This is a genomic window from Streptomyces sp. CB01635, from assembly GCF_002803065.1.
GTDB lineage: Bacteria > Actinomycetota > Actinomycetes > Streptomycetales > Streptomycetaceae > Streptomyces.
The window spans coordinates 841-116183 of record NZ_NNBL01000025.1 but is presented as its reverse complement, the minus strand read 5'-3'; the positions used below and the strand labels follow the sequence as shown (position 1 = coordinate 116183).

The 115343-nt window shown below is 71.2% G+C and carries 94 protein-coding genes, 1 tRNA gene, 1 pseudogene and 1 riboswitch (1 of these 97 running past the window's edge); of the genes and pseudogenes, 33 read left to right on the top strand and 63 right to left on the bottom strand.

The features are described from left to right. From CG723_RS37305 to CG723_RS37290, 4 genes are all read right to left on the bottom strand, one after another. Nucleotides 1-28, bottom strand: partial view of a Trm112 family protein gene (locus CG723_RS37305; RefSeq protein ID WP_100597970.1) — the beginning only. Its footprint begins 143 nt before the window's first position; only the first 28 of its 171 coding nucleotides appear in the window; it begins with the start codon at nucleotides 26-28; the stop codon falls past the left edge of the window. Between the two features lie 109 nt (nucleotides 29-137). Further along, nucleotides 138-1502, bottom strand: a complete 1365-nt coding sequence (locus tag CG723_RS37300) for a phosphomannomutase/phosphoglucomutase (protein WP_100597982.1) — start codon at nucleotides 1500-1502, stop codon at nucleotides 138-140. Nucleotides 1503-1570: 68 nt separating this feature from the next. Further along, nucleotides 1571-3187 carry an L-lactate permease gene (locus tag CG723_RS37295; RefSeq protein WP_100597969.1) on the bottom strand — a complete coding sequence of 539 codons (1617 nt, stop codon included), beginning with the start codon at nucleotides 3185-3187 and terminating at the stop codon, nucleotides 1571-1573. Nucleotides 3188-3315: 128 nt separating this feature from the next. Further along, a complete protein-coding gene (locus CG723_RS37290) occupies nucleotides 3316-3690 on the bottom strand; it encodes a DUF3499 domain-containing protein (RefSeq protein WP_199842048.1) in 375 nt (124 codons plus the stop codon). A gap of 323 nt (nucleotides 3691-4013) precedes the next feature. On the opposite strand from CG723_RS37290, the gene CG723_RS37285 reads away from it, so the two are divergent. Next, on the top strand, nucleotides 4014-4469 hold the full coding sequence (locus tag CG723_RS37285; RefSeq protein ID WP_100597967.1) for a metallopeptidase family protein: 456 nt from the start codon (nucleotides 4014-4016) through the stop codon (nucleotides 4467-4469). A gap of 25 nt (nucleotides 4470-4494) precedes the next feature. Here the strand turns inward: CG723_RS37285 and CG723_RS37280 are convergent, their stop codons facing one another. From CG723_RS37280 to CG723_RS37270, 3 genes are all read right to left on the bottom strand, one after another. Continuing rightward, on the bottom strand, nucleotides 4495-6000 hold the full coding sequence (locus CG723_RS37280) for a DUF5719 family protein (protein WP_100597966.1): 1506 nt from the start codon (nucleotides 5998-6000) through the stop codon (nucleotides 4495-4497). Continuing rightward, nucleotides 5997-9704, bottom strand: a complete 3708-nt coding sequence (locus CG723_RS37275) for a glycosyltransferase family 2 protein (protein ID WP_100597965.1) — start codon at nucleotides 9702-9704, stop codon at nucleotides 5997-5999. Before CG723_RS37275 ends, CG723_RS37280 begins: the two co-directional genes overlap by 4 nt. Before the next feature lie 274 nt (nucleotides 9705-9978). Beyond that, nucleotides 9979-10242, bottom strand: coding sequence for a WhiB family transcriptional regulator (locus CG723_RS37270; protein ID WP_093617031.1), 264 nt, complete (start codon nucleotides 10240-10242; stop codon nucleotides 9979-9981). Nucleotides 10243-10947: 705 nt separating this feature from the next. Between CG723_RS37270 and CG723_RS37265 the strand changes: the two genes are divergently transcribed. Genes CG723_RS37265 through CG723_RS37255 form a run of 3 tightly spaced genes read left to right on the top strand, consistent with a single transcriptional unit; the run spans nucleotide 10948 to nucleotide 13748 of the window. Then, nucleotides 10948-11451 carry a cysteine dioxygenase gene (locus CG723_RS37265; protein WP_100597964.1) on the top strand — a complete coding sequence of 168 codons (504 nt, stop codon included), beginning with the start codon at nucleotides 10948-10950 and terminating at the stop codon, nucleotides 11449-11451. A 33-nt stretch (nucleotides 11452-11484) separates the two neighbouring features. Further along, complete coding sequence (gene cofD, locus CG723_RS37260; protein ID WP_100597963.1) at nucleotides 11485-12444, top strand: 2-phospho-L-lactate transferase; 960 nt, start codon at nucleotides 11485-11487, stop codon at nucleotides 12442-12444. After that, nucleotides 12441-13748 (top strand): coenzyme F420-0:L-glutamate ligase, encoded by a 1308-nt coding sequence (locus CG723_RS37255; RefSeq protein ID WP_100597962.1) that lies wholly within the window; start codon nucleotides 12441-12443, stop codon nucleotides 13746-13748. Before cofD ends, CG723_RS37255 begins: the two co-directional genes overlap by 4 nt. A gap of 87 nt (nucleotides 13749-13835) precedes the next feature. Here the strand turns inward: CG723_RS37255 and CG723_RS37250 are convergent, their stop codons facing one another. From CG723_RS37250 to CG723_RS37240, 3 genes are all read right to left on the bottom strand, one after another. Further along, nucleotides 13836-14846 carry a DNA-3-methyladenine glycosylase family protein gene (locus tag CG723_RS37250; RefSeq protein ID WP_100597961.1) on the bottom strand — a complete coding sequence of 337 codons (1011 nt, stop codon included), beginning with the start codon at nucleotides 14844-14846 and terminating at the stop codon, nucleotides 13836-13838. An 83-nt stretch (nucleotides 14847-14929) separates the two neighbouring features. Further along, nucleotides 14930-16012, bottom strand: a complete 1083-nt coding sequence (locus tag CG723_RS37245) for a nucleotidyltransferase family protein (RefSeq protein WP_100597960.1) — start codon at nucleotides 16010-16012, stop codon at nucleotides 14930-14932. An 83-nt stretch (nucleotides 16013-16095) separates the two neighbouring features. Next, a complete protein-coding gene (locus CG723_RS37240; protein ID WP_199842047.1) occupies nucleotides 16096-17517 on the bottom strand; it encodes a peptidoglycan recognition protein family protein in 1422 nt (473 codons plus the stop codon). Nucleotides 17518-17666: 149 nt separating this feature from the next. Between CG723_RS37240 and CG723_RS37235 the strand changes: the two genes are divergently transcribed. The 4 genes from CG723_RS37235 to CG723_RS37220 all read left to right on the top strand — a co-directional run bounded on the left by CG723_RS37235 (nucleotide 17667) and on the right by CG723_RS37220 (nucleotide 23569). After that, entirely contained in the window at nucleotides 17667-18422 is a 756-nt protein-coding gene (locus CG723_RS37235; RefSeq protein ID WP_100597958.1) for a TIGR03089 family protein, read from the top strand. Between the two features lie 130 nt (nucleotides 18423-18552). Next, nucleotides 18553-19914, top strand: coding sequence for an LCP family protein (locus tag CG723_RS37230; RefSeq protein WP_100597957.1), 1362 nt, complete (start codon nucleotides 18553-18555; stop codon nucleotides 19912-19914). 226 nt (nucleotides 19915-20140) lie between these two features. Further along, nucleotides 20141-21874 (top strand): LCP family protein, encoded by a 1734-nt coding sequence (locus tag CG723_RS37225; protein WP_100597956.1) that lies wholly within the window; start codon nucleotides 20141-20143, stop codon nucleotides 21872-21874. Nucleotides 21875-21955: 81 nt separating this feature from the next. Next, nucleotides 21956-23569, top strand: a complete 1614-nt coding sequence (locus CG723_RS37220; protein WP_100597955.1) for an LCP family protein — start codon at nucleotides 21956-21958, stop codon at nucleotides 23567-23569. Between the two features lie 57 nt (nucleotides 23570-23626). Here the strand turns inward: CG723_RS37220 and CG723_RS37215 are convergent, their stop codons facing one another. Further along, complete coding sequence (locus CG723_RS37215) at nucleotides 23627-24655, bottom strand: glycosyltransferase family 2 protein (protein WP_100597954.1); 1029 nt, start codon at nucleotides 24653-24655, stop codon at nucleotides 23627-23629. Between the two features lie 126 nt (nucleotides 24656-24781). Here CG723_RS37215 and CG723_RS37210 point away from each other — a divergent pair, with 126 nt between their 5' ends. Beyond that, nucleotides 24782-26254, top strand: coding sequence for an LCP family protein (locus tag CG723_RS37210; protein WP_442802624.1), 1473 nt, complete (start codon nucleotides 24782-24784; stop codon nucleotides 26252-26254). A 23-nt stretch (nucleotides 26255-26277) separates the two neighbouring features. Here the strand turns inward: CG723_RS37210 and CG723_RS37205 are convergent, their stop codons facing one another. Further along, the gene (locus CG723_RS37205; protein ID WP_100597952.1) at nucleotides 26278-26826 is read right to left on the bottom strand and encodes an acyl-CoA thioesterase; all 549 of its coding nucleotides are present in this window, start codon (nucleotides 26824-26826) and stop codon (nucleotides 26278-26280) included. A gap of 118 nt (nucleotides 26827-26944) precedes the next feature. On the opposite strand from CG723_RS37205, the gene CG723_RS37200 reads away from it, so the two are divergent. Continuing rightward, entirely contained in the window at nucleotides 26945-28246 is a 1302-nt protein-coding gene (locus CG723_RS37200) for an LCP family protein (RefSeq protein WP_100597951.1), read from the top strand. Between the two features lie 384 nt (nucleotides 28247-28630). Continuing rightward, nucleotides 28631-31243: a rifamycin-inactivating phosphotransferase gene (rph, locus tag CG723_RS37195; protein WP_100597950.1), complete on the top strand. Its 2613-nt coding sequence runs from the start codon at nucleotides 28631-28633 to the stop codon at nucleotides 31241-31243. A 138-nt stretch (nucleotides 31244-31381) separates the two neighbouring features. On the opposite strand, the gene CG723_RS37190 is transcribed toward rph, so the two are convergent. Next, entirely contained in the window at nucleotides 31382-32539 is a 1158-nt protein-coding gene (locus CG723_RS37190) for an acyl-CoA dehydrogenase (protein ID WP_100597949.1), read from the bottom strand. Nucleotides 32540-32711: 172 nt separating this feature from the next. Between CG723_RS37190 and CG723_RS37185 the strand changes: the two genes are divergently transcribed. Next, entirely contained in the window at nucleotides 32712-34055 is a 1344-nt protein-coding gene (locus CG723_RS37185; protein ID WP_100597948.1) for a UDP-glucose dehydrogenase family protein, read from the top strand. Nucleotides 34056-34137: 82 nt separating this feature from the next. Continuing rightward, nucleotides 34138-34500, top strand: a complete 363-nt coding sequence (locus CG723_RS37180) for a VOC family protein (RefSeq protein ID WP_100597947.1) — start codon at nucleotides 34138-34140, stop codon at nucleotides 34498-34500. 21 nt (nucleotides 34501-34521) lie between these two features. Here CG723_RS37180 and CG723_RS37175 read toward each other — a convergent pair. From CG723_RS37175 to CG723_RS37160, 4 genes and pseudogenes are all read right to left on the bottom strand, one after another. After that, nucleotides 34522-35623: pseudogene (locus tag CG723_RS37175) on the bottom strand (dipeptidase). 182 nt (nucleotides 35624-35805) lie between these two features. Then, a complete protein-coding gene (locus CG723_RS37170; RefSeq protein ID WP_100597946.1) occupies nucleotides 35806-36993 on the bottom strand; it encodes a dipeptidase in 1188 nt (395 codons plus the stop codon). Nucleotides 36994-36998: 5 nt separating this feature from the next. After that, complete coding sequence (gene purE / locus CG723_RS37165; RefSeq protein ID WP_100597945.1) at nucleotides 36999-37526, bottom strand: 5-(carboxyamino)imidazole ribonucleotide mutase; 528 nt, start codon at nucleotides 37524-37526, stop codon at nucleotides 36999-37001. After that, nucleotides 37523-38686, bottom strand: a complete 1164-nt coding sequence (locus CG723_RS37160) for a 5-(carboxyamino)imidazole ribonucleotide synthase (protein WP_199842045.1) — start codon at nucleotides 38684-38686, stop codon at nucleotides 37523-37525. Before CG723_RS37160 ends, purE begins: the two co-directional genes overlap by 4 nt. Before the next feature lie 120 nt (nucleotides 38687-38806). Here CG723_RS37160 and CG723_RS37155 point away from each other — a divergent pair, with 120 nt between their 5' ends. After that, nucleotides 38807-39349, top strand: coding sequence for a GtrA family protein (locus CG723_RS37155; RefSeq protein ID WP_100597943.1), 543 nt, complete (start codon nucleotides 38807-38809; stop codon nucleotides 39347-39349). Between the two features lie 25 nt (nucleotides 39350-39374). Here CG723_RS37155 and CG723_RS37150 read toward each other — a convergent pair whose 3' ends face one another. After that, a complete protein-coding gene (locus tag CG723_RS37150) occupies nucleotides 39375-40649 on the bottom strand; it encodes an ATP-binding protein (protein ID WP_100597942.1) in 1275 nt (424 codons plus the stop codon). Nucleotides 40650-40664: 15 nt separating this feature from the next. Next, nucleotides 40665-41342, bottom strand: a complete 678-nt coding sequence (locus CG723_RS37145) for a response regulator transcription factor (protein ID WP_100597941.1) — start codon at nucleotides 41340-41342, stop codon at nucleotides 40665-40667. A 491-nt stretch (nucleotides 41343-41833) separates the two neighbouring features. Between CG723_RS37145 and CG723_RS37140 the strand changes: the two genes are divergently transcribed. Further along, the gene (locus CG723_RS37140; protein ID WP_100597940.1) at nucleotides 41834-43321 is read left to right on the top strand and encodes a peptide MFS transporter; all 1488 of its coding nucleotides are present in this window, start codon (nucleotides 41834-41836) and stop codon (nucleotides 43319-43321) included. 131 nt (nucleotides 43322-43452) lie between these two features. On the opposite strand, the gene CG723_RS37135 is transcribed toward CG723_RS37140, so the two are convergent. From CG723_RS37135 to CG723_RS37105, 7 genes are all read right to left on the bottom strand, one after another. Next, entirely contained in the window at nucleotides 43453-44274 is an 822-nt protein-coding gene (locus CG723_RS37135; protein ID WP_100597939.1) for a MerR family transcriptional regulator, read from the bottom strand. Between the two features lie 119 nt (nucleotides 44275-44393). Next, nucleotides 44394-45686 carry a hypothetical protein gene (locus tag CG723_RS37130; RefSeq protein ID WP_199842049.1) on the bottom strand — a complete coding sequence of 431 codons (1293 nt, stop codon included), beginning with the start codon at nucleotides 45684-45686 and terminating at the stop codon, nucleotides 44394-44396. A gap of 38 nt (nucleotides 45687-45724) precedes the next feature. Continuing rightward, nucleotides 45725-46858 (bottom strand): hypothetical protein, encoded by a 1134-nt coding sequence (locus tag CG723_RS37125; protein WP_100597937.1) that lies wholly within the window; start codon nucleotides 46856-46858, stop codon nucleotides 45725-45727. Next, nucleotides 46855-47838, bottom strand: coding sequence for a COG1470 family protein (locus CG723_RS37120; protein ID WP_199842044.1), 984 nt, complete (start codon nucleotides 47836-47838; stop codon nucleotides 46855-46857). Before CG723_RS37120 ends, CG723_RS37125 begins: the two co-directional genes overlap by 4 nt. Before the next feature lie 50 nt (nucleotides 47839-47888). Beyond that, the gene (locus CG723_RS37115) at nucleotides 47889-48587 is read right to left on the bottom strand and encodes an LPXTG cell wall anchor domain-containing protein (protein ID WP_100597936.1); all 699 of its coding nucleotides are present in this window, start codon (nucleotides 48585-48587) and stop codon (nucleotides 47889-47891) included. A 194-nt stretch (nucleotides 48588-48781) separates the two neighbouring features. After that, complete coding sequence (locus tag CG723_RS37110) at nucleotides 48782-49303, bottom strand: ATP-binding protein (RefSeq protein WP_100597981.1); 522 nt, start codon at nucleotides 49301-49303, stop codon at nucleotides 48782-48784. Nucleotides 49304-49517: 214 nt separating this feature from the next. Beyond that, complete coding sequence (locus tag CG723_RS37105) at nucleotides 49518-49886, bottom strand: STAS domain-containing protein (RefSeq protein WP_100597935.1); 369 nt, start codon at nucleotides 49884-49886, stop codon at nucleotides 49518-49520. Nucleotides 49887-50147: 261 nt separating this feature from the next. Between CG723_RS37105 and CG723_RS37100 the strand changes: the two genes are divergently transcribed. Continuing rightward, nucleotides 50148-51032 carry an RNA polymerase sigma factor SigF gene (locus CG723_RS37100; RefSeq protein WP_100597980.1) on the top strand — a complete coding sequence of 295 codons (885 nt, stop codon included), beginning with the start codon at nucleotides 50148-50150 and terminating at the stop codon, nucleotides 51030-51032. 87 nt (nucleotides 51033-51119) lie between these two features. Here the strand turns inward: CG723_RS37100 and hutI are convergent, their stop codons facing one another. From hutI to hutU, 4 genes are all read right to left on the bottom strand, one after another. Further along, nucleotides 51120-52289, bottom strand: a complete 1170-nt coding sequence (gene hutI, locus CG723_RS37095; RefSeq protein WP_100597934.1) for an imidazolonepropionase — start codon at nucleotides 52287-52289, stop codon at nucleotides 51120-51122. A gap of 102 nt (nucleotides 52290-52391) precedes the next feature. Beyond that, nucleotides 52392-53729 (bottom strand): formimidoylglutamate deiminase, encoded by a 1338-nt coding sequence (locus tag CG723_RS37090; protein ID WP_100597933.1) that lies wholly within the window; start codon nucleotides 53727-53729, stop codon nucleotides 52392-52394. After that, nucleotides 53720-54922: an allantoate amidohydrolase gene (locus CG723_RS37085; RefSeq protein ID WP_100597979.1), complete on the bottom strand. Its 1203-nt coding sequence runs from the start codon at nucleotides 54920-54922 to the stop codon at nucleotides 53720-53722. The genes CG723_RS37090 and CG723_RS37085 overlap by 10 nt, the downstream gene beginning before the upstream one ends. 20 nt (nucleotides 54923-54942) lie before the next feature. Continuing rightward, nucleotides 54943-56607 (bottom strand): urocanate hydratase, encoded by a 1665-nt coding sequence (gene hutU, locus CG723_RS37080; protein ID WP_100597932.1) that lies wholly within the window; start codon nucleotides 56605-56607, stop codon nucleotides 54943-54945. A gap of 388 nt (nucleotides 56608-56995) precedes the next feature. Between hutU and CG723_RS37075 the strand changes: the two genes are divergently transcribed. The 4 genes from CG723_RS37075 to CG723_RS37060 are packed head-to-tail and all read left to right on the top strand — an operon-like array spanning nucleotide 56996 to nucleotide 59125. Next, the gene (locus tag CG723_RS37075) at nucleotides 56996-57394 is read left to right on the top strand and encodes a hypothetical protein (protein ID WP_100597931.1); all 399 of its coding nucleotides are present in this window, start codon (nucleotides 56996-56998) and stop codon (nucleotides 57392-57394) included. Then, the gene (locus tag CG723_RS37070) at nucleotides 57391-58194 is read left to right on the top strand and encodes a transcriptional regulator (protein ID WP_199842042.1); all 804 of its coding nucleotides are present in this window, start codon (nucleotides 57391-57393) and stop codon (nucleotides 58192-58194) included. Before CG723_RS37075 ends, CG723_RS37070 begins: the two co-directional genes overlap by 4 nt. Nucleotides 58195-58232: 38 nt before the next feature. Further along, the gene (locus CG723_RS37065) at nucleotides 58233-58709 is read left to right on the top strand and encodes a roadblock/LC7 domain-containing protein (RefSeq protein ID WP_100597930.1); all 477 of its coding nucleotides are present in this window, start codon (nucleotides 58233-58235) and stop codon (nucleotides 58707-58709) included. 41 nt (nucleotides 58710-58750) lie between these two features. Next, nucleotides 58751-59125, top strand: a complete 375-nt coding sequence (locus CG723_RS37060) for a hypothetical protein (protein ID WP_100597929.1) — start codon at nucleotides 58751-58753, stop codon at nucleotides 59123-59125. Nucleotides 59126-59200: 75 nt separating this feature from the next. Here CG723_RS37060 and CG723_RS37055 read toward each other — a convergent pair whose 3' ends face one another. The 6 genes from CG723_RS37055 to CG723_RS37030 form a co-directional block, all read right to left on the bottom strand. Beyond that, nucleotides 59201-59623: a hypothetical protein gene (locus CG723_RS37055; RefSeq protein WP_100597928.1), complete on the bottom strand. Its 423-nt coding sequence runs from the start codon at nucleotides 59621-59623 to the stop codon at nucleotides 59201-59203. Between the two features lie 72 nt (nucleotides 59624-59695). Next, nucleotides 59696-61096 (bottom strand): purine-cytosine permease family protein, encoded by a 1401-nt coding sequence (locus CG723_RS37050; protein ID WP_100597927.1) that lies wholly within the window; start codon nucleotides 61094-61096, stop codon nucleotides 59696-59698. A 14-nt stretch (nucleotides 61097-61110) separates the two neighbouring features. Next, complete coding sequence (locus CG723_RS37045; protein WP_100597926.1) at nucleotides 61111-62046, bottom strand: ABC transporter substrate-binding protein; 936 nt, start codon at nucleotides 62044-62046, stop codon at nucleotides 61111-61113. A gap of 11 nt (nucleotides 62047-62057) precedes the next feature. Then, nucleotides 62058-62729, bottom strand: a complete 672-nt coding sequence (locus CG723_RS37040) for an ABC transporter permease (protein WP_100597925.1) — start codon at nucleotides 62727-62729, stop codon at nucleotides 62058-62060. A gap of 1 nt (nucleotide 62730) precedes the next feature. Next, nucleotides 62731-63378, bottom strand: a complete 648-nt coding sequence (locus CG723_RS37035; RefSeq protein ID WP_100597924.1) for an ABC transporter permease — start codon at nucleotides 63376-63378, stop codon at nucleotides 62731-62733. After that, nucleotides 63375-64493: an ABC transporter ATP-binding protein gene (locus CG723_RS37030; RefSeq protein ID WP_234374711.1), complete on the bottom strand. Its 1119-nt coding sequence runs from the start codon at nucleotides 64491-64493 to the stop codon at nucleotides 63375-63377. Before CG723_RS37030 ends, CG723_RS37035 begins: the two co-directional genes overlap by 4 nt. Nucleotides 64494-64647: 154 nt before the next feature. Here CG723_RS37030 and CG723_RS37025 point away from each other — a divergent pair, with 154 nt between their 5' ends. Next, nucleotides 64648-66231, top strand: coding sequence for an aromatic amino acid ammonia-lyase (locus CG723_RS37025; protein ID WP_100597923.1), 1584 nt, complete (start codon nucleotides 64648-64650; stop codon nucleotides 66229-66231). Further along, on the top strand, nucleotides 66228-67061 hold the full coding sequence (locus CG723_RS37020) for a MurR/RpiR family transcriptional regulator (protein ID WP_100597922.1): 834 nt from the start codon (nucleotides 66228-66230) through the stop codon (nucleotides 67059-67061). The genes CG723_RS37025 and CG723_RS37020 overlap by 4 nt, the downstream gene beginning before the upstream one ends. Before the next feature lie 310 nt (nucleotides 67062-67371). Here the strand turns inward: CG723_RS37020 and CG723_RS37015 are convergent, their stop codons facing one another. Then, nucleotides 67372-68769, bottom strand: a complete 1398-nt coding sequence (locus tag CG723_RS37015; protein ID WP_100597921.1) for a cystathionine beta-synthase — start codon at nucleotides 68767-68769, stop codon at nucleotides 67372-67374. Between the two features lie 171 nt (nucleotides 68770-68940). Between CG723_RS37015 and CG723_RS37010 the strand changes: the two genes are divergently transcribed. The 3 genes from CG723_RS37010 (at nucleotide 68941) to CG723_RS37000 (ending at nucleotide 72438) form a co-directional block, all read left to right on the top strand. Beyond that, on the top strand, nucleotides 68941-69972 hold the full coding sequence (locus tag CG723_RS37010; RefSeq protein WP_199842041.1) for an SGNH/GDSL hydrolase family protein: 1032 nt from the start codon (nucleotides 68941-68943) through the stop codon (nucleotides 69970-69972). Between the two features lie 173 nt (nucleotides 69973-70145). Continuing rightward, nucleotides 70146-71366: an acetyl-CoA C-acetyltransferase gene (locus tag CG723_RS37005; protein WP_100597919.1), complete on the top strand. Its 1221-nt coding sequence runs from the start codon at nucleotides 70146-70148 to the stop codon at nucleotides 71364-71366. Between the two features lie 253 nt (nucleotides 71367-71619). After that, nucleotides 71620-72438, top strand: coding sequence for a hypothetical protein (locus tag CG723_RS37000; RefSeq protein WP_100597977.1), 819 nt, complete (start codon nucleotides 71620-71622; stop codon nucleotides 72436-72438). 52 nt (nucleotides 72439-72490) lie between these two features. Here CG723_RS37000 and CG723_RS36995 read toward each other — a convergent pair whose 3' ends face one another. Continuing rightward, nucleotides 72491-72802: a hypothetical protein gene (locus tag CG723_RS36995; RefSeq protein ID WP_100597918.1), complete on the bottom strand. Its 312-nt coding sequence runs from the start codon at nucleotides 72800-72802 to the stop codon at nucleotides 72491-72493. Between the two features lie 102 nt (nucleotides 72803-72904). Here CG723_RS36995 and CG723_RS36990 point away from each other — a divergent pair, with 102 nt between their 5' ends. Continuing rightward, nucleotides 72905-73135, top strand: a complete 231-nt coding sequence (locus CG723_RS36990; RefSeq protein ID WP_199842040.1) for a DUF4287 domain-containing protein — start codon at nucleotides 72905-72907, stop codon at nucleotides 73133-73135. Between the two features lie 113 nt (nucleotides 73136-73248). On the opposite strand, the gene CG723_RS36985 is transcribed toward CG723_RS36990, so the two are convergent. The 4 genes from CG723_RS36985 to CG723_RS36970 all read right to left on the bottom strand — a co-directional run bounded on the left by CG723_RS36985 (nucleotide 73249) and on the right by CG723_RS36970 (nucleotide 77110). Then, nucleotides 73249-74136, bottom strand: coding sequence for a Bax inhibitor-1/YccA family protein (locus CG723_RS36985; protein ID WP_100597916.1), 888 nt, complete (start codon nucleotides 74134-74136; stop codon nucleotides 73249-73251). A gap of 67 nt (nucleotides 74137-74203) precedes the next feature. Further along, nucleotides 74204-75568: an MFS transporter gene (locus CG723_RS36980; protein WP_100597915.1), complete on the bottom strand. Its 1365-nt coding sequence runs from the start codon at nucleotides 75566-75568 to the stop codon at nucleotides 74204-74206. A 71-nt stretch (nucleotides 75569-75639) separates the two neighbouring features. Beyond that, nucleotides 75640-76815, bottom strand: coding sequence for a 4-hydroxybenzoate 3-monooxygenase (locus tag CG723_RS36975; RefSeq protein ID WP_100597914.1), 1176 nt, complete (start codon nucleotides 76813-76815; stop codon nucleotides 75640-75642). Between the two features lie 211 nt (nucleotides 76816-77026). Next, a tRNA-Leu gene (locus tag CG723_RS36970) sits at nucleotides 77027-77110 on the bottom strand. A gap of 391 nt (nucleotides 77111-77501) precedes the next feature. Between CG723_RS36970 and CG723_RS36965 the strand changes: the two genes are divergently transcribed. Both CG723_RS36965 and CG723_RS36960 read left to right on the top strand, forming a co-directional pair. Beyond that, a complete protein-coding gene (locus CG723_RS36965; RefSeq protein ID WP_100597913.1) occupies nucleotides 77502-78272 on the top strand; it encodes an ABC transporter ATP-binding protein in 771 nt (256 codons plus the stop codon). A gap of 72 nt (nucleotides 78273-78344) precedes the next feature. Next, nucleotides 78345-80876 (top strand): ABC transporter permease, encoded by a 2532-nt coding sequence (locus CG723_RS36960; protein ID WP_100597912.1) that lies wholly within the window; start codon nucleotides 78345-78347, stop codon nucleotides 80874-80876. Between the two features lie 62 nt (nucleotides 80877-80938). Here CG723_RS36960 and CG723_RS36955 read toward each other — a convergent pair whose 3' ends face one another. From CG723_RS36955 to CG723_RS36890, 14 genes are all read right to left on the bottom strand, one after another. Beyond that, nucleotides 80939-82237, bottom strand: a complete 1299-nt coding sequence (locus CG723_RS36955) for an SAM-dependent methyltransferase (protein WP_100597911.1) — start codon at nucleotides 82235-82237, stop codon at nucleotides 80939-80941. Between the two features lie 235 nt (nucleotides 82238-82472). Beyond that, nucleotides 82473-83870 (bottom strand): NAD(P)/FAD-dependent oxidoreductase, encoded by a 1398-nt coding sequence (locus tag CG723_RS36950; RefSeq protein WP_100597910.1) that lies wholly within the window; start codon nucleotides 83868-83870, stop codon nucleotides 82473-82475. A 422-nt stretch (nucleotides 83871-84292) separates the two neighbouring features. Beyond that, nucleotides 84293-85237, bottom strand: coding sequence for a Ppx/GppA phosphatase family protein (locus tag CG723_RS36945; RefSeq protein ID WP_100597909.1), 945 nt, complete (start codon nucleotides 85235-85237; stop codon nucleotides 84293-84295). Continuing rightward, the gene (locus tag CG723_RS36940) at nucleotides 85234-85764 is read right to left on the bottom strand and encodes a DUF501 domain-containing protein (RefSeq protein WP_100597908.1); all 531 of its coding nucleotides are present in this window, start codon (nucleotides 85762-85764) and stop codon (nucleotides 85234-85236) included. The genes CG723_RS36945 and CG723_RS36940 overlap by 4 nt, the downstream gene beginning before the upstream one ends. 118 nt (nucleotides 85765-85882) lie before the next feature. Then, on the bottom strand, nucleotides 85883-86371 hold the full coding sequence (locus tag CG723_RS36935; RefSeq protein WP_100597907.1) for an FtsB family cell division protein: 489 nt from the start codon (nucleotides 86369-86371) through the stop codon (nucleotides 85883-85885). A gap of 96 nt (nucleotides 86372-86467) precedes the next feature. Continuing rightward, nucleotides 86468-87754: a phosphopyruvate hydratase gene (eno, locus tag CG723_RS36930; protein WP_100597906.1), complete on the bottom strand. Its 1287-nt coding sequence runs from the start codon at nucleotides 87752-87754 to the stop codon at nucleotides 86468-86470. Between the two features lie 320 nt (nucleotides 87755-88074). Beyond that, on the bottom strand, nucleotides 88075-88752 hold the full coding sequence (locus tag CG723_RS36925) for a transglycosylase family protein (protein WP_100597905.1): 678 nt from the start codon (nucleotides 88750-88752) through the stop codon (nucleotides 88075-88077). 4 nt (nucleotides 88753-88756) lie between these two features. Beyond that, a riboswitch (cyclic di-AMP (ydaO/yuaA leader) is annotated at nucleotides 88757-88928 on the bottom strand. Nucleotides 88929-89097: 169 nt separating this feature from the next. Beyond that, nucleotides 89098-90075 (bottom strand): LysM peptidoglycan-binding domain-containing protein, encoded by a 978-nt coding sequence (locus CG723_RS36920; RefSeq protein ID WP_100597904.1) that lies wholly within the window; start codon nucleotides 90073-90075, stop codon nucleotides 89098-89100. Nucleotides 90076-90214: 139 nt separating this feature from the next. Beyond that, nucleotides 90215-91486, bottom strand: coding sequence for a cytochrome P450 family protein (locus CG723_RS36915; protein ID WP_100597903.1), 1272 nt, complete (start codon nucleotides 91484-91486; stop codon nucleotides 90215-90217). 228 nt (nucleotides 91487-91714) lie between these two features. After that, on the bottom strand, nucleotides 91715-92707 hold the full coding sequence (locus CG723_RS36910; RefSeq protein WP_100597902.1) for a nucleoside triphosphate pyrophosphohydrolase: 993 nt from the start codon (nucleotides 92705-92707) through the stop codon (nucleotides 91715-91717). Between the two features lie 47 nt (nucleotides 92708-92754). Beyond that, entirely contained in the window at nucleotides 92755-93441 is a 687-nt protein-coding gene (locus CG723_RS36905; protein ID WP_100597901.1) for a SurA N-terminal domain-containing protein, read from the bottom strand. A 146-nt stretch (nucleotides 93442-93587) separates the two neighbouring features. Further along, nucleotides 93588-95072, bottom strand: a complete 1485-nt coding sequence (locus CG723_RS36900) for a serine/threonine-protein kinase (RefSeq protein ID WP_267893757.1) — start codon at nucleotides 95070-95072, stop codon at nucleotides 93588-93590. Nucleotides 95073-95122: 50 nt separating this feature from the next. Continuing rightward, on the bottom strand, nucleotides 95123-95764 hold the full coding sequence (locus CG723_RS36895) for a hypothetical protein (protein ID WP_100597900.1): 642 nt from the start codon (nucleotides 95762-95764) through the stop codon (nucleotides 95123-95125). Between the two features lie 112 nt (nucleotides 95765-95876). Beyond that, entirely contained in the window at nucleotides 95877-97973 is a 2097-nt protein-coding gene (locus tag CG723_RS36890) for an N-6 DNA methylase (protein ID WP_100597899.1), read from the bottom strand. A 197-nt stretch (nucleotides 97974-98170) separates the two neighbouring features. On the opposite strand from CG723_RS36890, the gene CG723_RS36885 reads away from it, so the two are divergent. Continuing rightward, entirely contained in the window at nucleotides 98171-98659 is a 489-nt protein-coding gene (locus CG723_RS36885) for a hypothetical protein (protein ID WP_100597898.1), read from the top strand. Between the two features lie 56 nt (nucleotides 98660-98715). Continuing rightward, entirely contained in the window at nucleotides 98716-99480 is a 765-nt protein-coding gene (locus CG723_RS36880; protein WP_100597897.1) for a hypothetical protein, read from the top strand. A 14-nt stretch (nucleotides 99481-99494) separates the two neighbouring features. Here CG723_RS36880 and CG723_RS36875 read toward each other — a convergent pair whose 3' ends face one another. From CG723_RS36875 to CG723_RS36855, 5 genes are all read right to left on the bottom strand, one after another. Continuing rightward, complete coding sequence (locus CG723_RS36875) at nucleotides 99495-100208, bottom strand: HNH endonuclease family protein (RefSeq protein WP_100597896.1); 714 nt, start codon at nucleotides 100206-100208, stop codon at nucleotides 99495-99497. 126 nt (nucleotides 100209-100334) lie between these two features. Next, nucleotides 100335-101213 (bottom strand): SCO6745 family protein, encoded by an 879-nt coding sequence (locus CG723_RS36870; RefSeq protein ID WP_100597895.1) that lies wholly within the window; start codon nucleotides 101211-101213, stop codon nucleotides 100335-100337. Between the two features lie 65 nt (nucleotides 101214-101278). Continuing rightward, nucleotides 101279-104809 (bottom strand): transcription-repair coupling factor, encoded by a 3531-nt coding sequence (gene mfd / locus CG723_RS36865; protein WP_100597894.1) that lies wholly within the window; start codon nucleotides 104807-104809, stop codon nucleotides 101279-101281. 224 nt (nucleotides 104810-105033) lie between these two features. Next, a complete protein-coding gene (locus CG723_RS36860) occupies nucleotides 105034-107604 on the bottom strand; it encodes an ABC transporter permease (protein ID WP_100597893.1) in 2571 nt (856 codons plus the stop codon). After that, nucleotides 107601-108389: an ABC transporter ATP-binding protein gene (locus tag CG723_RS36855; RefSeq protein WP_100597892.1), complete on the bottom strand. Its 789-nt coding sequence runs from the start codon at nucleotides 108387-108389 to the stop codon at nucleotides 107601-107603. Before CG723_RS36855 ends, CG723_RS36860 begins: the two co-directional genes overlap by 4 nt. A 412-nt stretch (nucleotides 108390-108801) precedes the next feature. Between CG723_RS36855 and CG723_RS36850 the strand changes: the two genes are divergently transcribed. From CG723_RS36850 to CG723_RS36840, 3 genes are all read left to right on the top strand, one after another. Beyond that, entirely contained in the window at nucleotides 108802-110349 is a 1548-nt protein-coding gene (locus CG723_RS36850) for an MFS transporter (RefSeq protein WP_100597975.1), read from the top strand. Nucleotides 110350-110463: 114 nt separating this feature from the next. After that, entirely contained in the window at nucleotides 110464-111063 is a 600-nt protein-coding gene (locus CG723_RS36845) for a DUF485 domain-containing protein (RefSeq protein WP_100597891.1), read from the top strand. Then, nucleotides 111060-112685: a sodium/solute symporter gene (locus CG723_RS36840; RefSeq protein WP_100597890.1), complete on the top strand. Its 1626-nt coding sequence runs from the start codon at nucleotides 111060-111062 to the stop codon at nucleotides 112683-112685. Before CG723_RS36845 ends, CG723_RS36840 begins: the two co-directional genes overlap by 4 nt. Nucleotides 112686-112961: 276 nt before the next feature. Here the strand turns inward: CG723_RS36840 and CG723_RS36835 are convergent, their stop codons facing one another. Both CG723_RS36835 and CG723_RS36830 read right to left on the bottom strand, forming a co-directional pair. Beyond that, nucleotides 112962-113861, bottom strand: a complete 900-nt coding sequence (locus CG723_RS36835; RefSeq protein ID WP_100597889.1) for a cellulose-binding protein — start codon at nucleotides 113859-113861, stop codon at nucleotides 112962-112964. A gap of 269 nt (nucleotides 113862-114130) precedes the next feature. Beyond that, nucleotides 114131-115343: SUKH-4 family immunity protein (locus tag CG723_RS36830; protein WP_199842039.1), on the bottom strand; the 1213-nt coding region annotated here is incomplete at its 5' end.

The window sequence follows — 115343 nt, the reverse complement described above, 5'->3', positions numbered from 1 at the left end:
TCTCCAGGAGGCCGGCTTCGAGCGGCATGAGGTGTCCCTTCGGCGGTATGAATGTGTGTGCGTGCGGCCTGGTCAGCGTACCGCCGGGGACGGGGGCACGGCTGCTCGGACGGGAGTCCCGGCGGGTGTGGCCGTGGTCAGGCTCTGATGATCGCCAGGACCTCGTCGCGGATCTTGGTCATGGTGGCTTCGTCCCTGGCCTCCGCGTTCAGTCGCAGGAGGGGCTCCGTATTGGACGGGCGGACGTTGAACCACCAGTCCGCGGAGGTGATCGTCAGGCCGTCGAGCTCGTCGTGCGTGATGCCGTCCCGGCCGACGTACTCGGTCTTGATCGCGGCGAGGCGGGCACGCTGGTCGGCGACCGTGGAGTTGATCTCGCCGGAGCCGGTGTAGCGGTCGTACTCGGCGACCAGGGCGGACAGGGCGCCGCTCTGGCTGCCGAGGGCGGCGAGGACGTGGAGCGCGGCGAGCATGCCCGTGTCCGCGTTCCAGAAGTCGCGGAAGTAGTAGTGCGCCGAGTGCTCGCCGCCGAAGATCGCTCCGGAGGTGGCCATCTCCTGCTTGATGAACGAGTGGCCCACACGCGTGCGTACCGGTGTGCCGCCGTGCTCCTTCACGACCTCGGGGACGGACCAGGAGGTGATCAGGTTGTGGATGATCGTGCCCGTGCCGCCGTTTCTCGCCAGTTCGCGGGAGGCGACGAGGGCGGTGACGGCGGACGGGGAGACGGGGTCGCCGTGCTCGTCGACGACGAAGCAGCGGTCCGCGTCGCCGTCGAAGGCGAGGCCGAGGTCGGCGCGCTCCTCGCGGACGCGCCTTTGCAGGTCCACGAGGTTCGCCGGGTCGAGCGGGTTGGCCTCGTGGTTGGGGAACGTGCCGTCGAGCTCGAAGTACATCGGGACGAGGTCGAGCGGCAGGTCCGCGAAGACGGTCGGGACGGTGTGCCCGCCCATGCCGTTGCCCGCGTCGACGACGACCTTCAGGGGGCGGATCTCCGTGAGGTCGACGAGGGAGCGCAGATAGGCCGCGTAGTCGTCGAGGGTGTCGCGCCGGGTGAGTGTGCCCGCCTTCACGGCCGGTTCGGGGGCGCCCGTCTCCAGCCACTTCTCGGCCAGTTCGCGAATGTCGGCGAGGCCCGTGTCCTGTCCGACGGGGGCGGCGCCGGCGCGGCACATCTTGATGCCGTTGTACTGGGCCGGGTTGTGCGAGGCCGTGAACATCGCGCCGGGCAGGTCGAGCGCGCCCGACGCGTAGTACAGCTGGTCGGTGGAGCACAGGCCGATCTCTGTCACGTCGGCGCCGAGGGCGGCCGCGCCCCGCGCGAAGGCCCGGGAGAGGCCGGGTGACGAGGGCCGCATGTCGTGTCCGACGACGATCGCCGCCGCGTCCGTCACGCGCACGAAGGCGGCGCCGAACAGCTCGGCGAGGCGCTCGTCCCACTGGTCCGGGACCACTCCGCGTACGTCGTACGCCTTGACGATCTGCGACAGATCAGCAGCCACGGTCACCCAACTCTCCTGAAGTCCGCTTCGGACAGCACAAACTACCCGTACGGACTGACAGTCAGCTGTCAGGGCAGCATCCAGCCGAGGACCGCTGAGCTCTGCGCCATCACGATCAGGCACATCACCAGCAGGAGTCCCGCGCTCCACGGCAGCACCTTGCGCAGCAGATCCCCCTCCTTGCCCGCGAGCCCGACGGCGGCGCAGGCGATGGTGAGGTTCTGCGGGGAGATCATCTTGCCGAGGACACCGCCGGAGCTGTTCGCGGCGGCGAGCAGTTCGGGTGACAGGCCGGACTGCTGGGCGGCGGTGACCTGGAGTGCGCCGAAGAGGGCGTTGGCGGAGGTGTCGGAGCCGGAGACGGCGACGCCGAACCAGCCGAGTACGGGCGACAGGAACGCGAGGCCCGCGCCGGCCACGGCGACGAAGTGCCCGATGGTGGCGGCCTGCCCGGAGAGGTTCATGACGTAGGCGAGGGCCAGGACGCTGGTCACGGTGAGGATCGCGAAGCGCAGCTCGTACACGGTCGCCAGCCACTCGCGTACGGCCACGCGCGCGTGGACGCCGATGACGGCGGCCGTGATCGCGCCGGCGAGGAGGACCAGGGTGCCGCCGGTGGAGACGAGCGGCAGGGTGAAGAGGTTGCCGCCGACGGGCTTGCCCTCGGGGTTGGCGACGTTCAGGAAGGGCCAGTCGAAGACGCGCGTCGCCTTGGCGATCCAGTCCTTCACCGCGGGAATCTGCGCGATCGAGAAGATGACGACGATGAGCGCGTAGGGGGCGTAGGCGCGCAGGATTTCGGGCCGCGGGTCGTCCTGGTCGAGCTCTTCGCTGCGTACTCCGGTCAGGACGGCGGCGCGTACGGGTTCGGCGGCGGGCCTGCGCGCGTGCGGCACTGCGACCAGGGCGCCCGCGCCGACCAGCGCGGCCCCGATGTCGGCGAGCTGTGCGGAGACGTAGTTCGAGGCGGCGAACTGGGCGGCGGCGAAGGCGACTCCGCAGGCGAGGGCGGGTATCCAGGTCTCGCGCAGGCCGCGTCGCCCGTCCACGAGCCAGACGAGGACCAGCGGCACCACGAGGGCGAGCAGCGGGGTCTGACGGCCCACCACGGAGGCGACGGAGTCGAGCGGGAGCCCGGTGACCTGGGCGAGGGTGACGACGGGCGTGCCCATCGCGCCGAAGGCCACGGGCGCGGTGTTGGCGACGAGGGCGACGACGGCCGCCTTGACCGGGTCGAAGCCGAGCGCGACGAGCATCACGGAGCAGATGGCGACGGGTGCCCCGAACCCGGCGAGCGCCTCGAGGAGCGCGCCGAAGCAGAACGCGATGACGAGGGCCTGGATGCGCGGGTCGTCGGACAGCCGCCCGAAGGAGCGGCGCAGGATGTCGAAGTGCCGGGTGCCGACGGTCATCCGGTACACCCACAGGGCGTTCACGACGATCCACATGATGGGGAACAGCCCGAACAGCGCGCCCTGCGCGGCGCTCGACACGGTCTGGCCGACCGGCATCCCGTAGGCGAGGCAGGCGACGAGGGCGGCCACGGCGAGCCCGATGAGGCCCGCGAGGTGGGCCTTCATGCGGACGGCGCCGAGCAGGACGAGCACGGTGACTAGGGGCAGGGTCGCGACGAGTGCGGACAGACCGAGCGATCCGGCCACGGGCTCAAGCTGCTGGACGAACACGGGCGCCTCCCGGGCACTGGGTGGCGAAATTGTTGTGTCCGCAACAAACTCAGGTCAATGCGTGGGACGAAGGAGATTCCGTAAAGGGGAAACCTAAGTCCGAATCCAGCTGCCGGGCGGCGTCCGGCTCAGCTGTCCGGCGAGCGCAGCACCCGGAGATGGCCGCGGCGCGCGACCTCCATCGGGTCCGCCGTGCGGGGGCCGCCGCCCGCCTCGGCCGCGCGCTCCCGCGGGCGGGCCGCCTCACGCACCGCGTTGGCCAGGGCCTCCAGATCGTCGCCACTGGGGCGCGAGGGGCCGGAGCTGTCGGCGAGCCGGACGACCTCCCACCCGCGCGGGGCGGTGAGGCGCTCGGAGTGCTCGGCGCACAGGTCGTAGCAGTGGGGTTCGGCGTAGGTGGCGAGGGGGCCGAGGACCGCGGTCGAGTCGGCGTAGACGTACGTCAGCGTCGCGACGGCGGGACGGCCGCAAGCGGTGCGCGAACAGCGACGTACAGGGCTCACAGCGTTGGACGGTACCGCACTCTTGAGCGGGCCGCGACGACTCCCCGGGAGGTCACCCCACCGTGTCGTGGTGCGCAGCGGCGCACACGGGGCTCCGGGAGCGCGCCGCTGACCTGCGCGGACCGGGGGTGGTGCGCCCCGCGTCCGTGGTGAACGCGGTCACCACTCGGGGCAAATACCGACAGGAGCCGCGAGGCCACCGGTCCGGGAGGGACGCGGAATCGCGCCCAAGTTTGGCTTGATCGGTCAGGAAGCGACATGCCGGTTCCGTACGGCGCCGGCGCGGGCAGGGGCGTCGGCGGGAGGTCTACGCTGCGTCAGTGATGGAGAACCCCGTACCGCCCCCTGCCGCAGAGCCGAAGCCTCCCCGCCGCCGCGACCGGCACGGCAGGGGCATGCGCGGGCCCGTCGCCCCTCCTCAGGTGCCGCTCTCCGCGAGCCGGGCCGAGGGGTTCGCCGATCTGGTGCAGGACTCCGTGGAGCGGCTCGAGCGACGCTTCCCGCAGCTCGCCGACATCGATTTCCTGATCCTCGAAGTGCCCGCGGTCGGCCCGGCCGGCGAGGGCTGGAGCGACGAGGCGGTGCCCCTGGGCGGCACGATCGCGGCCCGCGAGGGGCGCCCCGCGCGCGTGGTCGTCTACCGCCGCCCGGTCGAGATCCGCACCAAGGGCCGCGACGAGCGCGCGGCGCTGGTGCACGAGGTCGTGGTCGAGCAGGTCGCCGAGCTCCTCGGCCTGTCCCCGGAGACGGTGGATCCGCGCTACGGCGACGAGGAGTGACCCGGCGGACCGGGCCACTCCTCGGTCACTTCTGCAGTACCGACAGGTCCTGGTCCGCGTGCGGCACCGAGACCATCCCCCGGTCGTCCGGGAGCGTCTGGACCGTGAACATCGGGACTCCCGGGACGTCCCGGTCGGGCACGTCCAGCATCCGCGAGCCGTAGACCTCCCCGCCCGACACCTGCTCCACCGTCAGCGCGTACGACCCCTTGAGCCCGGCCGGGACCGGCGGCTGCACGGACGTCGTCGTACCGCCCTTCACGGTGTACGTCTTCGAGACCGGGGTCCCGCCCTCGGTGCCCGCCGACGCCGTCACCTTGACCGTGCCCGCCGCGCCCGGGGCCGTCAGCGACAGCGTCGAGCCCTTCGCGCGGTTGTCGGCGACGGTCGCCCGGGCGCCGACGGGCCGGGTCGCCGGGATGAACGCCGACTCCTGATCCTCGCCCTTGCCGCGCACGACGCGCAGGGCGGCCACGACCGGGGCCGAGTCGCCCGTGGGGGTCAGGATCAGGGAGCCGGCCTCGCCGCGCGTGACGTCGCCGAGGTCGACGGCGGCCGTCATCCCCGACTTCACGTGCAGGCTCTCGTGCCCGGCCGGGCTGATGCGGCCGGTCGGGGAGGCCAGCTGGACCTTCAGGTCCGCGTCGTTGTCGCCGGGGGCGAAGGCGACCAGGCGCACGCTCGTGGCGTCCTTCGGGATGCCGGGCAGCACGACCGTGTCCGCGGGGTCCGCGGACGCCGGCAGCCAGTCGCCGCCGAGCTTGTCGTCCGCGGCGAGGACGGTGGCGGCGACCCGGCCGCTGCGGGCCGTCACATGGAGCGTGACGTTCGTCTGCGGCTTGTCGGTGAGGGTGGACAGCAGGACCGGCACGCTGGAGTGCGGCTGGACCTGGATGCCCTCGCCCACATCGGACTTGATGGCGCCGTTCGCGCCGTACAGCTGGACGTCGACGACGGCGGCCGAGTCGTCCGGGTTCGTGAGGTGGATGTAGTCGCTGCGCTCCTTGGCGGTGGAGGCGCCCGGGAACCAGAAGTCGGTGTCGGGCGCCGAGCAGTTCACCCCGAGGAGGCCGCGACCGGTGCCGGCGGCCACCTCCGTCGTCTGCTGCACGGTCCAGCCGGGCGCGAGATTCCCGTCGGCGCTGCCCACGAGCGCCGGCGACTCGGCGCCCGACGACTCACCCGCGACGGGCTTGCCCGGCTTCTGCGGGGACAGCACGGGCTTGTCGGCCTTGCCCTTGTCCTTGCCGCTCCCGGTGCTGTCCGTCAGCTCGCGCGTGGCGGGCGACAGGGCGGCCTTGCCGGAACTCCCGGACTCCTTCGAGGCGGGTGTGTACGACGTGTACGCCGTCTCGGCGAGGTCCGACGAACTCGGCGCGGGGCACAGCAGGCTGGAGCGCTCCACCGGCAACCGCGCGGCCGCCTTCGCGGAGTCGCCGTCGCCGCTGCCGGGCGCGGTGGCCGCCGCGAAGCCGGTGACGGCGGCGAGAGCCCCGGCCGCGGCGATCAGGGACAGGGTGGTGCGGTTCACTGCTGGCTCCCGTCGGGGCGCTCACTGTCGGTGCCGTGCGGCGGCTGCGCGGGGGGCTGCGGCTGCTCGTACGGGTCGTAGGCCTGCTGCCCGTACTGCTGCTGGGCGTCGTACGTGCCCCCGTAGGCGTACGGGTCGTACTGGCCGACCTGGTACGGGTCCGCCTGATAGGGATCCGCCTGCTGGGTCTGGTCGTACGCGCCCTGGTAGGGGCCGCCCTGGTACTGCTGCTGGTCGCCCTCGGCGTACTGGCCGTAGTCGGCGGGCGCGTACGCAGGGGAGTCCCACTCGCCGTACGACGGCTGCTGCGGCACACCGGCCGCGGCGAGCTCCTCTTCCGAAGGGGCCGGCGGTACCGCGCCGTCCGTGCCCTCGGCCGCGGCCTGTTCGGCCTCCGCCTGGGCGCGCAGACGGCGGGCCCTGCGGCCCTCGCCCTCGACGGCCTGCGCGGGCACGACGGGCTCCTCGGGAAGGTCGTCGTCCACGTCCCTGCGCCGGCCCGGCAGGGCCAGCACCACGAGGACGAGAGCGAGCGCGCCCTGCGCCCACAGCCAGGCCGCGTGCGAGATCGGCGCGTCGAACGTGACGTCCAGGCGGCCGCCCGTGGCGGGCAGTTCGAAGCCCTGCGCCCAGCCGTCGACGGTCATCTTCGTCAGGGGCGCGCCGTCCAGTGTCGCCGTCCAGCCCTCGTCGGCCGTGTCGGCGATGCGCAGGACGCGGCCTGCCTTGCCCTCGGGGATCTTCGTGTGCAGTTCGACGGGGCCCGCGGCGACGGGCTGCGGCTCGTCGGACCCGGACACGATCGCGGCGCGCGAGACCTGCCGGTCCACGCGCCACAGGGCGGTGCCGTCCTGCTGGCTGAGCCGGGACAGGCCGGGCGTGGAGTCGAGGACGCGGCTCATCTGCCGGGGCGCGCCCGCGCGTACGAGGACGTAGCGCACGGCGAAGCCGCCGAGCTGGTCGGCCTGGTCGGCGCCGGAGCCGGCGACGAGGTTGGCGACGACCTTGTCGAGCTTCTTGTTGCTGCCGCCCGCCTCGGTCAGTTCACCGTCACCGAGGCGCGCGCCGGCGCCGCGGACCAGCGTGTACGACACCCTGGCGGCCGAGTCGCTGTCCATGACGAGGGTGCGGGCCTGGTCCTGGGTGTCGCTCTCCTCGGCGACGAACGCGGGCACCTGGGTGGGGTCGCGCCGCTCCAGGGGGCCGTCGGCCCCGCGGATCATCCAGCCCGCCGCGGCGAGCAGCGGTCCGGCCACCGCGGCGAACGCGATGAGGGCCGCCACCGGCTGCCGCCAGCCGAAGCTCTGCTCGGCCACGCGCGAGCGTGCCCCCTCGGCGCCGAGCACGGCGGCGGCGAGGAGGGCGATGCCGTAGACGAGGGTCGCGGGCCCGGCCCAGGCCGAGCTGTTCGACAGGGCCGCGAAGACCAGGGCCACCAGGGCGATCGCCCAGGCGGTGAGGACGGCGGGGCGGCGCTCGGTGCGCAGGAGCGCGGCGAGCCCGGCGAGGACGATGCCGATGAGCAGCAGTCCACCGAGGGTGCCGGAGCCGCCGGGCGAGGCGCCGAGCAGTCCGAGCGCGGACGCCGACCCCTTGCCGTACGGGAGGCCGGCCTCCTTGAAGAAGCCGAACGGCAGCAGCGTCAGGGACCACGGCGCGAGCATCAGGAGCGGGGTGCCGAGCGCGGCCAGGAAGCGGAACCCGTACGCGGTGATGTCGCCGCGGCGGACCGCGAGGAGCGCGATGCCGAGGACGAGCGCGATCGGCCACACGATGGGCGTGAAGGCCGTCGTGACAGTCAGCAGGAGGGCGTACGCCCAGGTTGCGCGCCAGCTGCCGCGCGCCCCCGCGTGGTTCATCAAGCCGCTGGCGGACAACCCCGCGCGCGCGATGAGCGGCAGCAGGATCGCGAGGACCGCGGTGCCGATCCGGCCTCCGGCGAGCGCGCCGGTGGCGGCGGGCAGGACGGCGTACGCGACCGAGGCCCACGCCCGCAGCAGGCGCGAGGTGACCAGGGGGCGTGAGGCGAAGTAGGCGGTGAAGCCGGCGAGCGGCACCGAGCAGACGAGGAGCACGGTGACGGCGAGTCCGGTCGAGCCGAACAGGAGCGTGGAGAACGCGGCGACGACCGCCAGGTAAGGCGGCGCGGACTGCGTGCCGCCCGTGCCGGCCGGGTGCCAGCCGTCGAGATAGCGCGACCACAGGGCGGACGCGTCACCCGGGGCAGGCAGCAGCGCGCCGCCCGCGAGCGCCCCGCCGCCGAGCAGCGCGCGGCAGGCGATGAGCGAGACGAACAGCAGCACTACGAAGAGCACCGGTCCCGGCTTGCGGGCGATGCGCTTGAGGCGGGCGAACTGCTCGATCTCCAGGAAGTCCGCGTCGTCGCCGCCGGGGCCGGACTCGACGGCGCTGCCGTGCCGTCCCGCGGCGTTGATCTCGGGGTCGGACGCGCCGAAGACGCTGCCCGCGACCTGCTCGACGGTGAGCCGGACCGTGGCGCCCGGCGGCGGGAAGAGCGGCCGCAGCTCCTTGGCGTCGACCACTCCCCTGCCGCGCCTGCGGCGGGCCGCGAGGATCCGCTCGGGCCGCAGCAGGGTGCCGAGGAGTCCGGTGATCTCGTCGAGCGCCTGGCCGGGAACCTTGCCGACGAGGTACGCGAGCGTGCGCGCCAGCGTGCCGATGACGAGGCGCAGGAGCACCCAGGGCAGCACGGCCGTACTGGCGTTGACGAGCAGGGTGTAGACGGCGCCGGCCTTGTCGACCTTGTGCGGGGACGTCGCCGTGCGGCCCACGCAGTCGACGGTGCGGCGCTCGCGCGAGGAGGCCTCGGCGTGCCGGACGACGGCGTCGGGAGCGATGACGACGCGGTGGCCGGCGGCCTGCGCGCGCCAGCACAGGTCGACGTCGTCGCGCATCAGGGGCAGCCTGCGGTCGAACCCGCCGAGCTGTTCGAAGACATCGCGCCGGATCAGCATGCCCGCGGTGGACACGGACAGGACGGGCCGCACGTGGTCGTGCTGCCCCTGGTCCTGCTCGCGGCGGTCGAGGCCGGTCCAGCGGCGCCCCGAGTTGGCGATGGAGACGCCCACCTCGAGGAGCTGCCTGCGGTCGTACCAGCCGAGGAGCTTGGGTCCGACGACGGCGACCTCGTTGCCGATCTCGCGCTCGTTCTCGACGACGCGCAGGAGTTCGGCGAGCGCGTCGGGCTCGGGCGCGCAGTCGTCGTGCAGGAGCCACAGCCACTGCTCGGGCTCGCCGTGCGGGAGCTCCGGCATGTCGTAGGCGTCGTCGCGCCAGGTGCGGCTGACGGGGTCCCAGCCGCTGGGGCGCTTGAGGTACGGCAGCTCCTCGGGAGTCAGCACTCCCGCGGTACGCGCCGCTTCGTCGACGGCCTGGCCGAAGCCGGTGCGCCGGGCCAGGTGGAGAACGCGCTCGTCGCCGATCGCGTCGGCGATCAGCGTGGCGGAGGCGTCCGCGCTGCCGGTGTCGGCGGCTACGGCGTTCTGTACGGGGCGCTCCTGGCCGAGCAGCCCTGACAGGACGTCGGGCAGCCAGCGCGCTCCGTCGTGGGAGACGAGCACGGCGGTGACGACATGTCTGGGGAACTCGGGTGGCCGGGTCGGGTCGGGCCCTGCGGCGTGCCCCGGGTTGAACGCGGCTGCGGCAGTGTCGAATTGGCCTGCCGAATGGCTGTGCACGGACATCGAGGTACGGGCCCCGGTTCGTTGGACTGCGGTGGACGCCCGTGCCCTGCGGGGGCGCTGGGTCGTCTCGGACGGGGCCCCACACTAACGGCTGACAACAACGGCGGCCCGCCCCCTGTGGACAACCCAGGGCGACGGGCCGATCGCTACGCGGAAAAGAGTCTTCGGACGGCGTCCTTATTGCGGTCCTTGGGGCGGTGCTCGGTGGATCCTGCTGCGGTCCTTGCCGAGGCCTGTCGTTCTCGTCGTTTCAGGCAGCTGCTCTGACAGCGGCTCAGACGGCGGCCTTCTTCAGGCGGCGCCGTTCCCGCTCGGAGAGGCCGCCCCAGATGCCGAACCGCTCGTCGTTGGCCAGTGCGTACTCGAGGCACTCGGACCTGACCTCGCAGGCGAGGCAGACCTTCTTGGCCTCCCGGGTGGAGCCGCCCTTCTCCGGGAAGAACGACTCGGGGTCGGTCTGGGCGCACAGCGCGCGCTCCTGCCAGCCGAGTTCCTCTTCCGCGTCCTCGACCAGCAGTTGCTGAAACGACTCGGTCATAGTGCGCCCCTCGTCCGTCTGTGCGTCCCCGTGATGCTGCCGCCACCGTTTTCGGCTGAACGACACGAGTGAAATTACAAGTGTGCCGATCCGGGCCAGTCAAGCCGAGATCTGCTATTGGGTCCCTTATTCACTCTGCGGAACCAAGGGTATGCGGAAAGTGTTCAAATCGGCATAAACCTTGACACTTGCCAGAGGCCCATCCCGGTCGTCGCTCCCCCAAGAGCTCCGGCAGACCTCGCGCGGGCCTCTGCAAGGGAGGACGCCTGGGGCGTTGATCCCGTTCCGGGAGCGGCGCCGGAGCGTTCCGGATCACATTCGGATCACGGGAGCGCGACGGCGTTTGTGCGCCCGGTTGATGCGCCATGTGTCCCGGCCAGAAGCTGAACAAACCTTTCGCCTGGCACGACAACCGGATGAGGTGAAACATATCCCACAATCCGGACACCTAGTTGACAGAGGAGGAATGAACCGGTGTCCTGGTGGGCATGCTCGCGAACTTGGCGCTTTCCGTGACCCGACCCGGGTCCCTCGGTGCTGCCCGCGCGCGCTGTTGCTGTCCCAGCTGTTGAGCCCACCGCGCTCCGGCTGAATCTCCTCGCTCCACCGCGCTCCACTCCCCCGGCAGTTCATCCGTGCCGGGCGCCGTCCAGCGACACCCCCAGCACACCGCACTCCGCACTCCGCCGAGGAGCCCCCGCACCCATGAACAGTGACAGCGACCTGCAGATCGCCGGCGACATCCTCGAAGTACCCCACCTGCTCCAGCCCGCGCGCGAGCACCCGGCCACCGTCGCCGAGTTCGCCGGCCTGGCCCGCACCATCGCCGCCGACCCCGGCCGGTGGGAACACCTCGTCGAGTACGACGCCACCAGCCGCTGGTACCACCGGCTCCAGACCGGCCCCGGCTACGAGGTCTGGCTGCTGTCCTGGGTGCCCGGGCAGGGCAGCGGACTGCACGACCACGGCCGCTCCTCCGGCATACTGACCGTCCTCCAGGGTGAGCTGACGGAGCGTTCGGAGCGCGGCACCCGCACCCTCGCGCCCGGCGCACAGCGCGTCTTCGCCCCCGGATACGTCCACGAGGTCGTCAACGACGCTCTGGAGCCCGCAGTCAGCCTCCATGTGTACTACCCCGGGCTCACCGAGATGCCCATGCACGCCCCCCGCTGCGTCAGCGACGCCATGCAGGATGCCGTGACCGCCTGACGAAGTGTCGTACCCGCCTGCGATGCTGGGCACATGCGCATTGTGGTTCTGGCAGGCGGCATCGGTGGTGCCCGGTTCCTTCGCGGTCTCAAGCAGGCGGCGCCGGACGACGCGGTCATCACGGTCATCGGCAACACCGGGGACGACATCCATCTCTTCGGCCTGAAGGTCTGTCCGGACCTCGACACGGTGATGTACACGCTCGGCGGTGGCATCAACGAGGAGCAGGGCTGGGGACGTACGGACGAGACGTATCTGGTCAAGGAGGAGCTGGCCGCCTACGGGGTGGGGCCCGAGTGGTTCGGTCTCGGCGACCGGGACTTCGCGACCCACATCGTCCGTACGCAGATGCTGGGCGCCGGCTATCCGCTCAGCGCGGTCACCGAGGCGCTGTGCGAGCGCTGGAAGCCCGGCGTGCGGCTCATCCCGATGTCCGACGACCGCGTCGAGACGCATGTGGCGGTGACCCTCGACGGGGAGCGCAGGGCCGTGCACTTCCAGGAGTACTGGGTGAAGCTGCGGGCCTCTGTGGACGCGCACGCCGTGGTGCCCGTCGGCGCCGAGCAGGCCAAGCCCGCGCCGGGTGTCCTGGAGGCCATCGCCGAGGCGGACGTCATCCTCTTCCCGCCGTCCAACCCCGTCGTCAGCGTCGGGACCATCCTCGCCGTGCCGGGCATCCGCGAGGCCATCGCCGAAGCCGGTGTGCCCGTTGTCGGCCTGTCGCCCATCGTCGGGGACGCGCCCGTGCGCGGCATGGCCGACAAGGTCCTCGCCGCCGTGGGTGTCGACTCGACGGCCGCCGCGGTCGCCGAGCACTACGGGTCGGGGCTGCTCGACGGATGGCTCGTCGACACGGTGGACGCGGGCACGGTGGAGCGCGTCGAGTCGGCGGGCATCCGCTGCCGCGCGGTGCCGCTGATGATGTCCGACCTGGACGCGACGACGCAGATGGCGCGTGAGGCGCTCACGCTCGCGGAGGAGGTCCGCGCGTGAGTGACACTCCCTCCGCTCCCTCCTTCCGTGCCTGGGCGCTCCCCGGCATCCCCGAGGTCCGCGAGGGCGACGACCTCGCCAAGCTGATCGCCACCGCCGAGCCCGGCCTCGTCGACGGGGACGTGCTACTGGTCACCTCGAAGATCGTCAGCAAGGCCGAGGGCCGGATCGTCGAGGCCACCGACCGCGAGGCGGCCATAGACGCCGAGACCGTACGGGTCGTCGCGCGCCGCGGCCCCCTGCGCATCGTCGAGAACAAGCTGGGCCTGGTCATGGCCGCGGCCGGCGTCGACGCGTCGAACACGCCCGCGGGCACGGTGCTGCTGCTGCCCGAGGACCCCGACGCGTCGGCCGCGGCGATCCGGGACGGGCTGCGGGACACACTCGGCGTGGACGTCGGGGTCGTCGTGACGGACACCTTCGGCCGCCCCTGGCGCAACGGCCTGACCGATGTCGCCATCGGCGCCGCGGGCGTGCACGTCCTCGACGACCTGCGCGGCGGCACGGACGCGTACGGCAATCCCCTCAGCGCCACGGTCGTCGCCACGGCGGACGAGCTGGCCGCCGCCGGGGACCTGGTCAAGGGCAAGGCGGCCGGGCTGCCCGTCGCCGTCGTGCGCGGGCTCGCGCACGTGGTGGGCGAGGGCACCGGCGCGCGCGAGCTGGTGCGCGTAGCGCGGGACGACATGTTCCGGCTCGGCACGTCCGAGGCCGTACGGGAGGCCGTGACCCAGCGGCGTACGGTGCGGGCCTTCACGGACGAGCCGGTCGACCCGGGAGCCGTGCGGCGCGCGGTCGCCGCGGCCGTGACGGCGCCCGCCCCGCACCACACGACGCCGTGGCGGTTCGTGCTCCTGGAGTCCGAGGAGTCGCGCGTGCGGCTGCTCGACGCGATGCGGGACGCGTGGATCGAGGATCTGCGGCGCGACGGCAAGAGCGAGGAGTCCGTCGCCAAGCGCGTGCGCCGCGGTGACGTGCTGCGCCGGGCGCCGTATCTGGTCGTGCCGTGCATGGTGATGGACGGGTCGCACACGTACGGGCACGCGCGCCGGGACGCCGCCGAGCGGGAGATGTTCGTGGTCGCGGCCGGCGCGGGCGTGCAGAACTTCCTGGTCGCGCTCGCCGGTGAGCGGCTCGGCTCCGCGTGGGTGTCGTCGACGATGTTCTGCCGCGATGTCGTACGCGAGGTGCTCGGCCTTCCGCAGGAGTGGGACCCGATGGGCGCCGTGGCCGTGGGGCACGCGGCCGTCGCACCTGCGGAGCGCCCGGCGCGCGACGCCGGTGACTTCGTGGTCGTGCGCTAGGGCCTGTCTTCACATTCCCGTCGTCCGCCCGGAGGCCAGACGCCGCGGGGCAGGCGGGAATGTGAAGACCAGCCCCTGGAAGGCCTGCTACCAGTCGGCGATGTTCGTGCGGCGCATCTTCGGCTGTCTGCGCGGGGGTGTGCGGCCGCTGAGGAGGATGAGGCGGGCCGCGCGGTGGCGCTGGCCCTGCTCCTCGTACGGGGCGAGGAGCCGCAGCATCTCCGCGTCGTCCGCGTCGCGGTTGCCGGCGAGCGCGTAGCCGACGATGCCCGGCAGATGGACGTCGCCGGTCGTCACGGCGTCGGCGGCGCCGTTGCTGCGCTGGACCGTCTCGGCGGAGGTCCAGGGGCCGATGCCGGGGATCAGTTCGAGGCGGGCGCGGGCGTCGGCCGGGGTCATCGCCGCGGCCTCCTCCATGCGGCGGGCCACCTTCACGGCGCGCAGGATGGTCGAGGCCCGCTTGTTGTCCACGCCCGCGCGGTGCCACTCCCAGGACGGGATGAGCGACCAGGTACGGGGTTCCGGCATGACGTGGAGGCCGAGCCCGGCGGTGGGGCCGGGTGCCGGGGTGCCGTACGTGCGCAGCAGGATCCGCCAGGCGCGGTACGCCTCCTCCGTCGTGATCTTCTGTTCCAGGATCGACGGGATCAGCGATTCCATGACCAGACCCGTACGCAGCAGGCGCAGACCCGGCCGGTGGTGGTGGGCGTGGGCGACCAGCCGGTGGCGCGGCTCGAACACCTCGGGCTCGTCCAACTCACCGAGAAGTTGCGGGAGTTGGGCAAGCAGCCAGGTTGCACCCGGGCCCCATGCATCCGCTTCGGCGACGGTGCCGCGCAGAGCCACGCGCAGCGTGCCGGGGCCCTCGGGCGTGCGGGTGGCCCGCCAGACCGAGCCGTCCGGTGTGACGCGGAAGGCGGGGTCGGCGGGCCCCCGGCGCAGCGGTCCCAGGGTCAGGCCCAGGTCGAACGCGCCCTTGGGCGTCCAGCGGCGGGTCTGCGCCGCGGTCGCCGGGCGCGGCAGGACGGCCCTGGGCACGACGGTCTCGCCGCCGCGCACCGTGGTGCGCGTGGGGCGGGGGGCGTATCGGCCGGCCAAGGGAGCCTCGTCGGGTGGTGGGGTGCTCCTTGCAGCGTAGGGGGTCGGCCTCGCCGGCCCCCACTGGTCCGAGGAGACGGCCCCTACTGGTCCGAGGAGAAGCGCACCGCCGCCGCCGGGATCCGGGCGTCGCACCACACCCGTACGCCCGACTGGAGTTCGTTGTCCGGGCCGACCGTCGCGCCGTCGCCGATCACCGCGCCCGTCAGGACCGTGCGGGCGCCCACGTGGGCGCCGCGGCCGATCAGGGAGTCGGTGACGACCGCGCCCGCCTCGACCGTGGCGCCGGCGAGGACCGCGCTGCCCGAGATGCGGGCGCCCTCGCCGACCGTCGCGTTCTCGCAGACGACCGTGCCGTCCGTGAGCTTCGCGCCGGGGGCGACCGAGGCGGTGGGCAGCGTGAGGCTGTCGCCGCGCCGGCCGGGGACGGCCGGGGACGGCGCTCGGCCGAGGACGAGGTCGGCGGAGCCGCGCACGAAGGCCTGGGGGGTGCCCAGGTCCAGCCAGTACGTGGAGTCGACCATGCCCTGCAGGTGGGCGCCGGACGCCAGCAGGTCGGGGAACGTCTCGCGTTCCACCGAGACGGGGCGGCCCGTGGGGATCGTGTCGATGACCGAGCGGCGGAACACGTAGGCGCCCGCGTTGATCTGGTCGGTGACGATCTCCTCGGGCGTCTGGGGCTTCTCCAGGAACGCCTGGACCCGGCCCGTCGCGTCCGTGGGGACCAGGCCGAACGCCCGCGGGTCCTCGACCCGGGACAGATGCAGGGAGACGTCAGCGCCGGTGGTCTCGTGCTCGTCCACCAGGGCGCGGATGTCGAGGCCGGTGAGGATGTCCCCGTTGAAGATCAGGACCGGATCGGCGGGTCCCGAGTGGAGCCGCGACGCGACGTTGCGGATCGCGCCGCCGGTGCCGAGGGGCTCCTCCTCGGTGACGTACTCCAGATGCAGTCCGAGGCGTGAGCCGTCGCCGAAGTACGGCTCGAAGACTTCGGCGAGGTACGAGGTGGCGAGCACGATGTGCTCGACGCCCGCCGCTCTCGCCCGGGCCAGCTGGTGGGTGAGGAACGGGACGCCCGCCGCCGGGACCATCGGCTTGGGCGTGTTCACGGTGAGCGGTCGCAGTCGGGTGCCCTTGCCGCCGACCAGGAGGATCGCTTCTGTCACCTGTCGTCTCTGCTTCCTGCTGGGGCCGGTCGAACTGCCTTTCGGCCGGCCAGTGTATGCAGACTGTGCGGTGCGGCCGGGCGTCAGCGGCCCTGGAGACTGGCCGATGTGGACCGGGCGGTGCCGAGCTTGTCGTAGAGGCGGCGCCCCGGGCACTCGGTCGCGAAGCCGTCCCGGTGCCCCGAAATCGCGTTCAGTCGTACGCTCTTCCCCTTGGGGTACAGATTGCCACCGGCTGACGTGAGATATGTCTTACCGCTCGGATTCACCCCGTAGAGGCCAAGCTTCCAGGCCGTCAGGCGGGCGAGGGCGTCCACCGCGGCGGCCGGCGGCTTCGAGGAGCCGAAGGTGCCGAGGACCGCGACTCCCATGCTGTTCGTGTTGAACCCGAGGGTGTGGGCGCCCATGACCGGCTTCGCCACACCGCCGGCGCGGCCCTCGTAGATGTTGCCGCACTTGTCGACGAGGAAGTTGTAGCCGATGTCGCGCCAGCCCATGCTCTTCACGTGGTAGCGGTAGATACCGCGGATGACTGAAGGGGCTTGCGAGCACTTGTAGTTGTTGCCCGTGGCGCTGTGGTGCACGAAGGTCGCCTTGACCTTCGAGGTGTAGCCGAAGGCGCGCTCGCGCAGCTTCTCGTCGGCGCCCCAGCCCTTGCGCGTGACGATGCGCGGGCGCGGGCCGATGTAGGGGCGGACCTTCGCGTCGGCCTCACCACCGCCGGCCTCGATGAGCTCGTTCTCGGTCTCCTTCTTGGTGAGGGCGGGGATGGCGTCGGCGCCGAGGGGGGCCAGGTCGGCGTTGACGGCGGAGGCGGCGGACTCGACGGTCAGCACGCCGGAGCCGGCGGCTTCGGCGGGGGCGCCGCCGGGCACGGGCTCATCGCCGGACGCGGGCTCGCCGGCGGGCGGGGGCTCCTCTCCGGGGTCGACCAGTTCGAGGCGCAGGCCCTTGGGCAGAGGGGCCTGAGCGGCGGAGTTCGCAGAGTTCGCAGAGTTCGCGGAGGATCCGGCGGTCCGGTGCGCCGGGGCCGTCTGGGGGCGCACGCGCACCTCGACGCCGTCGGACGCGCCGACCCACAGCGGGGCGGTGGCTCCGCGCAGCCGGCCCGAGTCGTGCTCGGCCGTGCCGGGGTCGGGGGCATGGTCGCCGTTGTGGGTCTCGACGTCCTGCCAGCCGGACCAGCGGGCGGTGCCCTTGGCGCGCGTACGCACCTGGACGCTGCCCTCCAGCGCCAGGGCCGGGTCTTTCCAGACGACGCCGACGAGCGAGAAGGGGTGCACATCGCGCTGGGTCAGGCCCTGTTCACCCGGGGCGCGCAGGCCGCGGTCGCGGGGCAGGACGGTCAGGGGGAGCGACTGGGTGCTGCCGGATACGGCTTCGGCGGTCAGGGCTCTGACGGCCGAAGGGGTCGTGGCTGCCCCGGCTCCGGAGGACAGGGCGAGCGGAAGGGTGAGGGCTGCCGCGGACGCGACGCCGATCGATGAAGTGAGGAATCCACGCATGTCAACGATCGTGGACATAGGGGCACATATCTGTCCATCGGGAAGTGTCATTGGTGGGCAGGGGAATTGACGGCTCATCGGGCCGACACGGCGGCGTGGTTCCCCCGGTCGGCCCCACACCGTCGCGCGCCCCGCGTACCCTTGCGCCCGTGAACGCCACCGACCGCACCCCCGCCGACCTGCTGCGATCCGCGCTCGCCGCCGATCCAGGACGCCCACTGGTGACTTTCTACGACGACGCCACGGGCGAACGCGTCGAACTGTCCGTGGCCACCTTCGCCAACTGGGTGGCCAAGACCGCCAATCTCCTCCAGGGCGACCTCGCCGCGCAGCCCGGTGACCGGCTCGCTCTGCTGCTGCCCGCGCACTGGCAGAGCGCCGCCTGGCTGCTCGCGTGCGCGTCCGTCGGAGTCGTCGCCGATGTCGGCGGTGACCCGGCCGCCGCCGACATCGTCGTCAGCGGCCCCGACTCCCTGGACAAGGCGCGCGCCTGCTCCGGGGAACGGGTGGCGCTCGCGCTGCGTCCCCTGGGCGGCCGCTTCCCGCAGCCGCCGGAGGGCTTCGTCGACTACGCGGTCGAGGTACCGGGGCAGGGTGACCGCTTCGCCCCGTTCGCACCCGTGGACCCGGAGGAGCCCGCGCTCGTCGTCGCGGGGGCCGAGTTCACCGGCGCCGAGGTCGTCGAGAAGGCGCGGGCCGACGCCGCGGACCTCGGCCTGACGGGCCCCGGCTCGCGCCTGCTGTCCGGACTCCCGTACGACACCTGGCGCGGTCTGAGCGCGGGTCTTTACGCGCCGCTCGCCACCGGAGGTTCCGTCGTCCTGTGCCGCCACCTCGACGGCCTGGACGAGGATTCCCTGGCCAAGCGGGTCGAGAACGAGCGGGTCTCGGCGACCGCGCGCTGAGACACCCGGGCCGCCGGCGTCACCCGTTCGGCCCTGTCCACCCCTGGGCCGCCGGGCCCCGGGCGCCGCGCCGGGCCATGGTCGAAGGGGCGCACCTGCGCACCGTCGTCGCCATGAGGGGTGGACTCACGTGACCGATTCCGCAGGCACGCCCCCGGAACCGCAGCACCCCGGCGACGACGACGCGGCGGGGCCGGTCACGCACGGGCCGGGCGCGGGCTCGTCCCCCACGGGAGCGGGCACGGCCCGGCGGCACAAGCGCTGGCTGCGGTACACGGCGATCGGCGTCGGCGTGGCGGTGCTCGCCGCGGGCGGCGCCGGCTGGGCGGTCTACGAGAAGCTCCAGGGGAACATCACCGAGGACACCGACGCGGCCGCCGAGCTCGCCCGCTACGAGAAGGAGCGGCCCACCTCGCTCGTGGCCGGCGCGCAGAACATCCTGCTGATCGGTTCCGACTCACGGTCCGGCGCCGACAACCGCAAGTACGGCCGTGACTCGGGCACCCAGCGCTCGGACACGACGATCCTGCTGCACATATCCGCCGACCACAAAAGCGCCATCGCGGTCTCGCTGCCCCGCGACCTGATGGTCGACGTACCGAGCTGCCGCGCACACGGCGGCACCCGCACCGGCCCCATGTTCTCGATGTTCAACTACGCCTTCGAGCAAGGCGGTTCGGCCTGCACGATCCGTACGGTCGAGAAGCTCACCGGCATCCGCATCAACCACCACATGGTCGTCGACTTCAGCGGGTTCAAGGACATGGTCGACGCCGTCGACGGCGTCGAGGTGTGTCTCAAGGAGCCCATGAACGACCGCGCCGCGCGCCTCAAGCTGCCCGCGGGAAAACAGACCCTCGACGGCGAGCAGGCGCTCGGCTTCGTGCGGGCCCGCAAGAGCCTCGGCAACGGCAGCGACACCGACCGGATGGACCGCCAGCAGCAGTTCCTCGGCGCCCTGGTGAACAAAGTGCAGAGCAACCAGGTACTGCTCAACCCGACGAAGCTGTACCCCGTGCTCGACGCGGGCACCTCGTCCCTCACCACGGACCCCGGGCTCGCCAGTCTGCGCGGCCTCTACAACCTCGTACGCGGCATCCGGGACATTCCGACCGAACGCGTCCAATTCCTGACGGTGCCGCGGCGCAGCTACGTCTACAACGCCAACCGCGACCAGCTCGTCCAGCCCGCCGCCGAGCAGCTCTTCACGCGACTGCGCACCGACGCCCCCGTCGTGGTCGCCAAGAAGACACCGCGGGAGAGCACCACCCAGAGTTCCTCCGACGGCTCCGGCACGGACAGCTCGGGCACGGACAACAGGGCGTACGAGCACGACGGATTCGACGACGGCAAGGGCGGCGCCGACCGGAGCGCCCAGAAGCCCGGCGGCCCCTCCATGCCGCCCGGATCGTCCGGTTCGTCACCCGGCTCATCGCCCACCCCGGCCCCCACGTTCCGCGGCAACACAGCCGCTCAGGACGCCTGCGGGTAAAGCGATACCCAAGGGGTCCGCATCACGTCCAAAGAAATAGGACGGATTGCCCAGTTGTAGGGGAGTGCAATTTGTCACGGCCGTCGCTTGACGCTGAACTGGGCGGATAGTGTGAGCGATCCGGTGCACCCGGCCAACGACGGTCGCGCACTGCTTACCGACTGACCGAGCGCCTTCTTGAGGGGGACAAGGCGCCGCGTGGCCCCGACGGAGGATGCAGACAACCGTGGACGCGCAAGGCCGTGGGCGGGCGGACAACATCGACCCCGCAGACCAGTGGGTACTCAACCCGAACACCGGCGATTACGAACTGCGACTGAACCCTTCCTCTGGGCAGTCGGCCGTACCCGCACCTCGCAGGTCTTCCCAACGCCCCACCGGGCGACGGGGGCAGACCGGGCAGACCCGGCAGAACGGCAGGTCCCGAGAGGAACAGGACAGCCGCGAAGTGCCCGGCCAGCGCAGGCGGCGGGCCCCGCAGCCGGAGCCGGCCGGCAGGCGCCGGTCCAAGAACAAGAAGAAGTCCAAGGGCAAGAAGGCACTCCTGTGGACGGGCGGCGTCATGGCCTTCGTCCTGGTCGCCGGCGTGGGCGGGGCGTATCTCTATCTGCGCCACCTCGACGGCAACATCGACAAGCAGGACGTCGTCGGCGCGAAGAACGGCTTCAGCAAGGACGAGGCGTTCAACATCCTGCTGATCGGCACGGACAAGCGCACCGGCAAGGGCAACGCGGGCTACGGCGACAAGAACAGCGTCGGCCACGCGGACACCAACATCCTGCTGCACGTGGCCAAGGACCGTTCGAACGCGACGGCGTTGAGCATCCCGCGCGACCTCATCACCGACATCCCGGACTGCAAGGTGAGGGAGGACGGGGTGGAGAAGACGATCCCCGGAACGCCCGACATCCGCTTCAACACCAGTCTCGGCCAGAGCGGCCGGGACGCGGGCTGCACGATGGCAACGGTCAAGGCCATAACGGGAGTTCAGCCCGACCACTTCATGATGGCCGACTTCAACGCCGTCAAGACGCTGACGACGGCGGTCGGCGGTGTGGACATCTGTCTCGCCAAGGACGTCAACGACCCCGACTCGCATCTGAAGCTCTCCAAGGGCAAGCACACCGTGCAGGGCGAACAGGCCCTCGCGTTCGTGCGCACCCGGCACAGCTTCGGCAACCAGGGCGACCTGGACCGCATCCAGCAGCAGCAGCAGTTCCTCGGATCGCTGATGCGCAAGATGAGCTCCGGCGACACGCTCACCAGCCCGGGCAAGCTGACGAACCTGGCCGAGGCCGCGACCCAGGCGCTGACGGTGGACACCGGGATAGGAAGCCTCAGCGAGCTCAAGAACGTGGCCCTGGAGCTGAAGAAGGTGCCGCCGAAGAACATCACCTTCACCACGCTGCCCGTGATAGACAACCCCGCCGAGAAGGTCCACGCGACGGTCGTCGTCAACCCGGCCAAGGCGGACCCGCTGTTCGCGATGCTCCAGGACGACGTGTCCCTGACCGAGGTGGCGAAGGACAAGAAGGCCGCCAAGTCGAAGCAGGACGCGCTGCTCAAGGGCTCCCGCGCCGACGCCTCCGAGGTCCGGGTCGACATCTACAACGGCAGCGAGACCGTCGGCGCCGCGCAGGCGACGCTGACGTGGCTGCAGAACAACGAGGGCGTCCTCAAGTCGAGCCAGCTGGGCAACGCGCCGAAGAAGCTGCCGAAGACGACGCTCGAGTACGCGCCGGACCAGGCCGACCAGGCCCGCAAGCTCGCCGACATCATGGGGCTGCCCTCATCCGCCATGAAGCCCGGCAAGAGCGAGAAGAACGACCAGGGTCTGCCGGCGATGATCCTGACCCTCGGAGCCGACTTCAAGGAGGCCGGGACACCCATCGCCGCCCCGGCGAAGGCGCCGGCGGACATCCAGAAGGCGACAGCGGACAAGACTGTGTGCGCCAAGTGACCAACCTCGGCCGCCTCTTGACTGTCTAACAGACAGGATCGGGGCGGCCGAGGTGTAGGCCGGGGGCGGGAGGGGTGGGGCATGAGGCAGAGCAGTGTGCGTGACAGTCGGCACGCGGCCGGGGGGCCGGACGGCGGACAGGGGCGGGTACCGAAGCAGGCGCAGGGTGACGGCGGCAGGCCGCGCGGGCACCGGCGCGGCGGCGCGCGCCCGCGGCGCCGCAAACACCGGATACTGCGCTGGTTCTCGATCGCTCTCGCCGTACTGGTACTCGGTACCGCGGGAGCGGGCTATCTCTGGTACGAGCATCTCAACAGCAACATCAAGACGGACAAGCTCAACATCGGCGAGCACCAGGCGGCGAAGCCGACGCCGAACGCGGCGGGCCAGACCCCGCTGAACATCCTGCTGATCGGCTCGGACGCGCGGGACTCCAAGGCCAACCAGAAGCTCGGCGGCGCCAAGGAGACCTTCGGCGGCGTACCGCTCGCGGACGTGCAGATGCTGGTCCACCTCTCCGCGGACCGCACCAACATGTCGGTGGTGAGCATGCCGCGCGACACGCTGCTCCGGCTGCCGAAGTGCACCGACCCGAAGACGGGCACGGAGTACCCGGCCACGGTGGGGCGGCAGATGACGAACCAGTCGCTGGGCCGCGGCGGCCCCGGCTGCACGGTGGCCACCTGGGAGCTGCTGACCGGCATCCACATCGACCACTTCATGATGGTCGACTTCGCGGGCGTGGTCTCCATGGCGGACGCGATCGGCGGCGTACCGGTCTGCGTGGACGCCAACATCCTCTCCAAGGACAGTCAGGGCCACGGCTCGGGCCTGAAGCTGGCGAAGGGCACGCACCCGGTCAAGGGCAAGCAGGCCCTGCAGTGGCTGCGTACGCGCTACGGCTTCGAGGACGGCAGCGACATCGCCCGTACCAAGGCGCAGCACATGTACATGAACTCGATGGTGCGCCAGATGCGGGAGAACGCCACCATCACCAACCCCGGCAAGCTGCGCACCCTCGCCGAGGAGGCCACCAAGGCGCTCCGCGTCGACGAGGGCCTCGACACGGTCAAGAAGCTCTACGACCTCAGCAACGAGCTGAAGAAGCCCGCGCCGGATCGCATCACGATGACGACGATGCCGTTCGTGTACGTGGGCGCGCGCGTGGCCCCGAAGCCGGGCGACGCGGACAAGCTGTTCCGGCTTGTGCGCGAGGATGTGGCCCTGGACGGCAAGGACAAGAAGAAGGCGCCGCCCAAGGAGTCGGACGACCCGGCGGCGCCCGACGGCGAGATCGCGGTGCAGGTGCAGAACGGAACGCGGACGGCGCAGCTGCCCGCGGCGTCGGGCCGGGCGAGCACGGTGTCTCAGATCCTGGTCACGAAGGGCTTCACGAAGGCGTCCGCCGACCAGTCGGTGTCGCTGAGCGAGGAGAAGACGGTCATCCGCTTCCCGAGCGTCGACCTGGAGGGCGATGCCCAGCGGGTCGCCAAGTCCCTCGGTGTTCCGCTGAGTTCGGTGAAGAAGTCGACCGGCGTCTCAGGGGTGACGCTCATCGTGGGCGACGACTGGCGGGAGGGGAACACCTACCCGAAGTCCTCGAAGGACGACGACACCACCCCGGACACCGCGCTCGCGCTCAACGGGTCGGACACGAAGGCCTGCATGAAGGTGAACAAGAACTTCACCTGGTGACTCAGGTCAAAGCTCCGGGGCCGAGCGGCTCGGCCCCGGAGAAAGCAGACGTAAGGCTCACGCCTCGCTGAGTACCGCGGGGCGGCGCGACGCGATGACCTTCTTCGCGAGGGAGCGCGGGCTGGTCAGGAAGCCCCAGCCCCAGGACATGTGCATCGTGGCGAGCGCGACCGGGATCTGCAGGCGCGCCTTCAGTGACAGCCCCTTGCCGGCCGGCACCGAACCGGCCACGATGGCCGCCAGGTAGCCGCCCGGGATCACGAAGCCCCACGGCGTCACGAGCGCGCCCACGACGACACCCGCGGCGATCGCGCACACGGCGGCCGGCGGCGCGAGGTAGCGCAGGTTGATCGAGCCCTCGTGGTAGCGGGCGACGACATGGCGCCAGCGGCCGTAGTCCTTGTACTGCTTGGCGAGCGCCTTCACGCTGGGCCGCGGCCGGTACGAGACCTTCAGCTCGGGCGAGAACCAGATCAGGCCCCCGGCCTCGCGGATGCGGAAGTTCAGCTCCCAGTCCTGGGCGCGGATGAACTCCACGTTGTAGCCGCCCTGCTGCTCCAGCGCCTCGCGCCGGAAGACACCCAGGAACACGGTCTCGGCCTGCTGGGCCTCGCCGCCCGTGTGGAAGGCCGCGTTCCCGACGCCGATCTTCGAGGTCATGGCGGCGGCGACCGCGTTCTCCCAGTCGTTCTCGCCCTCGGCGTGCATGATGCCGCCGACGTTCTGCGCGCCGGTCTCCTCAAGGAGGCGGACGGCCGTCGCGATGTAGTTCGGCGAGAGCATGCCGTGCCCGTCGACGCGCACCACGATGGGGTGTCGGGACGCCTCGATCGCGGCGTTCAGCGCCGCGGGCGTACGGCCCGTGGGGTTCGCCACGGTGTGGACCCTGGGATCCTCGCGGACGAGTTCCGCGGCGATCTCGTCCGTGCGGTCCGAGGACGGGCCGAGCGCGACCACGACCTCCATCTCGCCGCCGTACTCCTGCGCCAGGATCGCCTCGACGGCTCCGCGCAGGTGCCGCTCCTCGTTGAGGACGGGCATGATCACCGATACGGGCGGAAGCTGCTTGTCGGAATTCGCGTTCATCAGGCGTCACGTTACCGCTAATGGGGGACACCGGCGCGCGCCGCCATGGTCACTGCCGCGGGCAGGAGATCGTGTGGGCCTACGGTGCTCGCGATCCCACGCCCACCTTCTCGGAGGTGTCCCCACGTGCCCACTCCGCCGACCCGCTCCCCCGCACGCCCGCCGCGTCCCCCACGGCAGGAGCGCCATCGTCCCCCCGTGCCCGCCCCCGTACGGAGGAAGAAGCCGCGGTGGGCCATGCGGGTGGCGACGACGGTCTCGGTCACGGTCCTCGCGGCCGCCGGGATCGGGCACGCGGTCGTCACCGGGCTCGACACGGACATCAACCGCATCGACCCCTTCAAGGACATGAAGAACCGTCCCTCCGGCGGTCATGGGATGAATGTGCTGCTCGTCGGCACCGACGGCCGCGACAAGATCACCCCGGCGGAGAGGAAGAAGTACCGGCTGGGCGGCGCGCCCTGTCACTGCACGGACACGATCATGATCGTGCACCTCTCCGCCGACAAGGACCGCGCGAGCATCGTCAGCCTGCCCCGGGACTCGTACGCCGAGATCCCCCCGCACACCGACCGGACGACGGGCGAGCAGCACCAACAGCACCCGGTGAAGATCAACGCGGCGTACGCGGAGGGCGGGCCCCATCTGACCGTGCGCACCGTCGAGCACATGACCGGCGTGAAGATCGACCACTATATGGAGGTCGACTTCACCAGCTTCATGAAGACGGTGGACGTGCTCGGCGGCGTCGAGATCTGCACGGCGCATCCGCTCAAGGACTCGTACACCGGGCTCGACATGGCTGTCGGCACGCACACGCTCGACGGCGGCCAGGCCCTCCAGTACGTGCGCGCCCGGCACACCGACGGGGCGGGCGACCTGGGCCGGATGCAGCGCCAGCAGCGCTTCCTCGCCGCGCTCATCGCGAAGGCCACGTCGTCCGGAGTGCTCCTGAACCCGGTGAAATTCCGCGATGTGATCCACACGCTGCTCAGTTCCGTGCGCGCGGACAAGGGGTTCGGCACGGACCAGATGGTCGGGCTCGGGCAGGCGATGCGGGGGTTCTCGCCGTCGTCGTCGGAGTTCACGACCGTGCCGATCAGTCAAGCCAGCTTCCCGGTCAAGGGCATCGGCTCGACGGTGAAGTGGGACCCGGCGAAGTCCACGAAGCTGTTCAAGGCGCTGCGCGAGGACAAGCCGCTCGCCGTGCACCACAGGAAGAAGAAGGAGACGGTCGTCGGCGTCGCCCCGCAGCAGATCCGCGTCCAGGTCGAGAACGGCACGATGACGCCGGGGCTCGGCAGGAAGGTGGACGCGGGGCTGCGGGGGACGGGGTTCCGCACGAGCGGTACGCCGATGAACGCGGCGCAGCGCACCGCCCAGCACACGGTCATCCTCTACGACCCGCGCTGGGACCAGTCGGCGAAGGCGCTGGCGACGGCGTTGCCGGGGGCGCAGTTGCAGGCAGTGAAGGGACAGGGTGCGCTACTGAAGGTGCTGGCCGGCCCGGACTTCAGGGCCGTGCGCGCGGTGCGGGCCGAGGACTCGCGACAGGGCGAGTTCGGGGCGGTCACCGGGGACCAGGTGGTGTGCGGCTGACGCCGGTCCGCCTCCGGAAGGGCTCAGTCCTCGATGCCGTCGGCCGCGCGCTGCTGCCGCAGTTCCATGATCGCCCGGCGGCGCGCGAGCCGGTGCTGGCGGCGGATCTGGGCCTCCTGGCAGCGCCGCTTGTCGCGCTCGCTCTCCGGCAGGACCGGCGGCACCGAGCGCGGCTTGCCGTCGCCGTCGACCGCGGCGAACACGAGGTAGGCGGAGCCGACCTGCTGCGCCGGCGTCGACTCGTTCCAGCGCTCGGCGAGGACCCGGACCCCGACCTCCATGGAGGTCCGGCCCGTCCAGTTGACCTGAGCCTTCACATGGACCAGGTCGCCCACGCGCACCGGCTCCAGGAAGGCCATCTCGTCCATGGAAGCGGTGACGGCGGGTCCACCGGAGTGCCGGCCTGCCACGGCGCCCGCCGCGTCGTCGACCAGTTTCATGATCACGCCACCATGTACCGTTCCGAGCAGGTTGGTGTCGTTATGGGTCATGATGTGCGACAACGTCGTACGGGAAGCTGAGGTCGGCTTACCCGGAATTTCGGATTCCGTGCCGCGGGCCTGGTCTGTCATGGCCTCCACCTTATGCCGGGCAGGACACGGGTTGCTTTGTGTCAGCTCTGCAACAGCCCGGGTCCGATTCCCCACCCACCCTTGTGGGGCACACAGCACCGGACGGCACACTGGGGCCATGAATGATTGGCCAGAGGGTTGGGGCGACAGTCAGGGCGGCGGCGACCGCGGTTACGGTCGCGGCAGTTCCAGCGCGCGCCCCGAGGGCGCCCGCGCGATGCCGCACGTGCAGCGCGGACAGGGCGGCGGCTCCCGCCGCTCCGCGCCGCCCCGGCCGACGGTGCCGGCGCAGCCCTCGTACGGCGAGGGCTACGGGGACCAGTACGACAGCGGCTACAACACCGGCCAGGTCTACGGCGGTGGCGGCGGGCGCCGCGGCGGCAGCGGCTACGTACCGAACGACAACGACCCGGCCGACGGTTACGCGCCCCCGCGGGCGCGGCCGGACTGGCGCCGGCGCATCAAGTGGGCCGTCCTCACCCTCGTCGTCGTGTTCCTCGGTGTGAGCATAGGCACGTACTTCTGGGCCGACTCCAAGCTCCACCGCGACGTCGACCTCTCCAAGGTCATAGAACGGCCCGAGACCGGCAAGGGCACCAACTACCTCATCGTCGGCACGGACAGCCGGGCCGGAATGTCCGACGAGGAGAAGAAGAAGCTGCACACCGGGTCCGCCGAGGGCAAGCGCACGGACACGATGATGATCCTGCACACCGGCGACAACGGCAGCACGATGATCTCCCTGCCGCGTGACTCGAACGTCACCGTCCCGTCCTACAAGGGCTCGGACTCCGGCAAGCTCTACCCGAACCAGGGCCGCCAGGTGAAGCTCAACGCCGCGTACGCGGAGGACGGCCCCGAACTGCTCGTGCGGACCGTCGAGTTCAACACCGGGCTGCACATCGACCACTACGCGGAGATCGGCTTCGGCGGCTTCGCGAAGATCGTGGACGCGGTCGGCGGCGTCGAGATGAACCTGAAGGAGGGCTTCAAGGACAAGTGGTCCGGAGCCGACTTCCAGAAGGGCAAGCAGACGCTGAACGGCCAGCAGGCCCTGGCCTTCGTCCGTACGCGCCACGCGTTCGCGGCGAGCGACCTCCAGCGCACCAAGAACCAGCAGGCGTTCCTGTCGGCACTGGCCCACCAGGTGGCCACCCCGTCGACGGTCCTGAACCCGTTCAAGCTCTACCCGACGATGGGGGCGGGCCTCGACTCGCTCGTCGTCGACAAGGACATGAGCCTGTGGGACCTCGGCTCGATGTTCTTCGCCATGAAGGGCGTCACCGGCGGCGACGGCAAGTCGATGAACATGCCGGTCTCCGGCTCCGTCAACGGCAACCTCGTCTGGGACAAGACCAAGGTCAAGCAGCTGGTGGGCGAGCTCAAGGACGACGCACCGGTGACGGTGTCGGGCAACTGACGTAAGAAACGGGGCAGTTGGCCCGGGTCGGATCTCCGACCCGCCAACTGCCCCGTTTCTGTGCGGCCGTTCGGCGCCGATCACGTTGCCGTGCTCGTCCACCCATCCGCGTTCGGTCTGCTCCTGGAGAGTCATCCCGCCTGCCGTCGGACGGCAAAAAAGCAAAGGCAAGGAGAGCCCTCTCCTTGCCACTCTCAACGTATAGCGCAGTGGGGGACTTGCCGCAAGGCCCAGGTCATGGCGCAGAATCGGCGGCCTGCAGTTGCGGGGCCCGGCGCGGAGGCGCGGGGTGCTCGGCAAGAGGTTCGACGGAGTGGGAGAGGCCCCGGTGACTCGATCGGCCACCGCAGTACAACGGAGCACGGCCGCCTCGGAGGTGACGCGATGAGTGAGCAGTACGTGTTGGATCTTCAAGAGGTCGGCGAGACGCAGGTCGCGGTCGTCGGTGGCAAGGGCGCGCACCTGGGCGGGCTGTCGCGGATCGAAGGCGTCCGCGTGCCGGCCGGCTTCTGCGTGACGACGGACGCCTTCCGGCGGATCATGGCGGAAGCGTCGATCGACGAGCGGCTCGACCAGTTGGCGCGCCTGAACCCGGACGACCGGGAGGCGATCCGTACGCTGAGCGCGGAGATCCGCCGGACCGTCGAGGGGATCGCCGTCCCGGACGATCTCGCGGCGGCGATCACCCGCGCGCTCGGCCGGCGAGGCGAGCCCGGCGAGCAGGCCGCCTACGCCGTCCGGTCCAGCGCGACGGCGGAGGACCTGCCCACGGCCTCCTTCGCCGGCCAGCAGGACACGTATTTGAACGTCATGGGGCCGACGGCGATCCTCCAGCACGTCAGCCGGTGCTGGGCCTCGCTGTTCACCGAGCGGGCCGTGACCTACCGCCAGCGCAACGGCATCGACCACCGTACGGTCCACATGGCCGTGGTCGTGCAGCAGATGGTCTTCCCGCATGCGGCCGGCATCCTGTTCACGGCCGACCCCGTCACGGGCAACCGGAAGGTCGCCACCGTGGACGCCGGCTTCGGTCTCGGCGAGGCCCTGGTCTCCGGCCTGGTGAACCCGGACGTCTTCAAGGTGCGAAACGGCGAGGTCGTCGCCAAGGCGATCGCCGCCAAACAGCGTGCGGTTCACGCCCTGCCGGCCGGCGGTACGCAGGAAGTGGCAATCGACTCGCAGCGGCAGGAGCAGCCGGCGCTGACGGACGCTCAGGCCGTGCGGCTCGTGCAGCTCGGGCGGCGGATCGAAGCGCACTTCGGCCGCCCGCAGGACATCGAATGGTGCCTGGTCGACGATGACTTCCAGATCGTTCAGAGCCGGCCGATCACGACGCTGTTCCCCGTCCCCGAGACCCTCGACCAGGAGAACCACGTCTACGTCTCCGTCGGTCACGGGCAGATGATGACCGACCCCATGAAGCCCCTGGGGTTCTCCATGTGGCAGCTGACGGCCATGGTGCCGATGCACGAGGCCGGCGGGAGGCTGTTCGTCGACGTCACCCGGCGCCTGGCCTCGCCCGCGAGCCGCGCCGGCCTGCTGGACGCCATGGGGAAGGGCGATCCGCTGATCAGGAACGCTCTGGAGACCGTCCTCGACCGCGACGATTTCGTCCCGTCGCTCCCGGACGCGGGCCCCGGGGGGCCGCCGGCCGGCGGTGCGCCCGCCCCGATCGAGACCGATCCGGCCGTCGTCACCAAGCTGATCGAGCGCAGCCAGGTGTCCATCGCCGCGCTGGAGCGCGACGTCCGGACGAAGACCGGACCGGCGCTGTTCGACTTCCTGCTGGAGGCCTTCGAGGAGCACAAGCGGGTCCTCAGTGATCCGCTGAGCATTCAGGCGATCATGGCGGGGATGGAGGCCACGTGGTGGCTCAACGACAAGCTGCAGGAGTGGCTGGGCGAGAAGAACGCGGCTGACACGCTCACCCTGTCCGCCCCCGACAACATCACGTCGGAGATGGGCCTCGAGCTGCTCGACGTCGCGGACGTGATCCGAACGCGGCCGGAGGTGGTGGCGTTCCTGCAGGGCGTCGAGAACGCCGGGGACACAGCCTTCCTGGACGAGCTGGCGAAAGTCGCGGGCGGGACCGAAGCACGCGACGCCGTCGAGGCCTACCTCGACCGGTACGGCATGCGCTGCGTCGGCGAGATCGACATCACGAGGCCCCGCTGGCGCGAGCGCCCCACCACGCTCGTGCCCGTGATCCTCGACAACGTCAGGAACTTCGGACCGGGCGCCGCGAAGCAGCGCTTCGAGCAGGGGCGGCAGAAGGCGCAGCAGAAGGAACAGGACGTGCTGTCCCGCTTGCGGGCCCTGCCGGACGGGGACCGGAAGGCCGACGAGACCAAGCGGATGATCGACCGGGTCAGAACCTTCATCGGGTACCGGGAGTACCCCAAGTACGGCATCATCAGCCGCTATTTCGTCTACAAGCAGGCCCTGCTGGAGGAGGCCGAGCGCCTCGTGCAGGCGGGCGTGCTTCCTGAGAAGGAGGACATCTTCTACCTCACGTTCCAGGAACTCCACGACGCCGTGCGCTCGAACCAGGTGGATGACCGGCTCATCAAGGAGCGCAAGGACGCGTTCCGGTCGTACCACGCGCTCACCCCGCCCCGGGTGCTCACATCGGACGGTGAGGCCGTCACCGGGGCGTACCGGCGCGACGACGTACCGGACGGCTCCCTGATCGGCGTGCCGGTGTCCGCCGGGACCATCGAGGGAAGGGCCCGCGTCATTCTCGACATGGCGAAAGCCGATCTCGAAGCGGGCGACATCCTGGTCACGGCCTTCACGGACCCCAGCTGGTCGCCGCTGTTCGTCGGAATCGCGGGCCTGGTGACGGAGGTGGGCGGCCTGATGACCCATGGCGCGGTGATCGCCCGGGAGTACGGCCTGCCGGCCGTCGTGGGCGTGGAGCAGGCCACCCGGCTGATCCGGGACGGGCAGCGGATCCGCGTGCACGGAACCGACGGGTACGTCGAGATCCTGCCCTGACCGGACACACCGGAATTCAGACCCGAACGGCCCCCGGCAGCACGCCGGGGGCCGTGGTGTCTGTGCAGGTCGGAAGCGGCCCGGAGGTCAGTGCCAGCCCAGTGCCGGCCCAGGATCTCCTGCGCAGCGAAACCCTTGTTACGGCAGGTTCCTGGCCATCACGATCCGCTGGACCTGGTTCGTGCCTTCATAGATCTGTGTGATCTTCGCGTCGCGCATCATGCGCTCGACCGGGTAGTCGCGGGTGTAGCCGTAGCCGCCGAGGAGCTGGACGGCGTCCGTGGTGACCTCCATGGCGACGTCCGAGGCGAAGCACTTGGCCGCGGCGCCCTGGAAGGTGAGGTCCGCGTCGCCGCGCTCCGACTTGGCCGCGGCCTGGTACGTCAGCGCGCGGGCCGCCTCGATCTTCATCGCCATGTCGGCGAGCATGAACTGGATGCCCTGGAAGTCGGCGATCGGCTTGCCGAACTGCTTGCGCTCCCTGACGTAGCCCTTGGCGTAGTCGAGGGCGCCCTGGGCGATGCCGAGGGCCTGGGCCGCGATGGTGACGCGGGTGTGGTCCAGGGTCTTCATCGCCGTGGCGAAGCCGGTGCCCTCCTCGCCGATCATGCGGTCGGCGGGGATGCGAACGTTGTCGAGGTAGACCTCGCGCGTCGGGGAGCCCTTGATGCCGAGCTTCTTCTCCGGGGCGCCGAAGGAGACGCCCTCGTCGGACTTCTCGACGACGAAGGCGGAGATGCCCTTCGAGCGCTTGGTCGGGTCGGTGACGGCCATCACCGTGTAGTACTCGGACTCGCCGGCGTTGGTGATCCAGCGCTTCACGCCGTTGAGCACCCAGGAGTCGCCGTCGCGGACCGCGCGCGTCTTCATGCCCGCGGCGTCCGAGCCCGCGTCCGGCTCGGAGAGGCAGTACGAGAACATGCCCGCGCCCTTGGCGAGCGGCGTCATGTACTTCTTCTTCAGCTCCTCGGAGCCGGAGAGGATGACGGGCAGCGAGCCCAGCTTGTTCACGGCCGGGATGAGGGAGGAGCTCGCGCAGACGCGGGCCACTTCCTCGATCACGATGACGGTCGCGAGGGCGTCGGCTCCGGCGCCGCCGTAAGCCTCCGGTACGTGCACCGCCTGGAGGTCGTTCGCGACGAGGGCGTCGAGGGCCTCCTGCGGGAAACGCGCCTCCTCGTCCACCGCCGCGGCGAACGGCGCGATCTTGGCCTCGCACAGGGCCCGCACGGACTCGCGGAGCATGTCGTGCTCTTCGGCCGGACGGTACAGGTCGAATTCGGGCGATCCTGCCAAGGTGTCTCACGCTCCAAGGACGCTAATTACCGTTAAGTAACCCAAATTTTATGCGTCTGCCCACCAGAGGGATACGTGAGCTACGCGACAGCGGAAACGTGCCCTGTGAGGGCCCGCGTCACGCCCGACTATGCTCGGGGCCGCACTGCAGCCGTACACCTCTGGAGCTCTCATGGCCTTGAAGATCACCGTGATCGGCACCGGCTACCTCGGCGCCACGCACGCCGCTGCCATGGCCGAACTCGGCTTCGAGGTGCTGGGGCTCGATGTCGTGCCCGAGAAGATCGAGATGCTCACGCGGGGCGAGGTCCCCATGTACGAGCCCGGTCTCGAGGAACTGCTGCGCAAGCACGTCGCCGGGATCGAGGGATCGACCGGGCGGCTGCGCTTCACCATGGACTGGGCCGAGGTCGCCGAGTTCGGTGACGTCCACTTCGTGTGCGTGAACACCCCGCAGAAGCACGGCGAGTACGCCTGCGACATGTCGTACGTCGACGCCGCGGTGGAGTCACTGGCCCGGCACCTGAGCAAGCCGGCACTCGTCGTCGGCAAGTCGACCGTGCCCGTCGGCAGCGCCGAGCGCCTCGCGGCCCGCATCCTGGAACTGGCGCCCGCGGGCGGCGACGTCGAGCTCGCCTGGAACCCGGAGTTCCTGCGCGAGGGCTTCGCCGTCCAGGACACGCTGCACCCGGACCGGATCGTGGTCGGTGTGCGCAGCGACCGGGCCGAGAAGACCCTGCGCGAGGTGTACGCGACGCCGGTCGGGCAGGGCTCGCCGTTCGTGGTGACGGACTTCCCGACGGCCGAGCTGGTCAAGACGGCCGCCAACTCGTTCCTGGCGACGAAGATCTCCTTCATCAACGCGATGGCCGAGGTCTGCGAGGCCGCGGGCGGTGACGTCGCGAAGCTCGCGGAGGCGATCGGCTACGACGAGCGGATCGGATCCAAGTTCCTGCGGGCCGGGATCGGCTTCGGCGGCGGCTGTCTGCCCAAGGACATCCGGGCGTTCATGGCGCGCGCCGGTGAGCTGGGCGCGGACCAGGCGCTGACGTTCCTGCGCGAGATCGACTCCATCAACATGCGGCGCCGGGGCCAGATGGTCGAGATGACCCGTGAGGCGCTCGGCGGGGGTTCGTTCCTGGGCAAGCGGGTCGCGGTGCTCGGCGCCACGTTCAAGCCGGACTCCGACGACGTACGCGACTCACCGGCGCTCAACGTCGCCGGGCAGATCCACCTCCAGGGCGGCCAGGTCACGGTCTACGACCCGAAGGGCATGGCCAACGCGCGGCGCCTGTTCCCCACGCTCGGCTACGCGGAGTCCGCGGAGGCGGCCGTGCGGGGCGCGGATGTGGTCCTGCACCTGACGGAGTGGCGCGAGTTCCGCGAGCTGGACCCGGCGGCGCTCGGTGAGCTGGCCGGCACACAGCTGATCCTCGACGGGCGCAACGCGCTGGACCCGGTGCTGTGGCGCAAGGCGGGCTGGACGTACCGGGCGATGGGCCGTCCCGCCGCCTAGGGTTGGTCGTTTGCGGGAGCATGCAGTAACGCGGTTACCTCATGCACGCCTCTACGGGTAACCCTCACACCGAGGAGATGTCATGGCTCTCGCCACGCTGGGTGTCGTCGTCCTGGACTGTCCCGACCCGCGCGCGCTCGCCGATTTCTACGCGGAGGTGCTCGGCGGCACCGTGACGAGCGACGACGGCACGTGGGTCGACCTGGAGGTGCCGGGCGGCCGGCCGCTCGCGTTCCAGGCGGCGCCCGACTTCGTGGCACCGTCCTGGCCCGCGCCCGACCGGCCGCAGCAGTTCCACCTGGACCTCACGGTCGAGGACCTCGACACGGCGGAGAAGGGCGTGCTGGCCCTGGGCGCCAAGGTCCTCGACGCGGAGGACCGCTCGCGCACCTGGAGGGTCTACGCGGACCCGGCAGGGCACCCGTTCTGCCTGTGCGCCTGCTGAGTCCGCTCCCCTGGCCGCCCGTCAGGTGTCGAGGAGTTCGATCCTCGCCGTCGACGGCGGGCGGCGCAGCGCGGCCGCTCGTGCCGCGAACTCCGTCTCGCGCAGCACGCGTTGGACGTTGCCCCACGTGAGGCGTGCCAGATCCGAGTCCGGCCAGCCCCGCTCGATCAGTTCCGCGATGAGGTGCGGATAGCGCGAGACGTCGGCGAGGCCGTCCGGGTGCACGGCTCCGGTGTCGTACGCGCCCGAGAGGCCGACGGACTCCGGGCCGGCCACCCGCCGCACATGGTCCAGATGGTCGGCGACGTCGCCGAGTCCGGATCCTGTGCGCTCCGCGGAGCACGGCACGAGGCACACGCCCTTGGCCGCGCCGAGGTCGGCGAGCAGATCGTCGGGGACGTTGTCGGGGTGGCTGTTGAGGGCGAGGGCCCCTGAGTGGGTGAGGATCACCGGGGCCTTGGTGAGGGCGAGGACCCGGCGGGCCGTGCGCACGGAGGCGCCGGTGAGGTCGGCGAGGACGCCGATCCGGTGCATCTCGCGCACCACCTCGTCGCCGAACCGGGTCAGCCCCGCGTCCGTGGCCCAGGAGGTGCCGGTGAGGGTGAGCACGCGCAGGCCGAGCGTGTGCAGGGCGCGCAGCGTGGCGAGGGAGGCCCCGATCGCGGCGGCCGGTGCGGGGCCCATGAGGACGGCGATGCGGCCGTAGTCGCGGGCGTCGCACGACTCGGAGGCGGGCCAGGCGCAGGCCCTCGGGGTGGTCGGCCACGACCTGCTTGGCGAAGTCGAGCTGTTCGAGGACCGCGGTGACCGGGTGTTCGGCGTGCGCCGTGCCGGGCAGCGGGCGCAGCGTCCACAGGAGGGCGCCGACACCTCCGTCACGCAGCCGGGGCAGGTCGGTGTCGACCGAGCTGTCGCCCAGTTCGAGGTCGTACCAGGGCAGGGTGCGCAGCGTTGCGGGCAGACCGCAGTAGCCGTCGGCGACGGGGTGGGTCGTGAGGAGGGCACGGGCGCGGGCGAGCGTGTCGTCCGCGGGGGGCTCGGGAGCCTCCTCGGTCGGTGAGGCGAGCTCGTCGAGCTCTCCTGTCTCGGCGGTGGCGGTCAGTTCGTCCTGCAGGTCTGCCATGGCAAAGCTCCGGGCGTCGACGGTGTCGGCAGTACGCTCACCGTCACACGCATGGCCCGCAGCCACCTGGCGGGCGGCGCGTTCGGGCGACACCGCGCCGCCCAAACCTCCGGAGCGGAAGAACTCCGGAGGTTTTGGACAGGTCGTTCAGCCGTCGGGCCAGGGCCCTCGAGCCAGGCCGTTCAGCCGTCGAGCTGCTCCAGCGTCGCGTTCGACGGACCGCGGCGGGACTGCTCGTCCCGAGCCACGTCCTCCGCCGCGCCGAGGACCCGTACCGCGTTCTGCCAGGTCAGCTTGGCGAGGTCGGGGTCCGACCAGCCGCGGTCGACGAGCTCCGCGATCAGGTTCGGGTAGCCCGAGACGTCGCCGAGGCCGTCCGGCAGGAACGCCGTGCCGTCGTAGTCGCCGCCGATGCCGATGTGGTCGACGCCGGCGACCTCGCGCATGTGGTCGAGGTGGTCGGCGACCGTGGAGACGGTGGCGACCGGACGCGGGCGCGCCTCCTCGAACGCGCGGTGGAGCTTCATGGCCTCCGGCGACGTGTCCAGGTGGTGGAAGCCGTGCGCACGCAGATTCTCGTCCGCGGCGGCCGTCCAGTCGACGGCGGCCTGGAGGACGAACTTCGGCACGAACGTGGCCATCGCGACGCCGCCGTTCGCGGGCAGCCGCTCCAGGACGTCGTCCGGGATGTTGCGCGGGTGGTCGCACACCGCGCGCGAGGACGAGTGGGAGAAGATCACCGGCGCGACCGAGGTGTCGAGCGCGGCCCGCATCGTGGTCGCCGCCACGTGCGAGAGGTCGACGAGCATGCCGGCCCGGTTCATCTCCCGCACGACCTCGTGGCCGAAGGGCGAGAGTCCGCCGACGCCCGGCTCGTCCGTCGCCGAGTCCGCCCACGCGATGTTGTCGTTGTGCGTGAGCGTCATGTAGCGCACGCCCAGAGTGTGCAGCGCGCGCAGCGTGGCCAGCGAGTTGTCGATGGAGTGGCCGCCCTCGGCGCCCATGAGGGACGCGATCCGGCCCTCGGTGCGGGCGGCCTCCATGTCGGCGGCCGTCAGCGCGCGGCGCAGGTCTGCCGGGTAGCGCTCGATCAGCTGCTGGACGCAGTCGATCTGCTCCAGGGTGGCGCTGACCGCCACGTCACCGGCCATGTCCGAGCGCACGTACACGGACCAGAACTGCGCGCCGACCCCGCCGGCCCGCAGCCGGGCCAGGTCGGTGTGCAGATGCGCGCTCTGGTCGACGGCGATGTCCCGCGCGTCGATGTCGTACGCGACCTGCTCACGCAGCGCCCACGGCAGGTCGTTGTGGCCGTCGACGACGGGGAAGTCGGCGAGTATCGCGCGGGCCCGCTCCAGCGAGGTGGTCATCGCCGTCACTTCCCGAAGCCGAAGCCGGACGCGCCCTCGACCTTGGCCCGCAGCCGCTTGCCCTTCTCCGTGGCCTGGTCGTTCAGCTCCTGCTGGAACTCCCGCATGCGGCCGAGGAGGTCCTCGTCGTGCGTGGCGAGGATGCGCGCCGCGAGGAGGCCCGCGTTGCGCGCGCCGCCGACGGAGACGGTGGCGACGGGGACGCCCGCGGGCATCTGCACGATGGACAGCAGGCTGTCCATGCCGTCGAGGTACTTCAGCGGGACCGGGACGCCGATGACGGGCAGCGGGGTCACGGAGGCGAGCATGCCCGGCAGATGGGCGGCCCCCCCGGCTCCCGCGATGATCGCCTTGAGACCGCGGCCGTCCGCCTGCTCGCCGTACGCGATCATTTCGCGCGGCATGCGGTGGGCGGAGACGACATCCACCTCGTAGGGGATCTCGAACTCGTCGAGAACCTGGGCGGCGGCCTCCATGACGGGCCAGTCGGAGTCGGAACCCATGACAATGCCAACGACAGGGGACGTGCTCATTCGGTGATCGTTCCTCTGAGGTAGCCGGCTGCGTGACGGGCGCGCTCCAGCACGTCGTCCAGGTCGTCGCCGTAGGTGTTGACGTGGCCGACCTTGCGTCCGGGCTTCACGTCCTTGCCGTACATGTGGATCTTGAGCTTCGGGTCGCGGGCCATGCAGTGCAGGTACGCGGAGTACATGTCCGGGTAGTCGCCGCCGAGGACGTTGCACATGACCGTCCAGGGGGCGCGCGGGCGCGGGTCGCCGAGGGGGAGGTCGAGGACGGCGCGGACGTGGTTCGCGAACTGCGAGGTCACGGCCCCGTCCTGGGTCCAGTGGCCGGAGTTGTGCGGGCGCATCGCCAGTTCGTTGACCAGGATGCGGCCGTCGCGGGTCTCGAAGAGCTCGACCGCGAGGTGCCCGACGACACCGAGCTCCTTCGCGATGCCGAGCGCCAGCTGCTCGGCGAGCAGGGCGAGGTTCTCGTCGAGGCCGGGGGCGGGCGCGATCACCGTGTCGCACACGCCGTCGACCTGCTGGGACTCGACGACGGGGTAGGCCACGGCCTGGCCGTGCGGGGAGCGGACGACATTGGCCGCGAGCTCCCGTACGAAGTCGACCTTCTCCTCCGCGAGGACGGGGACGCCGGCCTTGAAGGGCTCGGCCGCGTCGTCCAGGGACCGTACGAACCACACCCCCTTCCCGTCATAGCCGCCGCGCACCGTCTTGAGGATCACGGGGAACCCATCACTGGCGGGATCGCCGTCAGTGGCGCCCTCCGCCGCGAAGGCCGCCACATCGGCAGGGTCCTTCACGAGGCGGTGGCGCGGGCAGGGAGCGCCGATCTGAGTGAGCTTCGCGCGCATCACACCCTTGTCCTGGGCGTGCACCAGCGCCTCGGGTCCGGGGCGCACGGGGATACCGTCCACCTCCAGGGCCCGCAGGTGCTCCGTGGGCACGTGCTCGTGATCGAAGGTGATCACGTCACAGCCCCGCGCGAAGTCACGCAGCGTGTCCAGGTCGCGATAGTCGCCTATGACGACATCGCTGACCACCTGCGCCGCGGAATCCTGAGGAGTGTCACTGAGGAGCTTGAACTTGATGCCGAGCGGGATGCCCGCCTCGTGTGTCATACGAGCGAGCTGCCCCCCGCCGACCATGCCGACTACCGGGAACGTCACACCCCCAGGGTATCGGCCGCCCCGCGGTGCCAGGATCAGGCGTCCCCAGGCGCCCGACCTGCCGCCTGGTTAGCATGACTGAGTCGATATATCGGAACTACGGGGGCTGGGGCGAGCACGATGAACGGACCTGCCACTTGGCGTGCGCGGCTCGACCGGCTCGGTCGCGAGGTCGCCAAATTCGGTGCCGTGGGCGCGCTCGGAACCCTGGTGAACTTCGGTGTCTCCAACTTTCTGTGGCACACCACGAACCTTCAGGCGGTGCGGGCGAACGTCATCGCCACGATCATCGCCATCGCGTTCAACTACGTGGGGTTCCGCTACTTCACCTACCGTGACCGCGACAAGAGTGGCCGGACGCGGGAGCTCTCGCTGTTCCTGGCGTTCAGTGCGGTCGGCCTGGTGATCGAGAACGGCGTCCTGTACCTGGCGATCTACGGCTTCGGCTGGGACAGCTCGCTGCAGCGCAACGTCTTCAAGTTCGTCGGCATCGGCATCGCGACGCTGTTCCGGTTCTGGTCGTACCGCACGTGGGTCTTCAAGACCATGCCCGGCCGCGAGGCCGTCACCCGCGCCGAATCGTTCCTGGAGGCCGGGGACGGGCGTGACGGGCGGGACGGGCGCGAGGACCGCCGCTCCGACATCCAGCGCACCCACCGCTGACCGGGGCCGCTCACCGGCCGGCCGGCTAGCGAACCGTCTCCGTCCCCTCACCCGGCGCCGACTTCTTCAGCGGCGTACGCGACAGGAACAGGCCGAACACCGGCGGGTTCGTCTGGAGCATCTCCAGGCGGCCGCCGTCCGCCTCGGCCAGGTCGCGGGCGACCGCGAGACCGATGCCCGTCGAGTTGCGGCCGCTGATGGTCCGCTCGAAGATCCGCGCCCCCAGGTCCCCCGGCACCCCGGGACCCTCGTCCGTGACCTCGACGACGGCCTGGTTGCCGGTGACGCGGGTGCGCAGCGCGACCGTGCCGCCGCCGTGCATGAGCGAGTTCTCGATCAGCGCGGCGAGCACCTGGGCGACGGCGCCCGGCGTGCCCACGGCCTTCAGATGCCGCTTGCCCGAGGAGACGATGGCGCGGCCCGCGCTGCGGTAGGCGGGGCGCCACTCCTCCAGCTGCTGCTTGATGACCTCGTCCAGGTCGAAGGAGACCGCGGACCCCGTGCGCGGGTCGCGCGAGTTGGTCAGCAGCCGCTCCACGACGTCCGTGAGCCGCTCGACCTGCGCGAGGGCGATCGTCGCCTCCTCCTTCACCGTGTCCAGGTCATCGGTGACGGTGATCTCCTCCAGGCGCATGGAGAGCGCCGTGAGGGGCGTACGGAGCTGGTGCGAGGCGTCGGCCGCCAGGCGCCGCTCGGCGGTCAGCATGCGGGCGATCCGCTCGGCGCTGGAGTCGAGGACGTCGGCGACCCGGTCCAGCTCGGCCACCCCGTAGCGGCGGTGGCGCGGGCGGGGGTCGCCCGAGCCGAGGCGCTCCGCGGTGGACGCGAGGTCGGTGAGCGGGGACGTGAGCCGGTTGGCCTGGCGTACGGCGAGCAGGACCGCGGCGATGACGGCGAGCAGCGCCACCCCGGCGATGATCAGCAGGGTGCGGCCGACCTCGCGGGTGACGGAGGAGCGCGGCTCCTCGACGGTGACCGTCTCGCCCTTCTCGCCCTTGGCGGTGGCCTGGATGACGTCCCCTCGGGGGCGCTCACCGATCTCGATGGGGGCGCGCCCCGGCAGCTCGATCCTGGCGTACCGGTCGGGGCCGACCTGGTTCCTCAGGATCGCGCCGGTGACCTGTTCGTCACCGAGGAGCCGGCTGTCGACGATGCTGACGAGCCGGACCGCCTCGGAGTCCACCCGCTCCTGGGCGCTGTTGGTGATCGTGCGGGTCTCGACGATGACGAGCGAGACCCCGAAGACAGCGATCACGACGAGCACGACGGCGAGCGTGGAGTTGATCAGACGGCGGCGCATAGCTGTACCAGTACGTCAGCTCTTCTCGAAACGGAAGCCGACGCCGCGCACCGTGGCGATGTAGCGCGGGTTGGCGGCGTCGTCGCCGAGCTTCTTGCGCAGCCAGGAGATGTGCATGTCGAGGGTCTTCGTCGACGACCACCACGTGGTGTCCCAGACCTCGCGCATCAGCTGGTCGCGCGTGACGACCCGGCCGGCGTCGCGCACCAGGACCCGCAGCAGGTCGAACTCCTTGGCGGTGAGCTGGAGTTCCTCGTCGCCCATCCACGCGCGGTGCGACTCGACGTCGATGCGGACCCCGTGCGTGGCGGGCGGCTGCTGGGGCTCTGCGGCGCCGCGCCGCAGCAGGGCCCGTACGCGGGCGAGCAGTTCGGCGAGGCGGAACGGCTTGGTGACGTAGTCGTCGGCGCCGGCGTCCAGGCCGACGACGGTGTCCACCTCGTCGGCGCGGGCGGTCAGGATGAGGACGGGCACCGTGTGCCCCTCGGCGCGCATCCGCCGGGCGACCTCCAGGCCGTCCATGCCGGGCAGCCCCAGGTCGAGTACGACGAGGTCGATGCTGCCCTGAAGTCCCGCGTCGAGCGCGGTCGGGCCGTCCTCACGCACTTCGACCTCGTAACCCTCCCTGCGCAGGGCACGGGCCAGTGGCTCCGAGATGGACGCGTCGTCCTCGGCGAGCAGTACACGGGTCATGCAGTGATGGTAGTCCGCGCCGGACGGCGGCCGGGGGGTGATCCGCCAGGGCCGTGACCTGGCCGGGTGGACCTGCGGCTGTGGGATGAGATCCTGGAGGACGCCTTCGAATCCGCGCGAACGGTTCCGTCATGGCCTGTGATCCATCTCTCAAGTCCTTCCATATGCCGCACTGTCGTGTCGTATGGTGACTGAACGCCTGATGCACTAAAGAAGGCCTTTGAGCGTACGCGCTGCGAAGGTCTCTTTCATGTGTGAGCTGGTCACCGCCAGCGTTGAAGGAATGACCTGTGGGCCGGGCCCCGGACGCGAAGTCGCGCACGGGGCGTGGATCCCGGGACAGCCGTACCTGGTCTCCGTAAGCGTCTTCGCACGCGGAGGCGATCCCCTGTGGGCGTGGGGAGGAGGACGGCAGGTCCCGGTGCCGGCCACCCCCCTCACTGGCCGCGCGGTCACCCACGACCCGCGACCCGTACCAGCAAGGAACTTCCATGGCGACCAGCCTGACGAAGGAATCCACCGGGGCACCCTCCGGCGGTAAGACCTTCTTCGGCCACCCTCGCGGTCTGGCCACTCTGTTCATGACCGAGATGTGGGAGCGTTTCTCCTACTACGGCATGCGCGCCCTGCTTCCGCTGTACCTGGTGGCCCCCGAGGGGCTCGGCCTCGACGCGGGCACCGCGATCGCCATCTACTCCGTCTACGTCTCGACGGTGTACCTGCTCGCCATGCCCGGCGGCTGGTTCGGCGACCGTGTGTGGGGACCCCGCAAGACGACCGCGATCGCCGGTGCGGTGATCATGATCGGTCACCTGCTGCTGGCCATACCGTCGAACGGCATCTTCTACGTCGGTCTGCTCTTCGTGGCCGTCGGTTCGGGTCTGCTGAAGTCCAACATCTCGACGATGGTGGGCCACCTCTACAACGGCGCCGACGACCCGCGCCGTGACGGCGGCTTCACCGTCTTCTACATGGGCATCAACCTCGGCGCGTTCGCCGCGCCGCTGGTCATCGGCACCGTCGGCCAGAACGTGAACTGGCACCTCGGCTTCGCCCTCGCCGCGGTCGGCATGGCGATCGGCCTCGGCCAGTTCCTGCTGGGCACCCGCCACCTGTCGGAGAAGTCGTCGGTCGTCCCGAAGCCGCTGGACGCCGCCGAGCGTGCCGCCACGCTGAAGAAGTCGATGATCTGGCTGCTCGTCGCGGTCGTCTTCTACGGCATCGTCGTGGGCACCGGCACCTACACCCTGAACTGGGTGATGGTCCCGCTCATGCTGGTCGGCCTGATCGTCCCGATCATGGTCCTCGGCCGCATCAAGCGCGACAAGGAACTGACGAGCACCGAGCAGTCCAAGGTCTCCGGCTACATCTGGTTCTTCGTCGCCGCCGCGGTCTTCTGGATGATCTACGACCAGGGTGGCTCCACCCTGTCGATCTTCGCCGACAGCCACGCCAACACGAGCGTCTTCGGCTGGGACTTCCCGGTCTCCTGGTTCCAGTCCGTGAACCCGGTGATCATCATGGCGCTGGCCCCGGTCGCCGCCATGATCTGGCTGGCGCTGGCCCGCAAGGGCAAGGAGCCGAGCACGGTCACCAAGTTCTCGCTCGGCCTGGCCCTCGTCGGCATCTCCTTCTTCGTCTTCCTGCTGCCGCTGACGGCCGCGGGCGACGGCAAGGTCAGCCCCTGGTGGCTCGTCCTGATCTACTTCGTCCAGACGGTCGGCGAGCTGACGCTCTCCCCGGTCGGCCTCTCGGTGACCACCAAGATGGCCCCGGCGAAGTACGGCTCCCAGATGATGGGTGTCTGGTTCCTCGCGGTGACGGCGGGCGACGCGGTGACGGGTCTGCTCTCCACAGCCGGCGTCGACCTCAACGGCACGGGCGTCGTGGGCCTGGAGGCCGCGCTCGCGGTGATCGCGGGTGGCGCGGTCTTCATGTACCGCAAGAAGGTCAAGGAGCTCATGGGCGACGTGCACTGACGCACTCCGCTCGGCCTGTACACGTGTGAAGGGCCGCCGCACCGGATTCGGTGCGGCGGCCCTTCGGCGTTAGCGCTGTACGCCCCGTCGGGTCCAGCCGTGGGGGTCTTGCTGTCGCGGACGGCGATCGGTCAGGCCCGGGTCACCGGTGCCTGCAATTCCGTCACCCAGTCGTCAGCGTTCTCGGGACACTCCAGGTTGACCTCACGGGGGTAACCGTTCGACCGGTAGCCGTTGGCATCGGTCCAGCGGGCCAGGGTCTGCGCGGTGGGGAGCACGGTGTCCATCGAACCGCGGTGCACGATGGTCGCCGCCTGGTCGAGGGACGGCAGGTCGAGGACACGGAAGACGCCGTCCTGAAGAGGGGCAAAGACCTGGACGGCGGCGTGCACGCTGATCCTGCCGCCACCCTCCGGGGCGTCCTCGTAGTACGCGACTCCGGGGCCCGTGGGGGCAATACCCGCCGAGCCCAGGCACCGGAACAGCTCGTCGTAGAGCGGCCCGATCACCGGGCCGATGTCCTCGGGCCCGAAACTCGCGGCGGTCGCGGTCAGCTCCGCCACCCGGACAGCGGGGACGCTCTTGATGACAACGTCGTTCGTGGGCATGTGCCCCTCGCTCTCGATCGCTCGGAGCCTCGCCTCGACCTGGACCAGCCGGGCCCCTGCGGCAGCCACTGCGGACTCCAGTTCCGCCCGCCGCAGCCGCAGCATCCCGCGCAGTTCCTCGGCACCGACCCTCTCGTCCACGATGTCCCGCACCTGCTGAAGGACGAATCCGAGGTCCTTGAGCGCGATGATCCGGTTGAGGCGGGCGAGCTGAGCAGCGGTGTAGTAGCGATAGCCGCTCGCAGGGTCGACGTGGGCCGGGCGCAGCAGGCCGGTCGCGTCGTAGTGACGCAGCATCCGGACTGAGACGCGGCCGTGCCGGGCGAAGTCTCCGATGGTGAACATGATGTCTCCGAGCTGACCGCCTGACACGGTGTGAGGGTCAAGAAACTACTGGCCCGGGGACGCCGACATGGGCCCGGGGCGACCGTGCGCGCCCCGGGCCCATTGGCTCAGCTGTTCGTTCAGTTCGCCCGGCGCCGGCGCGGCAGGAACGTGAACACCGCTCCGCCCAGCAGGATCACCGTGCCCGCGACCAGGCCGAGGGCACGCAGGATGCCGTCGTTCGAGGAGCCTGTCTCCGCGAGGCCGCCGGAGGTGTCCGAGCCGCCCGCCGACCCGGAGCCCGAGCCGCCGGCCGCGCCGCCCGGCTGGGCCGCCGTGTCGATCTCCAGCGAGACCTCCGTCTTCGACGGGGTGCACGTGGTCGTCGTACCGAGGGCCTTCACCGTGAGCACTCCGGGCGACAGGGTCGACTTGCCGTCGGCGCCCGGCTTGTAGGTGCCGGTGAGGTCGGGGATGTTGATGGGTGCACCGGACTTGATGGGTTCCTTGTTCGTGGGGCCCTCCACATGGACCGTGCCCTTGTCGGCGCCGCCCAGCTTGACCTCCATCGACGGCTTGACCGAGTCGGCGGGGATGTCTGCCGGGCTGTCCATGACGGACTTCTTGAACTGGACCGTCAGGCCGTAGTTCCCGCCGTCCTTCTTGGCGTTGATCTGCACCGGCGAGGTGGCGCTCTTGTCGCCGATGGGCGTCTTGCACTTGTAGGGGATCTGGACTTCCTTGCCGGTGAAGTCACTCTTCCCGCCACCGCTGCCACCGGTGTCGCTGCCACCGGTGTCACTGCCGCCCGTACCGGAGGAGCCGCCGCTGGTGCCGCCCGTGGGGAGCCCGGTCGGCAGACCCGTCGGAAGCCCGGTGGGCAGGCCCGTCGGGAGGCCGGTGGGCAGCCCGCCCGTGGTCGCGCCGCCCGCGTCGGTGACCTTGATGGTCGCGCCGGGCTTGACGGTCTCCTTGGGCGAGCACTTGGTGTCCGTCGAGATCGGCTTGCTGACGTTGATGTTGTACTTGTCCGGGGTCAGCGTCACCTCGCCGGGCGCCGTCAGCTTGATCTTGCCCTTCATGTCGGAGAGCACCATGGGGCTGTTCTTCTTGATCGGCGGGTTGGTGCGGGTGCCCTCCACCGCCAGGTCCGCGGTCTGCGCGCCGCCCACCTTGACCGTGCCGGTCGGCTGGACGGTGTCCTTCTCCAGGTCGAGGACGTCGGGGTTGCTCGAGGCGGCCTGTGTCGTCTTCCAGACGACCTCCACCTCGTCCCCCACCTTCGCCTCGGCGGGCGCCGTGATCTCCACCTTCGTCGTGCCCTCCACGGGCGGCAGGCCGGAGATCGGGGGCGGGATGCACTCGGTCTTGTACGCGACCTCGGCGGCCTGTGCCGGTGCGGCGGCGAGCAGCAGGCCCGCACCGCCCAGCATCAGGGCGACGCCGGCCGCGCTCACTCTCCGTTGGGTGCTCACGTGTTTCCCTTCGTTGTCGGGCTGTTGTCTGACGGTGCGGAGAGCTGACCGGCCGGTGCGCCCGGATCGGTGTCCGGGGTGAACCAGGGCAGGGCCGTAGAAGTAGAAGCCGCGGTGGGGCCGGGACCCCTGTCCGTGGAGCGGCGGGACGATTCCGGGAGGGTCAACCTCGGCAGCCGCGCCGTCACTTCGGACAGGCGCAGGCCACCGCGGTGCCGGCCCGCGCCGCCGGACCGCCGGGGGCGTACGCGTTCGACGACGGCCATCCCGATACGGAACACGGCGGCCGGTACGACGACGCAGAGCAGGATCCAGAAGAGCGTCACGCCCCAGGGGCGGCCCACGCCCCACGGCTGCTCGGCGAGGACCTTGCCGCCGAACTTGAGGGAGACCAGGTAGTTGCCGTGCGCCCCCGAGGTGAGCTCGACGGGCAGCTTGATCTGCGCCTTCCTGCCGGGGGCGATCGTGCCGCGCCACTGCTGGTCCTCCCACTGCGGGGCGAACACGCCGTGGGAGGTGCCGACCTGGAAGACCGGGTCCTTGAGGGGGGCCGAGCCGACGTTGCCGACGGTGAAGACGAAGGTGCGCGACGCCGGGGCGCCGAACCAGGTCAGGACGCCGCTCGAACCGTCGAGCCGCGTATCGGTGAGGACGGACAGCTTCCCGCCGCCCGACTGCGTGGGGAGCGCCTTGACCGGATGGCCCGCGACCTTGAGCACCGCGTCCGCCTGCGCCTTGTCGCCGGTGACGGTCGCCACGTGGACGACGCACGGGCAGGGCACGGGCGGCTCGGCGACCGGGAGCTTCTTGCTGAAGGTGCCCTTGTCCCCGGTGGTGACGGCGCGGCCGTCGGCGTTGGCGCAGGAGTTCGTGCCGCCGATGACTCCCCTGCCGGGTTCGGACCGGCCGCAGATGAGCATCATGAGCAGCGTCTTGGAACGCCACCCGGAGCCGCTGACGGTGATCGAACCACCCGTCCCCGCCTGGGACTTGGACAGCGTGACGGCCGGCCCTTCCGCGGCGGAGGCGGCGGAGGCGGTCAGCTGCGGCAGGGCGACGAGGCCGAGCGCGGTGACCAGGACGAGCGCTGCCGCCCACAGCCGGGGCCCGCAGCGGTGGCGGCGGTTCATGACCAACTCCCTTGGATCTCTTGGCTCCCGTGGTTCCCGCTGTCCGCGCCGTTCTCGCTGCTTCCGCTGTCCGCGCCGTTCTCGCCGTTCGCATGCCGCCGTCGGCGTACGAGCCAGAAGGCCGCGCCTCCGGCGGCCAGGATCACGGCGCACGTTCCCGCGACCGCCGCCCACGGCACGAACCGCTTCGTCGCCGTCGCCTCGTCGTGGGCGCCGCCCCCGGCCGTGACCGTGAGCCGCACCCGGACCGAGTCGAGGACGGGGGCGTTCTTCCAGGGCTCGCTGAGGGTGACGCGGCGGCCGGGCAGCAGCTCGACCGGCAGCGTGCGCGGACGCCGGTCCAGCGCCCGGCCGAGTACGCCGTCGGCACGCACGGCCAGCCTCGGCGTCAGGACGGTGTTGCCGCGGTTGACGAGGTCGTACGAGATCCGGCCGCCGGTGACCCGCACCCGCTCGACGGTGAGCGCCGACAGGGTGGGGCCGCTGACCCGCAGATGGACGCTGACCCCGGTGTCGCGCCCGTTCGCGCTCGCCACGACGGCGCCGGGGTGGTCGCCGGGTGTGGCGTCGGCCGGGACGGTGACGGTGAAGGGCACCTCGGCGCGGGTGCGCGCCGGGATCTTCACCTCGCGCCTGGCGAAGGTGATCCACGCGCCCGTGTCGGTCGACTTCGTGCGCAGGGAGAGGGCGCCGGTGCCGGTGTTGTCGGCGTCGGCGCCCCGCAGCTTTACGGTCAGGGGGCGGCCGCCGGGGTTGGTGACGGCCACCTTGTCCTGGAGCACGGCGCCGGGCACCCCCTCCGCGTAGAAGTAGGGTCGCCCGTCCGTCGCGGGCCTGGTGCCGCCGCCCGCCGACGGGGCGACCGACCACGCGGGCGCCGTACCGGCCGCGGCCGCCGGGGCCCCCGCTCCCGCGGTCAGCAGGACGGCGGCCCCGCACAGCGCGCGCAGGCGGGCGCGGGCCCGGGGACTGGACGGCATCGGCGGCTCCAGGTTCGCGAACGGGTGTCGGACGGGCACGGCCGCCGAGGTCAGCGCGCCGCCTGGTTGCGCCGCGTCAGCCACAGCACGCCCGCCGCGCCCGCGAGCAGCACCGTGCCGCCGAGGGTGCCGAGCGCGATCGCGGAGTCCTCGGGGCCGGTCTGCGGCAGTTCGCCGCCGGACGGGGTGCTCTGCGAGCCGCCCGAAGTGCCGCCGCCCCCGGACGACTTGACGTCCAGGGTCAGTGACGGCTTCGGGCTGTTCGCGGGTGTGCACGTGGTCGTGGTGCCGAGCGCCTTGATGGTGAGGACGCCCGCCGTGAAGGTGACCTTGCCGCTCTTGGCCGGCGTGTAGGTGCCCGACAAGTCGCTGATCTTGATGGGGGTGTTGGCGGGGACCGCCTCCGCGTTCGGCGGCCCGGACACCGGCAGGGAACCGCTCTCCGCGCCGCCCAGCTTGATGACGGCGCTGGGCTTCATCGCGCCCTTGCCGAGCTCGACCGGGCTGGACGAGACGCCCTTCTGGAAGGACATGGTGATCTTGTAGCCGCTGCCGCTCTTCACGCCTTTGATGTCGATCGGGGAGACCGCTCCCTTGTTCCCGATCGGCGTCTTGCACTGGTAGTTGACGTCCTGCACATCGGCGTGGGCTGCGGGTGCGGCCAGCAGCACCGTGGAAGCCGCGCCACAGCCCAGGGCCGCGGCGAGCGCGAGCCCTGCCGTTCGCTTCTGGTACGTCCGGTACGACACCTCGAGTTCCCCTCATGCCGGGAGTTCCTGAGTTGCACGCGCCAAGTTACTGACGGCACATCAGATTGGGCGCTCAAGGTACGCCGGGGACCTTGTCGAGGGAAGACATAAGTGCGCGCCGGATCCGATGGGATCCGGCGCGCGCGAAGAGACGTACGAACCCGGGGTAACCCCAAGCCCCCCAAGGGCTCCGGTCAGGCGGGCGCCCCGACTTCGGCCCAGACGGTCTTACCGGGGACGCCTGCGGCCCTGACGACGCCCCAGTCCATGCACAGGCGCTGCACGATGAACATCCCGTGCCCACCGGGGCGTCCGGCGCGGTGCGGGGTCCGGGGCGCGGGCTGCCCGGCTCCCCGGTCGGAGACCTCGATGCGCAGCACCTTGCTGTCGCAGGAGATGCGCAGCTCGTCGGGGCCCTCGGCGTGCAGGCAGGCGTTGGTGACCAGCTCGGAGACGACGAGCAGGACGTCCTCGGCGGCGGCCCGCCGGTCGGCGGTGCCTGCCGGCATCCAGCCCCATGCGTGCAGCGCCTCACGGGTGAAGTCGCGGGCCAGGGGGACGATGCCGGCCGCCCCGACCAGGTTCAGCCTGCGGCTCTGGTGCCTGGCTGCCCGCCCGACGTCGGCGGGGGGCAGACCTGGCGTGCCACCGGTATCACCGGCGGCTTCCGGCTCCGGGCCGCGGTCGCCCGGCGAGTAAGGCCGGGTGGTGCCCATCAGCACTTCACCTCACCGAGACTCTTGACGTGTGATGTGTGGAAATGATCCGCCGTGGCGGCGCGGTCCGGCGTGGGACCCAGCATGTCTCCTGCCCGGCCGATCCGCGAGAACACCCACTTCTTCGGCATGGTCGGTGTGACGCTGGTAACGCCTCGATCACGTAGAGACAACTGACGCGTAACTTCCGTGCTTCACCTGCGTACGCGTCCCGTCATTCGCCGAGAGCCGCGTCCAGCGACTCATGGACGGTGAAGACGGCCTCCGCGCCGGTGATCTCGAAGACCCGGGCCACCACGGGCAGCATCCCGGCCAGATGGACTCCGCCGCCGGCGGCTTCCGCCTTGAGGCGGGCGCCGAGCAGCACATTGAGCCCGGTCGAATCACAGAACTCCAGCCGTGAGCAGTCGATCACCAGCCGTGAGAATCCGGCTGTGAGACAGCTCTCCAGGGGTTCTCGCAATAGATCTGCGGTGTGGTGATCCAGCTCACCCACCGGAGTCACGACGGCGCTGGCGCCCTCTTCCCGCACCTCGACCAGAAGCCGGCCCCGATGCGCGCTGCCGACTGTCCCGCGGTCCATGACGTCTCTCTCTTCCGAGTCTGCTCGACCGTCGTGGCTGTTCATTGACGCCCTCGAACACTACGCCTTTGCTACGCCCTCCGGTACCCGAACAACCCCTAGGAATCGGACATTTACTGACAGAACGCACTTGCGGGCGGAGCGTAAAAGCGGGTAGGCCTAGTAAGGACAGTTTCAACCACGGCCGGCTACGGAGGCGCCGCACACCGCAGTGCACGTATTGGCATCGGCAGCCATATGCCGAGAACGATGGAGGACATCATGTCACCCCGGCTCGACGAATCGCGTACTGACCAGGCGTCGACGTCGACACCCCCACCGGAACACGAGGCCTTCGACAACCTGGCCGGCTTGCCGGAGATCCCGCCTTTCGACGAGGTGGCTCCCCGGGACGCACGGGCCCTGTCAAAAACGCTCTTCGGGCGGCTGGAGTCCCTCGAAGAGGGCACCCACGAGTATTCGTATGTCCGTAACACGCTGGTTGAACTCAATCTCGCCCTGGTGAAGTTCGCGGCGTCCCGGTTTCGCTCCCGCAGCGAGCCGATGGAGGACATCATCCAGGTCGGCACGATCGGCCTGATCAAGGCGATCGACCGCTTCGAGCTGAGCCGTGGCGTCGAGTTCCCCACGTTCGCGATGCCGACCATCGTCGGCGAGATCAAGCGCTTCTTCCGCGACACGTCCTGGTCGGTCCGCGTTCCGCGGCGGCTCCAGGAGCTTCGTCTCGACCTTGCCAAGGCGGGCGACGAACTCGCCCAGCAGTTCGACCGCGCACCGACGGTGGGCGAGCTCGCCGAGCGCCTGGGCATCACGAACGACGAGGTCGTCGAGGGCATGGCCGCCTCCAACGCCTACACGGCCAGCTCCCTGGACGCACAGCCCGAGGAGGACGACTCCGAGGGCGCGCTCGCGGACCGCATCGGGTACGAGGACCATGAGCTCGAGGGCATCGAGTACGTCGAGTCCCTGAAGCCCCTGATCGCCGAACTCCCTTCCCGGGACCGGAAGATCCTCTCCCTGCGCTTCGTCGCCAACATGACGCAGTCGGAGATCGGTGACGAGCTGGGCATCTCCCAGATGCACGTGTCGCGGCTGCTCTCGCGCACGCTGGTACGCCTGCGCAAGGGCCTCACGCTGGAGGAATAGCCGTCACGCCGGCCGACTGACCTCCGCCGCCTCCGCGCACTCGGCGCGGAGGCGGCGTGTGCGTGCGGAGGCGGCGTGTGTGCCCGGTCAGGCGGCGCGCACCCCGCGCCGCCAGACGGCCGACACCAGCGGCACGCCCGGCCGGTACGCCAGGTGCACATGGCTCGGCGCGTCGAGCAGAGCCAGGTCCGCGTACGCGCCCGGCGCCACGCGGCCGATGTCGTCGCGGCGCAGCGCCCGCGCGCCGCCCGCCGTCGCGGCCCAGATCGCCTCGTCCGGCGTCATCCCCATGTCCCGTACGGCCAGGGCGATGCAGAACGGCACCGAGGACGTGAAGGACGAGCCCGGGTTGCAGTCCGTGGACAGCGCCACGGTCGCTCCCGCGTCCAGGAGACGACGGGCGTCGGGCCACTCGGCGCGCGTCGAGAACTCGGCGCCGGGCAGCAGCGTGGCGACCGTCCCGCCGTTCGCGAGGGCGTCGACGTCCGCGTCCGTGAGGTGCGTGCAGTGGTCGGCGCTCGCCGCGTCGAGCTCGACGGCGAGCTGGACCCCGGGCCCGTAGCTGAGCTGGTTCGCATGGACGCGCGGGTGCAGGCCGCGGGCCTGGCCGGCCTTGAGGATCGCGCGGGCCTGGTCGCCGTCGAAGGCGCCCTTCTCGCAGAAGACGTCGACCCAGCGGGCGTGCGGGGCGCAGGCGTCCAGCATCTCGCCGGTGACGAGCGCGACGTAGGCGGCCGGGTCGTCCGCGTAGTCCGGCGACACGATGTGCGCGCCGAGGTAGGTGACCTCGTCGGTGTGCCGCGCCGCGATGCGCAGCGCCCTCGCCTCGTCCTCGACGGTCAGGCCGTAGCCCGACTTCGTCTCGAACGTCGTCGTGCCCTGGCGCAGCGCCTCGGCGAGGTAGTGGGTGAGGTTCGCCTCCAGCTCCGCGTCCGTGGCGGCGCGGGTGGCCGCGACCGTCGTACGGATGCCTCCGGCGGAGTAACTGCGGCCCGACATGCGGGCGTTGAACTCCTGGGTGCGGTCGCCCGCGAACACCAGGTGGGAGTGCGAGTCGACGAAGCCGGGGATGACGGCGCGGCCTTCGGCGTCGTGGGTGGCGTCGGCCGCCGGCGCCTGCGCCTGCGGCCCCACCCAGGCGATCCGGTCGTCCTCGATGACGACGGCCGCGTGCTCGACGAGACCGAGAGGGCTGTCGCCCTGGGCCGGGTCGTTGGTGACCAGGGAGCCGATGTTGGTGATGACGGTGGTGGTCATGGTTCCTCTCCGCGGGTGGGGAATCCTCGAACGCCGGAAGGGCTGTGGTGTCAGCCCGTCCGGCGTTCGAGGACATTCGGGAAGGGGCGGGCTGGGGGAGCTCTACGCCCGCAGCGCCCCGATCGCCGCCGTCAGCGCCCCCGCGACATCCCCGACCAGCTCGTGCTGCCCGTCACGGACCACCTGGCGGCCGCCCACGACCGTGTGCCGGACATCCGCGGCCGACGCCGCGAACACCGCTGTCTCCGCCCCGAGGCGCGGCAGCGGGCCCGCTGTGCGTACGGAGTCCAGGGCCACCGTCGTGAAGTCGGCGAGGGCCCCGCGTTCGATCCGTCCGGCGTCGGTCCAGCCGAGCGCCGCGTGCCCGTCGGCCGTGGCGGCGCGCAGCAGGGCCGCCGCCGTCCAGTGGCCCCGGGTGCGCGTGCGCAGCCGCTCGTTCAGCTCCATCGCCCGCGCCTCTTCGAAGAGGTCGATGACGGCGTGGCTGTCCGAGCCCAGGGAGAGCGGTGAGCCCTCCTTCTGGAGGGCGACGGCGGGGCCGATGCCGTCGGCCAGGTCGCGTTCCGTGGTGGGGCACATGCACGTGCCCGTGCCGGAACCGCCGAGCAGGGCGATGTCCTCGTCGGTGAGGTGCGTGTTGTGGACACCCGTGGTGTCCGGGCCGAGCACGCCGTGGTCCGCGAGGAGCCGGGTCGGCGTGCAGTCGTGCGCGGCCAGGCACGCCTCGTTCTCCGCGGTCTGCTCGGAGAGGTGGACGTGCAGGGGCGCGCCGCGCGTCCTCGCCCACTCGGCGACCGTGCCGAGCTGGTCCGCGGGGACGGCCCGCACGGAGTGGATCGCCGCGCCGATGCGTGCGTGGTCGCGGTCCTTGAGGAGCGTGGCCCGCTCGGCCCACGCCTCGGTGGTGCCGTCGGAGAAGCGCCGCTGGTGCCGGTCGGGCTCCTTGCCGAAGCCCGACGAAACGTACGCCGTGTCGAGGAGCGTGATGCGGATGCCGGCGTCGACGGCGGCCGCGATCAGGGCCTCCCCCATCGCGTTGGGGTCGTCGTACGGGGTGCCGCCCGGCGCGTGGTGCAGATAGTGGAACTCGCCGACGGCGGTGATCCCGGCGAGCGCCATCTCCGCGTACACCGCCCTGGCGAGCGCGTGGTACGTGTCCGGGGTCAGCCGGTCGGCGACCGAGTACATGACCTCGCGCCACGTCCAGAACGTGCCCGAGCCCACCTGGACGGTGGAGCGCAGGGCGCGGTGGAAGGCGTGGCTGTGGGCGTTGGCCAGGCCGGGGACCGTCAGGCCGCGCAGCACGGTCGCGCCGGGGGGCGGGGTGTCGACGCCGGTGCGCACGTCCGCGATGCGGCCGTCCTGCGACACCTCGACGACCACGCCCGGCTCGACCTCCGGGTCGAGCCAGGCATGTTCCAGCCAGTACGTCACCTGCACGCCAAGCCCTCCAGTACGTCGGCGAGTGCGTTCACCCCGGCGAGGCAGTCGTCCTCCGCGGCGTGTTCGGCCGGGGAGTGCGAGACGCCCGTGGGGTTGCGCACGAACAGCATGGCGGTCGGCACGGAGTCCGCGAGGATTCCGGCGTCGTGTCCCGCGCCGGTGCCGAGGACCGGGACGGTGAGCTTGTCGTCGGTGCCGAGGATGCGGCCGAGTTCGTCGCGCAGCGCGTGGTCGAACTCGACGACCGGCGTGAACGACTCGCGCACGGTCTCCAGGTCGATGCCGTGCGCGTCGGCGTACTCGCGGGCCGCCTTCTCGACGGCCGTGACGACCGTGTCGAGGGTCTGCTGGTCGGCGGCGCGGGAGTCGAGCCAGCCGCGGACCAGGGACGGGATGGCGTTGACGCCGTTCGGCTCGACGGAGATCTTGCCGAACGTGGCGACGGCGCCCGCGAGTTCCGCCTCGCGGCGGGCCGCCAGGACGGTCTGCGCGTACGACAGCATCGGGTCGCGGCGGTCCACGAGACGGGTCGTGCCCGCGTGGTTGGCCTCGCCGCGGAAGTCGAAGCGCCAGCGGCCGTGCGGCCAGATCGCGCTCGCGACGCCCACGGCGTCGCCGGACAGGTCCAGGGCGCGGCCCTGCTCCACGTGCAGCTCGACGAAGGCGCCGATGCGCGCGAGCCGCTCGGGGTCGGGGCCGATCGCCTCCGGGTCGTAGCCCGCCCGCTCCATGGCCTGCGGGAGGCTGACGCCGTCGCCGTCCCGCAGCTGCGCCGCCTGCTCGGGGGTGAGCCGGCCCGCGGTGAGGCGGGAGCCGACGCAGGCCAGGCCGAACCGGGCCCCCTCCTCGTCACCGAAGTTGGTGAGGGCGAGGGGGCGGGTGAACTCCGCTCCCCTGCGGCGGAGTTCGTCGAGGGCGGCGAAGGACGACACGACCCCGAGGGGCCCGTCGAACGCGCCGCCGTCCGGTACGGAGTCCAGGTGGGAACCGGTGACGACGGCGTCCCCGGCGGCCGGGTCACCGAGCCAGGCCCACTGGTTTCCGTTGCGGTCGAGCTCGTAGGTCAGGCCCCGGGACTCGGCCTGCGCCTTGAACCAGGCCCGGCAGTCGGTGTCGGCGGCGGTCCAGGCGTAGCGGCGGTAGCCGCCGCTCTCGTTGTTGCGGCCGATGGGCGCGAGGTCGCGCCACATCTCGCCGAAGGAAGAGCTCGTCACGCGTCGTCACCCTCGCGCATCGGCACCCGCACCCCGCGCTCGGCCGCGACCTCGGCCGCGTGCTCGTAGCCCGCGTCGACGTGGCGGATGACGCCCATCGCCGGGTCGTTGGTGAGGACGCGCTCGATCTTCTGCGCGGCCAGCTCGGTGCCGTCGGCGACGCAGACCTGGCCGGCGTGGATGGAGCGGCCCATGCCGACGCCGCCGCCGTGGTGGATGGAGACCCAGGAGGCACCGGAGGCCGTGTTGACCAGGGCGTTGAGCAGCGGCCAGTCGGCGATGGCGTCGGAGCCGTCCTTCATGGCCTCGGTTTCGCGGTACGGGGAGGCGACCGAGCCGGAGTCGAGGTGGTCGCGGCCGATGGCGACCGGGGCGGAGAGCTCGCCGGAGGCGACCATCTCGTTGAACTTCAGACCGGCCAGGTGACGCTCGCCGTAGCCGAGCCAGCAGATGCGCGCGGGCAGGCCTTCGAAGGCGATCCGCTCGGCGGCCATGTCGATCCAGCGGTGCAGGTGCTTGTTCTCCGGGAACAGCTCCTTGATCGCCTTGTCGGTCTTGGCGATGTCCTCCGGGTCGCCGGACAGGGCGGCCCAGCGGAACGGGCCGAGGCCCTCCTCGAACAGCGGGCGGATGTGCGCCGGGACGAAGCCGGGGAAGTCGAAGGCGCGCTCGCAGCCCGCCTTGCGGGCCTCGTCGCGGATGGAGTTGCCGTAGTCGAAGACCTCGGCGCCGCGGTCGAGGAAGCCGATCATGGCCTCGACGTGGAGGCGCATCGAGTGGCGCGCCTTGTCGGTGAAGCCGGCCGGGTCGGCCTCGCGCTCCTTGTCCCAGTCCTCGACCGAGATGCCGACGGGCAGGTAGGCCAGCGGGTCGTGGGCGGAGGTCTGGTCGGTGACGATGTCGATCGGGGCCTCGCGGCGCAGCAGCTCCGGGAAGATCTCGGCGGCGTTGCCCACCACGCCGATGGACAGGCCGCGGCGCTCGTCACGGGCCTGGACCGCGAGCTCTAGGGCGTGGTCCAGGTTGTCGGCCTTCACGTCCAGGTAGCGGGTGCCGATGCGGCGGTCGATGCGGGTCTCGTCGACGTCGACGCAGATGGCGACACCCTCGTTCATGGTGACCGCGAGGGGCTGGGCGCCGCCCATGCCGCCGACGCCGGCGGTGAGGGTGATGGTCCCGGCGAGGGTGCCGTTGAACTTCTTGCGGGCGACGGCGCCGAAGGTCTCGTAGGTACCCTGGACGATGCCCTGCGAGCCGATGTAGATCCACGAACCGGCCGTCATCTGGCCGTACATGGTCAGGCCCTCGGCCTCCAGCTTGCGGAACTCCTCCCAGTTGGCCCAGTCGCCCACCAGGTTGGAGTTGGCGAGCAGCACGCGCGGCGCCCACTCGTGCGTGCGCATCACGCCGACCGGCTTGCCGGACTGCACGAGGAGGGTCTCGTCCGCCTTCAGCGTCTTGAGCGTGCGCACGATCGCGTCGAACGCCTCCCAGGACCGGGCCGCCTTGCCGGTGCCCCCGTAGACGACCAGCTTGTCGGGGTGCTCGGCAACCTCCGCGTCGAGGTTGTTCATGAGCATCCGCAGGGCGCCCTCCTGCTGCCATCCCAGGGTGTTCAGTTCCGTACCGCGCGGGGCTCGTACGGGGCGGGGTCCTGACATGGCTGCCTCCTAGAAACTGTTGCCGTGATTATTCACATCCTGGCGTTCTGAATAGAGCTAGTCAATACATCTCCGCGGCCGGTTGCCGCGCCGCCGCGCCGGACAGGGGTGATCGCCTGGTCACAGAGATCGTCAGGGAGTCGGGCGGCGATGCGCCGGAGGCACTGCCGGGGCCTTGAGGGGGCGCTACGGAGGCGCTGCGGGGGCCATGCGGAGGGGCTTCCTCCGGGCAGGGCGGCACCCCGACTCCCGCGGATATCAAGCCGGTTGGCGGATTTTAGTAGATCCACGCATGTTCCACTGGAAAATGCCAGAACCCTCACCTGGCCTCCGTACGTTGCGTAGCGTCGTGCACACGGCCGAACGTCACGTACGGGAGGAGTCCGGTGTGCCCGGAATCGACGAGTGCCTGCTGGAAGCCATGCGGCTGCCCGGTGCGCGGGGTGCCTCCGTGGTCGACTGGACCAGCGGGCTCGCCCTCGGCACCGTCGGGGACTCACCGAACGGGGACCACGAGGCGACCGCCGCGGAAGCCGCCGAGCTGGCCCGGATGACGGCCGAGCACCGCGCCTTCGCGCCCGCCGGCGGCGCCGACTGGTCCGCCGGCGAGCCGCCGGTCGAGGACGTCATCGTCACCAGCCGGGACGGCTATCACGTGCTGCGCTTCGTGCGGACCACGTTCGACAGCAGCGTCTTCCTCCATCTGTGGCTCGACCGGGAACAGGGCAACCTGGCGCTGTCCCGCATCCGGCTCGGCGAGATGGCGGACCGGCTGGTGCTCGGGTGACCGCGACGGCAGCGGCCAGGGCCGAGGGGCGCACCGCGGCACCGGCCGGGGTCTCCCCCATGCTGCGCCGCCTCGCCGAGGAGCGGGCCACCGGCGCCCTGCTGCGCGACCGCGGCACGCTCTACCTCGCCGACGGACAGGTCGTGCACGCCGAGAGCCCCGCGACGCCCGGCATCGACGTCCTGCTCACCACCGGCGGCACCCTGCACCCCGACGGCTGGTGGGAGGCCGTCGACGCGGCCGGGACACGGCAGCGGGTCGGCCGGTACCTCGTGGAGAGCGGCCGGCTCACCGACGGCGCGCTCGAACTGTGCCACCTGGGCGCCCTCTACGACGCCGCGTTCTTCGCCCTCGCGCCCAGCGGCGCCCCGGCCCGCTTCCGCTACGGCGCCGCCCACTGGTTCGGCACCGTCCACCCCGTCTCCGTCGCGTCGGTGGAGGCCGAGACGCTGCGCCGGCGCGAGCTGCTGCACGGCATCCGGCCCGACGCCGCGACCGACACGGCACCCCTCGAACGGGACGGCGGCGGCCACAGCCCCGCGGTGCCGCCGCGCCAGCGCGCGGTACTCGCCCTGGTGGACGGGGCGCGCACCGCGGCCGACATCTCCCACGTCCTCGGCAGGCCCGCCTTCCACACCCTGGTGGATCTGCGCAGGCTCGCCGCCGCCGGCCTCGTACGGGCTGCGGCGCCGCGTCCGCTGCCGCCCGCCCCGGCCGTGCCCGCCTGGGCGGGCGCGGCGTCGGCCGACGCCGATGTCGCCCTGTTACGCCGCCTCAGAGACGCGCTGGAGGCCCTGTGAGACGCGCGCTCCGCCAGCGTGCCGAGAGGAGACAGCTGATGACGGCCGAGGCCGAAGTCCTCGAAGAACTGCACCGGTTGAGGGCTCGCATGCCCCGCCTCACGGGTGCGCTCGCGGCGGGTGTCGACGGGCTCGTCCTCGCCCAGGACACCCCGGGCGTGGAGGCCGAGTCCCTCGCCGCGCTCACCGCCGCCTCACTCGGTGTGGCCCTGCGCATGGCCGACGCGACGGGGCGCGGCAACCTCCGCGAACTCCTCGTGCGCGGCACGCACGGCTATGTGGCCACCTACGCGGCCGGCCCGTCGGCGGTCCTGACGCTGCTCGCGGACGACCAGGTCAGCGTCGGCCGCCTGCATCTGGAGGGCCGCCGCTCCGGGGCGCGTATCGGCGAACTCGTGGCGGACGTCCTGACACCCGTCGAACCTCGGCCGGCGCCCGACCGGCGCCAGGCACGGCCGTCGCCCCGGCAACAGCGGCTGCCGACACGCCCCGTACCGCCCCCGTCCGCTTCCTGAACGACTCCACCGCACACGTGCATCCCTCGAAAGGACCGACCATGGCCAACACCGAAGCCGCCCTCAAGGACGCCGTCACCTCGATCGAAGGCGCCACCGCCGCCGCGCTCGTCGACTACACGAGCGGCATGGCGCTCGGCACCATCGGCGGCAGCAAGGACTTCGACCTCGAAGTGGCCGCCGCGGGCAACACCGACGTCGTACGGGCGAAGCTCCGCACCATGGAGCACCTCGGCCTCAAGGACGAGATCGAGGACATCCTGATCACGCTCGGCACCCAGTACCACCTGATCCGCCTCCTGTCGGGGCGATCCGGCAACGGCCTCTTCCTGTACCTGGTCCTCGACTCGAGCCGCGCGAACCTGGCGATGGCACGCCACCAGCTGAAGAAGATCGAGGCGGAGCTGGACGTCTGAGCCTCCAGGCCCTCCCGCCCGCTCAGGGACGGCGCCGCGCCCCGCCGGGTGCGGCGTCCCCCGCGCGTGCGGGGCTCAGTCCTCCCAGTCCGAGGAGTCGCGCTCCTTGCGCGACCCGAACCTCGGCATCCCCCGCACCGCGTGCAGCGCGTTCACGCCGACGATGCCCGTCCAGGCGATCAGCAGGCCGGGGAGATCGGCGTTGACGACGGCGATCGCGGACAGCGGGATGGCGAGGACCAGGGAGACGACGCCGAAGCCGAAGCGCTCGCCCCAGCTGTCGCTGTCGCCGCGCGGGGAGCGCGCGCCGCGGGCGACGACCATCTGCTGCTCCGCCAGCTGCCGCCGCACGCGGCGGTCCACGGCACCGTCGAGGCGCTGCTCGACCTTGTCCAGGAACGAGTCGACGAGCGCGGACTCGTACTCTTCGCCGAGTTCCCTGCGCGCATGCAGGGTGGCGTCGAGTTCCTTCTTGAGTTCGGCGTCACGGGCTTCCATACCGGCCTACGGTACGGAGTGAATCCCGCCGTGGCAGTGGGGCTAGCCCCCCTCTTGTCCCTGGGCCGGGCCCTACTCCGCCACCACCGGCTCACGCAGCGTCCGCTCGGGGATGTGCGCCGTGTTGCGCCGGGCCACGGCCCAGTACAGGACGGCCGGCACCACGAGGCCCACGATCCAGGAGACGTCGGCGCCGCCGAGCGGCTCGACGAGGGGGCCCGTGTAGAAGTGCGTGGCGAGGAACGGGAGCTGCGCGAGGAGCCCGACCGCGTACACGGTGAGCGCGTCCCAGCGCCAGGCCCCGTAGCGCCCGTGCGGGTCGGAGAGGGCCGGGATGTCGTACCGCTCCTTGGAGATCAGGTAGTAGTCGACCAGGTTGATCGCCGACCAGGGCGTGAAGAACGTCAGCAGGAACAGCAGGAAGTCCTTGAAGGACGACAGGAAGCTGTCCTTGCCGACCAGCGCGACCGCCGTGCCCGCGATCATGATCAGCGCGATGTACGCGGCCCTGGCGCCCTGCGAGAGGACCTTCTGGCCGCGGAAACCGCTGACGCTCGTCACCATCGACATGAAGCCGCCGTACGTGTTGAGCACGTTGATGGTGAGCTTGCCGAGCGCGATCACGAAGTACAGGAACGAGGCGATGACCCCGGCGCCGCCGAGGCCGACCACGTAGCTGACCTGGTTGTCGAGGAACTTCGCGCCCGCCGTCGCCGCGACGAGGACGCCGAACGTCATCGACCACTGCGAGCCGATCGCCGACCCCGACAGCGTCCACCAGAACGTGGACTTCGCCGACGTCGTGCGGGGCAGATAGCGCGAGTAGTCCGCGACGTACGGGCCGAAGGCGAGCTGCCAGGACGCGGAGAGCGAGATGGCGAGCAGGAACATCGGGGCGTCGAAGTGCGCGTCGTGCAGCAGCGCGGACAGGTCGACCCGGTCCAGGAGCCGGATGCCGAGGTAGACGAAGGCGACGGCGCACACGATGCTGGCGACCCGGCCGAGCGCGTGGATGACGCGGTAGCCGACGGTCGCCATGGCCCCGGTGACCAGGGCGAACACGACGATGCCCGTGGTGTCGCCGGTGTGCGTCAGCTCGCCGACGGCCTGTCCGGCGAGCACGCTGCCGCTCGCGAAGAACCCGACGTACATCAGGATCACCAGGAGCAGCGGGACGACCGCGCCGCGCACGCCGAACTGGGCGCGTGACTGGATCATCTGCGGCAGACCGAGCCTGGGGCCCTGCGCCGAGTGCAGCGCCATGACGGCGCCGCCCAGCAGGTTGCCGACGACGAGACCGACGAGCGACCAGACCACGTCCCCGCCGAAGACGACGGCGAGTGCGCCCGTCACGACGGCGGTGATCTGGAGGTTCGCGCCGAGCCAGAGCGTGAACTGCGAGAACGCCGTGCCGTGACGTTCCTCGTCGGGGACTACGTCGATGGAGCGCCGCTCCACGAGTGCTTCGGCCATGATCCGACTCTCCTTCAGCCCTTGCTGATCCCGTGCTGACGCGCGTACGCGTCGGCGACGTCCTCGGGATCCTTCTTGTCCTTGTCCACCTGCCGGTTGAGCTCGGTGAGCTGCTCCGTCGTCAGTACGTTGCCCAGGCGCGCGAGCGCCTTGCGGACCGTCGAGTCGGCCTTGCGGTCGGCGACGAGCGGGACGACGTGCTGGCCGGGGACGAGGTTCTTGGGGTCGGTGAGGACGACCCAGTGGTTGTCGACGATGTCCGTGTCGGTGGTGAAGAGGTTCGCCACGTCGACGTCGCCCTTCTTCAGGGCGCCCTTGACCAGCGGCCCCGACGAGTCGAGGGACTTGAACTCCTTGAACTCGACGCCGTACACGTCCTTCAGGCCGACCGCGCCCACCTGGCGCTTCTTCACCTCGGGGGCGGCGCCGATGACGAGCTTGCCGTTGTGCTCGGCCAGGTCGGCGAGCGAGGTCAGCTTGTACTTCTTCGCCGTCTCGGCGGTGACGACGAACGCGTCGGAGTCCTCCGCCAGGCCGTAGGGCAGGATCTGCAGGCCCTTGGGCAGGGCGACGGCGAGGGCGTTCTGCATCTCGCCCTCCTCGGTGGCCGTCGACTTCGGGTCGAGGTAGTGCAGGAGGGCGCCCTGGTACTCGGGGAGCAGGTCGATGTCGCCGCCCTCGAGGGCGGGGATGAGGATCTCGCGGGTGCCGAGGTTGGGGCGGACCTTCGTCTTCACACCGGCCGCTTCGAGCGCGGCCGCGTACAGGTAGCCGAGCACCTGGTTCTCGGTGAAGTTGGCGGTGCCGATGGTGACGCCGTTCTTGCTGGAGCCGCCGCCCCCGCCGCCCGAGCCCTGGCCGTCGAGAGAGGTGATGCCGCCGCTGCACGCGGCGAGCGCGGGGACGGAGGCTGCGGCGAACAGTCCGCCGATGACAGTCCTGCGGTTCATCTTGCGTGCTCCTAGGCCGACTTGGCGGGGCGGTGGCGGAAGAGGGCGCGCTGCAGTGCGGAGAGCGCGAGGTCGAGTACGACGGCGACGACCGCCACGAGGACGGCACCGCCGAGCACCTGCACGAGGTCGCGCTGGGCGAGCCCGTCGAAGACGTAGCGGCCGAGGCCGCCGAAGGAGACGTACGCGGCGATGGTCGCCGTCGCGACGACCTGGATCAGGGCGAGCCGCAGGCCGGTCATGATCAGCGGCATCGCGAGCGGCAGCTCCACCTGGAACAGGACCTGGTGGCCGCGCATGCCCTGGCCGCGCGCCGCGTCCCTGACCTCCGGGTCCACGGCGGACATGCCCGCGTACGTGTTGGTGACGATCGACGGGACCGCGAGGGCCACGAGCGCGATGTAGACCGGCCACATGGACAGGCCGCTCGCCAGGAAGACGAGGACGACCAGGCCGACGGTCGGCAGCGCGCGGCCGAAGCTGGACAGGTTGATCGCGAGGAACGCGCCGCGCCCGGTGTGGCCGATGAGCAGGCCGAGCGGCAGCGCGATGACGGCCGCGATGAGCGTGGCGAGCAGCGAGTACTGGAGGTGCTCGGCGAGGCGGTGCCCGATGCCGTCGGGGCCCGCCCACTGGTCGCCGTCGACCAGCCACGCGCCGAGGTTCTTGAAGAGCTCGTACATCTCAGGCACTCCTCCGGCGGCGGGTCCAGGGGGTCAGCACGTACTGCACGGCGACGAGGACCGCGTCCGCGGCGAGCGCCAGGAGCAGGGTCAGCACGACGCCGGCGATGACCGGGGTCGGGAAGTTGCGCTGGAACCCGTCGGTGAACAGCTGGCCGAGCCCGCCGTCGCCGATGTACGTCGCCACGGAGACCAGGGAGATCGCCATGACGGTCGCGATCCGCACCCCGGCCATGATCACCGGCAGGGCGAGGGGCAGTTCGACGGTGAGCAGGGTGCGCAGCGGGCGCGTCCCCATGGCCTTCGCGGCCTCCTTGGTCTTCGCCGGCACCGAGTCGAGGCCCTCGACGGTGTTCCGCAGGAGCACCACGAGCGTGTAGATCGTCAGGCCGATGACCGTGGTGGTGCGGGTGAGGCCGGAGACCGGGAGCAGCAGGACGAACACCGCGATCGACGGGATCGTGAACAGGACGTTCGAGAACCCGAGCAGGAAGCCGCGCAGCGGCTTGACGCGATGGGCGACGACGGCCAGCGGCAGCGAGATGACCAGGCCGAGCAGGACGGCGGAGAGCGCTGCCTGGAGGTGCGAGAGCGTGAGCGTGGCGAGGTCGGAGGTGTGCTCCGATACCCAGGACCAGTCGATGGTCATGAGGCCACGTCCGAGTCCTTCTGGACGTCCGTGTCGTCCTTGTGGACGCCGGTGTCGTCGGCGGCCTCGGGCGCGTCCACGCGGGTGCCGGCGGCTATGTGGGCGAGGCCCGCGCGGTCGTGGATCTCGTCGCGGGACGTTACGCCGGTCAGGACGCCGGCCGCGTCGACCCTGGCCACGAGGCCGCCGGGCGCCGCGAGCGACTCGTTCAGCGCCGACAGGAGCGAGTCCGTGTCCCGCAGCGGGCGCACCGGCACCTCGGCGGAGGTGCCCTCGTCGCGCCACAGCAGCGGCTTGCGGGCCGCGTCGAGGACCAGTTCCCAGCCGGTGCCCTCCGGGGCCGGCCCTTGGCCGACGTCCGCGAGCGTGGTCAGGGACAGCAGCTTCAGGCCGCGCTCGGCGCCCAGGAAGTCGGCGACGAAGTCGTCCGCGGGGCGGGCCAGCAGCTCGGCGGGCGGCGCGCACTGGACGAGGTGACCGCCCGTGCGGAAGACGGCTATCCGGTCGCCGAGCCGTACGGCCTCGTCGATGTCGTGCGTGACGAAGACGATGGTCTTGTTCAACTCCTGCTGGAGGCGCAGGAGTTCGTCCTGGAGCTGAGTACGTACGACGGGGTCGACCGCGCCGAACGGTTCGTCCATGAGCAGCACCGGCGGGTCGGCGGCGAGCGCGCGGGCCACGCCGACGCGCTGCTGCTGGCCGCCGGAGAGCTGGTGCGGGTAGCGCTTGCCGGCCTCGGCGGTGAGGCCGACGGTCTCCAGGAGCTCGGCCGCCCGCGCCCGCGCCTTGCGCCGGCCCCAGCCGAGCAGGAGCGGCACCGTCGCGATGTTGTCGAGGACGGTGCGGTGCGGGAAGAGGCCGGACTGCTGGATGACGTACCCGATGGAGCGGCGCAGCTCGGCCGCGTCCTGCTCAAGGACGTCACGGCCGCCGACGCGGATGGTGCCGGAGGTCGGGTCGACCATCCGGTTGATCATCCGCAGACTGGTCGTCTTGCCGCAACCGGAAGACCCGACGAAGACGGTCACGCCCCCTTCCGGCATGTCGAGCGTCAGGTCGTGCACTGCCGTCGTGCCGTTCGGGAAGCGTTTGTGGACCGTATCGAACTGGATCATGTGGAGTCCCCTTGCCCGGGCTGCATATCGTCATGCAGAGTTCTCTGTATCTGAATAAGTTGTCAATGCCTCGGCGCACATCACCAGGTAAATCGCTGGTTAACGCGGCCGAGGAACGAGACAAGACGTCCGTTTGAGGAGGGTTTGGCGCACCATGTCGTCTCACATCGCGGACACCGCGGGTAAGCCCCGAATGACGGCCACCCCGGGCCTCACGCCCGTCGTCGTGCTCGACGGACACGGTCTCCCCGTGCCCGACGTCGTACGCCTGGCCGACTCCGCCGCCCGGCCCGTGCCCGGCACCGATGCCATGAAGCGCGTCGAGGAGTCCTGGAACGCCGCCCGCGAGATCGCCGCCTGGGGCCGCGTCTACGGCCGCTCCACCGGCGTCGGCGCGAACCGGAACGAGGACGTGCCCACCGAGGCCGCCGCCGACCACGGCCTGCGCCTGCTCCGCAGCCACGCCGGCGCCATCGGCGACGAGCTGCCCGCACGGCAGGTCCGCGCCATGCTAGCCGTCCGCGCCAACCAGCTCCTCGCCGGCGGCGCGGGACTGCGCCCCACCGTCGTCACCGCGCTCTGCGAAGCCCTGGAGACCGGCGCCTACCCCGTCGTCAACGAGTTCGGCTCCGTCGGCACCGGCGACATCGCCGCCCTCGCCCAGATGGGCCTCGCCCTCGCCGGCGAACACCCCTGGCGCGGCGACGGCGCCCCCGACGCCCAGCCCCTCGACAACAACGACGCCCTCGCCCTCATCAGCAGCAACGCCCTCACCCTCGGCCAGTCGGCCCTCGCACTCCACGAACTGCGCGACCTGATCTCCGCCACCCAGCTCGTCGCCGCACTCTCCCTGCTGGCCGTCGACGGCTCCTACGAGGCGTACGCCCTACCCGTCCACGAGGCCCGCCACCACCGCGGCTCGTACGCCGTCGCCGCCCGCATGCGCGCGATCCTCGGGGCCCCCGAACGCCCGACCCCGCCGCTGGGCCGCATCCAGGACCCGTACGGCTTCCGCTGCGTCCCCCAGATCCACGGCCCCGCCCAGGACGCCGCCGACGCCCTCGAAGACGTACTCACCGTCGAGATCAACGCCGCCGCCGAGAACCCCCTCATCTCCCCCCAGGACATGGCCGCCTACCACCACGGCGGCTTCTACATGGCCCAACTCGCCCTGGCACTCGACCACTTCAGGCTCGCCATCGCCCAGGTCGCCCGGCTCTCCACCTCACGCCTGTCCACCCTCAACGAACCGGCCTACACCCGTCTGCGCCCCTTCCTCGCCGACGGCGAACCCGCCTCCTCGGGCGTGATGATCCTCGAATACGCGGCCGGAGCGGCCCTCGGCGACCTGCGCGCCTTCGCCGCCCCCGCGTCACTCGGCCACGCGGTCCTCTCCCGCGGCGTCGAGGAACAGGCCAGCTTCGCATCCCTCGCCGCCCGCCAGACCCTGCGCATCTGTGATGCCTACCGCCTCGTCGTCGGCTGCGAACTCGTCGCCGCCGTACGGGCGTTGCGCCAGCGCGACATGCACCCCGACCCCGAACTCCCGGTCGGCCGCGCCTTCGCCCTCGCGGATACGGTCCTCGACCAGGACGCAACCGACCGCCCCCTGACGGAAGATGTCACCCGGGCCGCGGCGGGACTCCTGGACAGCTTCACCCGCATCGCCGACGGAACAGACGGACCGGCCACAGCCACCGCAACAGCCGGATCAGACCGCCCTGGGGGGACGGAATGAACGACAGCCCTGCCGCACGACTCCAACAGCTCTTCGAGGTCCACCGCCTGACACCCACTCAGCGCCGCATCGCCCACTGCATGGTGCGCCGCGCCGCCGACGTCCCGTTCCTCTCCTCCGTGGAACTCGCCGAACTCGCGGGAGTCAGCCAGCCCTCCGTCACCCGCTTCGCCGTGGCACTCGGCTTCGACGGCTACCCCGCCCTGCGCAAACACCTGCGCGAGGTCGCCCCCGCCGAACCCGCCACCCCCGCCTCGGCCAACGAGTACCAGCAGGCCGTCGAGGCCGAGATCGAGAACCTGCGCCACCTCGCCCAGCTCCTCGCCGACCCCGCCCCGATCGAACGCGCGGGCCGCCTCCTCGCCGCCTCCCGCCCGCTCCTCGTCCTCGGCCTGCGCGCCGCGGCCTCCCAGGCCTACGGGTTCTCGTACTTCGCGGCGAAGGTCCACCCCGACGTACGGCTCCTCGACGAGGGCGGCACGATGCTCGCCGACCGCGTCGACGCCGCGGTCCGCGCCGGAGCCACCGCGCTCCTCTGCTTCGCGCTCCCCCGCCACCCCAAGGAAGTCGTCGACGCGCTCGCCTACGCCAAGTCGGCCGGCCTCACCGTGATCACCGTCGCCGACTCGGCCTTCGCCCCCGTCGCCAAGCACTCGGACCTGCTCCTGCCCGCCGCGGTCGGCGAGGGCCTCGCCTTCGACACGGCGTGCTCACCGATGCTGCTCGGCCGCGTACTCCTGGAAGCGATGTGCGACAACCTGCCCGAGGCGCAGGCCCGCCTGGAGGAATTCGACGTGCGCGCCGCGGAACGGAGCCTGTTCGTCGAATAGAAGAGCGCTCAGAAGGCTCAGAAGGCTCAGAAGAGTGTTGCGCGGGGACCGCCGCACCCCCGTGAACGGGGGGCGGGACGACGGCGGTCCCCGCGAAGGACACGGAACCGGGTCAGGACCGGGTCACCGCGTCCGCAGGCGTCCGTGGAGGTCCGGGAGCCGCTCCGGAGGTCCTTGACGCCGCTACGGTGCCGGCCTGGGCGGGGAGCCGCTCCCACCCCTGCCGACACCCACCAATGTGCCGGACCCGTGTTAAGCGGGTGCTGCGCGCACGTGTCGCGCTCGTACCGATTGCACGAACCCGCTCCCGTTACTTCCCGCCGCTCGCGCTCTTCGCGAGGAAGGACAACAGGTCCTGGCGGCTGACCACACCCTTGGGCTTGCCCTCCACCAGGACGATCGCGGCGTCCGCGGAGCCGAGCACCGACATCAGGTCCTCCACCGGCTCGCCCGAGCCGACCTGTGGCAGCGGGGCCGACATGTGCTTCTCCAGCGGGTCGCCGAGCGAGGCGCGCTGCGTGAACAGGGCGTCGAGCAGCTCCCGTTCGACGACGGACCCGATGACCTCGGCCGCCATCACGTCCGGGTGGCCGGCGCCCGGCTTCACGATGGGCATCTGCGAGACGCCGTACTCGCGCAGCACCTCGATCGCCTCGCCGACGGTCTCCTCCGGGTGCATGTGGACGAGTGACGGCAGCGCGCCGCCCTCCTTGTCCTGGAGCACGTCGCCCACGCGCGCGCTCGTGCCCGTGTCGGCGAGGAAGCCGTAGTCGGCCATCCACTCATCATTGAAGATCTTGCTGAGGTAGCCGCGGCCGCTGTCCGGGAGGAGGACCACCACCACGTCCTGGGGGCCGAGGCGCTCCGCCACGCGGAGCGCCGCTACGACTGCCATGCCGCAGGAGCCGCCCACGAGGAGGCCCTCCTCCTTGGCGAGCCGGCGGGTCATCTGGAAGGAGTCCTTGTCGGAGACCGCGACGATCTCGTCCGCGACCGTGCGGTCGTACGCCGTCGGCCAGAAGTCCTCGCCCACGCCCTCCACGAGGTACGGGCGGCCGGAGCCGCCGGAGTACACCGAGCCCTCCGGGTCGGCGCCGATGACCTGTACGCGGCCCTCGCTCGCGTCCTTCAGATAGCGGCCGGTGCCGGAGATCGTGCCGCCCGTGCCGACGCCCGCCACGAAGTGCGTGATCTCGCCCTCCGTCTGCTCCCACAGCTCGGGGCCGGTGGAGTGATAGTGCGAGAGGGGGTTGTTGGGGTTGCTGTACTGGTCCGGCTTCCAGGCCCCGGGCGTCTCACGCACGAGCCGGTCGGAGACGTTGTAGTACGAGTCCGGGTGTTCCGGGTCCACGGCCGTCGGGCAGACGACGACCTCCGCGCCGTACGCCCGCAGCACGTTGATCTTGTCCGTGGAGACCTTGTCGGGGCACACGAAGATGCACTTGTACCCCTTCTGCTGGGCCACGATGGCCAGGCCGACGCCCGTGTTGCCGCTGGTCGGCTCCACGATCGTGCCGCCGGGCTTGAGCGCGCCGCTCTCCTCCGCCGCCTCGATCATTCGCACGGCGATGCGGTCCTTCACCGAACCGCCGGGGTTGAAGTACTCGACCTTGGCCAGGACGGTTGCCTGAATGCCTTCGGTCACGCTGTTGAGCCTCACGAGCGGGGTGTTGCCGACGAGGCTGATCATCGAGTCGTGGAATTGCACCGTTGTCTCCGGGCTGCGATGGATCTGTGAGGGATCCGCGATGTGATGTGCGGTCAGCGTAAGCCGAGTGCCGCCCCTTCATCGCCTGTTGCGATTGGCCGACCGTACTTACGGGGCAATGACTGGATGTACGGCTGAAAAGGACTACGCAGAGGCAGGTGGCTGCGACGTATGTCGAGGGCGAGGGTGGCACGGCGGATCGCCGCGGGCGCGGCGTACGGCGGCGGTGGTATCGGTCTGGTCGGCGCGGCCGCGGTCGGTCTGGTGATCGCGGAGGTCCAACTGGCGAAGCGGCAGGTGGGCAACCACAACAGGGGAGGCGTGCAGGTCCCGTCCGCGAACGGTCTCTACGGGAGGGTGTTCGCCGAGCGTCCGGCCGCGGAGGTGGCGGAGACGGAGCCGCTGCGGTTCGCGATGCTGGGTGACTCGACGGCGGCGGGGCAGGGCGTGCACCGGGCCCGGCAGACCCCGGGCGCGCTGCTCGCCTCGGGGCTCGCGGCGGTGGCCGAGCGGCCGGTGGAGCTGCGCAACGTGGCGCTGCCGGGCGCCAGGTCCGACGATCTGGACCGTCAGGTCGCGGTGATCCTCTCGGATCCGGACTGGGTGCCCGACGTGTGCGTCGTGATGATCGGCGCGAACGACGTGACGCACCGGATGCCGGCGACCCGCTCGGTGCGCCATCTGTCGGCGGCGGTGCGCAGGCTGCGTACGGCGGGTGCGGAGGTGGTCGTGGGGACGTGCCCGGATCTGGGCACGATCGAGCCCGTGAACCAGCCGCTGCGGTATCTGGCCCGGCGGGCCTCGCGGCAGCTGGCGGCGGCGCAGACGATCGGCACGGTGGAGCAGGGCGGGCGCACGGTGTCGCTGGGCGACCTGCTCGGCCCGGAGTTCCTGGCGAACCCACGGGAGCTGTTCGGTCCCGACAACTTCCACCCGTCGGCGGAGGGGTATGCGACGGCGGCGATGGCGGTGCTGCCGACGCTGTGCGCGTCGCTGGGGCTGTGGCCGGAGGAGGAGCGTCCGGACGTGTCGCGGCGCGAGGGTTTCCTGCCGGTGGCCAGGGCGGCGGCCCAGGCGGCCGGAGAGGGCGGCACGGAGGTGACGCCGGCGATGCCGACGGGTCCGAGGGGGCCGTGGGCTTTGCTGAAGCGTCGTAGGCGCCGGCGTCTGACGACGCAGGACCCGACACCGCTGAACATCTAGGGCCCTGTGGCACCCCCGAGCCAGGCTCCCCCTACCCTGGCGGAGCCCTGAGCAAGCGCTTAGAAAAATGCGGTGGGAGTCACACGCGCACACCGGTGACCCGGACAGTACGTGAAGGTAACTTCCCAGCTGGTAGGCGAATAGCTCGTACGCGTAGACCTCTTGGAGCCGTGATGCCCGAAGCCGTGATCGTCTCGACCGCCCGCTCTCCCATCGGCCGCGCCTTCAAGGGGTCCCTCAAGGACCTGCGCCCGGACGATCTGACCGCCACGATCATCCAGGCCGCGCTGGCCAAGGTCCCCGAGCTCGACCCGCGGGACATCGACGACCTGATGCTCGGCTGCGGTCTGCCCGGCGGCGAGCAGGGCAACAACCTGGGCCGCATCGTGGCCGTGCAGATGGGCATGGACCACCTGCCCGGATGTACGGTCACCCGCTACTGCTCGTCGTCGCTGCAGACCAGCCGCATGGCGCTGCACGCGATCAAGGCCGGCGAGGGGGACGTCTTCATCTCGGCCGGTGTCGAGATGGTGTCGCGCTTCGTGAAGGGCAACTCGGACTCGCTGCCGGACACGCACAACCCCCTGTTCGCCGAGGCAGAGGCCCGTACGGCCGCCGTCGCGGAGTCCGAGGGCGCCTCGTGGCACGACCCGCGCGAGGACGGCCTCGTCCCGGACGCGTACATCGCGATGGGCCAGACCGCCGAGAACCTGGCGCGGACGAAGGGCGTCACGCGCGCGGACATGGACGCCTTCGGCGTGCGTTCGCAGAACCTGGCCGAGCAGGCCATCAAGAACGGCTTCTGGGAGCGGGAGATCACCCCGGTCACCACCCCCGACGGCACGGTCGTCTCGCAGGACGACGGTCCGCGCGCGGGTGTCACGCTGGAGGGCGTCTCGGGCCTGAAGCCGGTGTTCCGCCCCGACGGCATGGTCACGGCCGCGAACTGCTGCCCGCTCAACGACGGCGCCGCGGCCCTTGTGATCATGTCCGACACGAAGGCCCGCGAGCTCGGCCTGACGCCGCTCGCCCGCATCGTCTCCACCGGCGTCTCGGGCCTGTCCCCCGAGATCATGGGCCTCGGCCCGGTAGAGGCGTCGAAGCAGGCGCTGAAGCGCGCCGGGCTCGGCATCGGCGACATCGACCTGGTCGAGATCAACGAGGCGTTCGCCGCACAGGTCATCCCCTCCGCGCGCGACCTCGGCATCGACGAGGACAAGCTGAACATCAACGGTGGCGCGATCGCCGTGGGCCACCCCTTCGGCATGACGGGCGCCCGCATCACCGGCACCCTGATCAACAGCCTCCAGTTCCACGACAAGCAGTTCGGTCTGGAGACCATGTGCGTCGGCGGCGGCCAGGGCATGGCGATGGTCGTCGAGCGCCTCAGCTGAGTCTGGTGGCCCGAGGGGCGGGGTTGCGCCTCTGCTGAATCGTGATCCAATCTCCCCCAGGATGTGACGTATCTCCTGGGGGAGATGGTTTTTGCAGGTCAGCAGGGCTCTCAGGGCATAACACCCCTAAACACCCGACCAAAAGAGCTGTCCATTTCGTGACGTAATGCACTGACAGCGGGATGGTCCAGGCTTCAAGCTGATGTAGGAAGTCGGGGGTCGACTTGAAACCGGGAGTACGTCAGTGAGCGCCATGCCTTTTGCTTTGCTCATCACCACGGCCGCCGCCACGGCCGTGGGCGCCGCTGCCCTGCACACCGTCCACGGACTGCGCAGGCAGATCACCGAACTGCGGGACGAGCTCGCCCATGACCGCGCCATCGGCGCCGGTCGTGGCGTGCCCGCCGCGCGCACCACGCCCGACACCGAGGAGATACGCGCGGCTGTCGCCGACGCCCTCGCCGAGGAGCGGGAGCGTGAGCTCGCCGAGGCGCGTGCCTTCTGGGCCGCGCAGGAGGCGCGGGACGCCTCCGACGCACCGTCCATGCTCGGTGGCGCGCTGGGGCTCGGTGACGATCTGTTCATGCCGCGCCAGGCCGATTTCGCGGGCCTCGAGCCGGGTCTCGCGGCGGGCCTGGAGCCCGTGGTGGAGCCGGCCGACGCGGGCGCGGACGAGTTCGCGGGGGAATCCGCGGAGCTCGCGGCCGCCCGTCGCCGTCACCCCTCGCACCCCGACTTCGTGCCGGTGCAGTCGCCCGTCTCGGGCGGGAGCAGCGACCACGAGCGGACGGTGGCGTGTCTGGAGGAGCTGGCCGACGCCCGCACCGCGCTCGCCGATGTGCGCCCGGGCCCGCTCGGCACGCTCGACGTGTACGTCTTCGTGGACGGCACGACGCTCTGCATGACCCCCGGCCACCGCGAGACCGCGGAGCAGCTGGCCGCGGCGCTGCGCGAGGGCGAGTCCCCCGTGCTGCTCGGCGGCTCGGGTGTCTCGGGCGCGTACGCGCTCACGTTCGCCTGCGGCCACGAGAACGTCTACATCCTGGCCGACCGGGTCATAGCGTCCGTCTGAGCGCCCCCGCTCTGCTTCCAACTCCACACATCGAAGAACGCGCCGGGTCGGCTCACACCCCGGCGCGTTTTTGTGCCTCCTCGACAAGCGTGAGCGCCTGGGTCAGCTGGGCGGTGTCCTCCAGGACGACGGACAGGTCACGTGCGGCGACGGTGATCTGGTCGGACCCGGCGAACATCCCGGCGTCCGGCATCTCCCGTACGGGTCCCTCCGGGTCCTCCAGGCGCTGCGCCCAGGCGGACAGTTCCCTGGCGAGGGCGAGCGCCTCGGCGGCGGCCCCCCGCTGGAGCCGGCTCTGCGGCGCGGCGCGCAGCCGGTCGGCGAATCGGTCCACTGCATCCGTCAACGGCGTCGTATCGAGCATGCCGCGACCCTATGCGCCTTCCCTCGACTGTTGCCAACAACCGAACGCTCAGGCACGGTGGCCTGAAGGACCGGCTACATCGCAATGCGTCCGGAGGCGCCGATGTCCCAAGTGTTCTCGCAGGAGACCCACCAGAATCTGCTGGCTCGCATCCCCCACTGCACCGGTCGTGAGATCTCCGACTGGCTGCGCACCGTCGAGGAAGGCCCGTGCTTCCTCCGCTTCGAAGACAAGGTCAGCTGGCTGCGCGGGGAGCACGACCTCGCGTACGGCCATGCCAAGGCGATCATCCACGAGTACGACCTGCGGCGGGCCGCCCGCCGCCTGGGCTGAGCGTTCCACCCCCGACCCGACCGTCCCCACGACAACCGCACCCATGACCGCACCCATGAAAGGGCCCGCACACCGTAGGTGCGCGGGCCCTTTCAGGTACTGCTGCCGGCTGATCAGTCGTTGCCCTGCAGGATCGCGATGAGGCGCAGGAACTCGAGGTAGATCCAGACCAGCGTCATCGTGAGGCCGAAGGCCGCGAGCCAGGCCTCCTCGCGCGGGGCGCCGTACGCGATGCCGTCCTCGACCTGCTTGAAGTCGAGGGCGAGGAAGCACGCGCCGAGCAGCACGCCGATGATGCCGAAGACGATGCCGAGGCCGCCGCTGCGGAAGCCGAGGCCGTCACCGCCGCCGAAGACGGAGAACAGCAGGTTCACCGCCATGAGCAGGATGAAGCCCATGGCCGCGGCCATCACGAAGCCGTAGAACCGGCGGTTGACCCGGATCCAGCCCGCCTTGTACGCGACGAGGACGGCCACGAAGACCGCCATCGTGCCGATCACGGCCTGCATGGCCGCGCCGCTCGCGATGCGGTTGTCGACGATGCTCGACAGGACGCCGAGGAAGACACCCTCGAGGCCCGCGTACGTGAGGATCAGCGCCGGGGAAGCCTTGCGCTTGAACGCCTGGACGAAGCCGAGCACCATCGCGATGAGGCCTGCGCCGATCGCGATGCCGTACGACTTGTTGATGTGCGCGTCGTCGACCGGCAGCAGCGCCCAGGCGAGCGCGGCCGTCACGACGAGGACGCCGAGTGTGGTGGCGGTGCGCATGACGACGTCGTCCATCGTCATGCGGCCGGTGGTGGCCGGGGCCTGCGGCGGAGCGCCGTACTGCAGGTCCTGCTGTGCGTAGGGATTCTGCGCGTACGGGTTGTCGCCGGCGTAGGGGTTCCCCTGTGTGCCGACTGCGGGTCCCCCGGCCTGCGGCTGCGCGTTGAAGCCCGCGTAGCCGTTGTCGCGGCTGAACCCCCGTCGCGAGAAGACCGGGTTACTGCTCCTCATCTCACTCCTCCATGGCCACCCTGCGCGGCCTTGCGCTCAAGGGTAATAGGCAGGCAAAGATCCCAGCCTAGTGCTCAGGGAGGATCTTTCCCATCCTGTTACCCGCAACGTCCGGGACATGCCCGGTGTTCCGCCGAACGAGCGGCACCAGGGAGATGGCGACGGCGCCGAGGACCGCGGCCGCGGCGAAGGTGGTGAAGCCGAGGCCCGCGTTGCCTCCGGCGACGACCGCGCCGCCCAGCCAGGGTCCGACGACGGCTCCGGTGCGGCCCACGCCGGTGATCCAGCCGAGGCCGGTGGCGCGCTGGCCGGGCGTGTATACGGAAGGGGCGGCCGCATAGACCATGACCTGGGCGGAGAACAGCCAGACGCCGGTGACGAAGACCAGGGCGTACGCGACGCCGAGCGGCAGGTGGGCGCGGAGCAGGAAGGCGCCGCAGGCTGTCAGGACGAACCACAGCGCGGACACCCTGGCCGCGCCGAACCGGTCGGCCGCGCGGCCCGCGACGAGCATGCCGACGATGCCGCCCGCGTTGATCACCATGAGGAAGGTGACGGACGAGGAGAGCGAGTACCCGGAGGCTCGCATCAGCTCGGGGAGCCAGGTGGAGACGCCGTAGACGAGGAGCAGGCCGGCGAAGGAGGCGACCCACAGGAGCGGGGTCGCGGCACGGGTGCCGGGTGCGAAGAGCGAGGCGACGGCGGCGAAGCGGCCCTTGGCGCCGGCGGCGGGGGCCTCGGCGCGGGTCGGCTCGGGCAGCCCGTAGCGGGCGGCGACGGTGTTCGCGTCGGCGGTACGCCCCTTGGCGAACAGGACGGCCGGGGACTCGGGCAGCCACTTCAGGACGAGGGGGACGGCTATGACGGCCGGGATGACGCCGGCCCAGAAGACGACGCGCCAGCCGTGGTCGGGGCCGAGCGCGAGGCCGAGGCCCGTCGCGGCCATGCCGCCCGCGTGGTACGAGGTCATCATCAGACCGGTGGCGAGGGCGGCCCTGCGGGGCGGGGCGAACTCGGCGACGATCGCGAGCCCGATCGGCATCAGGCCGCCGAGGCCGAGCCCGGCGAGGAAGCGGCCCCCGCCGAACACGGCGGCGCTCGGGGCGAGCGCGCACACGGCGGAGCCTGCGGAGAAGAGGACGACGGAGCCGGTGACCATCGGCTTGCGGCCGAGCCAGTCGGTCAGCGTGCCGCAGCCGAGCGCGCCGATCAGCATGCCGAACGTGGTCCAGGAGCCGATCGTGCCGGCGGTGGAGGCGGTGAAGCCGAAGCCCTTGTCGTCGAGCAGGTGCGGCATGACGGCGCCGTAGATGTTGACGTCCATGCCGTCGAAGAAGACGACGAGCCAGCACAGGGCGATGACGGGGGCGACGGCCCTGAAGGTGCGGGGCGGGGAGGGTATGGCGGTGCCGTGGGAGGTGTCGGGGGACATGAGCACTCACTTCGTCGTGGGTACGCGGGGACGGGTGTGCGGCGGTTCGTGAACGGTGTGGTGGTGCGGGCTCAGTCGAGGGGGAAGCCCGTGTAGCCCTCGGCGAGGTCGGTCCCGGCGGCGGGCGAGGCCGTGATCCGGTCGAGGTGGGCGCGCTGGATGCGGTCGTCGAAGGGCGTCGCGTCGGGGGCGCGGTGCAGCATCGTCGTCATCGCGTACGAGAACCGCTCGGCCTGCCAGACGCGGCGCAGGCAGGTCGGTGAGTAGGCGTCGAGGCGCTCGGTGGAGCCGGTCTTCTGGCGGTGCGCCAGGGCGCGGGCGAAGGTGACGACGTCGCCGACGGCGAGGTTGAGGCCCTTGGCGCCGGTCGGCGGGACGATGTGGGCGGCGTCCCCGGCGAGGAAGAGCCGTCCGTGGCGCATCGGCTCGTGGACGTAACTCCTCATCGGTGTGACGGACTTGGAGGTGATGGTGCCGCGCTCCAGCTTCCAGCCGTCGGCGGTCTCCAGGCGGCGGTCGAGTTCGTCCCAGATCTCCTCGTCGCTCCAGTCGTGGGCGTTCGTCGCCTCGGGGACCTGGAGGTAGGCGCGGGTCACGGACGGGGAGCGCATGGACAGGAGGGCGAAGCCACGGTCGTGGCGGGCGTAGACCAACTCGTCGTGGGACGGGGCGACATCGGCGAGGATGCCGAGCCAGCCGAAGGGGTACGTGCGCTCGAAGACCTGAGAGACGTCGGCGGGTACGGCCTTGCGGCCCACGCCCCACGAGCCGTCGCAGGCGACGACGTAGTCGCAGTCGAGGACGTCCTCGCGGCCCTCGTGGCGGAAGCGGACGCTCGGGCGGTCGGTCTCGGCGCCCTCGACGGCCAGCGCCTCCGCCTCGAAGAGCAGCGGGCCTCCCTCGGCGAGCTGGAGGGCGATGAGGTCCTTGCACACCTCGGTCTGGGCGTAGACCAGCACGGACCTGCCGCCGGTCAGGGCGGGGAAGTCGACGCGGTGGCGGCGCCGGTCGAAGCGCAGCTCGATGCCGTCGTGCGGGAGGCCCTCGCGGTCCATGCGCTCCGCCGCACCCGCCGCGCGCAGTACGTCGACGGTGCCCTGCTCCAGGATCCCGGCGCGCTGACGCTGTTCGACGTACGCGCGGTCACGGCTCTCCAGGACGACGGAGTCGATTCCGGCGTTGTGCAGGAGCCGGGCGAGGAGCAGTCCGGCGGGGCCCGCTCCGATGATGCCGACGGTGGTGCGCATGAGTACCTTCTTTTTCGTTCAGCCTTGTTCGCGTGGTGAACTTTCGTTCATAAAGTGCTCAGCGGAGTCTCCGCCCGGCTCGATGTGCTGTCAACGGTTCCGGGCCGCAGAAAACAGCGCCGGGGCACAGAAAAAGGCCGCGGCGATCGGATTCGATCGGCACGCGGCGACAGGAAACGGCTCAGCCGGGAGCGGCAGGGGAAGTGGGAGGTGCCCGGAACCGGACTTGAACCGGTACGCCCGCGAAGGGGCAGCGAGGTTTAAGCTCGCCGTGTCTGCATTCCACCATCCGGGCAGACCGTGGGCTCCGCAACGAGGTTCCGAGCCTATCGGGACAGATCCCCCGAACAGCGGAACGCCCGCTCGATGTTGTCTTATTTTATTGACGCCTGAGGGTGCATCAGACCACGGTAGCCGCCATCAGCACATGCCGCAGGCCCTTCCACGGCCCTTGGCGCCCTCGCCCCCGTCACCGTGGATTGACGGGATTTCACCTCCCGCGGTGATCTTCGCTCTCAGGGTCGTGGGTCATCCCCAGGTATGACCCGACCGGCTCCGGTCCCTCCGAAGTCGCCCCCAGGAACCGGAACAGCGGCTGACGTCACGGCCCTCTACGGCCACGACGATGGAGAGGTCCCTCCAACGGGACCCCGTCCCCACCCGTCGTCCGACAGGAGCACCCTTCCGTGACCACCACCCCCATCGCCGGCAAGGCCACCGCAGTGGCCGCGCGCGCCACGGATCTGTCCAAGGTCTACGGACAGGGCGAGACCCAGGTGGTCGCCCTCGACCGGGTCTCCGTCGACTTCCGCCAGGCCGAGTTCACCGCGATCATGGGCCCCTCCGGGTCCGGCAAGTCGACCCTGATGCACTGCGTCGCCGGCCTCGACAACTTCTCGTCGGGCTCCGTGCGCATCGGCGACACCGAGCTGGGATCCCTCAAGGACAAGCAGCTCACCAAGCTCCGCCGGGACAAGATCGGCTTCATTTTCCAGGCGTTCAACCTGCTGCCCACCCTGACGGCCCTGGAGAACATCACGCTCCCCATGGACATCGCGGGCCGCAGGGCGGACAAGCAGTGGCTGGAGAACGTGATCGCGATGGTGGGCCTGTCCGACCGGCTCGGCCACCGGCCCTCGGAGCTCTCCGGCGGCCAGCAGCAGCGCGTGGCCGTGGCCCGCGCCCTCGCCTCCCGGCCCGAGATCATCTTCGGTGACGAGCCGACCGGGAACCTGGACTCGCGCTCCGGCGCCGAGGTCCTCGGCTTCCTGCGCAACTCCGTACGCGAGCTGGGCCAGACCGTCGTCATGGTCACCCACGACCCGGTCGCCGCCGCCTACGCGGACCGCGTGATCTTCCTCGCCGACGGCCGCGTCGTCGACGAGGTGTACGCCCCGACGGCCGACTCGGTCCTGGACCGCATGAAGCAGTTCGACGCCAAGGGCCGTACCAGCTGACGCCCGCCCGCACAGCCGCCGCCCCGCCGCCGCCTCGACGCCTCGTCGCCGTACCCCTGGACTGAGTAACCCATGTTCCGTACCGCCTTGCGCAATGTGTTCGCGCACAAGGCCAGGCTCCTGATGACCGTGCTCGCCGTCATGCTCGGCGTCGCCTTCGTCTCCGGCACCCTGGTCTTCACCAACACCATCTCCGACGCCTTCCAGAAGAGCTCCGCCAAGGGCTTCGACCAGGTCGACGTCGCCGTCACGCCCGAGATCGCCGAGTCGAAGGGCGACAAGGTCGCCGAGGACCCGAAGCTCACGCAGGCCACCCTCGACCGGGCCGCGAAGACGCCGGGCGCCGCGTCCGCCATCGGCGTCGTCAGCGGCTTCGCGGCCGTCGCCGACAAGGACGGCAAGCTCGTCGGCAACGGCTTCTCCACCCAGGGCGCCAACTACTGGGGGGACAACGACCCGCGCTACCCGCTCAAGAGCGGCAGGGCCCCCAGCGGCAAGGGCGAGGTCGCGCTCGACTCGCAGACCGCGAAGCGCGCGGGCTACAAGGTCGGCGACACCGTACGGATGTCCATCGACGGGCCCGTCCTGACGCCCACCGTCACCGGCATCTTCACCACCGAGGACGGCAACGTCGCGGCCGGCGGCAGCCTCGCCCTGTTCGACACGGCGACCGCGCAGCAGCTCCTGCACAAGCCGGGCTCGTACGACGAGATCGACGTCAAGGCCGCCGCCGGCACCAGCCAGGCCGCCCTGCGGAGCGCGCTCGACAAGGCTCTGCCGAAGGACCAGGCCAAGACCACGACCGGCAAGCAGCTCGCCGACGACCAGGCCGAGCAGATCTCCTCCAGCATGAGCTCCATGAAGTCGAGCCTGCTGGTCTTCGCCGGGATCGCGCTCTTCGTCGGCGTCTTCATCATCGCCAACACGTTCACGATGCTCGTCGCCCAGCGCACCAAGGAACTCGCGCTCATGCGGGCCGTCGGCGCCTCGCGCAAGCAGGTCACGCGCTCCGTCCTCGCGGAGGCGTTCATCGTCGGCGCGGTCGCGGCGGTCACCGGTCTGGCGGCGGGCATCGGCATCGGCGCCGGGATGCGCTCCCTGATGGGCGCGACCGACGCGCAGATCCCCGACGGACCGCTCGTGGTCTCGCCCGGCACGATCGCCACGTCCCTCGTCGTCGGCGTCGTCATCACGATGCTGGCCGCATGGCTGCCGGGCCGCCGCGCCGCGAAGATCCCGCCGGTCGCGGCGATGAGCAGCGTGCACGCCACGGCGACCACCCGCTCCCTCGTCGTACGGAACACGATCGGCGCGCTGTTCGCGGCGGCCGGCATCGCCGCCTCCCTCTACGCCACGACGATGAGCGACGGCACGTCGGCGCAGGCCCCCCTGGGCCTCGGCGCGGGCCTCCTCGTGATCGGTGTCTTCGTCCTCACCCCGCTGCTCTCGCGTCCGCTGATCGCGGCCGCGGGGCCGGTCCTGCGCGTCTTCGGGGTCTCCGGAAAGCTGGCCCGCCAGAACGCCGTCCGCAACCCGCGCCGCACCGCCGCGACCGCCTCCGCCCTGATGATCGGCCTCACGCTGATCACCGGCATGACGGTCATCGCGGGCAGCGCCCAGCAGGCCATCGACAAGATGGCGTCGTCCGCCCTCAAGGCCGACTACGTCGTCTCCATGGCGAACATGAACTCCCTGTCCCCCGAGGTCGCCGGCAAGCTCGCCGAGGTCGACGGAGTCACCGCCACCAGCGGCCTGAGCAACTCGCCCTCGCGCATCGACGGGCAGACCGAGTTCCTGACCGGCGTCAACGGCGCGACCATCGGCTCGCTGACCGACCTCAAGGTCGACAGCGGCACCTTCCGGATCGGCGGCCGTGACGTCGTCGTGGACGACAAGACCGCGAAGGACCACGGCTGGCACACCGGTTCGACGTTCACCACGAACTTCGAGGACGGCAAGAAGCAGCAGCTGGCCGTCGCCGGGGTCTACGAGGGCAACGACATGATGCGCGGCATCATGCTGGACTCCGCCGTCCTGACCCCGCACGTCACGGACCCGTCCGACATGCAGGTCATGGTGAAGACCGACGGCGGCACGTCCGCGGCCGCCAAGGACCGCATCGAGAAGGCGCTCGGCGACAACCCGGCGATCCTCGTCCAGGACAAGCAGGACATCTCCAACGCGATCTCGAAGATGTTCACGCTGATGCTGAACATGCTCTACGGCCTGCTTGCCATGGCGGTCATCGTCGCCGTCCTCGGCGTCATCAACACCCTCGCCATGTCCGTCTTCGAGCGCTCGCAGGAGATCGGCATGCTGCGCGCGATCGGCCTCGACCGCAAGGGCATCAAGCGCATGGTGCGCCTGGAGTCCCTGGTGATCTCGCTGTTCGGCGGCGTCCTGGGCGTCGGCCTCGGCGTGTTCTTCGGCTGGGCGGCGGGCAAGCTGATGGCGACGTCCCTGACGACGTACGAGCTGGTCCTGCCCTGGGGCCGGATCGGGATCTTCCTCGCGCTGGCCGCCCTCGTCGGCATCCTGGCGGCCCTGTGGCCGGCCCGCCGCGCGGCGCGGCTGAACATGCTCGCGGCCATCAAGTCGGAGTAGCGATACGGCGGATGGGGCGCACCGGCCGAGTGCCGGTGCGCCCCATCCGTGTGTCCGGGCCGTCAGTTCCAGGTACGCGCCCGCAGGGGCATACCCGGGTCGCCCGACAGGGGCGTCTTCACGGCGAGGATCTGGTTCACCCCGATCTTGTTGCGCTCGAAGCTCAGCGCGCACGCGGCCATGTAAAGGCGCCAGATGCGGGCCCGGCCGGGGCTCGTGAACTTCACGGCCGCGGGCCAGGCGGCCTCCAGGTTGGCCACCCAGCGGCGCAGCGTGAGCGCGTAGTGCTCCCGGATCGCCTCCAGGTCCCTGACCTCGAAGCCGGCCCGCTCCAGGAGCCCGGTGGTCGTGCCGACCGGCGCGAGCTCCCCGTCCGGGAAGACATACGCGTCGATGAACTCGTCGACCTCGTACGTCGACTCGTCCTTCTGGGGGCGTCGGCCGATCTGGTGGTTGAGGAGCCTGCCGCCCGGCTTGAGGAGGGCGTAGAGCGCCTCGGCGTACTCCAGGTACCGCTCCGAGCCGACGTGTTCGGCCATGCCGATGGACGAGATCGCGTCGAAGGGCCCGTCGCGCACGTCGCGGTAGTCCTGGACCCGGATCTCCACACGGTCGGTGAGCCCCTCCTCGGCGACCCGCTTACGGGCGTACGCGGCCTGCTCCTGCGAGAGCGTCACGCCGACGACGCTGACGTCGTACTCGCGGGCGGCGTGGATGGCCATGGAGCCCCAGCCGCAGCCGACGTCGAGCAGGCGCTGACCGGGCGCCAGGCCGAGCTTGCGGGAGATGAGTTCGAGCTTGTCGCGCTGGGCGTCCTCGAGGGTGCCGTCCGGCGAGGCCCAGTACGCGCACGAGTAGACCATCGAGGGGCCGAGCACCAGCTCGTAGAAGTCGTTGCCGACGTCGTAGTGGTGACTGATGGCCCGTCGGTCGCTGCGCTTGGTGTGCAGATGCAGGCGGCCGTGCCTGCGCATCTCCTCACCGGGCGGGGCGGGCGGCAGGAAGGGTCCGGCGAGCTTGACCAGCTCGGCTACGGCGGCCCTGACCCTGGGCTCCTTCAGGGCCTCGACGAGGCTCCTGCTGTCCTCCTCGGGGCGCTCCCAGATGAGTCCGGCCATCCGGCCGAGGGCGTCGTACAGATCGCCCTCCACGTCCAGGTCACCGGCCACCCAGGCACGGGCCAGGCCGAGTTCTCCCGGCTTCCACAACAGGCGGCGCAGGGCGCGGCGGTTGCGTACGACGAGAGTGGGTCCGGCGGGCGGCCCGGCCTCCGAACCGTCCCAGGCGCGAAGCCTGACGGGGAGCGGTACTCCGAGTAGCTGTTCGGCGAGGTTCTTGAGCCGCTGTGCGGCGTCCTGCATGGCGCACACCTCCGTGATGGGAGACGATCCCGGAATCGTCCAACACCACGTAAACACCAACGGGCCGCTCTCGCAGTCCCGTTACTGCGTTACGGATCGGCAAAATACATGTAGCGGGCATGCATATCGGCGTGCCGGGGCGGTTTCCGGCGGTCCCGGGCGGCTCCAGGAACGCCGAAGGGGCGCTCGCACCACGGATGGCGAGCGCCCCTTCAGGGGTGTTACTGGACCGGGGTCAGGAGGCCTTGGCCTTCTCCTCGACCTTCGGAGCCTCGGCGACGGCCGGGGCCGGCGCCGGCTTGGCGGCCTCGTAGAACTCCTCGCGGGGAGACTCGAGGGCACCGAGCGCGGTGATGTCGCGCTTCTGGAACATGTTGAGCGTCCACTCGGCGATCACACGGGTCTTGCGGTTCCAGGTCGGCATGGCGAGCCCGTGGTAGCCACGGTGCATGTACCAGGCGAGACGGCCCTTGAGCTTGATCTTCATCTTGCCCATGACGATCATCGCGACGCCCTTGTGCAGGCCGAGACCCGCCACCGCGCCCTTGTTGCTGTGGCTGTACTCCTTCTGCGGGAAGCCCCGCATGCCGGAGACCACGTTGTCGCCGAGGACCTTGGCCTGGCGCATGGCGTGCTGGGCGTTCGGCGGGCACCAGGCGCGCTCGGCCGGCGTGCCGTTCTTGACGGCCACCAGGTCCGGGACCTGGGCGTTGTCGCCCGCGGCCCAGATGTAGTCGCTGCCCTGCACCTGGAGGGTGGTCTGGGTGTCCACGTGGCCGCGGGGGCCGAGCGGGAGACCGAAGCGCGCGAGGGCCGGGTTCGGCTTGACGCCGGCGGTCCACACGACGGTGTTGGAGTCGACCTCGAGGCCGTTGCTGAGCACGACGTGACCGTCGACGCAGGACGGCATCGTGGTCTTCAGGTAGACCTCGATACCGCGGGACTCCAGGTGCTTCCTGCCGTACGTGCCGAGCTCGGGGCCGACCTCGGGCAGCACCTTGTCGGCGGCGTCGACGAGCACGAAGCGCATGTCCTCGCGCTTCACGTTCTTGTAGAACTTGGCCGCGTCGCGCGCCAGGTCCTCGACCTCACCGATCGTCTCGGCGCCCGCGAAGCCACCGCCGACGAACACGAAGGTGAGCGCCTTGCGGCGGATCTCCTCGTCGTTCGTGGACTCGGCCTTGTCGAGCTGCTCGAGCACGTGGTTGCGCAGGCCGATGGCCTCCTCGACGCCCTTCATGCCGATGCCGACCTCGGCGAGGCCCGGCGTCGGGAAGGTGCGGGAGACCGCGCCGAGCGCGATCACCAGGTAGTCGAAGGGAACCTCGTACGCCTCGCCGACGAGCGGGGCGACCGTGGCGACCTTGCGGTCCTGGTCGATGGTGGTGACCCGCCCGGTGAGAATCTCGGCTCCGGGCACAGCGCGTCGCAGCGGGACGACGACGTTGCGCGGCGAGATGCTGCCGGCGGCGGTTTCGGGGAGGAAGGGCTGGTAAGTCATGTACGAGCGCGGGTCCACGACCGTGACGGTCGCTTCCGCATAACGCATCTTCTTGAGAATGCGTCGTGCTGCGTACAGGCCTACGTACCCACCGCCTACTACGAGGATCCTGGGACGCTCCGTGGTGCTCATGCCATCGAGTATCCACCTGTCCGGAGGGGGTCGCTCGTGCGCCCCTTCACAAGCATGGAGAGGGCCTCTGCTACACTTCGCCGCCCACGTGACGGACGTCATGGCCCCAGCGGGGAACCACGGTATAACGCCGGTCGTTCCACACCCCTGTTGAGCTGCCGCTCCGAGCATTTGGCGGGGGTGGACCACTCGCCCGGTTCATCTGTCCGAAACAAGTCTGGAACGCCCCGCGCGTCAGCCGCCAGGGCCCCAGGACCCCCTTCCGCGGGCCATCTGACCCGGAACCTCGCCCAACGGGGCCGAATTCCTTGTGAAGAACTTCACGAACTTTCCCGACGGGGTGTCGCCGGAGCGTGTCGCCCCCCTCCAGGAAGAGGCCGGGAGAGGGGTCTTGGAGGGGCCGGGCACCTTGGACGGGCAGGCTAGGCGATCGACCAGGCGATGCCGTCGAGGATGTCGTGCTCGCTCACCACGACCTCCTTGGCGCCGATCCACTCCATGATCAGGCGCAGCACCAGTGCGCCGGAGGCGATGACGTCGACACGGCCCGGGTGGATGACCGGGTTCAGGGAGCGCTGGTCGTGCGTGGACGTCAGCAGCCAGTCCGTGAGCTCGGCGACGCGCTCGTAGGAGATACGGGAGTGGTGGATGGCCACCGAGTCGTACTCGGTCAGGCCGAGCGCGAGGGCGGCGACCGTCGTCACGGAGCCGGCGAGGCCGACGAGCGTGCGGGCCGCGGTCAGCGGGACGGTCTGCGTCACGAGGTCGAGGGCCGCGACGACGTCCTCGCGGATGGCCTCGATCTGCGCGGGCGTCGGCGGGTCGGTGACCTGGCCGTCCTCCCCCACGAGGTGGCGCTCCGTCATACGGACACAGCCGATGTCGACGGAGCGCGCGGCCACGACCGTGTCCTCGCCGACGACGAACTCCGTCGAGCCGCCGCCGATGTCCACGACCAGGTAGGGCTTGTCGAGGTCGGCCCGGCCCGTCAGCTCCTTCGTCGCGCCGGTGAAGGAGAACTCGGCCTCCTGGTCACCGGTGATGACCTCGGGCTCGACGCCCAGGATGTCCATGACCCCGCGCACGAAGTCGTCCCGGTTCTCGGCGTCGCGGGAGGCGGACGTGGCCACGAACCGGATCTTCTCGGCGCCGTGCGCCTTGATGGCCTCGGCGTACTCGCGGCAGGCCGCGAAGGTGCGCTCCAGCGCCTCGGGCGCGAGCCGTCCCGTGCGGTCCACGCCCTGCCCGAGCCGCACGATCGTCATGCGGCGGTCCAGGTCGACGAGTTCGCCCGTCACGGGGTCGGCGTCGGCGACGAGCAGGCGGATCGAGTTCGTGCCGCAGTCGACGGCGGCGACCCTGGTCACTCGCTCTCCTCGGGCGCGGCCGACACGCACGGGCCCTTCGCCCACCACTCGGGCAGCATCGCGATGGCCTCGTCGCCGAGCGGGTTCACACCCGGGCCCGCGGCCAGGGAATGGCCGACCAGGACGTGCAGGCACTTCACCCGGTCCGGCATGCCGCCCGCGCTCGGGAAGCCCTCGAGGACCTCGATGGCGTCGCGGCGCGCGATGTAGTCCTCGTGCGCCTTGCGGTACGCGTCCGCGAGCTCGGGGTCCGTCGAGAGGCGCTCCGTCATCTCCTTCATGACGCCGTTCGCCTCCAGGGTGCCGATCGCGGACGCGGCGCGCGGGCACGTGAGGTAGTACGTCGTCGGGAAGGGCGTGCCGTCCTCGAGGCGCGGGGCCGTCTCGACCACGTCCGGGTTGCCGCACGGGCAGCGGTGCGCGATGGCCCGCAGGCCGCGCGGCGGGCGGCCGAGCTGCTCCTTGAACGCCTGGATGTCGGCGTCCGTGGGCGTGGTCGGCTCGGTCTGGGGCGGGGGCGTGTCCATGCCTGGGGGCTTTCCTTCAGTGAACTTCGGTGGGGGTACTACGGGTTCGGGCTTGGGGCTTCGGGCTTGCGGCTTGGGCTTCGGCTTGGGCTTCGGCTTCGGGCGTTGGTGAGACGGGTCAGTTGTCGGGGCGGTCGGCCTTGTCGACACCGTCCCAGACGTTCGAGTACCAGGGCCGGCCCGCCGCGCCCTGCTCGGAGCGGGTGCGCTTCGCCGCGTCGGGGTCGCGCGCGATGTAGCCCGTCTCGCCCGGCATCACCAGGTGGAGCCGGTCGCGGATCCGCTGCTCCGCGTACGAGTCGTCCTGCCAGCGTGCCTTCTCGTCGCGCAGCCTGTCGACCCTGCTCTGCGCCTCCTGCTGCTGGCGCTGGAGGTCGGCGATCTCCCCGCGCTGGGAGACGTACTGCCTTATGGGGTAGGCGAGCGCGACGACCAGGGTGCACAGGACGAGGGCCAGGAGTGCCGCGCGACTGGTGAGGCGCGAGCGGCGGGCCTGACGTCTGGTCTGGGAGCGGTAGACGCGCTCGGCGGTCTGCTCGCCGAGCAGACGCAGCCGGGTCGCGGTGGAGAACCGGTCACGGTCCCTGTCCCGGACTCTCCCGGCCATCTTCGCGCCTCCCCTTTACGTGCGTACGTCCCCGCACACGGTACGGGACCGGGTGCGGGGACGTACGTACGACGCTTCTACCGAAGCCTGTGTGGCTCAGCCCTTGAAGCGGGGAAATGCGCTGCGGCCGGCGTAGACCGCGGCGTCGTCGAGGATCTCCTCGATGCGCAGGAGCTGGTTGTACTTGGCGACGCGGTCCGAGCGGGCCGGGGCGCCGGTCTTGATCTGGCCGCAGTTCACCGCGACGGCGAGGTCTGCGATGGTGACGTCCTCGGTCTCGCCGGAGCGGTGGGACATCATGCACTTGAAGCCGTTGCGCTGGGCCATCTCGACGGCGTCCAGGGTCTCGGTCAGCGAACCGATCTGGTTGACCTTGACGAGCAGGGCGTTGGCGGAGCCCTCCTCGATGCCGCGGGCGAGGCGCTCGGGGTTGGTGACGAAGAGGTCGTCGCCGACGATCTGGACCTTGTCGCCCAGCTTCTCGGTGATGACGTTCCAGCCGGCCCAGTCGTCCTCGTACAGCGGGTCCTCGATGGAGACCAGCGGGTACGCGGAGACGAGCTCCTCGTAGTACTCGGTCATCTCGGCGGCCGAGCGGGACTTGCCCTCGAACTCGTACTTGCCGTCCTTGTAGAACTCGGACGCGGCGACGTCGAGGGCGAGCCCGATCTGCTCGCCGGGGACGTAACCGGCCTGCTTGATGGCCTCGACGATGAGGTCGAGAGCCTCGCGGTTCGAGCCGAGGTTCGGGGCGAAGCCGCCCTCGTCGCCCAGGCCGGTGGACAGGCCCTTGGTCTTCAGCACCTTCTTGAGGGTGTGGTAGACCTCGGCGCCCCAGCGAAGGGCCTCGGAGAAGGACTCCGCGCCGATCGGCGCGATCATGAACTCCTGGATGTCGACGTTGGAGTCGGCGTGCGACCCACCGTTGAGGATGTTCATCATCGGGACGGGCAGCAGGTGCGCGTTCGGGCCGCCGAGGTAGCGGAACAGCGGCAGGTCGCTGGCCTCGGAGGCGGCGTGCGCGACGGCGAGGGAGACGCCGAGAATGGCGTTGGCGCCGAGCGAGCCCTTGTTGTCGGTGGCGTCCAGGTCGAACATCGCCTGGTCGATCAGGCGCTGCTCGGTGGCGTCGTAGCCGACGAGCTCCGGGCCGATCTGCTCGATGACGGCGAGGACGGCCTTCTCGACGCCCTTGCCCTGGTAGCGGTTCGGGTCACCGTCGCGGAGTTCGATGGCCTCGAACGCGCCGGTGGACGCACCGGACGGGACAGCGGCACGACCGGTGCTGCCGTCGTCGAGGCCGACCTCGACCTCGACCGTGGGGTTGCCTCGGGAGTCCAGGATTTCCCGGGCTACGACGACGTCGATGGACGGCACGAGCATCTCCTTCTGGGATGTGACGCAACTACGCCGGGCCGCATGGTCCGGCAACACCTGAGCCTATCCGGCTCCAGGCATCGGCCAGCCGACCGACCGGCCCGTGGACAAAACCGAGAGCGAATTGTTTCCGAACGGAACAAAAAGTCCCGGCCGACAACGGACGAAAGCCCAGGACCCCTCACACACCAAAGCCCCGCCCCGGGCGCGACGGGGGAATGCGCACCCGGGGCGGGGAGTCCTTGGGGGGGGAACCTGGCGTGGTACCGGCCGTCCGCCGAAAGCCGGTACCCGAGCGGCCTGGGGGGCCGCTGCTCCTCTCTTACTTACTTGAGGTGGAGCTGCTGGCCCGGGTAGATCAGGTCGGCGTCCTTGACGATGTCCTTGTTCAGCTTGAAGAGCTTCGCCCAGCCGCCCTTGGTGTCGTGCGCCTCGGCGATGGTGCTGAGCGTGTCTCCGGCCTTCACCTTGTACTCGCCGTCACCCTTCTTGACCTTCTTGCCGGCCGGGGTCTCGACGGTCTTCTTCGACTCCTGCTTCGCGGCAGGCGCCTTGCGCTCCTGGCTGCGGGTGGTCGGCTGCTCGGCCTTGCGCTCCGGCTGCGGGGCGGCGGCCGGGGCGGAGCCGGTCGAGGCGGCGGACAGGCCCACGCCGCAGCTCGGCCAGGCACCCTTGCCCTGGCTGGCCAGGACCTTCTCGGCGACGGCTATCTGCTGCGCCTTGGAGGCCTTGTCGGCGGTGGAGGCGTACGCGGTGCCGCCGTACGCGGCCCACGTGGACGAGGAGAACTGGAGGCCGCCGTAGTAGCCGTTGCCCGTGTTGATCGACCAGTTGCCGCCGGCCTCGCACTGCGCGACCGCGTCCCACTCGGAGGCGGTGGCGGCGGAGGCGCCGGTGGCACCCATCAGCGGGACGGCGACAGCGGCACCGGCGACACCGGCGAGCGTGGCGACGCGAACGGCCTTGGACGGGCGGCGGTGCTTGCCCTTGCTGGAAAACAGCATCGAGAGATCCCCTCACCGACGCCTACGAGGTGAGCTGTCGGGTTCGGGCCGGATGAGTGCCCGGTCGCACGTCCTGCGTGCGACTTAACCCCAAGCCGGTCGTCCGGCCGTCTCTCAACGGCCGGGGCCGGCACTTACCTTGGGTCCCCCGCTCCTGCCTACGGCGCTTACGCGACGACTGTTCCCGTACGGACATTGGCAGGATTCGGCGTGACATCCGACGGGGCCCGCTGTGGCGAGCGGTGATGACCGTAAGCAGTGGATCGCCGGAATTTCAAAGACGATCAGGGCCTTTGAGACCCATCTCTCACTCTCGCCAAAGCGGACATTCAGCCCGAACTGCCGCTACTTTTCGCCCGATTCGAGCCCAAGATCCAGACTCTGACCAGGAAGGATGAGGTCCGGGTCGGCACCCACCGTCTTCTTGTTCTCGGCATACAGAGCGGCCCATCCGCCGTCCACGTCATGGGTGTCGGCGATGTCCCAGAGGTTGTCGCCGGCGCGCACGGTGTAGGCGCCTTCGTCCTGATTCGCCTGCTTGCGCCCGCTTTCGTCGCCGCGTGAGGCATGGCGGCCCGAGCCGTCGTCGGCGCGCAAGGAGTCTGCGGTGTCGTCCGCGGCGGCGTCGCCGCGATGTCGGCCGGAGGCGGGCGGAGTGGCCGCGTCCGAGCCGGCGGAGGCCTCCGGCGAGGGCGTCGCGGGGGTCGAAGTCGAGCCATCCCGGCCGGACTTGTCACTCTTGGAGTCATCCGAGGTGTTACCCGCGGTATCACCCGACTTGTCGTGATTCTTCTCTCGGGAGGTGTCCTTCGCGCCCGAGGAAGCGGAGTCCGACGGCTCGTCGCTCGCGTCCCCCTTCGCGGCGCCGTCCGCCGCGTCGTCGCTCCCGGAGTCACCGGCCGACGGGGTCGGCAGGGCCGCCCCGGGGTCGACGTCGGCGGCGGCGGCGTCCGCCGTGAGCCCCGAGGTGACCGAGCAGACCGGCCACGCCCGCGGGCCCTGGTCGGCGAGGACCTTCTCGGCGACGGCGATCTGCTGCGAGCGGCTGGCCTGGTCGGCGCGCGGCGCGAAGTCGAGGCCGCCGTAGTTCTCCCAGGTCTCCTGGGAGAACTGGAGCCCGCCGTAATAGCCGTTGCCCGGATCGGCGCTCCAGGAGCCGCCGCTCTCGCACTCGGCGAGCTTGTCCCATGTGGCCGTCGACGCGGCGCTCGCGCTGGTCGCGCCGAGCAGAGGGATCGCGATGGCGGAGCCGGCCACTCCCGCGGCGACGATGAGCGCGGGAGCCTGGCGGGGGCGACGGTGACGACCGTTCCCGGTGAGCATGGAGGCGCCTTTCGGTGGCTCGGGGAATGCTGCGGCGGGTGGTGCCGCGATGACTGGTGAACGTAGCGGGAGTCGAACGCTTGTCACAAGTCGATGCAGCGGAGATCACGTGAAAGTCACAGTCTTGACGGTCCGTCAGTTACAGGGCTTTGTCCGGGCCCTCCTGATGCGGCGTGAACTCGACCGGAAGTGTGCGCAATCCCCGCATGATGAGCCCGCCGCGCCAGCGCAAATCGGCAGGTTCTCCCGCGAGTCGCAGGTCCGGAAGGCGCGTCAGAAGCGTCGCGAGGGCGGTCTGTCCCTCCAGGCGCGCGAGGGGCGCGCCGAGGCAGTAGTGGATGCCGTGCCCGTATCCGAGGTGCTGATTGTCACGCCGGGACAGGTCGAGGGTGTCGGGCTCCTCGAAGCGCGCCGGGTCGCGGTCCGCGGCGGCGAGCACGACGAGGACGGGGTCGCCGGCGGAGATGTCCTGTCCTCCGACGGTCAGCGGCTCGGTCGCGAAGCGCCAGGTGGCGAGCTCCACCGGGCCGTCGTAGCGCAGGAGTTCCTCGACGCCGGTCTCGAGGAGGCCCGATTCGCCCCTTTCCAGGGAGAGTTGCAGGCGCTCGCGCTGCTCGGGGTGGGTGAGCAGGGCGTATGTGCCGTTGCCGATGAGGTTGATGGTGGTTTCAAAACCGGCAAAGAGGAGGATGAAGGCCATCGCGGCGGCCTCGTTCTCCGTCAGATGCTCGCCGTGGTCGGAGGCGCGGATAAGGCCGGAGATCAGGTCGTCGCCGGGCTCGTCGCGCTTGCGGTGGATGAGCTCGACGAGATAGTTCCGGATCTTCTTCACGGAGCGGGCGACCCCGCCGCGCGGGCCGCCCCCGTGGCGGATCATCATGCCCGCCCAGTCCCGTAGGTCGTCCTGGTCCTCGCGCGGGACGCCGAGCAGGTCGCAGATCGCGTAGATGGGGAGCGGGAAGGCGAAGTCGTGGATGAGGTCCGCCTCGCCCTTGGCGGCGAACTCGTCGATGAGCCGGTCGGTCAACTCCTGTACCCGGGGCGCGAATTCGGCCACCCGGCGCGGGGTGAAGGCCTTCGAGACGAGGCGGCGCAGGCGGGTGTGGTCCGGCGGGTCGATATTGAGCAGATGCGTCATCAGCTCGGCCTTGCGCTCGCCCGGAATGCCGGTCTTGCCCTTGGCGTGGGCGGGCTCGTCGTGGTGCGCCGGGTTCTTGGACAGGCGCTGGTCGGCCAGCGCCTGCTTCGCGTCCGCGTACCGCGTGACCAGCCAGGCCTCGACGCCACTGGGGAGCGTGGTGCGGTGAACGGGCGAGTGCTCGCGCAGCCAGGCGTAGGCCGGGTACGGATCGGTGGCGAACTCCCAGGTGAAGAGTTCGGGAGCGGTGCGCTGCGCGGGCTTTTCGGTCACGCGTCGACGGTATCCGGCGCGGGGCGGCCCGTTGGCCGGACCCCACCGCCGACCGGCTCTGGGGCCTGCCTTCACACTCCCGTCGTCCGCCCGAGGGCGGGCCCCGCGGCGTCTGGTGCGTGCGACTGCAAAGCGGAGGAGGGCGTCTACGCGGAGCATCGGCAACCGACGACAACGCCGCAGATACGCGTCCAGACACCGGGGCAGGCGCGAATGTGAAGACAGGCCCTAGGCCAGCCCCTCCGCCGCGCGGATCGCGTCCCGGTACGCCCGGGCCGCCGCCCGCAGCGCTGCTTCCGGGTCGACTCCGTCGGACTCGGCTCGCAGGGCGAGGGCGAGCAGTTCGTAGCCGACGCCGTCGCCGCCCGGCGCCGGCACGTCGAGGCCGGCCGTGCGGACGCGGGACCCCAGCTTCGCCGCGAGTGCGAGGCCGGGCTGGCCGACCGGCACCCCGTCCGTGACGGACTCGCGCTGCTTCTCCACGGCCTTCGTGCGCAGCCAGTGCTCCTTCACGTCCTCGGGCGTGAGCGCCGTGTCGTCGCCGAAGACGTGCGGGTGGCGGTGGATGAGCTTCTCGACGATGCCGCCGGCGACGTCGTCCACGGAGAACGCCTCGTCCCCTTCCTCGCCGGAGGCCTCCTCGGCGATCCGGGCGTGGAAGACGACCTGCAGGAGTACGTCCCCGAGCTCCTCGCGCAGTTCGTCCCGGTCGCCGTCCTCGATCGCCTCGACGAGTTCGTACGCCTCCTCGATCGCGTACTTCGCGAGGCCCTTGTGGGTCTGCTGCGAGGACCACGGGCACTCGCGGCGGATGCGGTCCATGACCTGGACCAGGTCGAGGAGGCGGGCGCCCGGCAGGTCGTAGGAGGCCGGGAGCAGTTCCAGGTCGGGCATCGCGACGCGGCCCGACCCGGCGAGCGCGGCGAGGCCGTCGGTCAGGCGCCGGTCGCCCTCGGCGGTAGCGACGACCACGACGGTGCGGCCCCCGGCACAGGCGTCGACGAGCTCACTGGCGGTCGGCGCGGCCTCCCGCACCTCGATGCCGGCCTCCCGCAGATACGGCAGCTGCGGGTGCGCGGCGTCGGCGCACAGCACCTCGTCGGCGGCGTGCAGGAGCTGCCAGGCCGACCACGACAGCAGGCCGGGCGCGACGCGGTGGCTGGTGGTGAGCAGGACGATGCGGCCGGTCGGGGCGGCGGTGGGTGCGTTCTCGGCGTTCACGCCTCGAACGTAACCCAGGCCGCCTGCCGCGCACCGGGCGAGAGGCCCTACGCCGTCTGCTGCTCGGTCTTCGGGGACGTGACCTCGCGCACCCAGGGTGTCTTCGCGTCGGCGCGGCCATGGCTCTTGGCGATGTCCCAGGTGCCGTAGCGCGGGTTCAGGTCGACGTTCAGCTCCTTGGATGCCTGGTCGAGCGCCTTCCAGAAGGGGGCCTGGTCGGTCTCGGACTGGGACTGCATGTTCGCGCCGACCTTCTGGGCAAGGCCCATCACCTCGAGGTCGGTGCGGGCGCTGTCCGCGATGCGCTCGGGCGCGATGCTGTACTGCTCGAGCAGGGCGAGCTCGAGCTGCCGGGCGCCGCCGGCCTGCTGCGCCATCGCGGCTTTCCGCTCCTGGATCTGCCTGCGGGTCACCGTGACGCCCGCGTCGGCGGCCGCGCGGTGCAGGACGCGGTCGAAGACCATGGAGTGCAGCGTGTTCCGGGTGAGGCCGCCGGACTTGGCGATGGCCTGCTCGTACTGCTGGTCGTCCTTGGTGGCGGCCTGCTGGGCGTCGCGCACCTCGTTCACCCGGTTCTCCAGCTGGGAGACGGTGATGCGGTCGCTGCCCACGACGGCCGCGGCGCCGGGGTGCGCGTCGCTGCCGCAGGCGGTGAGGAGGGGGACCGCGGCTACGGCGGCGGTGGAGAGGACGAACGCGGTGCGGCGGCTGTTGCTGCTCTTGCGGCGGTGCAAGGTGGGCCTCCCTGCGACGAGTTTGTGCGTCGGTGCACAAAGTCCGGCGGTGATCGATGTTAGGCAGTGGCCGTGCTCTCGGCCACCTATTCGACCCAACGATTCGCCAGGAGTTGAGGTACTCCCCGCGCCCGGCCCGCCCCGGCTCAGCCCCGGACCTGCCCCAGCCACTGCAAGGTGCGGCGGATTTCGGCCGGGAACGGGTGTCCCGGCCCGTGCAGGCGCTCCGCGTCGTGCAGGAGGCGTACGAGGGTGTCGTGGGCGGCGGCCCGGTCGCCGAGCGCGAGGAGCAAGTGGCCGATGCGGCGCCGGACTTCGAGGGGCAGCGTGACGTCCGTCGTCGCGTACTGGTTCTCGTAGTACGGGAGCAGCGCCCGGTATTCGGCGAGTGCGGCGGCCGGTTCGCCGAGCTGTTCCAGGCACTGCGCGGCCTCGTAGCGGAACTGGAGGGACTGCGGGTCGGCCTGGCCCGCCTCGGTGGCGCGCTCGTCGGCGAGGCGGCGCAGCTCGGGCAGGGCGCGGCGGTACTGGCCGTCGTCCATGAGCGTGGCGGCGTACTGCTTGCGCAGCGTGCGGACGACCGGTGAGTGCTCGCCGTGCTGGGCCGCGGCGGCGGGCAGGATCGCGCCGAGGATGTCGACGGCCTGGGTGATGCGGCCCTCGCCGAGGAGGCGCTTGACCTCGTCGACGGCGCCCGCGACGTCCGGCTTGTCGGTGTGGGGGGTGGGCGCGGCGGGCTGCGGGGCGGGGGTGCGGGCGCGGTCGGGCCAGGGGGCGTGCGGGCGCAGGAAGGGGCGGGTCGGGTCGAGCGGGCCGCCGTTCGGCACGCCGCGCGCGGGCAGCAGCGGGAGCAGGGCCTCGTACGTCTCCTGGGCGGAGGCCGGCCGGTGCTGCGGGTCCTTGGCGAGCAGGCGCAGGACGAGGGCCTCCAGGGGTTCGGGGACCTCGGGACGCAGCCGGCGCACGGGCAGGGGCGGCTCGTAGAGGTGGCGGTGCAGGACCCCGAGGGCGGTGGAGCCCGCGAACGGGACGTCTCCGCTGAGGAGTTCGTGCAGCAGCACCCCGAGCGCGTACAGGTCCGTGTAGGGGCCCACCGCGCCGCCCATGGCCTGTTCGGGCGCCATGTAGGCGGGGCTGCCGATGGGGGAGCCGGTGTGGGTGAGGCGGGTGGTGTCGGTGTCGAGCACGGAGGCGACGCCGAGGTCGAGGACGGTGACGGTGCCGTCCTGCTTGACCATCACGTTCCGCGGCTTGAGGTCGCGGTGCACGATCGGCACGGCGTGCACCGCGCACAGGACGGCGCACAGCTGGGCCGCGACGGAGACCGCCCACTGCCACGGGTAGGGGTCGTGCTCGGCGAGGTGGTCGGAGAGGTCGGCCCCGTCGACGTACTGCATGACGAGGTAGAGGTCTTCGCCCTGGGTGCCCGCGTCGTGGACGGTGACCAGGCCGGGGTGATCGACCTGGGCCGTGACGCGGCACTCGCGCACGAAGCGGCGGCGCAGCTCGTCGGCCTCCTGGCCGGCGACACGGTCGGGGCGCAGCAGCTTCACGGCGACGCGCCGGTCGAGCCGCTGGTCGTACGCCGTCCAGACCTGGCCCATGCCGCCCTGGCCTATGAGGGTGGACAGCTCGTAGCGCCCGGCGACGAGTTGTCCGCCGGACGCGTTCAGGGGGTGCGTCACCGTCCGCCTTCCTGCTTTCGCAGGTAGTCGCTGAGTTCGTCGAGCTCCGCGCGGACCTGGTCGATGCGGTGGGGCGGCGGCGTCTGGGTCTGCGGTGCGGGGGTGGGCACGGGTGTGGGGGCCGGGCCCGCGGTCTGGGTGAGCTGGTCGTGCACGGGCTGTGTCGACGGCGGCGTGGGCGGCGCGTAGTGCTGCTGCGGGAACCCGTACGCGGGCCGCTGGTGCGGCTGCTGCTGGAGCGGCAGCTGCTGCGGCTGGTATCCGTTCGCGTAGCCGCCGCCGTAGAACCCGAGGCGCTCCTTGCGGCCGTGGCGGATGTCGGCCACCAGGTAGTACGAGACGACTCCGGCGAGCGTGATCAGGAGGATCGTCATGCCCGCGTCGCCCCGCCACGTCGTGAACTCGTCGACGCCCGGGTCCGTGGCGAGCAGCGCGACCGTGCAGGTCTGGAGCGCGGCGCCGGACGCGAAGACGATCCAGTCCGTCCTGCTGCGCGTCGTCAGCGCGAGACGCAGCAGCGCCGTCCACGCGAGGAAGCCGATGCTCAGCACGGCGAGCGCCACGAACAGGACGCGCAATCCGATCTGCACGCCATGCGACGGGCGCTGTGGCGGTGGCATGTAGCCCTGGCCGTGCATGGTTTCTCCTGCTGCTCCTGCTGACGGGTCCTTGGTATGTCGAGCGTATAGGCCGACTCCGACAACCCGCGCCGGGTTGTACGGAACCGTTGTCGTACGGATGTCAAAAGCGTCACTCGGGGCCGAGTGTGCCGTCCGTCAGTCCGTCGTGCAGGCCCTGCACGAGCTGTTCACCGAGGCGCGCGGCCTGGCGCAGGGCGTCCTCGAACTCGGCGAGGGCGCGGAAGCGTTCGCCGTAGCGGTGCTGGTCGGCGAGCGGCAGGCGCGGCAGTTGGAGGCGGCGCACGTCCAGGCGCGTGGCGGTGGACGCATAGCTGCTGGCCTGCCGGTTGTTGGCGGTGCCGCGCAGGAACCCGGCGAGGAACCAGGGGTCGAGGGCTGCCGGGTCGGGGCGCAGCAGGGTCAGGCCGCGGCCGAGTGCGGCGCCCGCGGTGGCCTCGTCGACGACGCGGACGACCGCGCCGCCGCCGGCCAGGGGCACGACGACGTCGCCCGCCTCGACGAGTGCGGGCTCCTCGTCCCCGCCCTGGGGTGAGCCGGAGGGCGCGGTTCCGGCGAGGACGTCGTGGTCGGTGAGGACGGGCACGCGCGCGACGCCGCCGGTGGCGGGACCCGATGCCGCCGCGGTCGCCGTGGTGGTCCGGAGCAACAGGGCGCCCGCACGGGCGAGTTCACCGACCGTCGTCCGGGGCCACCGGGCCGGGGACTGCGCGGCGGGCGGGGTGTCGGGGGCGCGGTCGGCGGTGAGGCGCAGGGTGTCGCCGAGGCGGGTGCGGACCGCGGCGAGCTCCTCGGCGCCGCCGCCCGCGGCCGGGGGCGGCAGCCGGCGCGCGGGCGCGAGGTCGACCTCGTCGTCGAGCAGCTCGATCACGGGCACGGAGCGGGCGATGCCGGGCAGTTCCTCGAGGGTGCCGTCGCGGTCGAAGGGGCGCCAGGCGTCGAGCACGGCCTGCTGGACCTGCTCCCACGGCAGCTTGTCGCGTCCGTCGCCGGAGCCTGCCGGGCCGCCCCCGGTCGTCTCCACGAGGAGGAGTTCGGGCGCGGGCGGCGCGCCGGCGCCGGGCCGGCGCAGTACCCACAGGTGGAGCGGGATGTTGTTGGGCGGGACGGAGCCCGCGGGCAGGGCGATCACGGCGCGCAGGGCGCCGCGGCGCAGCAGGTCGGCGCGGATACGGCGGCCCGAGCGGCGGGAGGCGGCGGCGGGCGGCATCAGCAGGACGGCGGTGCCGCCGTCGCGCAGGCGGGCCAACGCGTGCTGGATCCAGGCGAGTTCGGACTCGGTGCGGGCCGGGAAGCCGTACTCCCAGCGCGCGTCGTAGGCGAGTTCGTCGTGGCCCCAGTTGCGTTCGTTGAACGGCGGGTGGGCGAGGACGGCGTCGGCGCGGACGTCGGGGAACGCGTCGGCGCGCAGGGTGTCGCCGGCCGCCGTGCGCACGGTGGCGCCGTCGGTGGCGGCGGGGGTGCCGAGTGCGAGGCGCAGCGCGGTGAGGGCGGCGAGGTCGGGGGCGCTGTCCTGGCCGTAGAGGCGCTGGTCAGGCTCGGGTGAGAGGTCGCGCACGGCGCGCAGCAGGGCGCCGGTGCCGCAGGCCGGGTCGAGGACGGTGCGGGCGGATCCGGCGAGGGCTGCCATGAGCTGGGCGGGACCCGCGGGCGTGAGCGTGTACTGGCGCGGGTTGGCGTCGAGATGACGGCCGAGCAGGAACTCGTACGTCTGACGGGCGCCCAGTTCCGCGGCGAGTTCGGCGGCGCCGCGCAGCAGCGGGACCGAGGGCAGGAGCTCCGTGTCGGGCAGGCGCACCGCGCGCTCGTCGCGGGGGCCGAAGCGCGGGGTCAGGACGTCGTCGAGGGCGGCCGGGAGGCGCTGGGCGAGGTGTTCGTCGGAGACCGCGGCGAGTTCGAGCCAGTCGGTGGGCCGGTCGTGCACGAGGAGCAGGGCGCAGCCGGTGTGCAGGAGCGCGACGCCGGGGCCCGCGGGGTGTCCGGCGAGCTGCTGCCAGACGCGTTCACGCAGCGGGACCTCGGCGAGCTTTCCTTGCTCGCGCAGCCAGTTCTCGACGTCGGCGAGGGCGAAGGAGGGGCTGGTCTCGGTGCCGCCGACGGGCTTGGGGAAGTCGGGGTGGCGGCGGCGCCAGTTGCTGACGGCGGCGCGGCCGACCCCCGCGAGCCGGGCGATCCCGGCCGCGGTCACTTCAGTGGCGTTGTCCTGCACCCGGCGTGCTCCCCTCGGCTCCCCCACATGACTGTGGCGCCGAGCATACCCGCGAACGCGTAATCACCCCATTCACGAGCGTGTACACATTCGACTTTGTGAAGCGTGTTGACTCGGTTCACAGGCTCTGCTCTTATTGACCCATCGAAACGAGCGGTCGCCGGAATCGGGGGCCGCCTTCTGTGGGGGGATCAGCCATGGGCATGAAGACCAAGGTCGCGCTGGGTGCGGTCGTCGGAATCGTCGTGATCGGCGTCGTATCGGCGAACTCGGGTGACGGCGACAACGGCAACGGGGGGAACGGCGGCGGTACCTCCGCCGCCGCGGACAAGAACGCGGGTGACAAGGCCGGCAAGGCCGATGACGCCGCCAAGTCCGACGCCGGCGACAAGGGCGCGTCGAAGGCCTCGCAGGCCGAGCAGTTCAAGGCCTTCGTGGCGAAGAACGGCACGCCCAAGGAGAAGGCCGCCGTCGCCCACGTCCTCAAGGTCCAGGGCGCCGACCAGCAGAACGACATCCTCGACAGCGCCGACGTCTACACCGACTTCACCGGCGGTCTGACGGGCGAGGGCTCCGGCCCCTCCAAGCTGATCGCCTCCGCGTTCGCGGACTGGAAGGACAGCAAGAACGGCCTGGTCACGGTCTACGACGCCGACGGCGAGATCATCACCAACGGCAACTTCTGACGGCCGTGCACCACCGCTCCGCCTCCACCACCTCAACCACTTCCCGGGGAACTCCCATGCGCCGCAGCACACTTGCCGCCCTCTGCCTCACCGTCGTCACGGCCGCCGTCTCACTCACCGCGTGCGGGCCCGGCGGCCCCGGCGACGCCGCCGGCCCGGGCGACAAGCCCAAGGCCCCCTTCGCCGACCTGTCAGGACCGGAGATCGCCAACAAGGCCATGAAGGCCACCCGCGGCGCCACGTCCCTCACCATCAAGGGCAACGCGGCCGACGGGGAGGGCGGGCAGATCGCCCTCGATGTCGCCCTCGACAGGAAGGGCGAGTGCGCCGGCTCGATGGGCATGAAGGGGCAGGGCAGGGTCGACCTGATCAAGACGGGCCCGACCATGTACCTCAAGTCCGACGAGGCGTTCCTGCGCGCCCAGAGCGAGGGCGAGTCCAAGGCGGACACCGACGCCGTCGTGAAGATGCTCGCGGGACGCTGGATGAAGTCGAAGGCGGACAGCCCCGACGCCAAGGACATGGCGGCGTTCTGCGACCTCGACTCGCTGCTCGCCGAGTTCAAGAGCAATGACACCCTCGCCCGCAAGGGCCGGGCGACGACGGTCGACGGCACCCCCGCGTTCACGGTCACCGAGACCGACGGCAAGGACGAGTACACGCTCTACGTCGCGACCGAGGGCAGGCCGTACGTGCTCAAGCTCGTCACCAAGTCCGCCAAGGAGCCGGGCTCGCTCACGTTCTCGGACTACGACAAGCCGGTCGAGGCCGCGCCGCCGGCCGACAAGGACGTCGTCGACCTGGACAAGATGGGCGGCTGACCGGGCCTGAAGGCTCAGCGCGCGTGGAAGCGCTCCGGCGCCGACGTCGGGTTGCCGCCCGTGGGCAGCGCCTGGTCCGGGCAGCTCGACAGCACACGCTTCATGGCGTCCCGCTCACCGGCCGTCACCCACAGCCCGTACTTCTTCTTCACGGCGACCTGCCCGGCGACATACGTGCACCGGTACCCCTTGCGGGGCGGCAGCCAGGTCGCCGTATCGCCCTCGCCCTTGCTGCGGTTGGGGCCCGCGTCGACCGCGAGCAGGTTGAGCGGGTCGTTGGCCAGGGCGATGCGCTTGCTCGGGTCCCACTTCTGGGCGCCCTTCTGCCAGGCGTCGGAGAGGGCCACCAGATGGTCGATGTCGACCTGGCTGCGGCCGCGCGCGAACGCGATCTCCTTGCCGGTGTACGGGTCGGAGGCGAGCGTCCCCGACACGACCGTGCAGCGCCCGTCGCGGAACTTCACCCCCGTCAGGTCCCGCTTGAGTATGTCGTCGCGGGTGTCGCAGCCGTTCGAATCGGTGTCGGCCCAGGCGCTGCCGAAGCGGCCCCGGTCGTAACCGGTCTTGGGTGCCCGCCCCTTGACGGTCAGCGAGTTCACGGCGTCGAGCGCACCGCCCGCCTTGTACTCGGGCCCGGACCCCGACCCGCCCTGCTGCTCCACGGTGCAGCCGGTGGCGACGGCCACGGTCACCAGTACGGCGGCGACGGCTCGCCCAGCGCCTCGCATCACGACGCTCCCCCCTGCTAGTCCGGTTCGGGTGTCACCGTATCGGGTGAACGCCCGCGTTACCGGGGCGCACCGGGGCGCGGAAGCCACACCTCCCGGTCGCCCCTCCCGCTCACGCCTTCCCGCTCACACCTTCCCGATGCCCAGTGTCGTTTCCGACGGCAGCAGTCCGGAGCCGAGGACCTCCACCCACAGGGGCCCGAGGAGGTCGGAGAGCCTGGCGGTGTCCGTCGCGCCGAGCGTGCGCCACGGTGCGGCGGCCAGCTCGTCCGTACGCTCCTCCACCTCCGCCCGCAGGGCCTTCCCGTCTTCCGTGGCGGAGCCCGTCTCGTCCAACAGGCCCCGTGCGGCGAGCCGTTCCCGCGCGGCGTCCCACTGGTCCTGGCTCCAGCCTCGGCTGGTGAACGTCCGCGCGGAAGCGGCGCCCACCGCCGCGAACGACACGAGTGCCTCGACCGGGTCGAGGCCGGCCGCGAGCAGCGCGGCGAGATGGCCGTCGCCCCGGTGCTCGCGCAGGACCGTCGCCGCCTGCCAGAACACGAGGTGCGGCGCTTCGGGCCAGGGCAGTTCGGCGTTGGCGGCGGCCAGGGGGCGGCCCTCGGCGTTCACCGCATCGGCGGCCCGGCGGGCGAGCGCGGCGGCCTCGGCGAACTCGGGGCCGTCGAGCCGCTCACCGAAGAGCGTGCGGTACGCGCGGTCGACGGAGCGCAGCCGTCCCGCGAGGACCGCGTCCGGTGCCGCGGTCCGCCACGCCGCCGGTACGTGCTCGGCGACCATGTCCGGGTTGAAGCTGTAGAACGCCGAGGCCACCCGCGTGGGCCCGGCGGCGCCCAGCGGGGCGGCACGCCAGGCGAAGTAGCTCGGCCACCGCTCGTCGGTCCGGAACCCGAGCCCGGCCGCCTCCTCGAATGCCTCGGGCGCGTAGTACAGCACCGCGTGGAGCGGCTCGACGAGGTGCCACATCTGGCGCACCCTGCCGGGCCCGACCTCAGCGCTCTCGGACATGACCGACCGTCCCCTCGTCGCACTCACCCCGCCCCGGACAGGCCCCGGGCCCGTCCCGCGAGACTCTACGAACCGAGGATCGACGTCAAGAACTCCCCGACCCAGCCCAGGAGTTCGCGTCCGACGAGCGGCTTGCCGCCCACCTTCGCGGTCTTCGGCCGCGGGACGAGCACCTGGTGCGCGGCCGCCTTGATGACCGTGCCCGGGTAGAGGCGCTTGAGGCGCAGCTCCTGCGACTCCCTCAGCTCCACGGGGGCGAAGCGGATGTTGTTGCCCTGGAGGACGATCTCGCCGACGCCGCACGCCCGCGCGAACATGCGCAGGCCGGCGACTAGCAGCAGGTTCTCGACCGGCTCGGGCAGCTTGCCGTAGCGGTCGGTGAGCTCCTCGCGGACCGCCTTGACGTCCGCTTCCGTGTTCACGGAGGCGATGGCGCGGTAGGCCTGCAGCCTGAGCCGCTCACCCGGCGCGTAGTCGTGCGGGACGTGCGCGTCGACCGGGAGCTCGATCTTGACGTCCAGGGGCGGCTCCTCCTCGACGCCGCCCTCGACGGCGGCCCGGTAGTCGGCCACCGCCTCGCCGACCATGCGGATGTAGAGGTCGAAGCCGACGCCCGCGATGTGGCCCGACTGCTCGCCGCCGAGCAGGTTGCCCGCTCCGCGGATCTCCAGGTCCTTCATCGCCACGTACATGCCCGCGCCCATCTCCGTGTGCTGGGCGATGGTGGCGAGTCGCTCGTGCGCGGTCTCGGTGAGCGGCTTCTCCGGCGGGTACAGGAAGTACGCGTAACCGCGCTCGCGGCCTCGGCCGACGCGGCCGCGCAGCTGGTGGAGCTGGCTGAGGCCGAAGTTGTCGCCGCGCTCGACGATGAGGGTGTTCGCGTTCGAGATGTCGATGCCCGACTCGACGATCGTCGTCGAGACGAGGACGTCGAACTTCTTCTCCCAGAAGTCCACGACCACCTGTTCCAGGGCCTGTTCGGACATCTGGCCGTGGGCCGTCGCGATGCGCGCCTCGGGGATGATGTCGCGCAGGCGGGCCGCCGCGCGGTCGATGGACTCGACGCGGTTGTGGATGTAGAAGACCTGGCCCTCACGCAGCAGTTCACGGCGCACGGCCGCGCCGATCTGCTTCTCCTCGTACGGGCCCACGAAGGTGAGCACCGGGTGGCGCTCCTCCGGCGGCGTGGTGATCGTCGACATCTCGCGGATGCCGGTGACGGCCATTTCGAGCGTACGGGGGATGGGGGTCGCGGACATCGTGAGGACGTCGACGTTCGCGCGGAGCTTCTTCAGCTGCTCCTTGTGCTCGACGCCGAAGCGCTGTTCCTCGTCGACGATGACGAGGCCGAGGTCCTTGAACTTCGTCTCGGAGGAGAACAGGCGGTGCGTGCCGATGACGATGTCGACCGCCCCGTCGCGCAGGCCCTCCAGGGTGGCCTTCGACTCGGTCTCCGTCTGGAAGCGCGACAGCGCCCGTACGTTGACGGGGAACTGCGAGTAGCGCTCGGAGAACGTCCCGAAGTGCTGCTGGACGAGGAGGGTCGTGGGCACGAGGACCGCGACCTGCTTGCCGTCCTGGACGGCCTTGAAGGCTGCGCGAACAGCGATCTCTGTTTTTCCGTAGCCCACGTCGCCGCAGATCAGGCGGTCCATCGGGACCGTCTTCTCCATGTCCTCCTTGACCTCGGCGATGGTCGTGAGCTGGTCGGGGGTCTCCACGTACGGGAAGGCGTCCTCCAGCTCGCGCTGCCAGGGCGTGTCCGGGCCGAAGGAGTGGCCGGGAGCCGCCATGCGCGCCGAGTACAGCTTGATCAGGTCCGCGGCGATCTCCTTGACCGCCTTCTTCGCGCGGGCCTTCGTCTTCGTCCAGTCCGCGCCGCCCAGGCGGTGGAGCGTCGGGGCCTCGCCGCCGACGTACTTGGTGATCTGCTCCAGCTGGTCGGTGGGGATGTAGAGGCGGTCGCCGGGCTGGCCTCGCTTGGCGGGGGCGTATTCGACGACGAGGTACTCGCGGGTCGCGCCCTGGACCGTGCGCTGGACCATCTCGATGTAGCGGCCCACGCCGTGCTGCTCGTGGACGATGTAGTCGCCGGATTCGAGGGTGAGCGGGTCGATCGTCTTGCGGCGGCGGGCCGGCATGCGCTGGCCGTCCTTGCCCGCCGCCTTCTGGCCGGTCAGGTCCGTCTCGGTGAGGACCACCAGCTTCAGGGCCGGGTCCACGAAGCCGTAGTCGATGGAGCCGCAGGAGACCTGCACGACGGCCGGGGTGAGCTCGGTGAGGTCCTGGTCGAGGCGGGCCGGGACGCCTTCGCCGCCGAGCACCTCGACGGTGCGGGCTGCGGGGCCGTGCGCCTCGGTGACGTAGATGGTGCGCCAGCCGTCGGACAGCCAGCCCTTGGTGTCGGCGAGCGCCCGCGCGGTGTCGCCGCGGTACGACTCGGGGGCGTGCATGCCGAGCTTGAGGGTGTCGGAGCCGAGCTCCTCGTCGGCGGCGAACGGGGAGACGGACCACCACATCATGTCCAGCTCGCGGGCCCGGTCGCGGACGTCGGCGATGGACCGCAGGGACGCCGCGTCCACGTCGATGGGGGCCTCGCCGCCGCCGGCCGTGGCCGCCCACGACGCCTGGAGGAACTCCTGCGACGTGGCCACCAGGTCGGCCGCGCGCGTGCGCACCCGCTCCGGGTCGCACACCACGGCCATGGAGCCCTCGGGCAGCACGTCGAGCAGCAGCTCCATGTCGTCGACGAGGACCGGGGCGAGGGACTCCATGCCCTCGACGGCGATGCCCTCGGCGATCTTGCCGAGGAGTTCGCCCAGCTCGGGGTGCTCCTCGGCGAGGGCGGCGGCCCGCTCGCGCACCTGGTCGGTGAGCAGCAGCTCGCGGCAGGGCGGCGCCCACAGGCCGTGCTCGGCGACTTCGAGGGAGCGCTGGTCGGCGACCTTGAAGTAGCGGATCTCCTCGACGTCGTCGCCCCAGAACTCGATGCGCAGGGGGTGTTCCTCGGTCGGCGGGAAGACGTCGAGGATGCCGCCGCGCACGGCGAACTCGCCTCGCTTCTCGACGAGTTCGACCCGGGCGTAGGCAGCCGCGGCGAGCGCCTCGACGATCTCGTTCAGATCGGCGCTCTGGCCGGTCCTCAGCGCCACGGGCTCCAGGTCGCCGAGCCCCTTGACCTGCGGTTGGAGCACGGACCTGACGGGGGCGACGACGACGGAGACCGGGCCGGTCTCGGGGTCGTCGGTGCGGGGGTGCGCGAGGCGGCGCAGGACGGCGAGCCGGCGGCCCACGGTGTCGGAGCGCGGCGAGAGCCGCTCGTGCGGGAGCGTCTCCCACGAGGCGTACTCGACGACGCCGTCCGGCGGCAGCAGCGAGCGCAGCGCCGCGGCCAGATCCTCGGCCTCCCGCCCGGTGGCGGTCACGGCCAGCACGGTCCGCCCCGTCCGCCGGGCAAGAGCGGCCACCGCGAAGGGCCGCGCGGCGGGCGGGCCGACGAGGTCGACGTGGGGGCGGTGCCCGTCGGTGGCGGCCTTCACCGCTTCGGCGAGCGCCGGGTCTCGACTTACGGCGTCCAGCAGACCGTGCAGACTCATGAAGGGCTTCCATCCCGGGGAGTGGGCAACGCGAACCGCCCGACACGTCGAACGGGCCGGGGGTGTTCCAGACTACGACGCGCCGCCGACACCCGCGTGCGGATCATTCGCGGATCACATGCGTGGTCCCCAGGGCACACGGCGGCCCCGGAGTGTCCGGGAAGGACACTCCGGGGCCGCCGTCCCCGTTCCCCACGTTCCCCCGTTCGCATCGCCCCGCGGAGCTACTCGGTGGCGATCGCGTTCAGTACGTTCATCCGGCCCGCCCGGAACGCCGGGACCAGGGCGGCGAACAGGCCCACGAAGGCCGAGCCGATGAAGACGCCGATGATCGTCGGCCAGGGGATCTCCAGGACGTTCAGGCCCTCCAGGGCGAGGAGCTTCTGGGCCGTCGCGCCCCAGCCCATGCCCAGGCCGAGGCCGATGAGTGCGCCGAAGAGGGCGATGACCACCGACTCCAGGCGGATCATGCGGCGCAGCTGCCGGCGCGAGAGGCCGATGGCCCGCATCAGGCCGATCTCCCGGGTGCGCTCCACCACGGAGAGGGCCAGCGTGTTCACGACGCCCAGGACCGCCACGATGATCGCGAGGGCCAGGAGCCCGTAGATCATGTTGAGGAGCTGGCCGATCTGGTCCTTCAGGGTCTGCTTGTAGTCGGTCTGGTCCTTGACGTGGACCGTCGGGTCGGACGCGACCGACGCCTTCAGCGCCTTGTACGCCTGGTCGGCCTTGCCGGAGTCCGCCTTGGCGAACATCATCCCGTTGAGCGGCAGCTGCCCGGCGGGCACGTACTGCTTCGCGGTCGCGAGGCCGATGTACATCGCGCCCTTGTCGAACGTCGTGTCGTCCGAGGTGATCGCCGCGATCTTCAGGTCGGCGGTGCGGCCGCGCTCGAAGGCGACGTTCATGGTGTCGCCCACCTTGAGGTGGTTCTTCGTGGCGAACTCCGAGCCGACCGACATCGCGTTCTTCCCGTACGCCGCCGACAGCTCACCGGCGGTCGTCTCGCGCCGCAGGTCCTGGGCGTACGTGGGCGTCGCGGCGACGAGCTCCTCGTCCTCCTTCGTGCCGCCGGGTGTGGTCAGCTTCGTCTTGACGTACTTGACCTCCGTGACGTGGGAGACGTACGGGGCCTTCTTCAGAGCCTCGGCGGCCTGCGGCTTCAGCCCGTTCTGCCCCTCGACGATGAAGTCGGCGCCGACGGACTTGTCGAGCTCGCTGGTGGCCGAGGCGACCATCGAGGAGCCGACGACGGACAGGCAGGCGACGAGCGCGAGGCCGATCATCAGGGCCGCGCCGGTGGCGCCGGTGCGGCGCGGGTTGCGCAGCGCGTTGCGCTCGGCCATGCGGCCGACGGAGCCGAACATCCGCAGGAGTACGGCGCTGATGACGCGCACCACACCGCCCGCGAGGAGCGGTCCGATGACGACGAACCCGATGAGCGTGGCGACGATGCCGACGCCGAGCCACAGGGAGCCCTCGCTCGCCTTGGCGGCCTGTGTGGCGGTGTAGAGCGCGAAGCCGCCGCCGCCCGTGAGGACGAGACCGATCAGGGCGCGGACCACGCCCGCCTTGACGTCGGCGGGGGTGCCGGCGTCCCTGAGGGCCGCCATCGGCGAGACCTTGCCCGCGCGGCGGGCCGGGATGTACGCGGCGAAGACGGTGACGACGATGCCGAGGAGCAGCCCGACGACGGGGGTCGTCCACTTGACGGTCAGGTCGTCGGTGGACAGGTCCATGCCCGCCGCGGACATCATCTTCATCAGGCCGACGGCGAGTCCGACGCCCGCGCCGACGCCGATGACCGACCCGAAGACGCCGAGCAGCAGCGCCTCGACGAGGACCGAGCGGTTGGCCTGCTTGCGGCTCGACCCGATGGCCCGCATCAGGCCGATCTCGCGGGTCCGCTGGGCGACCAGCATCGAGAAGGTGTTGATGATCAGGAAGATGCCGACGAGGAAGGCGATCCCGGCGAAGCCGAGCATGGCGTACTTGATGACGTTCATGAAGGAGCCGACGTCCTTGCGGTTGGCGTCCGCGGTCTCCTTCTGCGTCTGGAACTTGTACGGGCCGTCGAGGGACGCCGCGACGTTCTTCTTGAGCACGGTGTCGCTGACGCCGGGGGCGGCGGCGACGTTGATCTGGGTGAACCGGTCGCTCCGGCCGATGAGTTCGCGCTGGGCGGTGGCCGTGTCGAAGTAGACGACGGCCGCGCCCGGGTTGGTCACCTTGAAGGAGGCGATGCCGACGATCTTCGCCCTGAAGTCACCGGTGGCGGCGATGGTGCGCAGCTCGTCGCCCATCTTCAGGTGGTGCTTGTCGGCGGTGTCGGAGTCGACCATGACCTCGGTGGGCCCGCGCGGGGCGTGGCCGGAGGTGATGTCCATGGAACGCAGGTCGTTGTGCGTCCAGTTGCCCGCGATCGTGGGGCCGCCGTTCTCGGAGCCCATGTTCTTGTTGTCCGCGTCCACGACGGTCACGTTCATCGAGCTGACCGCGCCCTCGGCCGACTTGACGCCGTCGGCCCGCTTGACCTGCGTGAGGGTGGAGGCCGGCATCGACTCGGGGCGGCCGGTGTCGCTGCCCTCGCTCCTGGCGGCCTTCGGGCTGACCGTCACGTCGGACGACGTCGCCGCGAACAGCTTGTCGAACGTCGTGTTCATCGTGTCGGTGAAGACGAGCGTGCCGCACACGAACGCCACCGACAGCAGGACCGCCACGGCCGACAGGGCCATGCGCCCCTTGTGCGCGAAGAAGTTGCGCAGGGAGGTCTTCATCACGGTGTTCGCACTCATGACGTGCGCCCCCGCGCGTCGAAGTCCTTCATACGGTCGAGGACGGCGTCCGCGGTGGGGCGGAGCATCTCGTCGACGATGCGGCCGTCCGCGAGGTAGAGCACCCGGTCCGCGTACGAGGCGGCGACCGGGTCGTGGGTGACCATCACGATGGTCTGGCCGAGCTCGTCGACGGACTGCCGCAGGAAGCCGAGCACTTCGGCGCCGGCGCGGGAGTCCAGGTTTCCGGTCGGCTCGTCACCGAAGATGATCTCCGGCCGGGCGGCGAGCGCGCGGGCCACGGCGACGCGCTGCTGCTGGCCGCCGGAGAGCTCGGTGGGCCGGTGCTTGAGGCGCTCGGCCAGGCCCACGGTCCGCACGACGCGGTCCAGCCACTCCTTGTCCGCCCTGCGGCCCGCGATGTCCATGGGGAGTGTGATGTTCTCGAGCGCGTTCAGCGTCGGCAGCAGGTTGAACGCCTGGAAGATGAAGCCGATCCGGTCCCGGCGCAGCCGCGTGAGCTTCTTGTCCTTGAGGCCGGTGATCTCGGTCTCGTCCAGGTAGATCTGCCCGGACGTGACGCTGTCGAGGCCGGCGAGGCAGTGCATCAGCGTGGACTTGCCGGAGCCCGAGGGACCCATGATCGCGGTGAACCGGCCGCGGGCGATGTCCACATCGACATGGTCGAGCGCGACGACGCGGGTCTCACCCGAGCCGTAGGCCTTGACGACCTGCCGCGCCCGTGCGGCGACGGCCGTCTGCCCTCCAGTGCCCCCGGTCCTGGGAATGGTCACAGCCGTTGTCACGGTAAGTCTCCTATGTCGGTCATGCGGAATGTCAGGTGTGTGCGACGCGCTTCAGTCTGGTGGTGAGGGGTGCCCCGGCGCCCTGGTGTAGGTCACCGTCTTTCCCGGGGGAAAACCCCACCCCTTGAAGGTAGGAAGAACCCCCCACTCCCCTCGTCCTCCGGGGGGACGAACCGTCCCCTGTCCGTAGTACGGAGGTCCCCCTAGGGGGAGTCCACCCAACGGTGGAGCGCCTCTAGGGGTTCGCTCCACCTTCCTGCGCAGTCACGCTCCACCCTCCCGCCGCGGCAGGGTCAAGTGAGATGGTGTCGGCGGCGGAATAGATGCAGGGGGAAGGAATCCGGTGGGCAGCGCGACATCGCAGGCGGGCACGGGGAAGGACCGGCGCCGGGGCGCGGTCGTCGCCGCGCTGATGCTCTCCATGGCACTGGCGGCACTCGACTCCACCATCGTCTCGACGGCGGTCCCGCAGATCGTCGGCGACCTCGGCGGCTTCTCCGTCTTCTCCTGGCTCTTCTCTGGCTATCTGCTCGCCGTCACGGTCACGCTGCCGGTCTACGGGAAGCTGTCGGACACCTTCGGCCGCAAGCCCGTCCTCATCGGCGGCAGCATCCTCTTCCTCGTCGGCTCGGTCCTGTGCGCGGGCTCCTGGAACATGGGCGCGCTCATCGCCTTCCGCGTCGTCCAGGGCCTGGGCGGCGGCGCCATCCAGGGAACGGTCCAGACCCTCGCCGCCGACCTCTACCCGCTCAAGGAACGCCCCCGCATCCAGGCCCGGCTGTCGACGGTCTGGGCGACCTCGGCCGTCGCGGGCCCCGCGCTCGGCGGACTCCTCGCCTCGTACGCGGGCTGGCGCTGGATCTTCCTCATCAACATCCCGATCGGCGCGCTCGCCCTCTGGCTCGTCGCACGCCATCTCCACGAACCCGTACGGGAGAAGGGGCCGCGCGCCCGCATCGACTGGGCCGGAGCGCTCGCCGTGTTCGCGTGCGGCGGGGTGCTCCTGACCGCGCTCGTCCAGGGCGGCGTCGCCTGGGACTGGCTCTCCGCGCAGTCGATCGCCTTGTTCGGTACGGGAGTTGCGCTGGTCGGCGCCGTCGTCGCGATCGAGCGGCGCGCCGCCGAGCCGATCATCCCCGGCTGGGTCTGGCGCCGGCCCACCATCGCGGCCGTCAATCTCGCGCTCGGCGCACTCGGCCTCCTGATGGTCGCGCCCACCGTGTTCGTGCCCACCTACGCGCAGGCCGTCCTCGGACTCGCGCCCATGGCCGCCGGGTTCGTGCTCTCCGTGATGACGCTGAGCTGGCCCGTCTCCGCGGCCCTCAGCCAGCACGTGTACGGCAGGATCGGCTTCCGCAACACGGCCGTCGTCGGCATGGCGGCCGCGCTCCTCATCCTGCTCGCGTTCCCGCTGCTCCCCTACCCCGGGGCCGCCTGGCAGCCCGCGCTGGTCATGCTGCTCCTCGGCGCGGCGCTCGGCCTCTTCCAACTGCCCCTGATCATCGGGGTCCAGTCGACCGTCGGGTGGGCCGAGCGCGGCACGACGACCGCGTCCGTCCTGTTCTGCCGGCAGATAGGCCAGACGATCGGCGCCGCGCTGTTCGGCGCCGTCGCCAACACCGTGCTCGCCGGGCGCCTCGGCGGCGCCGGGTCCCTCGACTCGGTGGCCAAGGCCCTTGAGGACCCCGCCTCGGTGGCCGACCCGGACCGGCTGCGGCGCGCCGTCGCGGCGGCCGTCGACTCGGTCTACGTGGGTGCGGCCGGCGCTGCCGCGCTCGCTCTGGTCGCCCTGCTGTGCCTCGCGCCGCGACGTTTCCCGGTGATCGACCAGGACGGCGAGCGAGGCGGCGAGCGGGCGGGTGAGGGGACTGGTGAGGCGACACCAGAGGCTGCCGGCAACTCAGCTGGCTCACAAGATGCGCATCGGCATCACTCACCCCTCTCACAACAAACCGACTGAACAGTTCACGAGAACCGTCGCGGAAAGCGCTACCTACGAGTAACGTTCCGGCTCCCCTCTCGCTCCCTGCGTCCGCAATCCCCGGCGGACCCAAGCCGCGCAAGGAGAACCGGGATGTCCGACACACCGCACCGCTCATATTCCGACCACCAGAACGAGCCATGGCAGGGCCCCTTCCCCACGGGCCAGAGCCAGTACGGGAACCAGAACAGGAACCAGTACGGCAACCCGAGCCAGGGCCCGTACGGGAACCAGTACCCGGGCGAGCACCAGCAGCCGTACCCCCGACAACCGCCGCACCCCCGACAGCAGCCCGACCCCGCCCTCACCTATCCCTGGGCGCCCGCTCCCCCACCGCCCGCGCCCACGCACCGGCTCCCGCGCCACCCCGCGCTCGGCCACCACAGTGACCTGCGGCTCCTGCGCAGCGCCTACCGCTGGCAGCGCCGCGTCGCCACGCTCACCGCCCTCGGCTACTTCACCCTCTTCCTCGTCCTGTCGGCGTTCGCGCCCTCCCTCATGACGGGCACGCTCCCCGGCGGCTTCTCCACCGGCCTCCTCCTCGGTCTGTGCCAGCTCCCGGTGACCGCGCTCGCGCTCTGGCTGTACGAGTACACCGCCCGCCGCCGAGTCGACCCGCTCGCCCACCGGCTGCGCAGACAAGCGGAGCTGGACCGTCCGGCTCCCGGAACGGCCGGGGGGAACTCCCGATGACGGACTTCAGCAGCTCGGCCCAGGGCATGTCCCTGGTCGCCTTCACCGCGGTCGCCACCATCACGCTGCTCCTGTGCGTGATGACGGGCCCCGACCGCGACAACCTCGACGAGTTCTACACCGGCTTCGGCTCCCTCACCCCGATGCGCAACGGCCTCGCCATCGCGGGCGACTACATCTCCGCGGGGACCGTACTCGGCACCGGCGGCATCATCGCGCTCACCGGCTACGACGGGATCGTCCTCGCCCTGAGCACCTCCCTGTCCCTGATGCTCCTGATGTTCCTGCTGGCCGAACCCCTACGCAACGCGGGCCGGTTCACCATGGGCGACGTGATCGCCCGCCGCCTGCCGGGACGCGCCGTACGCATCACCGCGTGCGCTGCCACCCTCGCGGCACTGCTCCCGCTGATGCTCGTCCAACTTGCGGGCGCGGGCGATCTGTTGGGGTTCGTCCTCGGCTTCACCAGCGAGGGGTTCAAGACGGGCTGCGTCATCGCGCTCGGCGCCCTGATGATCAGCTACGCGGCGATCGGCGGCATGAAGGGCACCGCCCTCATCCAGATCATGAAGACCGTGATGCTGCTCGGCTCCGGCCTCGCCGTCGCCCTCATCATCCTGTACCGCTTCGACTGGAACCCGGGCGCGCTCGCCTCACAGGCCGCACAGGCCAGCGGCGTGGGAGACGCCTTCCTGCACTCGGGCCTCCAGTTCGCCGGCACCGCCAACCCCCGCCTGGACATGATCAGTTCGGAGCTGACCGTCGTCCTCGGCGGCGCGTGCCTGCCCCACGTCACGATGCGCATGTACACGGCGCGCAGCGCGCGTGAGGTGCGCCGCTCGATGTCCTGGGCGGTGTCAGCGGTCGGTCTCTTCGTACTGATCATCGCGGTCGTCGGGTTCGGCGCGACGGCGCTCCTCGGCCGGGCCGCCGTCGCGGCGGCCGACCCGCAGGGCAACACCGCGTATCTGCTCGGGGCGCGGGCCGCGTTCGGCGCGGACGCCTCCACGGCGGAGACGCTGGTGTTCACCACCGTCACCACAGCGCTCTTCCTCACGCTGCTCGCCTCGGTCGCCGGAATGATCCTGGCCTGCGCCAACTCCCTTGCGCACGACGTCTTCGCGCACCGCAAGGCGCAGCTCACCGCCCGCAGGGAGATGACGCTGGCCCGGGTCTCGGCGCTGTCCGTCGGTGTGCCCGCGATCCTCCTGGCCACGCTCGTCCAGCACTACAACCTCCAGCCGCTGATCACGCTGTCGTTCTGCCTGGGCGCCTCGGCGCTCGCGCCCGCGCTCGTCTACAGCCTGTTCTGGCGCCGCTACACGAGTACGGGCCTGCTGTGGACGCTGCTCGGCGGCACGGCGTCCTGCCTCGTCCTGATGACGGGCACCAACCTGGTGTCGGGCTCGCCCACCTCGGCGTTCCCGGGCCAGGACTTCAACTGGTTCCCCTTCACCACGACAGGCATCGTCTCGATCCCGCTCGGCTTCCTCTTCGGCTGGCTAGGCACGATGGCCTCCGGCCGCCGCACAGCCGATGACCAGCGCCGCCAGTACGAGGCGGTGGAGGCGTGGATCCTGGCGGGCGTGACGCGGCAGGCACCGCGGGGGAAGGACGGGTAGGTCGCGACACGGGCCGCGCCGCCCGCCTACGGCGTCTCGTGGGCGGGGGCTTGGTGGGCGCGCCTTGGCCGGTTTACGGCATCCCGCTTGCGGCGTCCCGTCGGCGAGGGTCCGGCCCGCTTACGGCGTCCCGTCGCGGCGGGCGTGGTGGGCGGGGGCTTGGTGGGGGGGCCTTGGCCGGCTTACGGCGTCCCGTCGCGGCGGGCGTGGTGTGGCTCGGGAGCGATTGCGCGTACGACGCCTCGTCGGCGTGGGCGCGGCTCGTGGCCGCAGCGCCTACGGCGCCTCGTCGGCCGGGTTTCGGCCCGTGAGGGAGGCCAGGGTGGTGCGGACATGGTCCATGTGGGCGCGGACCTCGTCCCACTTCTCGCCGTGCTCGCGCAGCACCCGCTCGGTCTCGCGGCCCACGCCCTCCTCGTGCAGGGTCGCCTCCGCGAGGAGCTCCGCGGCGCGGGCCTCGGCGTCCTCCTGGCCGTGCCGGGCCGACTCCTCGGCCTCGGCGAACGCCCGCCGCGCCTCGGAAAGACGCCCCTCGGCCCGCGCCAGGCGCTCCGCGTCGCGCGCGTCCGCCGCGGCCTCCTGCCCGGCGAGCTCCCGCTCGGCCTCCTCCCGCCGCTCGGCGTGGTCCTTCTCCTGACCGGCGAGGGTCGCCCGGGTCCGCTCCCGCACCTCGTCCAGCGCCGCAAGTGCTTCCTCGCGCCACGCCTTCGCCTCGTCACGTGCGGCGGCGCGGGCCCCGTCGGCCGTGGTCCGGTCGGCACTCAGCCGCTCGTCGGCCCACTGCTCCGCCTCGGCCAGTACGGCGTCGGCCGCGGCGCGGGCCGCCTCGCGCGTCTCCCGCGCACCGGCCTCAGCGTCCGCCGTGATCCGCCGGACGGAATCGGCGGCAGACGCCCGTACCCCGTCCGCCTCCTCCTCGGCGAGGGCGAGGATCTCGCGGGCGCGGTCGCCGAGGGACTCGTACGTCTGGGGCGCGAGCTGGGTCACGGCCAGGCGCAGCCGCTGCGCCTCGGCCTCCAGCTCCTCGACCTGGGCGGCCAGGAGGGCGGCGCGCTCGCGGGCGTCGTCGCGGGCCCCGGACAGCTCGGCGGCCAGCGCGTCCACCGGCCCGGGACGGTAGCCGCGGCCCCGTCCCGCGACGAAGCCATGGGGCGACACCGACGTACCGCTGCTCATCCTTGATTCCCCTCTTAGCCGCTTCGGCTCTCCTACCCAGCACTCGATCGAGCCGAAGCGCTCAAAACAAGACACTCTGCCCAACCCACTCGACAAGGATGCGCCAAATATTGCCGAAAGTCGGAATCGGGAGCCCGGGGAGCGAGGCAGCTCACACTCTGCCCCGTCCGTGAACGACGCACAGAGAAAGAGGGACCCACAGAGAAAGAGGAGAGGCGCGCGACCGATACGGTCGCGCGCCTCTCCTCGACTTCTCCGCTGCCGACGGGCTACAGCAGGCCGTCCCACATCTGCTCGAGCAGCACCGACCACCAGCCCTCCGGCGACGCGAGCGCCGCCGGGTCGACGGCGGCCAGCTGCGCCTGGAAGTCGACGGTCCAGCGGCCCGCCTGCTCCTGGTTGAGCCCGAACCGCAGCGGCCACATCCGGCCGAGCACCGCGAGGCTGCGCGCGAACTCGGGCAGACCCGTGTTCACGAACTGCGGCGGCACCGGCGCACCGCCGGGACCCGCCTCCACCGGCACGGCCACGATGTTCGCCGTGCCGTACTGGACACAGATCGCCCGCCCGAAGTCACTGCCCATCACGAGGTACGAACCCGCGTCCGCCGCGGGCTGCACCCCCCGCTCCTGCGCCAGCTCGGCGAGCGTCGGCACCGGACGGCCCGGCTGAGCCTGCGCCCAGAAGAACGGCCCGAAGTCGGCGGGCAGCCCCGCCACGACAAGGGTGTGCGCCACGAGGTCCGGCACGCCCTGACGGGACACGGCCCGCTGGTCGAACCGGAACACCCCGGGACCGAACGCAGCGGCCAGCTCCTGCCCGACGGCCTCCGGCGGAACCGGCGGCATCGGCTGCGCGGGCGGCAGCGGTGCACGCACCGGCGCGAGCCGCGCGGGACCGTCCGCCACCTGGTGCAACTCACCCTGGTGCGCGATCAGTTGCTGCATGCCCTGCTGGCGCGACGCGTGGTCCCTGCCGTACGGGGCGATGGACGTGATCCTGGCCTGCGGCCACTGCTCACGGATCATGCGGGCGCAGTACGCGCCCGGCAGCTCGCAGGACTCCAGCTCCGTGTGCAGCTCCAGAACCTGGTCCGGCGGGACGTTCATGCCGCGCAGCTCATGGAAGATCTGCCACTCCGGGTGCGGCGTACCGGGCGCCGAGCGGCGGATCAGCTGCTGCTCCGAGCCGTCGGGCGCGCGGTAGCGCAGCACGGCCTGGTAGCCGGGCCCGACGGTCGGCTGACCGGTGGGCTGCGGATACCCGTACGAGGCCGGGGGCGGACCGCCAGGAACCTGCTGCCCGGGCATGGGCGGCGGCATCGGCATCCCGCCCGGCGCCTGCGGCGGCGCGGGAGGAGGCATGCCGGGACCGACCTGACCGGGACCGGCCAGCATCGTCGCGGCGTGATGAACACCGCCACCGGGTGCCCCGGGCACGCCGGGCGCCGCCGGCGGGGGCGGCGCACCGGGTCCGGCCGGG

Coding starts and splice junctions, on each gene's coding strand:
- CG723_RS37060 (WP_100597929.1), top strand. CDS start 58,751: ATGGCCAACACCGAAGCCGCCCTCAAGGACGCCGTCACCTCGATCGAA.
- rph (WP_100597950.1), top strand. CDS start 28,631: ATGAGTGAGCAGTACGTGTTGGATCTTCAAGAGGTCGGCGAGACGCAG.
- CG723_RS36835 (WP_100597889.1), bottom strand. CDS start 113,861: ATGAGCAGCGGTACGTCGGTGTCGCCCCATGGCTTCGTCGCGGGACGG.
- CG723_RS37100 (WP_100597980.1), top strand. CDS start 50,148: ATGTCACCCCGGCTCGACGAATCGCGTACTGACCAGGCGTCGACGTCG.
- hutI (WP_100597934.1), bottom strand. CDS start 52,289: ATGACCACCACCGTCATCACCAACATCGGCTCCCTGGTCACCAACGAC.
- CG723_RS36995 (WP_100597918.1), bottom strand. CDS start 72,802: ATGCTCGATACGACGCCGTTGACGGATGCAGTGGACCGATTCGCCGAC.
- cofD (WP_100597963.1), top strand. CDS start 11,485: ATGCGCATTGTGGTTCTGGCAGGCGGCATCGGTGGTGCCCGGTTCCTT.
- CG723_RS36975 (WP_100597914.1), bottom strand. CDS start 76,815: ATGCGCACCACCGTCGGCATCATCGGAGCGGGCCCCGCCGGACTGCTC.
- CG723_RS37215 (WP_100597954.1), bottom strand. CDS start 24,655: ATGAACGCGAATTCCGACAAGCAGCTTCCGCCCGTATCGGTGATCATG.
- CG723_RS36885 (WP_100597898.1), top strand. CDS start 98,171: ATGGGCATGAAGACCAAGGTCGCGCTGGGTGCGGTCGTCGGAATCGTC.
- CG723_RS36925 (WP_100597905.1), bottom strand. CDS start 88,752: ATGCTGTTTTCCAGCAAGGGCAAGCACCGCCGCCCGTCCAAGGCCGTT.
- CG723_RS37170 (WP_100597946.1), bottom strand. CDS start 36,993: ATGACCACCTCGCTGGAGCGGGCCCGCGCGATACTCGCCGACTTCCCC.
- CG723_RS36990 (WP_199842040.1), top strand. CDS start 72,905: ATGTCCCAAGTGTTCTCGCAGGAGACCCACCAGAATCTGCTGGCTCGC.
- purE (WP_100597945.1), bottom strand. CDS start 37,526: ATGAGCACGTCCCCTGTCGTTGGCATTGTCATGGGTTCCGACTCCGAC.
- CG723_RS36980 (WP_100597915.1), bottom strand. CDS start 75,568: ATGTCCCCCGACACCTCCCACGGCACCGCCATACCCTCCCCGCCCCGC.
- CG723_RS37150 (WP_100597942.1), bottom strand. CDS start 40,649: ATGCGCCGCCGTCTGATCAACTCCACGCTCGCCGTCGTGCTCGTCGTG.
- CG723_RS37055 (WP_100597928.1), bottom strand. CDS start 59,623: ATGGAAGCCCGTGACGCCGAACTCAAGAAGGAACTCGACGCCACCCTG.
- CG723_RS37035 (WP_100597924.1), bottom strand. CDS start 63,378: ATGACCATCGACTGGTCCTGGGTATCGGAGCACACCTCCGACCTCGCC.
- CG723_RS36850 (WP_100597975.1), top strand. CDS start 108,802: ATGCTCTCCATGGCACTGGCGGCACTCGACTCCACCATCGTCTCGACG.
- hutU (WP_100597932.1), bottom strand. CDS start 56,607: ATGTCAGGACCCCGCCCCGTACGAGCCCCGCGCGGTACGGAACTGAAC.
- CG723_RS37285 (WP_100597967.1), top strand. CDS start 4,014: ATGGAGAACCCCGTACCGCCCCCTGCCGCAGAGCCGAAGCCTCCCCGC.
- CG723_RS37005 (WP_100597919.1), top strand. CDS start 70,146: ATGCCCGAAGCCGTGATCGTCTCGACCGCCCGCTCTCCCATCGGCCGC.
- CG723_RS37065 (WP_100597930.1), top strand. CDS start 58,233: ATGACGGCCGAGGCCGAAGTCCTCGAAGAACTGCACCGGTTGAGGGCT.
- CG723_RS37275 (WP_100597965.1), bottom strand. CDS start 9,704: ATGTCCGTGCACAGCCATTCGGCAGGCCAATTCGACACTGCCGCAGCC.
- CG723_RS37000 (WP_100597977.1), top strand. CDS start 71,620: ATGCCTTTTGCTTTGCTCATCACCACGGCCGCCGCCACGGCCGTGGGC.
- CG723_RS37270 (WP_093617031.1), bottom strand. CDS start 10,242: ATGACCGAGTCGTTTCAGCAACTGCTGGTCGAGGACGCGGAAGAGGAA.
- CG723_RS37240 (WP_199842047.1), bottom strand. CDS start 17,517: ATGCGTGGATTCCTCACTTCATCGATCGGCGTCGCGTCCGCGGCAGCC.
- CG723_RS37050 (WP_100597927.1), bottom strand. CDS start 61,096: ATGGCCGAAGCACTCGTGGAGCGGCGCTCCATCGACGTAGTCCCCGAC.
- CG723_RS37040 (WP_100597925.1), bottom strand. CDS start 62,729: ATGTACGAGCTCTTCAAGAACCTCGGCGCGTGGCTGGTCGACGGCGAC.
- CG723_RS37130 (WP_199842049.1), bottom strand. CDS start 45,686: ATGCTGGGCGGTGCGGGCCTGCTGCTCGCCGCCGCACCGGCACAGGCC.
- CG723_RS36875 (WP_100597896.1), bottom strand. CDS start 100,208: ATGCGAGGCGCTGGGCGAGCCGTCGCCGCCGTACTGGTGACCGTGGCC.
- CG723_RS37135 (WP_100597939.1), bottom strand. CDS start 44,274: ATGTTCACCATCGGAGACTTCGCCCGGCACGGCCGCGTCTCAGTCCGG.
- CG723_RS36870 (WP_100597895.1), bottom strand. CDS start 101,213: ATGTCCGAGAGCGCTGAGGTCGGGCCCGGCAGGGTGCGCCAGATGTGG.
- CG723_RS36940 (WP_100597908.1), bottom strand. CDS start 85,764: ATGGACACGCCCCCGCCCCAGACCGAGCCGACCACGCCCACGGACGCC.
- CG723_RS37140 (WP_100597940.1), top strand. CDS start 41,834: ATGGCGACCAGCCTGACGAAGGAATCCACCGGGGCACCCTCCGGCGGT.
- CG723_RS37010 (WP_199842041.1), top strand. CDS start 68,941: ATGTCGAGGGCGAGGGTGGCACGGCGGATCGCCGCGGGCGCGGCGTAC.
- mfd (WP_100597894.1), bottom strand. CDS start 104,809: ATGAGTCTGCACGGTCTGCTGGACGCCGTAAGTCGAGACCCGGCGCTC.
- CG723_RS36935 (WP_100597907.1), bottom strand. CDS start 86,371: ATGGCCGGGAGAGTCCGGGACAGGGACCGTGACCGGTTCTCCACCGCG.
- CG723_RS37180 (WP_100597947.1), top strand. CDS start 34,138: ATGGCTCTCGCCACGCTGGGTGTCGTCGTCCTGGACTGTCCCGACCCG.
- CG723_RS36955 (WP_100597911.1), bottom strand. CDS start 82,237: ATGCAGGACGCCGCACAGCGGCTCAAGAACCTCGCCGAACAGCTACTC.
- CG723_RS36985 (WP_100597916.1), bottom strand. CDS start 74,136: ATGAGGAGCAGTAACCCGGTCTTCTCGCGACGGGGGTTCAGCCGCGAC.
- CG723_RS36840 (WP_100597890.1), top strand. CDS start 111,060: ATGACGGACTTCAGCAGCTCGGCCCAGGGCATGTCCCTGGTCGCCTTC.
- eno (WP_100597906.1), bottom strand. CDS start 87,754: ATGCTCGTGCCGTCCATCGACGTCGTCGTAGCCCGGGAAATCCTGGAC.
- CG723_RS37030 (WP_234374711.1), bottom strand. CDS start 64,493: ATGATCCAGTTCGATACGGTCCACAAACGCTTCCCGAACGGCACGACG.
- CG723_RS37265 (WP_100597964.1), top strand. CDS start 10,948: ATGAACAGTGACAGCGACCTGCAGATCGCCGGCGACATCCTCGAAGTA.
- CG723_RS37145 (WP_100597941.1), bottom strand. CDS start 41,342: ATGACCCGTGTACTGCTCGCCGAGGACGACGCGTCCATCTCGGAGCCA.
- CG723_RS37105 (WP_100597935.1), bottom strand. CDS start 49,886: ATGGACCGCGGGACAGTCGGCAGCGCGCATCGGGGCCGGCTTCTGGTC.
- CG723_RS37025 (WP_100597923.1), top strand. CDS start 64,648: ATGTCGTCTCACATCGCGGACACCGCGGGTAAGCCCCGAATGACGGCC.
- CG723_RS36950 (WP_100597910.1), bottom strand. CDS start 83,870: ATGAGCACCACGGAGCGTCCCAGGATCCTCGTAGTAGGCGGTGGGTAC.
- CG723_RS36895 (WP_100597900.1), bottom strand. CDS start 95,764: ATGCACGGCCAGGGCTACATGCCACCGCCACAGCGCCCGTCGCATGGC.
- CG723_RS37125 (WP_100597937.1), bottom strand. CDS start 46,858: ATGAACCGCCGCCACCGCTGCGGGCCCCGGCTGTGGGCGGCAGCGCTC.
- CG723_RS36960 (WP_100597912.1), top strand. CDS start 78,345: ATGTTCCGTACCGCCTTGCGCAATGTGTTCGCGCACAAGGCCAGGCTC.
- CG723_RS36920 (WP_100597904.1), bottom strand. CDS start 90,075: ATGCTCACCGGGAACGGTCGTCACCGTCGCCCCCGCCAGGCTCCCGCG.
- CG723_RS37155 (WP_100597943.1), top strand. CDS start 38,807: ATGAACGGACCTGCCACTTGGCGTGCGCGGCTCGACCGGCTCGGTCGC.
- CG723_RS37085 (WP_100597979.1), bottom strand. CDS start 54,922: ATGTGGCGCGACCTCGCGCCCATCGGCCGCAACAACGAGAGCGGCGGC.
- CG723_RS37020 (WP_100597922.1), top strand. CDS start 66,228: ATGAACGACAGCCCTGCCGCACGACTCCAACAGCTCTTCGAGGTCCAC.
- CG723_RS36860 (WP_100597893.1), bottom strand. CDS start 107,604: ATGAGTGCGAACACCGTGATGAAGACCTCCCTGCGCAACTTCTTCGCG.
- CG723_RS36880 (WP_100597897.1), top strand. CDS start 98,716: ATGCGCCGCAGCACACTTGCCGCCCTCTGCCTCACCGTCGTCACGGCC.
- CG723_RS37220 (WP_100597955.1), top strand. CDS start 21,956: ATGAGGCAGAGCAGTGTGCGTGACAGTCGGCACGCGGCCGGGGGGCCG.
- CG723_RS37045 (WP_100597926.1), bottom strand. CDS start 62,046: ATGAACCGCAGGACTGTCATCGGCGGACTGTTCGCCGCAGCCTCCGTC.
- CG723_RS37205 (WP_100597952.1), bottom strand. CDS start 26,826: ATGACAGACCAGGCCCGCGGCACGGAATCCGAAATTCCGGGTAAGCCG.
- CG723_RS37110 (WP_100597981.1), bottom strand. CDS start 49,303: ATGGGCACCACCCGGCCTTACTCGCCGGGCGACCGCGGCCCGGAGCCG.
- CG723_RS36845 (WP_100597891.1), top strand. CDS start 110,464: ATGTCCGACACACCGCACCGCTCATATTCCGACCACCAGAACGAGCCA.
- CG723_RS37120 (WP_199842044.1), bottom strand. CDS start 47,838: ATGCCGTCCAGTCCCCGGGCCCGCGCCCGCCTGCGCGCGCTGTGCGGG.
- CG723_RS37200 (WP_100597951.1), top strand. CDS start 26,945: ATGAATGATTGGCCAGAGGGTTGGGGCGACAGTCAGGGCGGCGGCGAC.
- CG723_RS37185 (WP_100597948.1), top strand. CDS start 32,712: ATGGCCTTGAAGATCACCGTGATCGGCACCGGCTACCTCGGCGCCACG.